Here is a 115343-nt window from a genome sequence, read left to right on the forward strand (position 1 = left end):
ATTATTAACAAATTTTTATATCTGATTTGTTCAGCAGTTTCGCACCGGGAACTAGACTTGTCGGAAAATAACGATAAAAATGTCTGGTAGTACTGATAAATATAGTTTACAGCCATTTTAATTAAAATTTATCAAAATGCTAGGTGCATAAGGTTTCAAGGATTTCTGGTCTTATTTCCCGGTAACTCTATTATTATCCAGCCAAAACAATTCAAAATTCAAAATTATCAATTCAAAATTAATACCCCACGCATAAATGCGAGGGCTTGAATATCGATACTACGTGTTTGATTTTTTCATAATTGAAATTAGGGACTTGTATCCCAAATGAATCAATTCCAAATTTCTTTCCTATTAATTTTGAATTCAAAAAGTGGTCATCAGGAATGGGGAGCATATTTTCCGGTGTTGTAGAGTTTCTTGTTCTTGACTAATAAATTTCGTCTTCTTCATCTACCCAATCTTCATCCCCTAGAAGTTGACTGTAAACCTTAGTAGCTTGAGATATTTTTAGGTTGTGAGCTGCTGTCACACAATTTCTTGGTTGCCAGCCAATGAGGGTGTATCTTCGGTGTAAATATCTGACAGCATCTTTGGAGTCATTAATTACTGGAATATCTTCTTTAATGTATTTTCGCAATTGGACTCCTAAACGAATTGCCTCCATTTCATAATTGTGAAAGTAGGGTTCTTCAACATCAGGTGTAGAAATCAGTAATCCTCTCACCCAGGCGTGATTTTTATAGATAGCCTTCGCTACAACTAAATTGACTTGTTTTGGTGTCCAGTTGCTCCTTTGTAGAACTTTATCTATTGCTGATTCATCGTCTAAATTTATATCTACATTAGATTCTGAAAGTATTTCCGAGATATCTGTATTTTCTAGGAACAGTTCGTACCACTCTTGAAAAGTTTCGGGACTAAACAGTTTTCTGGCTTCTTCAAATGAAATTTTCTCCCATCCCGCATCTGTAACTATTTCATTACCAGTAGGAGCAATGAACAGATTCTCTTCTTCTAGCATCCAAGGGAAGGATGTATTGTGATGTTTTCTCTTTCGTTTACCCATTGAACAACTTCATGCCATTGCAATGTATACGACAAGCGGCCTAAGCGTCTACGCACTCAACTCTAAGCTATCGTTGATTATTTGGTAGGCTTCTTTACCAAGGGACAACTTTTGTTTGTAACAGTACGTATATCAGAGAAATAATGCATTACTTTATACTTATTTTAGGCATGGTATCACCCACAGAAATCATCCACGCGGATATCACGCCACATATCAGACACTTGCCAGCCAGAGTTACCCACGGAGCGCAGAGGGCGATATTCGGGTATGTATGCAGATTCAGGTACTTCGATATATGCGGGTGGTATGGGTTCAACTACTGGTTCTGACTCAACTAGGGGTTGAGGAACTTGGATCTCAGGTTGAACAATTTTGTCTTCTGTTGTTGGGTTTACTTCTATTTTCTTGCGAACTGGTTTTTCAACCTTTTTTATAAGCCGACGCATATCCATAGTTAGCATCAGGTAAATACAAAGCAGGATCTCTGAGGATAGCAAATTAGAACTCAATTCGAGTGCTGTGTATGAGTTCCATTTAGACGCTGGTTAATATTACCTTCGCTTGCAATTTTCCTGTAGTACGTTGTTTACTCGTAGAAGCGGGAATATTGCACTATAGTCTGTAGTATTGTACTAAGAATCTAAGAGCAAAAACTAGAAAAGCGAGTTTAACTATTTACGTGATGACTTATATAACATCTTCCAGATGGAGATAGAATGAACACTATTAATGGGACGGGCATTGAATGGTAACTTTATAGTAAAAGTACTGCCTTTGCCGAATTCACTTTGCACATCTATGCTGCCGTGATGTGAGTGAACAATTGCTTGAACAATGGCTAGTCCCAAACCAGAACCACCAGTATTACGAGAGCGATCGCTATTCACCCGATAAAAGCGATCGTAAATTCGAGTCAGTTCCTTCTTTGGGATACCAATACCCGTATCATGAACCCGAATCACAGCATGATGGTCACTGCAACCCAGGGAAACCGTAACCTTCCCGGATTTGGGTGTATACTGAATTGCATTGACAATTAAATTAGAAACCAAACGGTAAAGCTGGTCACTATCACCGACAATATTTACTGGCTCATTTACCTTTATCCTAGATTGCAGCATTACACCTGCCGCAATTGCCATCGCTTCAAATTCCTCGACTAAATCGTTGACAATATCATTTAAACAACATTCTTCTAGTTGTACTGGTAGGTGTTGTCTATCCAAACGAGCCAATAATAATAAATCTACAACCAAAGTAATAAGTCGCTGATTCTGACGGTGGATAGTTCGCAGAATGTCCCTCGTTTCTTCTTCGTCCATCTGCGACATTAAAAGCGCTGATTCCACCGTTGCCCCTGTTGCAGCCAAAGGCGTTCGCAATTCGTGTGCAGCATCTGCTGTAAACTGTTGAATTTGTCGATAAGATTGATAAATTGGTTGCATAGCTAAACCAGCCAACCACCAACTAGCAACTGCAACCATACCCATTGCGATCGGCAATCCCAAACCTAAACTTAATTTCACACTATCCAGATAACGATTAAATTCTTCAAGACTTCGCCCCACTTGCATATAGCCCCAATCCCCATTATCTGGGGTGTGTAGCACTAAGGAATTTTGGTGGTAATCATTGCCTTTGCTGTCTTTGAGAAATGACCATTTTTCATTGCTGAAGACATTAGACAGTCCTTCTGGATAATTACCAGCAGTAGCAATTAAGCGTCCTGAAGTATCAAAAAAACGTACATAGTAGTGATCTTTATTAACTACACCAAGAAAATGACGTTTAGTATCTGACTGCTGTTGAGTGCAGCTGGCTCCAATTCTACATAGATTTATATTTGGGGATAGCTCCTGTATAACGGGTTCCAAACTCCCAGGTTGCCTGAGCTTAAATTCAATACTGTCATGCAGTGTTCCCGCTACAGACTCAATTTCACTGTCTAAAGCTACTACATGGGCACGGAAAACAGCTCTGTAGACACCGAAAGCACAAACGCTTAAAATTGAACCCATGACGAGGGCATACCACAGAGCTAAACGAACACGAGTTCCTCGAAACAGTTTATTTTGATTCATTAGTCAGATTCAGACGATATCCCATACCGTGTAAAGTTTCAATCGGGTTGGCGCAGTCGAAGCAGGCTAGCTTGCGACGCAACAAACGTACTTGCGCTGCTACCACATTGCTAGCAGGTTCTGCACTCACTTCCCAAAGCTGATTGCGAATCTGTTCAGTGGTAACAATTTGATTTGGGTGCTTCATAAAATATTCCACCAGTTGGAATTCCTTATTAGTTAAAGAAATTTCCTGTTTTTCCCCCGTAGTATTTTGACCGACAACTGTACTATTGCTGTAATCTAGAGTAAAGTTACCAACGGTTAGTTGTTGAGGTTGTAAGTGGGGATAACGCCGCTGCAATGCCCGCAACCTTGCCAGTAATTCTGCCATTCCAAAAGGCTTAACCAAGTAATCATCAGCACCCGCATCTAAACCAGCAACTTTATCTTCCATGCTATCTCTAGCTGTGAGCATCAAGATAGGCAAAGAATTTCCTTTTAAACGCAGCCTTTTACACAATTCCAAACCAGTAAATCCTGGGAGCATCCAATCTAAAATCGCCACTGTATATTGTGCCGAACTATTTTCTAAATATGCCCATGCTTCATTACCATCCATTACCCAGTCAACTAAATACTTTTGCTGCTTCAGCGTTCGCTTAATAGCAGACCCCAAATCTGGCTCATCTTCTACTAGCAGTACCCGCATATCAAATTGAAAAGTTAGAGGTTCGTAGCAATTCTGTGAAATCAGCATAGTTAATAACAGGGTTATCCCTTAGAAACAGATTGACAGAAGTTTATGAAATTAGGATGAAATTCTGAGTTATTAAATCATGTATACAAGCAAGCTATCTAAGACTATAAACAGATGCTACAGCCTTGGGAGTAGATAATCTATAAGAAAAACTCAGTACATTCCATTGCTCAATTGGTGTGAGTGATACTCAGTTAGAGAAAGTAACAAGTCTAACTAATTGCAAGAGGTCTACTAAGTTATTTTTTATTCTGGCAGGTAATGATGAAATCAAGATGAAATATTAAGCCAGATCATAAAACAAAGCAAACGCATCTAAAATATGAAAATATTTTAATAACAAGGGTTTGAGCATTTGCTTATTGAGGCTACTTTTTCATCAAGATTATTACTCAGCAAGAGGTTCATAAATTACCTACGTTGCCCTGGATCACAAAGTTTTTAATTCCACTTAAAATAAATTAGTAAGATTTGAAATTATTAATAATTAATATTTGAAAATTGGATTTAATAAATAAAAAAGCTCTTAATATTAACTTATTTGTAAATTAAATGTTAAGAGCTTTTTTTTTTGAATCATGCTAAGTTTAAAAATTTACCTGAAATCTAGCTACACCTATAGGTATTTCTGCATTAATGCCAACAAGATTAGCAGATAAACGGTAGACAGGGCCATTACCAAGAAATGGTTGTTTGACATTCTTGATATGAATCTTTAGCTTAGTATTAGGAACAATTGGTTCGGCAAAAGCTAGCAGTATAGTTTTGCCATTTACAGTAACATTAGTATTAATTTTTCGACCATTCTCTTCGTTTATAACGACATCATTACTATCATCACTCCACCTGACAGTAGTTGGAACTTGAATTTTTAACTGTGAAACACTCTTGCTATTTTTGGGAACGTGTACTCGCAAAGTATGTCTAACAGGCATCCAGCGAGTCTGAGGAAATTGATAGTTACCATCAACATGAGGAACATTACCATCTTCTTCATTGGCACTTGCATAGTTGGCAGGAATTAAAAGTGCAGCAGCTAGAGTAGATATAGCAACGTAAAATAGCACTTTCTTCATGTTTACTCCTCACTTAATTATTAACGTCAGCAAATCAAAATGAACCTGTGATAAATCAATACGGAACACTCTGGTAAAACTAAAATTAACTACCTTCTACGTTTCTTGCTTTTCACAATCTGAAAAAAGATTAAGTGTAAAAGTTTTAATTTGTTACACTCTTACACTTCGTAATACCAACATTTTCAAAAGTTTCCATGAAAAGTTAGTCTACGGTTACACGTTAATTAAAGGAAGTTAGAAAAATTACCGTTAACTTGTTTACCGTTTGAAGTTCAAAAGGTATATTACCTTTATTGATCAGTTTGGCAGGTCTAAATGAAATCAAGATGAAATTTATGATGAATGTCAAAATTTAAGGATTAAAATGTAGGGAATTGAGCTGTACCAACGGGAATCTCTATTTCACTACCAACAACCTTCGCTGAAAAGTGGTATACAGAAGCTGGGCCTGTCACTGGTTGTTGAACTTGATTAAAATTAACTAAGAGTTTAGTGTTAGAAATAACCTTTTCAGGGAAATCTATAATAATATCTTTGCCATTGACGGAAATATTAGTATTAATTTTCTGACCATTCGCGTCGAAGACATCAATGTCATTACTCACTGCTACAGTAGATGGAGTTTCAATAATAAGTTGGAAAAGAGGGTTGTTGTTTTGAGGGATGTTTAACCGAAAAGTATGTTTGACAAGCCGCCAACTATTAGTAGGATATTGCAAATTATTTTCAATATTAGTCTCTTTGGCACTTGCATGGCTAAAGGAAATGAAAGCTGTAGTGGCAAGAGCAAACACTGTACCTGTGTAAATCAATGTTTTCTTCATCTGGAATTTATAAGTAAATATTATGTAAAATAAGCTACATATTTTTGCTTATTGAATGAACCTTTACATTATGAGTTTGACAGGCCACGATGAAATCAAGATGAAATTTTGGCTAGTTTTAGAAAAATTAAAGCAATTCCCAATTCAGTGAGGTACAGAATCAATCTTTTTAAACGCAGAGGAAAGCGCAGAAGCAATATGATACTCTCCATCTTCCTCACAAATTCCTAACTCATATTTTATTTCCCGACAGCTCTATTTATTGCTCTCTTCAAAGACTTAATGGAGACATCCAAACATGAGTTTGACTGAAAAACTTCAATCCGTATTTGTCATCATTGCCATCTTAATTGGACTGATACTGGGACAAATCAAATGGGTTGAGGAAAACGCTGTATCTTTGATTGTTCCATCCTTGATGGTCATGCTCTATGGGGTATTTCTAAATATTCCACTTAATCGTTTAGGTCAGGCATTTCAAAACTACAAGATGACCGGACTTATTTTGGGAATGAACTTTATTTGGACACCTGTTTTTGTTTGGGGATTGGGAGCTATTTTCCTACGGGACTCTCCCGATCTTTGGGTTGGGCTAATTATGCTGATGGTCACACCTTGTACTGACTGGTATCTCATTTTTACAGGGATTGCCAAAGGAAATGTTGCTTTAGCTACAGCCTTCCTTCCTTGGAATATGATCTTGCAAGTGGTTCTCCTACCCGTCTATCTGTTAGTTTTTGTTGGAAAAATGGTGCAGATTGATACAGCAATTTTTATCGAAAGCATTGTACTGGTTTTAGTTATTCCTATGCTTTTAGCGTTTATCGCTAAGTGGTTAATACCAAAGGTAAACGGGTTTTGGCGTGAAATTCCACTGAAAATAGCAGCAGGGCAAACGCTATTTCTGTGCTTGGCAATTACAGCGGTATTTGCCTCGCAGGGGCAAACCCTAATTCAGCGTCTAGATGTGCTGCTAAAAACGTTACCACCTATCCTTATTTTCTATGGAATTACCTTTTTGCTGACTCAAGTAATCTCACAATTCGGCAACTTTAGTTATGAAGATTTTGCTTGTTTCAGTTGTACAACACTTGCGCGCAATTCACCCCTTGCATTAGCGATCGCTACATCTGTTTTTCCTGATCGTCCTTTGATTACCCTTGTTTTGGCTATTGAACCACTTATCGAACTGCCTGTCATGGTGCTAGTCTCCCAGTTGTTGCTCTTTCTGCGTCGTAAAGGGCGGTATTCTCAGATGGAGAAATAGCTAAATTGGCGTTACGATTGTATATTCAGCTTGACGTTTAAAGCGAATAGTTTAATATTATAAAGAGTCGTAGCATTAGGAACACAGGTTTTTCCCTGGAAGACCCCTCAAATCTAGGAATAATACTTGGTGGTTCTGATGCGAATGGGCAAGCTTTATTGAGAAAGACGAATTACTAGTCTATCTAGCTAAGAGTGTAGCCGTTACTAAATATCTAACAATTGGCTTAAACTAGGTTATCAGGAGCGAAAGGACATTGGTAACTTGGATCGCCTGTCTCCACCTGAATAGTTGGATGTTCAATGCTAAAATTATCGTGAAGCTCGCGGACTACCCGTGCTAAAAAAGTATCACCCGGATAACCTGCTGGTATGACAAGGTGAACAGTGAGTGCTGTTTCTGTAGTACTCATTGCCCAAATATGTAGGTCGTGAACTTGAGCTACGCCAGGGAGTTCAGTTAGATAAGTACGGACAGCCAAAGGTTTTATTCCTGCTGGTACAGCATCTGTAATCAAATTCAAGGATTCCTGCAAAAGTCCCCAAGTGCCAGCTACAATCACCACAGTAACAATCAAACTCACCGCTGGATCAAACCACAGCCAACCTGTAGCAATAATTGCAATACCAGCTAGTACAACCCCTACAGATACCACAGCATCTGCAACTAGATGTAAGAATGCGCCTCTGATGTTCAAGTCACTTTTACGCCCCGACAAGAACATCAAAGCACTTACTGTATTAATGAAAATTCCTATAGCTGCTACTGTAATTACTATTCCTCCTGCTACCGGAGCAGGTTCACGAAACCGTTGAATTGCTTCCCAGCCAATACCGCCAGAAACAACTAGGAGAAAAGCGGCGTTTAAAAGCGCAGCCAAAATTGAGGTGCGACGCAGCCCGTAGGTGCGACGTGATGTCGGGCGACGACGGACGAGGATGCTTGCGCCCCAAGCAAGTAGTAAACCCAAAACATCACTCAAATTGTGACCCGCATCGGCAATCAAGGCAAGGGAGTTAGCAACAATGCCATAGGTTGCCTCAATGAGGACAAAACCAGTGTTTAGGGCAACACTGATAACAAAAGCGCGGTTGTAATTACTGCCACCGTGATCGTGTCCGTGACTATGATTGTGAGACATGACTATCAGCTTTTAAAAAATAAAATAGGATTTCTATATCTCTCTTCTATCTTAATAACAGGAATTATCCTAGTTTTGAACTTTGCCTATTAACATACAAGCAGTTGATTATCGTTTTTTATCAAATTAGGGACAGTAGTTAAATGATGAATTGAAGAAGAAGTCAGAAGTCAGAATTCAGGAGTCAGAATCACAATCGGTTAGGGATTCAGACCCCAACCAATTGTAGACACCGTGCAGACGATGGGGTTTTAAACCCGTTTATTCATCCGCCAGTCGCACAGAATTCAATTCTGTTAGCGGTAGCGGGGCGTTTAGCCCATTCTGACTCCTGAATTCTGTTTGATAAACTCATTTGAAACAGAACTGTCCCGCAAGCAAGACAAACTCGCTATTGATTAAAATTAAACCGACCGTTTAGCTTTTCACCGCCGACATCCGCAGTAATTTTCACCTGATATTGACCAGTTGCTTGTTCTGATACTTCTGCTTCGTAAAGTTTACCATCAGCGTTGTACGCAAGAGGTACCGACTTTTGCTTCCCATCTGGTAGTTGAATTGCAGCTGTCACTTGAGCATTAGAAACTACCTCATGCTTCTCGCCTTTTTTCAAATAAAAATCTAAATGAGTTCCTTTATCTTCTTTTTCTGTGACTAACTCTAAATGATATTGACCTGATTCAACAACTTGGCCACCATGTGAATGTTCTTTACCTTCTTGTGATTCATCGTGTTTATGAGAATGGTCTTTCTCATTATGTTCTTTGGATGAATCACCTGATTTAGTAGGTTCGGTTTTTGAGGTATTTGCTGCTGTGTTTGTAGTAGATTCTGTGTTACTATTTGAATTATTTTCTTGGCTTCCACCATTACAAGCTCCCAAGAAAAGTAATCCTATACTTGTAAAAGCAACCAAACCTAATTTTAATGATTTCATGGGTTCACTCCTCATCACTTGTTAATAATTAAAACACAATTTGGTATCTGAACAGTTAGCAAAAACATAGAAAAATATTCCTAAATACCAATTTACACGCATTACAGCTACAAATCATTCCTCCTTTGCCGCCTGCTCCCTTGCTGCCCATTTGTAGCAATTTGAAAGTGAAATGGTACAAACCAGTTAACAACGAGCAGGTAAAGGGTAGGGCATTATCATCCCTAGAAAATATGAGGTTGTTACCTCATACAGTTGAACCTTGGGTAAGTTCAATATTTTGTATTGGTGTGGTCTTTTTCGGAATCAGAAACTTACGAAACTGCACATAGCAAGCCGGAAGCACCAGCAGAGTTAAAGCAGTTGAGGTAAATAAACCACCTAACACCACAACAGCTAATGGCTGAAGAATTTCTTTTCCAGCTTCACTACCAATTACCAAAGGCACCATACTGCGTGCTTGTTGCAACCGCTCCGTCACCGCTTCGCGGGTGCGATAAATGTCCGTATCCCAACTGAAGGTGGCTCTTACAGCAGAGGAAGAGCGTAAAGCTTCAAGTCCAAGAGTTCCGTTTATTGTACTTTCTATAGGACGAGTCACCAGCGACTCCGCTTCCTCTGGCGCTAAACCAGGGGCTTCGGTCTGAATTTCGACTTGAGGCGGAGAAAAGCTGGGAAACACGTCCAGTGGCATTTGTGTAAGGACACGAAAGCCCCAAACAGATATGAGGATGGAAGCAATAACTACTAGCCCGCGTTGAGCGATCGACCATTTAACAATAGAATTAAGCATTTTTAAACGTGTTAAGGGATGTCTGCTTGCTGTGCAGCTAAGTAAGTTTAAAGATCAAGTACTTTACCTACTCTCCCAAATGAAGATGAAATTGAGATGAAATTTTTAGGGACAACAGGTGGAAATTTCAGGTTAGCAATTGTTACTAAACCATCAACAGTCAATCCAATTCGCAATTGCTAATTCCAATGGGAATCCAGCAGAAGATTGTAATCACGATTTAGCTCAAACAGCAGAAGCCTCACAACCCACTCTTAGGGTTGTGAGATGAATGCGTGGGAATGGGGAGATATGGTAATTAATGTATTTTGGCGCAGCCAGAACCATTAATCACCATGTCGAGCCATGACCTATATTCATTCTGAACTGTTTTTATTCTCGATATATTCTTTAAGCTTTGAAATTGTGACTCCACCGCAGCTAGCAATAAAATAAGATCCGTTTCAAAATGCATCTTTCCAAAAGAACTTTTCTAAATGTTCTGTATATTCTTGACGTAACCTGCGCGAAGTTAGTGATTTGACATTGTTGACGAGTTTACTAATTTGTAAGTCTGCGTGGTATTGAAATAGCAGATGTACATGATATTCTTCTCCATTGAACTCCACTAACTTGCAATCCTACTTTTCGAGCAAGTCAACCAAATATTTTATAGTCGTTTTAATATTTCTAGAGTAAAGGCTTTGCGCCTATATTTTGTCGTCAAAACTAAGTGGGCTTTTAAATCACTTACCGAACGACCAATGGAAGTCAAAATCATTCTTCATTAACAAGAAAAATATCATGGTATGATTAGTGTAGCTTTAAATGATAACACCCATTTAGCTAATAGGATGAAAGTAACCTACCAGTATCGACTAGAGGCAGAATCAAATCAAAAACTAATCCTTAATGAATGGCTGAGAATTTGTCGGTACTGGTATAACCGCCAATTGGGTGAACGCTTCTCTTGGTGGGAAAATAACCGTCATGCTGTAAATAGTTGTCCAATCTTTGTAACCAGACTCCCTGAGTTGCTAGACCGACCTAGCTACTACAGTCAGAAGCTCCAGCTACCAGTCATCAAAAAAGACTTGAGCATTGTACAATGGTCAGGCGAGTTGCTTGATTTCAAAAGTGTAGATTCAACTATCCTGCAAGATGTTTGCAAGCGAGTTGATAAAGCTTTTGAGCGTTTTCTGATTGGGGATTTTAGCGGTAAACGTTCTGGGAAACCACGTTTCAAAACTGAGGCAAGTTTTAAAACTATAACGTTTGCAACAGCTAACAATGAATGGATAAAACTAATTCGCAAAAATTGGCTATATATTCGTTTGCCCAAATTGGGTATATTCAAGGTTCGGATGCACCGACCTATACCTGACGGATTTACTATTAAACAAATTGGCGTTACAAAAAAGGCTGATGGCTGGTACATTCAGATGGTACTAGAAAATGTATCTGTACCAAATCAAATCACTGATATTATTCCCAGTTGGAACAACTCAATGGGAATTGATGCTGTGTTGCAAGGCGATGACTATCTTGCAACTTCAGAAGGCGAAAAACTCTCATCTTTAAAACCATTACGCCAGAATCAAGCCAAGTTAAACCGCATTTCTATTAAACGAAATAAATGCAAGCGGGGATCTAAGTCTCGGCGTAAGTTGGCAAAACGCGAAGGTAAACAGCATCAGAAAATTGCTAGAAGTCGTAAAGACTTTCAGTACAAAACTGCTCACAAAATTGTGAGAACTGGGAAGAAGTATTTTTTCTATGAAGATTTGAACCTCAAGGGGTTAACTCGACGTAATAAAACCAAACAGGATGAGGATGGAAAATATTTTCCTAATGGGCAGTCTGCTAAGTCAGGATTAAATAAATCGTGGGCTGACGGTGCTTTTGGGCAATTCTTTGAAATATTACAACGCATAGCCGAAAAAGCTGGTGCTGTAGCAATTTCACAGAACCCACAATACACTTCAATGATTCTCAGCTACCGCAATGATATTGTTTTCACTGATTGCGGTATCAGAGAATATTGGGATGACCAAAATACTTTGATGGTTGACCGTGATATTAACGCCGCCGTCAACTTGAAAAGACTAGGGTTGGGCATTTTCCCTAGTATAAAACGCCGTAGTGGGAATCTGAACATAGTTGGAACTATGGATGATAGTACCACGGAGGAAATCCTTCATACCCTTCATCGGGCTGCTGGAAGCCTGCACTATAACCGTTTCGGTTCAGTGTAGGAGATGTCACGGCTGAATCTGCTGAAGGAGAGCTTGTGTTTGCTGATACCGAAGAGTATCTCCTTGCTGTTGAAACAGACTTGCAGCTTGCTCTAAATCATTAATGGCATTTTTGCGATCGCCTAAAGCATATTCAGCAAGTCCTCGGTTGCCGTAGGCATCAGCTAAGTTGGGGTTGATTTGTAATGCTTGGTTAAAATCTGCGATCGCCAGTTTATGATTTCCCTGTCTATAATTCAAAAAGCCCCTATTGTAGTAAGCATCTACAGACTTCGGATCAATTCTAAGTACCTGGTTAAAGTCGGTAATAGCCGCTTCAATGCTTCCTAGTTCCGCATGAGCAGTTCCTCGACCGTTGTAAGCATCTGTATGGTTGGGGTTGAGTCGCAGTGCTTGATCAAAGTCGCTAACGGCTGCTTTAAAGTCTTTTAATTGAGACTTTGCTAAACCTCTAAGGCAAAAACCTTCGTAGTATCGGGGATTTAACTGTACTACCCGACTAAAATCTTCTATTGCGCCGTTGAAGTTACCTTGCTCAAGCTTTTGCACTCCCTGATTATGGTATTCCTGAAAATTCATCTGTTGGATGCGCGTTGGTGCTTCTTGTGCAGCATGGACAGCAACAGGTATTCCACTCAGTACGCTAGTTGTTATTCCTAAGACGGTAGCAGCTTTGCGAATATAGTTCATAGCTTGACTTTCTCCTTGATAGATATATCAAGACAGATGCACGGGATTGTTCTCGACTAGATCCATCCTAAGCGGTTTCAAGAAACTTAGAGATTGAAACCCAGCCAATAGGCGTGAAAGTGGCTGCCATACACGGCATTTTTTACTTTGCCAAATGGAGGCGATCGCTACTCTCATCCCGCAGCTCATGATAAGTCTACATCTCTACGTCACCGTATTTTGCTAATGCCATATAGGACTCATATTTGATTTTTGAAAAATCAAATTGGCTAGAAGCTTGCCATACAAAGGTTTGTTTCTCAGTAGGTTTAATAAAATTTAAGTATAATTCCTATATACTTGGTAAATATTTTTATATATGCCATTGTTGGTTCATTTTACTTATCTAAATGTTCTGCCAAAGAGCAATATAAATTGATGATGTGATTGTCAGCCAAACTGTAATAAACATTTTTACCTTCTCGACGATAACTGACTAAACGCATCGCTTTTAATAATCGCAATTGATGAGAAACAGCTGATTCCGTCATTTTCATCAATGCAGCTAAATCACAAACACATAATTCTTGGAAGGCCAAAGCTGATATCAGTCGCAGACGATTCGGATCTCCAAGTATTCCAAAGACTTCTGCCATTTGTTTTGCCTTGTCTATAGACAAGATTTGTGTTTGAATTGACCGCACATTATCCAGATGCACCAAATGGGTATCACACTTTGGTACGCCTGCATTCTGAAGCAATTCCAACTGTTCTTCGCTTTGGCGCTTGTTCATGGCATTAAGTATAGGCAATGGTTATCACTTTCAATTTTAACTAAAATTAAACTATTGTACAGTTGAACATCTATTCAATTGTTGTATTAGAATATTGGCAGTTAACCTTTTCGCCTTGGTTGTAAAGCTGCCATGACTCAAACTCCTTCCCTCAAAACCCAAACTTTGCAAATTGGTGGTATGGACTGCGGAAGCTGCGCCAAGACGATTGAAGTCGGTTTGCAGCAGTTAAATGGTGTTACAGAAGTAAAAGTAAACTTTACGACAGGCAAAGCCAGGGTTTCCTATAACCCAGAAGTCTTGAGTGAAAAGACTATCTATGACCAAATTAGAAGTTTGGGTTATACGGTTGAACAGAGTCATGACCATAACGTCGATGTAACTCCTGTGAAAACGCTACAACTACAAATCGGCGGGATGGATTGTGGCAGTTGTGCCAAGACGATTGAGGCTGGGGTGCAGAAGATAATAGGCGTAAAAGAAGCATCGGTCAGCTTTGCAAGCGTTCGTTTGCAAGTATCCTATGACCCGCAACTGGTAAATGAGACGGCAATTTCTGACCAGATTAAAAGTTTGGGTTATACAGTTGAGAAGGGTGTTGAGGCAAGTTCCCATCATCATACTGATTCTTGCGATGGCGAAACGCCTGCCGTAGGCGATCGTGACTACGAACACCAACATGAAAAGCCAATAAACAAGCCAAAACAAAAGTCAGACCTGGCAAGCTGGAGATTCTGGATTGAAAATCGCCGGGGGCAGAGTGTCATACTTGCAGGTATAGGCTTAGTTTTGGGCTTAATTTCTCAAAATCTAGCGCTACCTATTTGGATAGCACGGGCTTTCTATGGCATCGGCATAGTAATTGCTGGCTATCCGATCGCACGGGCTGGTTTGTTTGAATTGCGCTTGCGCCGCGCCGATATGAATCTGCTGATGACGATTTCAGTAATCGGGGCTGTAATTTTAGGGGACTGGTTTGAAGGGGCGCTAGTCGTCTTTTTGTTCACTTTGGGTACAACACTGCAAGTTTTCACCTTTGGTCGCACTCGCAATGCCATTCGCTCTCTGATGGATTTGACTCCGCCCACTGCTACCGTCAAGCGGAATGGTCAGGAGGTGACAGTTTCCGTCGAAAGTATTCAGCTAGGTGAAACTTTAACAATTCGACCAGGACAGCGTGTGGCCTTGGATGGTGTAGTTGTTTCTGGCGCAAGCGCCATCGATCAGTCTCCAATTACAGGAGAATCAATTCCAGCAGATAAAGCTCCAGGTGATAATGTTTTTGCTGGGACACTGAATCAGACAGGCTTTTTAGAAGTCAAAGTTACTCACACTGCTAGCGATACAACTGTTGCCAAAATTATTAATCTTGTGGAACAAGCTCAAGAAAGCCGCGCACCCTCGCAGCAGTGGGTGGATAAGTTTGCACAGGTCTACACACCGATAGTCATTTTAGGAGCGATCGCCATTGCTTTAATACCAACCTTGGCATTTGCTCAATCGTTCAACGTCTGGCTTTACCGGGCACTAGTAATGCTAGTAATAGCCTGCCCCTGTGCTTTAGTAATTTCTACTCCTGTCTCGATTGTTAGCGCCATTGGTGCAGCAACTCGTAAGGGCGTTTTGTTCAAAGGGGGTAATGCGCTGGAAACGGCTGGACGTTTGACTACTTTTGCTTTTGATAAAACTGGTACGATTACGCAAGGACTACCCGTTGTACAGAAGGTTTATGACCTTGGCAAGGTAAGCGCGAACATGGTATTACTGATTGCAGCTTCAGTTGAGCAACAGTCTGAGCATCCTCTCTCCAAGGCAATTGTAGCCAAGGCTCACGATCAAGGGATGGAGTTAGAAACACCTATTAACTTTACTGCACTACCTGGGAAAGGGATTCAGGCGAACTTTAAGGAACAGTTATACTTCATAGGCAATCAACGGTTGTTTTTAGACCAAGGTATTCGCTTATCTGGTGAAGCTGAATATTTGTTAGCTTCTATTGAACAACTCGGTCAAATTCCGGTGCTGGTAGGAACAAATGAAGGGTTATTAGGAGCGATCGCACTCTCTGATGGTATTCGCTTGGAAGCGACGGAAGCCCTGCGACAGTTGAAGCGGGTTGGATTAAAGCGATTAGTAATGCTAACGGGCGATCGTACTGCCGTTGCTCTTCAGATTGCCCAGCAAGTTGGAATTACAGAGTACCGGGCAGAACTGCTACCAAAAGATAAACTTGAAGAAATTCAACTTCTGCGTCAAACAGGAGTTGTAGGTATGGTTGGAGATGGTATTAACGATGCTCCTGCGCTTGCTGCTGCGGATATTAGTTTTGCAGTTGGTGGAATAGATATTGCTCTGGAGACAGCAGATGTCGTGATCGTAGGAAGTGATCTGAGACGACTTGCTTATGCAGTAGAACTCAGCCGTCGCACTGTATCTGTAATTCAACAGAATGTTGTCTTTTCTTTAGTAACAAAAGGTTTGTTTCTGCTATTAGGAACCTTTGGGTTTGTTGGGTTAGCTGTAGCTGTTTTAGCAGATACAGGGACTTCCTTATTAGTTACTGCAAATGGAATGCGGCTATTTAGAACCAAGGCTGTCAAGGATTAATATTAGCGGGTGATGCTGCAAAGCAGCCGCTACGCGAACGCCATAATTAAAGATACAGCAGTTTTCGTTTGTATGAAGTACAAATTTACAGGTTGTGAGGCATGAGGCAGAAAGTTTGTATATTTGATTTTGAGTTCTGCATTTATACTTCACTTACTTGCAAACCTACTCTCAACCTCGTAAACAGGAAGATTCGCCTGCATTACAGCCTGGGGTGATGCTAGGGAAGCTGACATCTTGTGCCATTGCTACTAGCGAGACTTTTTATGCTAATTTACCTTTATTAATAACTCCAGTAGCTTGACCGACAAACTATAGTTTTAAAGAGTAATGTCTTGATAACTACCCAATTGCTTATCCTGATTACAGTTTTTTTGATAGCAAGCGTCATCAGCGTTATCACTGGTAGCACTTCTTTAATTACTGTACCTGTAATGCTTCAATTCAGGATTGAACCGCGTACCGCCCTAGCTACTAATATGCTGGCATTAACTTTGATGAGTGTTGGTGGTACATTACCTTTTATTGGGAAAGGAGTAATTGACCGCCGTCGCTTACCACTATTGATAGTTCTAACCCTAATTGCATCAATTGTCGGAGCGTTACTTGTTTTGGTTGTGCCTTCAAGGTCAATGCCACTTATTATTTCTATTTCGATGATTGTAGTTACGGTGCTATCAATTGCGAACAGGAAAGCCGGAATAGTCCCAGCAGAGGCAATACCTTCACGGATAGCAGAAATTGCAGGCTATGTAGTCACCTTCATTCTTGGTATTTACGGTGGCTTTTTCAGTGGCGGTTATGTGACTTTACTCACAGCAGCCTACGTGATGTTATTTCGCATGACATTTGTTCAAGCAATAGCTACGACTAAGCTTATTAATATATTTTCCTCGTTGGTTGCCACTATCATATTCATGATACAAGGCATTATTGATTACAAGTTGGGTATGATTCTTGGTCTTACAATGTTTGTAGGTGGAATCATTGGCGGACGTATCACCCTTAGCTTGAGTACTATCTGGCTACAACGTATTTATCTTACAGTTGTGAGTATTCTTACAATTGTAACACTACGTAAATCTCTACAGCCTAATCAGTCAACTAGTACTACTGGTGAATTAACACCTTTAGTCTAAAGGGACTCGTTCGGGAGATATTCCATCATTCTCCAGCATATCCTGCAATTGAGTATCCTGCTCAAACCCAATTCGCATATCTAAGGAAACAGGTTGACGAACAAGCTGCAAACATTCTCGAATCTGACTGGGTTCCGGATTGAGTGCTTGGGCAATTTCAGTCACGCCAGCGATGTAACCAAGTTTTTGAGATAACTCTCGCTGGGCACACTTGATTTTGTTCAGTTTATCAGCGATGTGAATTTTGAATTTCCACAAATCAGAGGAAGAGTGAATATTTTTGGAAGTTCCTTGCTTCAGGAGATGAAAGCTGTAAAATTCGCATTTCATCCCTATCCCCAAAATCAATTTTCCAACACAGATTCTGCTACCTTCCCATTTTCCACAACAGCCGCACTTCGCTTAGGTAACAAAAACCTACCAAACTTTGAGTACAAAGCAGGTAAAACCAGTAAAGTTAACGCCGTAGAAGTAAACAACCCACCTAACACTACAATCGAAAGAGGTTGCAAAATTTCCTTCCCTGGCCCCACTGAAATTATCAACGGAACTAAACCCAAAGCTGAAGTTAAAGATGTCATCAAAATAGCGTTGAGTCGTTCCATTGACCCAGCAATTAATACTTCTTTTAAAGACATTCCTATCGCAACTTTTGTAGTGTAATTATCTACTAATAATAATCCGTTTCGAGTAGCCACACCAAACAAAGTTACAAATCCTACCAATGAGGCTACAGAAACAACTCCACCTGTAAAAGCTACCGCAATTACTCCACCCACTAATGCAATGGGCAAGTTAATCATAATCATCGCTGTTGAAGCAATTGATTTTACAGAAAGATACATTAGTACTGTAATCACAACAAAGGAAATAGCACTGAAAACCAGAATATTTTGTGAGGCTCGTTCTTCTGCTTCAAATTGACCTCCATATTGGATAAAATAACCTGGAGTAAGTTGCACTTGTGCCTTAACTTTATTTTGAATATCTGTTACTACAGAACGCAAATCTCTGCCTTTAGCGTTAGCAGATACCACAATTAAACGTGAAACATTTTCCCGATTGATAGTATTCGGCCCAGTGCCATAAGCAACCGTAGCAACTTTAGCTAAAGGGATTTTATTTCCATCAGGGGTATCAACTAACAAATTTTCAATTGTTTGTAGATTGTTGCGATACTGTGGTTGCAACCACACAACCAAATCAAAACTTTGTTGCTTCTCTAAAACTTGAGAGACTACTTTTCCATTGAGCGCAGTTTCAATGATATTAGATAATTGTCCAATAGTTAAACCGTAGCGAGATGCAGCAACACGGTCAAACTTAATTTGAATTTGTTCAATAGGGATCTGTGGTTCGAGCTGTAAATCTACAATTCCCGGAATAGATTTTATTGCGTCTTCAACTTGCTTTCCAAGCTTGCGAAGTTCTTCTAAGTCGGAACCAAAAATTTTGACCGCGATTTGACTCCTGACCCCAGACAAAATTTCATCAATACGGTGAGCAATAAATCCACCAATATTAGATGCAGCTCCTGGTATTTCGTTAAACTCTTCGCGCAACCATTCTACAGTAGCTGCGCGATTTTTCATTCCTTTGTCACTCAACCCAATATCAAGGTGAGCCAAATTCACAGGTGCAGCATCTGCATCATTGGGGGCGCGTCCGGCGCGTAATTGAATATACTTTAATCTAGGGTCGTCTTTGAGTTTATCTTCCAAAGCAAAAGCAGCACTATTGGTAGCTTCTAAAGATGTACCTGGATAAAGTGCTAAGGTATTTACCAAAGTTGTTTCTTGGAATTCAGGTAGAAATGCCCGTCCTAAAGCTGGGAAAATAATAATTCCTGCTATCATTCCCGCCGCAGCCACAGTAATAACAACTATCGAATTTCTGATAGCAAAATCGAGAAAAGGGTAATAAATCCTTTTACAAACTCTTGGTACAAAAGGTTCCCTCACTGACATTTTATTGTGAGGTAATAAAATTGCACATAAAGCCGGACTTACAAGCAGCGCTTCTAAGCTAGAGACTACAACTACCACCAGATAACTAAGACCCATTGGGCCAAAAATCCGACCTTCCACACCAGCGAGGGCAAATATTGGAGAAAAGACGACTATAGTAATTAAAGTTGCCCCAATTAGAGATTCCTGGACTTCCTGTACTCCTTCAAAAACAATTTCCAGTACTGGACGAGGGTTGGGAGAGTATTTATTTTGTCGCAACAAACGAAAAACATTTTCTGCATAGACAATGGCATCATCGATCGCTGTACCAATGGCGATCGCTAATCCTCCCAAAGTCATTGTATTCAACCCTAAGCCCAGAAAAGATAATACTTGCAATGAAAATATAAAAGTCAGGGCAAAATTCAACAGCACAACTCCAAGAGTCCGCCAATTCATTAAAAAAGGGATGAGGATAACTGCTGCAATGATACTACCTTCCACCAAGGCTGACCTGACATTTTCCACCGAAGTATCGATATAATCTGCTTGGCGGAAGGTTTGATTTACTTTAATTTCTTTCGGTAAACCTGCTTTTAGCTCAGATATTGCGGCTTCAATAGCGCGGGTGACGGTGGGAGTATCAGCTAGGGGTTGTTTATTCACCATCACCACAACAGCATCTTTCCCATTTAAACTACCATCGCCGATTTTCACAGCACCACCAATTTGCACTTGGGCGACATCTCCCAGGCGGACGGGCGTTCCTTGACGGGCGACAATGACAGATTGTTGAAGATCATCAAGGGATTCAATCCGCCCAATTCCCCGAATTAAAGTTTGTTTATCAGGAGTAGTCAAAAAGCCACCAGGAGCATTGACATTTGCCGCCTGTACAGCTTCACTTACCTGTTGTAAAGATACATTAAAAGCTTGTAGTTTGTTGAGGTCTACTAACACTTGATACTGACGCACATCGCCGCCATACACAAGTACCTGACTGACACCGGGAACTGCTAAAAGGCGATTCGTCACTTGCCAATCAACAATTCTGCGGACTTCCATGAGGTCGATTTTAGTAGCAGATTGGTTATTGCCTTCCCCTTCCACAGTCAAGGCGTACTTTAATACAGTACCGATGGGGGAGCTTGTGGGGGCAATTCGTGGGGTTTCAACTCCTTCTGGTAGCTTGCTTACAGCTTGTTGCAGTCGTTCTTGTATCAACTGGCGGGCTTGAAAGATATCTGTTCCCCAGCCAAAAACAACTCTGACTACAGAAAGTCCGGCTGAAGAAGAGGAACGAACAGTAGTTAAGCCTGGAGTTCCATTAATGGCACTTTCAATTGGTAATGTCACCAAAGATTCGATTTCTTCTGGTGCTAGTCCAGGGGCTGCTGTCTCAATTTCGACTTGGGGAGGTGCAAAGGCTGGAAAAACATCCAGTGGCATTTTGGGAATGGTATTAAAGATGATGACTAATGTGGAAATGAGCGCAGCAATTACTATAAGCCAGCGTCGAGAGATTACCCATCTAGCAACTGTACTAATCATTTGGTTTTTGGTTAAGAAATGGCGAAGGGTTTGTTTATTTCTGATAAACGGGTAAGTAAATTTAAATATTAGGTGTGGCTGTTGCTAACATCAAGCCCCAAATCAACCCAAGGCGAACTTTAGTTGCGCCACAGATTTCAAAGCTTGAGGAAGTAAGCAGTTGATGAAATTCAGCTTGGGAGTAACACTGCTTGTGTCCGGAATCAAATATTTTCAATAAAAAGTCGCATATTTTACACAAAATATAATCTCTGCACCAATCCAAAATTATTAATTTACCATCAGGCTTGAGAACCCTTTTCATTTCCGCCAATGCAGCATCGGGATCATCAAAATAGTGAAACGAATTAGCAGATACAACTACATCAAAACTGCTACTACTAAAAGGTAATGCCGATGCCGATGCAGTGGAAAACGAAACATTAGGGTAATTACGACATTTCTGTTTAGCAACGAGCAGCATATTTTCAGAAATATCTACTCCAATAATCTGTTGCGTTGGATTGTCATTGAGTAGTAAATGCTCAAATTCCCCTGTTCCACAGGCGACATCAAGAATTGTGGCTTGTGGTGAGATATGCACCCAAGTTTTGAGAAAAGTAAGTGTCTTGGTAATATAAGTATTCCAGCGCTGGTCATAGAAATGCGCCATTTGGTCATACTGTTGGCGAACTACTGTCTCACTCATAAGTACACAGGGAGTTGATAGTTTTTATAAATTTACAGCATTCCTAAATAGGATATGAACAAACTACATTCTTATACTCTCTGCGTCTGGAGCGTGAGATTTACAAACTGTCTGTTCACAATCTAAATATTCTTGCTGTAGGTTGGTTTAATATTAGAAAATCTAACAGAACCAAACTTCAGGTATTATCTGCAACTTCGCTAATCACTAACTACCATCTGAATGTCGAGGACGATCATGCTCCTCAACATTTTTATCAGAAGTAGACAGGGTTGGTTGCTTGTGGTTATCGAGATAAACCTCTGTTTCATAATTGAACCCGTCGTACTCTAAATTACCTGCTGGTACTAAACGTGAACGGGTACGACGATTAGACCAAAAAGCACCTCCCATGAAAGCAACTGTCGCAAGTGCTGCTCCTCCACCTGCTGTTAACCACAAGGGTGGTGAGAAACTGTTAGTTTTAACTTCAGTTTCTTCTGCATGAGAATCACTTTCTTCGTTGTGTTCTTCTTCTTTTGGTTTACTACCACCCCGCAATGATTGAGCGTAAAGTTGGGGCGCACGTTGGGTGACGATCGCATCTTCTTCAAACAAACCCGTCTTCACCTCAACCATGTCCCCAGAGGTTTGACCCAAGGTGACTTCCGCAGATTGAAAAGCGTTCCCATTTTGGATGTAGACCATTTTTTTCCCATTCGCATCGACTACAGCCGAGCTAGGAACCGCCAATACAGGTGCAGATGCTTGGTTTGTTAATACCTGCAATTCGGCGAACATTCCGGGTTTGAGTTGTCCGCCTGGGTTATTTACTTCAGCTTGGACTGAGATAACCCGTGTTTCCCCTTGTACTACCGCACCAATCTGTGTAACCTTTCCAGAAAAGGTACGGTCTGGTAAGCTAGCAACTTTTAGACTTACTCTTTGACCTACTTTTACTTTGTCTAAATCTTTTTCATAAATATTGGCTGTGGCAAAAACCCGACTATCATTGACAATAGTCATGAGTGTGCCACCTGCATCATTAAAAGTTTGACCAAGGGTAACTTCGCGATCGGCAACTTTACCGGAGATGGGAGCAGTCACTGTGACCAGTCCGTTGGCGTTAGGACGGTTGCCTATTTGTTGCAGTCTAGTATTATAAGCAGAATCACTAAGACGTAAACGCTCTTGTGCTACTTGAACAGCAGACTGAGCGCGTTTCATTTGAGCTTCACTTTCAATGATATCTCGTCTGCTGTTGGCTGAGGTGAGTTTGGCTTTTGCTTGTGCTAATTGTGTTTGAGATTCGAGCGCGTTGCGACGTGGTAAAGCGCCTTCATTAACTAACTGTAAATCCTTATTATATTTTTCTTCAGCAAATGCTACCTGGCTTTGTGCTTGGGCAATATCGGCGTTAGATATTTGCCAATACCTTTGATAATTTTGTTGAGCTAATCTGGAATCGGCTTGCGCTTGCTGCAAAGAAGCTATAGCTTCCGCTCGTTTTTCTTGGGAACTAACCCGTAACTCCACCAAGTCAGGACTAGTGACAACGGCAAGGGGTTGGCCTTTTTTGACTACAGCACCGGGTTCTACCAACAATTCAACCACTTTTGCCCCTGTAATTGGAGTATTCACTTCCACTTTTTGGCTAGGTAAGGTTTCAATCTGTCCAGTGCTTTTAATACCCAAAGCCAGCCGTTGCCGTTTCACTGGCTCGACTTTAATTCCCAACCTCTGGGCGGTTTCGGCATCAACTTCGACAGAACCACTTGCTTCGCTTCCACCACCCTGAAATGAACTTGCACCGCTATGGTCGTGTTCAGCACCAGCTAACACAGCTGTGGGAGTTGTCAGTAATAAAAGGCTTAGGACTGTGCCGGAAACACAACGAATTGCTGTAGGTGGTTGGAGACTTTTAGAGATTCCCATCGCTATTTTGTGTCCTCGAGTTACTATAGTGTAGATTTATGCTTAAACTTGATTAACTTTTTGAGCGGGATTTGGGGAACCGCTTTTGGCAAGCTAGCTAGCGGTTTCGCTCTTGGAATTTGTTTGCGAAACCAACTTAACCACTTAACTTAATAGTTTTTCACACAAATATGAAATTGGGATGAAATTAGGACGAGAGATTAGCATTCAAGCAGCTGACCCACTAACTTGCAATGCTAATCCAACCTGAGTTCGGGATAAGCTGAAACCCTTATTACACCGTTGCTTGATTCTAAGATATGTCAACGTGTTTACGTCGTTTCCGTCAACGAATGCTGAATAAATCTTCTTAACCCGAACTGACGTTAATCTAGAAATATCCCCAACAACTACCCCACCAATTATTCCTGTCACCAAACCACAAGCCGGAAGATTCCTGAAGCGATCACAATACCCATCAACACTGGAAAAGCAACGAGAAATACGACAAAAGACGCTATTATATCTTTGTTCCCCTGTCTGAAATTCAACAAGTGCTAGGCATCCGTTCCCAAGGCGACCCTGCTTGTCCACTAGTTCGGGACTTACTCAAACAGAAAATTGCTCATCTTGAGGAGTAGATTTATCGTATGAAAGAATTGAAGGATGAGCTAGAGGCATATCAACAGTGTTGGGCAAACCGACCTTTGAATAATCCTTGCAATAAAGAGCTTTGTAGTTTGATTGAGGAAGTTGCTTGCTCTAATATACCTGTTCACAATTTCCGAGACTAATAAATTTATTAATTGACTATATACCCGAATAGAGACTTTAGAATGACTTTAGTTTCTTGTAGACTACTAACTTAACAGAATAATTGAAAGTAAAAAAATGAACATCAGTACAGGCGTTAAGACAGTATTGAGTGGAGCCGTAGCTAGTTTTGCATTGCTTACGTTAACCACTACCGCTTCCTTTGCCAACACACCCAAGGGAACTGTAACCCCGAATCAACCCGCCAGGGCTGTAAACGAAGCAAAACTAATTCAAGTGCTGACCAGCCAAAGAACAGCGCCAACGAATCAAACACCACAGCAGCCAAACCAAACTGGATGTAAGTGTTGCCAAGCAATGATGAATAAAATGCCAGGAATGATGAACAATATGCCGGGAATGATGAACAATCAAGACAGTCCATCAAGATAGAGCTTGATAAATTCCTCGGCGAGAAACACATTTTTAAAATGCTAGAAAAAACTAAGAGTCTTTAGAAAAGCCTCGCCGAAACAGACTAATGAATTAATTGCTAAGGAAGTCATCTTATGGTTTAGCTTAAGTTCCTTAGCTAAACCATAAGATTTTGATATTTATCATAACTAAGTTCAATTCAAATCCTTCTCCCTACCCCAACAAAAACCGCCACATACTCCTGCACTGAAAACATAAAAGCCCCCACCTCCTACAGCACACCTCCAGAAAGCTCCCTAGCTCCCAGTAGTCCTTCACCACTCCTGGTTGCCATTGCCGGGAGACGAGATTGTAGACTTGTACTGGAGTGACAATTGTAACATCTGCGTTCGCCGTTCGCTGTCTTCGTATCCTTTGGAGAAGGCTTAAGCTTCGCTTCTCGCCTCCCGCCGCCTTCATCCCTGCTCGATTAACAACCGCCCTCCACAGCCTACGATTGCTCCTTGGGGTAATGGCAGCGATAGAAGGATGAATGGGAACAATTGTTCCCAAAATATGACTAGAACAATGATTCAGTAATCAAAATCATGATGAAAAATCAAGTTTCGGGCAGGAGTCGGGCCAAAATGAGGCTTTGAGCGTTTAAGCATTTGTCAGCTACCAGCAAATCTAACCACTGTTTTGAATTGCGATTCTTGGCATAAGTATTAGGATAAATATATTTTATACTTTTACAAACTAGAGACATCACAGCAACCATCTATTAAGCTGTTAATAATTGTTAACGAGCCTCCTAAAGAACAACTTATGTCTTGAGATGCATTGCTTTTTTGTTAAAATTATGTATAGGTATATAAAGGACTTTATAAAATGTGAACAATATGGCGTTTCATCAGCAATACGTCAGTATTGAGCAGCCAGCTATGAGTCAATTGATTCGAGAACTCCGGCAAACTCTAAAGCTGACCCAGGAGAAGTTTGCGGTTCACCTTGGGGTGTCCTTCCCAACAATTAATCGCTGGGAAAAAGGACATGCTACTCCCTCTTTTTTAGCCCTTAAGCAAATTGAGATACTTTTGAATCAGCTATCGGAGTCAGCTGATGCCACGGTACGAGAACGCTGCCAGTCCATGCGAAGGAAGTACTTTTTATAAGGAATTAAACGCATGAGGGCAGAGAAATTCAGGACAATAGCTGAGAAGTTGTTTGGTGGAGGCGGTGAGTTGGGGGCGTTGCTTCACTCGCACGATTGGTCACAAACGCCATTGGGTGCTGTCGAAACCTGGTCAGACGACCTGAAAACGGCAGTGCAGATTCTACTAACTGAACTTGATCAAACTAAGCCATTCTTCAAGACGCAGCCAGATACCCAAAAGCAAAAGAATGGCTCTGCTGAAGCCGCCTTACACCAAGCGAATCAACTCAATGCGTTCCGAGTCAAACTTGCCGATGCCCTTCGTCCGCTCACCGATGCTTCAGAGATACAAGCGATCGCCGCTCGTATTTTGGGTGAGTCTTTAGGAGCAACTCGTGTCATTTACATCGAAGTGGTGTCGGGTGGTGAGGAGGTTATGGTTCATCCCAACTACACTAATGGTGTAGCCCAGTTGAGGGGGCGATACCGCTTGGAAGACTACCGACGCAACCTAACTACCGATCATCAGGCTGGGCACACCCAAGTTGTCATTGATATTCCCAATAATCCCAAATATACGGACACCCAGAAGACGAGATATCGTGAGATTGATATTGCTGCACACATTGATGTGCCGCTGATCAAAAACAATCAATTCGTTGCCCTGCTTGCGGTTCAACAATCCACACCGCGTCAGTGGACTCAAACCGAGGTCAAACTGGTTGAAGAAACCGCAGAACGAACTTGGGCAGCTGTTGAACGTGCCTATGCCGAAGCTGCCCTACGCGAATCAGAGGAGAAATATCGATCGCTGTTTAAGTCGATGAACGATGGCTTTTGCATCATCGAACTCATCTATAACGAACAGCAGCAGCCGATTGACTACCGCTTTCTAGAAACGAATTCCGCCTTTGAACGGCAAACCGGATTGAGTGACCCCATTGGCAAAACGGGACTTTACTTCGCGCCCAATCACGACCCTGAAGTTTTAGCACACTATCAACAGGCTCTGGTCACTGGTGAGCCGATCGAGTTTGAGATTGGGATGGCGGATTTAGGGCGACATTACCGAATCAGTGTCAATCGGCACGGCGACTTGCATAAGAAACAACTCGCGATCGTATTCAACGACATCAGCGAACGCCAGCAAGCCGAGGTGGCATTGCGCGAGAGTGAAGAGCGTTTCCGGCTGATGGCAGACGCTGTGCCGCAAATCGTCTGGATTACGGACTCAGAAGGTCGAGTTGAGTTTTTCAATAAACAATGGAGCGACTACACGGGCGTTCCTTACGAACCAACGACGGCAGCCCAGGTAGCTGCTAACTTCGTTCATCCGGAAGATGGCGATCGCACAATGGAGGCATTTAACGAAGCGCGGCGCATCGGCGGCGTTTTCTCGGTCGAACACCGAATTCGCTCTGCGGCGGGAACCTATCGCTGGTTTCTGGTGCGTGCCGAGCCTTACCGAGATCAGCAAACGGGCGAGATTGTGCGTTGGTTCGGCGCATCAATAGACTTGTCCGAAAACTCCAAAGCCAGACTGTTCAAAGCTTTGGGGCAAAACTTTGATATCTTTGTAAAAACAGAGTCATAAGGGTTTGAGATAGTTAGCGATAGTTTAGAGGCATAAAAATTAATTCCTAATTTTTGAGTGTTGATGATGATTGCTAATAGCTAAGTTGGCAGAATTAAGCTACCAATTCTTAATCTAACTAATCCGCAAACTGTTAAAATAATCTGTTCATAAGTATCAAGTTTTAAACGAAATCTTTGTGAGGCTATGCGGAATATCTTGAGCAGGCGTATCAAATGCTCAATGAATATCCGATTACTAGACAAAGCTTTGTTTTCATCTTTTTGCTGTTGAGTAAGTTCTCGTTTCGGTTTTCTTTTATGGGGCGTAGTGATGTTTTCCCCACCTTGAAATCCTTTATCACCTGAAAAAGGTTGAGATTTATCAAATTTTTGCTGAGATTGACGAAACAATTTTATATCTGCTGTTGGCCCTGGAACACCTACTTCTACCTCAACAATATCTTTTCCTTCTGGCATCCCAATCATTTGGCTTTTTAAAGTATGTTGTCTTTTCTTACCAGAAAAATATTTTTGTTGTTCTTGTTGGTCAGAATGTCTATATATTGGCTGTTCCAGGCTATCGACCAATAGCCTAAAATTAGTTAACACTTCTTGAACAAATAGTAAATCGCTCTCATTATTTGAGACTTGTTCTAATAAACTAGAGGGTAAAATATCTCTGAGGATTGGTATCCAGTCGTGAAATGTATCATTGGCTTCCGTTTTGGAAACCCTAAACAACATTCCTAATACTTGAAATGTCGGCATCTGTCTTAAATAGAATAAGCATAAACAAACTTGTTCTGGAATTGATAACAATTCTTTGCGACCTCCCCCAGCCGCATTAACTCTTATTTTTTGCCTTTCTTGCTGAATTTTAATTTCCTGGTGACGTTTGCTCGCACAATGTAGTAGTGATTGTAATTGTTCATAACTAATTCCTAAAATTTGTTTTGTTCTTAATGGATACTTTTGGATATAATCAAAAACCATAACTAAGTTTGAAAAATGGTAGACACTCAATTCAACGTTTTACCATTTTTCTTTTCCTAAGTTAATATTTCGGACAAGTCTAATAACCATCTATAACGATCGCCGCAGCCGCAGCCGCCCCCTATAGAACTCCTGCGTAAAAGAGACAGAACAGCCAGTACCCCAAGTTCCGACCAATCCCCCAAATTTTCGCCATGCAGAGATACCCGATAGTAGCGGCAGGGCAAGCGATCACAAGAAGGTGTCCGGGTACGGGTACGCCATCGCACACAATTGCCCCTATGTAGAGTTATTCGGGGTGATAGCACACCACAGAGTAGCGAATGACAACCATTGGTTGTCAAAATCCAACTGGATGGTGTCTACACAGGCCCAAGAGGCTAGGTTCAATTTTTGCAAGAAATTAGCAATGTCGATCCCGTTTCAAGTCGTAAATGACTTTCTCCAAATACCAGTTTGCCGGCTTGCCAGGATTAATCTGTTGTTGGTGCTTAAGTAATCTGATAGCAACAGAACCGTTACCAGAAAGCAAATTTAGTAAATCATTCTGTAAACTTTTGCTTGCGCCAGTACCAAAATACTCTACTTCTAGTGGGTGTGTTCGTACCTCTAGGCTTTTGAGTTCTACTATCTGGCATTGCACAAGGGACTCTTTTTGACGTGCTTGCTCCATGAGCTTGTCAAGTTCAGACTTGTTTTGGAGTAGCTGTTTGATTTGCTTGTCCAATTCAGCTTTTTTCTTGTCTACTTGAGACTGTAAATTGCGTACCTCTAATAATTTGTTTTCTAGGTCTGTTAAACTTTGCATAATATTGGATTGATTTCGTTCTCAATCTACCATCTACGGGTTATCCTAATATCAGCATCAGAATATACCCGTAACTACGGAATTTTTTTATAATAATCCAGTTTTTGACTTAAGGGTGATAGTGCAGTGCTTGAGCGGCAGATGGGTGACAATGTTATCGCCGCCATTATGTAATTCCACTTTCAAATTTTTTGCCAACTGTCCGGAAAGTCCAAAACTCTAGCTGTATACCATTACATACCGAATCTACTATATGTAAAGCCAGGGACGACAGCCTAATAGTCCCTTATGTAAATTCCATTAGTTAAAACTGTGCTGGTTCTACAAAGCGCAGTTTTTTTGTACAGGTAGCGAACTAGCGGTCTGCCAACCCAAAAAGGTGCTTGTGGAAAAAGGCACAGGGGTAGAGAAAAGCAATGTAAGAATTCAATAATGCAGTAATGCAACCTTTAATATTTGAATACAAAGGTGATTAGCTCATATTCTACTGTAGGCGGCAAGCGTAGCCATGCCGTCAAGCTTATCGCTCTGGTAACTAACGGTTATCATCAATCAATATGCTGTAGCTATTGTGTAGTAATAGTTATAGCCTCAAATTGTAAAACAAATACAACTTGCTAAACTCGTTGCACAATGGTATCTTGTCTAATATAGTAGTTTCAGAAGCATTTGCCAGTATGTTTGTACTACAAAAGTAAGAGGAAAACAAACGTGAGTTCTTTCAAGCAGCTTCCATTATCAGACCTGAGAGAAAGCCTGCCGAAGTTCAAGCGTCAGGTGCAATTAGGGATGAAAAGAATTGCTGCTACTTATTATGGGCAAGTAGTTGGATTCTTAGTACCTTTAAAGGATTTGGAAAAAGCTCTCTTAGATAATGCCATCAATAAAAGTGAAGAGATGTCATTGTCAGATTTTCGGTTACATCTAACCGAATGCTGGGAGCGTTTACAAGTTGATGTTGATTGTATTTATGTAACGTATCATACACGCAGAGCAGTTGCATTCATTAGCCCTCGGTTGATTGCCTATCTTCCGATTCCAATGTCAGAAGTTGCAGATAAACTACTTGCTATTAATAGCGGTCTTATTGAAGTTGGAAGTTTAACTCAGGAGAAGTAATCATGTTTGAGATAGTATCTACCACAGAACTTCAGAATAAAATAAAAAATTTACAAGACTATTATCCACCTGAAGCCTGCCAAGAGATTAATCATTTTTTAGAAATACTTAAGCAAGACGGACATTTAAGTAAAACAAATTTTTACGATATTAATACTAATGAGATCGCAGGTTCATATTGCAACTTGTTTTACAAACCGTATTTTGAAGAAAAGAAAGTATTACTAATCGATATCAAAATGAAAGCGGCAGATATTTTTAAGCAAAGGTTTACGATTGAGGATGATTGGGATGATAAGAACTGTATAGATTCCATTCCCCAGTATGATAAGCCTAAAAAAATGATCGAGGCGATTTTACTTATTCATCAAGGAATAACAAACTCATATGAGCTAGGTTACAAATTAGGTAATAGAGGAAAAAAAGACGTATATATCTCTCGACATGGACAGTATGCAAAACAAGCTTTGGAAGCACTCAAGCTGATTACAAGGATGCGTCAGGGCAAGAAGTGGCTAACTGAATTAACCCAAAAGGGCAGATTAATTGCTGAAGCACCTAATGAAGATTTACAAGTCAGGCTGCTCATTGAAGCTATGTTAAGTTACCCTCCTGTTTGGCGAATTATTGATGCAGTCTCACTAAAACAATCACAACTAAATAGTGTGCTAGTTTTAAATGATGAAGTAGTTAAAGAGCTTACTTTTCCAGAGGTATTAAAAGACGCAGATACTAGTAATCGTCGCTCACAGACTTTGAAAAACTGGATAAAGTGGATATCTAAAAAGTCAGGAATTCCTATCCGTCTCCATGAATCAGGGGTACAGCTTACAATTCCAATGTTATTTGCAGAAGTACTGGATAGTGCAGACACTGACTAACTATAAGTTTTCTGAGCTTTATAGCCAATAATTTATAAAAAAAACTGATGCGATCTTTTTAAAATTTTTGGCTAAGTTGAAAAATTAATTTATGGGTCTTAAGCCATAAATAACAGTAAAAATATCTAGATTGCATACTTGCATAGGATTTTTAAGTAAGTATAAACATTACCAATGGAAAGGAATAAGCTATGGAATTAATTCTGAATAATTACATCTACCAGAATGTATTTGCACGGAAAGAGCAGATAGTCCGCGTTTACTCCCAAAGAGAAGGGGCGAATGGCAGAGTTGTTTTAGAAGATATTGTAGAAATTTTGTTAACTGATATACCTTCAAATCCTAATAAAAAAATATCTAATAAGGCTGATTACAACGTACTTACTATAACCCAAGATAAAATTCAACTTTCTGGAATTAAGCTGATTGAACATGAAGGTTTGCATCTTGCAGATGTAGAGCAGCTTTATGATTTCTATAGTTTTTGTGATGAACTGGCGGCAGAAGAACTCTATGAAAGTTTGGGAGAGTGGCTAAGTTTCCAAGTTTGTACATTGATTAATAAAAGATTAGCTCACTTAGGCGAAATGGTAAGCCAGATACCTTTCTGGGAAAAGTATACTTTAAAAGTTTCAAAATTATTTGATGAAAATCAAAAAATAACAATTAGAGAATGGTTGATTGGCTCTTACGGTTTAAGTGTTTCTTGGATAATCACTACATTTACGAATAAAGTTAGGAACATGATGGCTAGTGCCTACAAAGTGAACTCTGGTGAAAAGGCAGATAAAAATGAAGGTAATGTGAATGTATATTATCCAAGAAATTTTGCTTTTGTTGCTCAAACAATAGACTGGTGGGTTGAGAGTGATGATTGGAGTTGGTTAAAAGAAGTAATAAAAACCAGTGTTGCTGTCAAAAAACCTATTGATGAAGATAAAGAACAAGTGAGGAAATTGAAGAAGGAGGGTTTCAGTATTGATGATATTATCCAAAAAGTTTGGAATGTGACCCAAACTTCCCATCAGGCTGAAGATGGAAATTATCAATACAAAATTTTGAAAGCTTTCGTTCAAATGCTCTAAGGGGAAAAAATGATATTAGAAAGAAACGCTATAGAAATGGAAGATGCAATCAAGATATTGCAATCAAATGGTCTGCAAACAAATACACGTCGGCTAGGAAGCAAAAAAACCTTGATAGCGAAGTTAGTGGATGGTTATTCACTCATGATTGAAGATGATAAATCAAGTCCTGGTTATTTATGTGCTTATTTAAAAAGTGATGAGCGCGGAGTTATTACAATTTGGCATGAAATCACTCGTAAATCTTTAGCATTAGCTATCAAATATATACAGGAGCAACTTGGAATAGCTTCTAAACAAAAACCATTTGGTGAGCGTTGGAATATTGTTGCTGCTGCTGTAGTTAGTCTTGCACTGGTAGGTACGAGTTATGTACTTGTTAGCAATAAAGTAGCTGAATGTAATACTCAGCAATCTCAACAGCCTCTAATTCAACCTTAGATTAGAAATATTGGAGATTTGTGCCACTTAATTGCAAAATCGAAGACAATTGCAGATACCGCATCCTTGCACCAGGCAATGTCCAAAATTAAGGTTGATGAAGTCATCTGTATTAAAGGTAGCACCCTGATAGTTTTTTACACTCCTGGTCAATGCTGGGAATTCCGTATCATCAGCCGCACAGGTGGCATATTTGGGGAACAAAAGATTTATTACACGGCGGAGGCGGCGTTGAGAACTGGGTTGAGTTGGCTCAGAGATGAGTTGTGATCATCAATCGTTATAGCTTCTCACTGTAACAACTGGTCGCATAGTCAGGTGGTAAGTAATACAGATATGCTATCTGAAACAAGTAGTTTTAATGTACTATAAAGTTTAAATACTGACTCACGCACAGCAAAAATCATCGGCTCTCAAATTCCGCCACCCGGAGTTATCAATAGAGCGTAGAGGGCGATAGCTTTCGGAAATATAATCAAACTCGGAGGCTTTAGTTTGAGGAAAGCGTTTGTCTTTATTATTACATCACTGTATTATGAAGTAAATTATGCTGAATTATAAGGGTTTCTTTTCCGGTGAAGTATAACTCAAATTAATATATCAATCCTTTTAGTTGTGAGGAACTACTTTATCTGATAGATAGCTGTTAGGTCAAGATAAAAAATTGTTATAAGATAATATGGAAGAATCAGAAATTACTCTACAAACAACTGATATCTTAGCAGATTTAGGAGAAATAGTATTAGACTCTGTACTCGAAGGAATTATAGAAGAGCTTCCATTTTTTAGTACTGCTGTCAAGTTATCTAGACTATCAAAAACTATTACTGACCGTGTTTTTTTACTAAAGGTTCAAAAATTTATTTTACATTTAGATAAGATTACCCCTGAAAAAAAACAACTTTTTTTAGATAAGTTAGATAATAATTTTGACCAGAAATCTAAGGTAGGAGAATGTCTACTTCTTATTTTAAATCTTTTAGATGACCTCGATAAAGCTCAAATGTTAGCTGTATTATTCTTAAAATTCATAAAAGAAAAGATTAATCTAGAAACATTTAGACGATTAGCTTCGGCTATAGACATCGCATTTGTTGAAGATTTAAAAAAACTACTTAAAGATAATCAAGAGTATAGCTATCTAAATCATCTAACTCGTTCTGGACTTACGGAAACATCTTCAACAGGAGTAGTTCTTGAAGGATATGGTGTAGCCCACATCAGTGTACAAATTTCTGAATTGGGTAAATTATTTGTGACCTTGATGAATGAAAATGAGTAGAAATATAAATAAATCAGCCACAGCAGCAATCTTTACTATTTTTTTACAAGCACTGCTCTGGCCTCCTTGCCCCAGGGCAGTTTTTTTGTATAGGTGGCTGAGGATCTTGCACCCACTACCAACAATCGAGTTATACATGCAGTGCATTGTTTACTCGCTGTAATCAGAATATTGCGTCGCAGTCCGTAAAAGCGTTAACCTCAAGTGTAGCAAGCATAAACCCTGATCATCGGTAAAACTCCTAGCACAGGCATTTAAGCAATGGCAAAGATTCAGCAGATTTGGCAACGTTGGATTCCTGGACTCCTTGAGAAAGCTGTAAAGCGTGGAGAAACAGTGGAGTCGGGAGCAGAAGTTACTAAAGCTGCTTTGGAATTGCACCTGTAACTGCAACGGATCAATCCGATCTGGATCACAGTGGTTAGGTGCGATGTCGAATAATGTCGCCTGCTGCACTGGCTTGGTTTCCCTCACCTTCTGCTGATACTCAAAGATTTGTACTTTCCACTTCAGCACGGGAGTAGCAGTCATCACTAATAACTGCTTGCAACACGTTAGAAAAGTGCCAATTCTAGTGTTAAAGAGATTTAGGTGTTATTTCTCGACCATTACCCCAAATATCTCGAACAAATATTCTAGTAAAATTCTCGTCTAATCCGGGAAACTGAAAATCGATTAAGTATTCTGGAGTACCATATTTAAAATCTGCTGGATTAATAGTAACTAAACCATAAGGAGATGAATTATCTACTTGCGTTAAATCAATCCCTTCTTTTGTACTAAAGTTTATTTTTCTATTTTCACCCGAAGATTGAATTTCAATTTCATTAAAGTCTAGTTCCTGTTTAGAGCTATAAAATTTAACAGTTAGAGGAGATTTGCTTACACAAACTGTATAGTTATTAGTGTCGTGATAAACATCATCAACCTCATCTAAAAAATATAAAGGATTAACACTAGGGTCGATTCGTTGTGCTGGCATTATATTAATATCGCCAAGACGTATTTCAAAATGTACATGAGAGTAACTAGCACCAGTCCTACCCAGTTCGCCAATTGGGCTACCTAATACTACTAACTGCCCTTGTTGCAAAGTTTGATTATTACCAATATCAAAATTATCTAAATGTAAGTAGACAGAATAGTATTTTGTATAAGGCTTACCGTTAAAATTAAACGTTAGGGGATGTTCCACTACAACTACCTTTCCTCCATTGGGAAATCCACACCCTAAATCACCTTTTTCGCAATCTTCCTGAACTTTATAAACAGTACCAGAAGCAATGGAGTAAACTGTATCTCCTTTGGTTCCTTTCAAATCTAAACCTCTGTGGTAATCATAGCCACCTGTACTAGTGTTTTTAGCTAAATCTCTTGAGCCAAAAGGATCTGAAATTTGAATGGTATCAACTGGCCATCTAGTATTGCCATAATCCACTTTTGTACCAGTTACAGAACTAATATTGTACTGACTCATATCACAAGTGAGGGCAAATGCAGGACTGCAAATCAGTAGCCACAAACCAAAAACCAGCATAGCCAAACAGATTCTCAAATTATACATACTTCAACTCCAAAGCTAGTAATTGTCTACTGGATTATAGTAAAGTATGATAATATACTGCACAAATAATCAATCCGTTTCCAAGCGATCGCAGCTTGCCTTGGAGAACAACTCAAACCATAAGCGCGACGAGCATCATAATTACCCTTAATTCCCTTGGCTACTCCAATGGGAACCCCAAAAGCCACCTCACGAATGCCGGGTTCAAAGCTTCGGTCTTCATGAGAGAGCCGTACTTGCGTAATCTGATTTCCAATCTGGTCTGTCCAGGCGGTTGGCTGTTGACGGTGGAATAAGCCATCGGCGTAGGCAATGATAAAGACTCTTTCTCTTTCATGTGGCAAGCTGAGGCAGTACGCGGGTATAGTTTCCCATTCGCATACGTACCGGATTTGGGAAAGGTTTTCGAGGACTGTTGCCATTCCTCTAGAGAGTAGCCCTGTTGGGTTTTCGATGAGAGCGATTGCTGGTCTACACTGGTTGGTGATGCGGAACATTTCGCGCCACAGTCCTGACCTGGGGTCGTTGAGTCCTTTTTTATCTCCAGCGTTACTGGTGCCACTACAGGGGAATCCCCCGCACAAAATGTCGAATTGTCCTTGGTGGCAATCGTAGTTGGTAATATCTGCGTGGATTGGAATTCCTGGTTGTTCATAGCGCAATTGTGATTGAGAATAAGGGGAGATTTCGACAAATTGCTGGACTCGGAATTTGTGAGATAGACCTGCGGCTGATATCCCGTGGTGGCAAAGTCCGCCGATGCCGGAGAAAAGTGAGAGGACTGATTTCATAAGGCAATCGCACTCCTCACCAGTTCATCTGGCACTTCAAAAATCCCTAACTGCCCAATGTAAGGAATCGGTGTAATTTCGCGCGGATTCTCCAACTTCCAGTGGTATTGCTCAGGCATCCCCCAGCCAGACGCAACTTGTGAAAACTGGCAATCAACTATTGTGACAATACCGATGACTTGGCCGCGACGTAAAGAGATTAACTCTGGGATTACTACCCCCATCCCTTGGCAAAATTCTCTGGCTAGCTGATACTCTTTCTTGGTACAAGTCTTGGCTGCATGAATCAGAATGTCGCCGCGATAATTGATAGGCCAGCCACGGTTTTCAATATCCTTAAGAGCATAAATAATTGCCCATGCCCAAGGCTGACGAACAGATAGCGCTTTCATGGGTTTTAATAGTTGGATTTAGCCAAATTTTTAAACTGTCCAAATCGTTCATCAAACAAGAGATTAACAGTCGTCTCACTACTAAACCGACTTTTCAAAACTGAAACTTCAAAAATGCCTTTTTGGGTGGTCTGTTTATCGTAGTAATCTTCTCGATACAAACCCAACATCACAGCAGCTTCTTGTTCAAATCCTCCCGATTCCCGAAAATCAGCTTTGGTTGGATGCTTTTCGGAACGTGAATCAACTTCTCTTTTTAACTGCGCCAAACCCAAGACAGCACAATTGAATTGTTTAGCGATCGCTCTGAGTTGTTTCAAGATTGAGTCGATTTCTTGCACGCGGTTTTCGCCACGTTCACGACGCATTGGTTCAATCAACTGCACATAGTCCACGATTACCAAACTGACTGAACCGCAACGAGCTTGTATATCTTGCAAATCACCCTTGATTTGTGATGTGGTGATTACGGGGTTGTCATTCAACCAAAATGGTAACGCCATCGCGTCTGCACAAGCTTGAGCCAAAGGATTCCAGTGAGATTCCCGGAGTACATTGCGTTTAAAAAGCAAGTCAGCAGGAACATGAGGCGCTGCCAGCCTTGAAAGGGTCTTTTTGATCATTTGTGAGGCAGACATTTCTAAAGCGAAATAAGCGGTTGTTAAGCCGCTAGCAGCAGCCCGAATTCCAATATCCAATGCCCAGGTGGACTTGCCGATGCCGCCACGACCTCCAACAACGGTCAAAGAACCGAAGGGCATCCCGCCAATTACCGAATCCAAATCATAGAATCCGGTGGGGACATTTACCTCAATCGCATCTTCACCGTTATTGGCCAATTCAATCTCGGCATAAACGTCAGGGATAATGTCAGCCATTAGCTTCATTTGACAAGGCATAGTTAATTGGCGCAACTCTAAAAGTTTTTGTTGTCCCATTTCAATGACTGAAGTGGCAGTAGTTTCAGTCAAAGGAGCATCCATCGCGTAGCGTGCCATTTGTAAAGCCGTTTGGATCACCGCCCTCAATTGCGCTTTTTCTCGAATCAATTCTGCTAAGGCATCGATGTTAACTGCTGACACGCAAGAGTTAAGCAAGGATACAAGTTTGTTTCTCCCGCCAACATTATGCAATAAGCCATGAGATTCCAGCCAACTGGTGACAAACAATAAATCCGTTGGTTGCTGAGACTGGTGCAATCGCACTGCGGCTCGGTAGATGTCCTTATGCGAACCAACGTAAAAATCTTCTGGTTGCAAAATCTTAATTACACGAGCTAGAGCTTCGGGGTCAAACAAAATGCCACCGAGTACTACTTCTTCAGCTTCAATCGCCTGGGGCGGTAAGCGGTTAGGCATTGAAACTACGTTATCTGGGGCAAAATCTGGTGAAAACATCACTTTTTCTCCTGCTATGCTACTTTTGTAAATCTCCGCGCTTGTCTAATTTCGGGTAGTACTGCCCTCAACTCATTAGGGGCAGCATGAGCCGTTTGTATAGCTTTCTGTTGGGCAAGGCGTTGAGTTTCGGCACTCTGAGCTTGGCTTAAGCGCTGCATCAGGTTCGTCCACCCACCCTTGGTTTTCTCCCAGGTGTTCATGACTGCGATCGCATGATCTATTTCCTGTCGTGCGGAGCGTTTCGATTTAGTGGCTAATTCTTGTGCTAGGAAATCCACGACTACCGGGTTGAAGTTCTGGTACAAGTTATTTAGCTTTCGCTCTCCATTGCGCCAAGGTAAAACCCAGCAATTCCACTTGATTGTTTCTCTGACAAGTAGTGGTAGAGAGTCATCACTCATAGCAGTTGGGTCTGTTAGCCAGGCATCAATCAGTTCTTTCACGTTCTTTGCTGTCTTGTAGGGACAGGTTAGTTGTGGCTTATTCGCTTGTTCGGATTTATCGAACGACCCCACCGCAATAGTTGATCCTCTTGAGGGGTTATCGGTTTGTTGCGAAGACTCGCAATTTTTTAACAACAAAGTGGGTTGTTGTGGGATTGGTTCTTCTGGGGTTGATTCTTCTAAACTTGGTTTTTCTGGAGTTGGTTCTTCAAGATTTAGCTGTTCAGTTTCACACACACACGATTCTTGGGTTTGGGGAGCAAATTGAGTATGTTTTTCTTCTTTTTGGTTTTCTCTATATTGTTCTTCTAATAGAGGGGTTGATTCACCACCTCTGGTTTGACCACCTCCGGTTTTGCCCCCCCTGGTTGCGCCACCTCCTAAAAACAAGTCACTGGTCAATTCAACAGGTTGCAAGGATTCTCGAAAAGCGATCGCTGAATTGGTATCCTTGAAGATGTGATACTCAAAATCAAATAACCCCGCTTCAGTGCGAATTTTTCTTCTGACTAAATAATTTTGGATTTCCGCAGTTTTGAGAATCTTGCGTAATTTGTCTCGACCATAACCCAATGAGTTTTTAATGCTGTTGAAATTCACCTCCCAGCCTTCAGTGTGTGATGTCATCCAGCAAATTAATCTGAATGTGCCATCATCTATTTCGGAGTTACGGATTAAAGCATTAGATACTGGTGTATAATGCGTACTGAGAGATTTACCTGCTATAACTTTGCTCATAAACACCTCCGGCAACTTTGTAGCAACTCATGATGTAAACTCATATTTCTAATCTGCACCTTGCTAAAATCTACAGTTTATTTTTCCCTCGCACTGTTTCTGACAGGCGGGGGTTTTGCTTTTACTCATGTATAGAAAAAGGAAATTCTCTAACCTGTAATTCTTGTGGAAACTCCTCAAGGTCTCCCCCTTTTTTGTCACTGGTTTTGAATCGCTGTCCCCCAAATATTGCATTCGCCCCCAACTGCTTCACAAACACAGGTGTTTTAGCTGCGTGACATTGTTGGACAATTGAATTAATCCATTCAATGTGGCATGGTCTGGAATTTGGGCCAGATTCACCACCAACAATTACTAACTGAACGTCATTCAAGTATTGAGTGATATCGCCCAAATCTTCTAGTAATGGTTCAACTGACCAGAACCGAATTAAAGCCGGAATTTTAGTAAGAAATTGACTACGTTCTTCTAAAGTGCGGCGATTCTCAATCGAAGTTCCTGGCCAAATATTTGCAGGTAACTTGTCTAGTCCATGACAAGAAAGCCATTCATCCATAGATGACAGCATAATTTCTGGGCGTTTGGTGAGAATCTGAAATATTTGATTGGGAGCAACGAACATTCCGTCCAGTATTTCATGTTGCCAAAAACGCGGAACCCATTCACCAAAAACATCAGTCATTGAAGAAACGAAATGCTTTTTGGGTTTTCTTTGGAATCCCCATTTCCGAATAGCTTCTGTATCTAACACTAGCTCTGGTGGTTGCCCAGAGTATAGTTGCTTGTTTCCGCCAAAGAAAGAATTTTGATTCAGCTTTTCGCTATAGCAATTTTTACATCCCTCTGAGATTTTTTGACACCACCAACCGCCTCCCTTGGCACGGATGATATTATCTGTTAAGTCTGTCCATTCTATGTTTGTTGGCATAAATACCTCTGAAATTTGAAATTAGACAATACATTTGAAAATGGCTAAGAAAACACCTCTTACTGAATACGATTCTCCTTGGAAGCAGATACTACAGTTGTATTTTCAAGATTTCATGTTGTTCTTTTTTCCCCAAGCGCATAGTGAAATTGATTGGAGTAGAGGTTTTGAGTTTCTTGATCAGGAGCTACAGCAAGTAGTCCGTGATGCGGAATTAGGAAAGCGACTGATTGATAAATTGGTGAAAATTTACCGTATTGGGGGTGAAGAATCTTGGCTATTGATCCATGTCGAAGTCCAAAGCCAGGAAGAAAGCGATTTCCCGAAACGTATGTTTGTATACAACTATCGGATTTTTGACCGTTATAATCGCTCTGTTGCATCATGTGCGGTACTGGGAGATGACAACATCGACTGGCGACCAAATCAATTTGGTTATGAATTGTTTGGCTGTACAGTTGATTTTCAGTTTCCTGTGATCAAGCTGCTAGACTATAAACATTGGTTGCCGGAGCTTGAAGAGAGCCATAATCCGTTTGCTACGGTGGTCATGGCTCATTTGGCAGCAATGCAAACCCGTGGTGACAGGTTACAACGTAAGCAGCAGAAATTAGCTTTAGCGCGTAGGTTATACGAGCAGGGGTTTGAGCGCGAAGCTATTCTGAATTTGTTAGGTTTTATTGATTGGATGTTGACATTACCATTAGATTTAGAACGAGAATTTAAAAGGGAAGTAGAACAACTAGAGGCACAACAATCTATGCAGTACATGACATCATTTGAGCGAATTGCCAGAATGGAATCTTTATTAGAAGGGATTGCAGTTGGTTTAAAACTAAAATTTGGTACTGAGGGTTTAAGCCTATTACCAGAAATTTCCAGAATTGAAGATGTCGAGCAATTAAGAGCAGTTCTTACGGGACTAGAGACGGCCAGTAACTTAGAACAATTGCGCTCCTTGTATCAGCCAACAACCGACACTCCCAGAGAAAATTAGTATTTAAGAGCTTGGTATTGGATTTTCCAGATGAGCGTAGACTTTTAGTGCCTAAATTATTCCTTAGTTAAGCAGTTAAGGAAATATCTTGCTGATTCTGCTCAACAGGCTGATCAAACAGATCCGCCTGATCCCCCCAACAGTCCCAGCCGTCCCTAGACTCGCGTGCGAACATCTCCAGCTTTGTTATGTCTGGACACAGTTTGTCTACAAGTTGATAGAAATTTTCGGGCTTACGGGAATGCTCACGGCGGGGTGAGTGCAGGATGGTGGACTCGTTTGTGAGTGTTCGTCCAGAGAAAGCTTTGACATTCCCACGAACAGCCAAAGCGCAATGTTCGGTCGAGTTTCGCAGCCAATGACCAACACCTAGATGTGTTTTAGTGCCGTCTTTGGTGACTTTTTCCCAAGTCAAAATAGTCTTGAGTTCAAATCCCCATGTTTGCAAGCATTGAGCCGCTTCTACCATGTGATTATTTGTGTACCAAAGCCAAAGGACTGACCCTGTAGGATGGCTTAAGTTTGGAACAGGCAATAACAGTATTTCTCCTATGTGCATCGGTTTATAGTTAATGCGGTTTCGGTGAGTTTTATCCTGATTTCTCAGCCGATAGAACCAGGGAGGGTCAATCACGATGCACTGGTATTGACCTTCTAATGCTGTTAGTCTCATGTTTAACTCCTGTTATTTTCAAACTTGTTCTGGAAATTCAATGTGGCTTAAAGTCTGAAGTTCAACAGCTAATCCACTTAAGAAATTTTGGAGTTCGACTGTTGCCAATTCTTTGGATATCTCTTTTTCTGACGTATAAATAAGTTGCTTGTGATGCCCAAAGTAAACTTCTGTACGAGTTAAGTTTTGCTCTGTATCAGTTAACAGAGTCAAAGTAAATCTTCCAAGTTTGCAAAAGTAATACTGACGGGTTGCACAAGAAGTATCTCCTTGATGCCAAGTAATATTAGTTTTTGAACCAATGTGAGCGCTAATAGATTCAAAATCTACTTGGTAAATATTCAAATCTGCTTGCATTTCTCCACTGTTGTAGTAGCCAACAATGTGTTGCCTGATTCCATCAACTGATAGGCTATCGGGGATATTAATATGGGCAACAGATGCAACTTTTTCAACTACTGTGACTACGACTTCCATATCTCCTGCCTCAAACCCCAAATTCAAAAACTTTAATTCCATCAACATCAACGGGATTAAGGTTAATTAATCCGCCGCCAGCGTAATTACAAGGAATCTTGCGCTTATCCTTATCATCGAAAGCATCTTTACAAACTGGCATCCATCGTCCTACACAAGAAAATCCTGCGGCAGAAGATGGAGCGCCAGCTTTTTTGTAATCTTGGACAGAAGCAATGTGACCGCAACATGGACACTTAAACTTCCATTGCATCTTGTCTTGTCCAAATAGTGTTTCTCCAAGAGTTAGCCACTGTTCTTTATTCATATTTAATCCTCCTCATTTTCTAATTCTTCGTCTTCATGGAAACTTACCCCAAATAATTCATGAATAAAATCTCCTACTTTTTTCCAATCAACTTGGGCTTCAGCTACTTCCGGCATAGGATATTTTTTAGTGATTCTTTTAAAACTAGAAAAATCTTCCCAAGTCCACTCGCCTAACTTATCTGATTCAGTCTCAGTTAGGTAATTTAGGCTAATAATATAATCTTGTACTCTTTCTTTGATTTGTTCTCTGTCGCCAAATTTCCAAAACTCACCAAACCAAGTAATTACTTTTTTTGTGCTGTCTGTTTCTGAAGAGTCTTCCTCCACCTCCTCATCTGAACATTCATCTTCGATGGATTCAAATTCTTGAATAGCAAACAAAGCCATAGCCACACACGCTCTTTCTGCTGGATGTGTAGCTGATTGCATTCGATATGATTCGGGGACTACATAGCCTTGGATCGCGTAGAATTTCTTAGCTAGTTTTTCAATCAATACATCTTTCTGGAAGTAGCCGAGTTCCATATCTTTTCCCCTCAAGGTAAAATTTACCTTTGTTGTAAAAGTCTTAATTCTTGATTACTGGCCGATCGCTGTGCTTGACCAATGACCGATGACCAATATCTAATGACCGATGACCGATGACCATCAAGCAGTAACTACAGCTTTCTTACTAGCGAAAGCCCCCGCCTGCCTTAGCGCTGCACCAGGACTGGAATGAGCGAAGAACTCTTCTATAGCTTTGGTTAAGCCTGCCGCAACAGCCGGTTCGTGGCAAGCGTAGACATAAATGGGCTGCTGCACACCGTTAACCAATCGTGTTTCTTGGCGATCGCCTAAGTGTGGGTAAAATGTTCTCACCCATGTCCCAAGATGTCCCCGGTAGTGAGGGCCACTGATAGGGACTTTCTTTCCAAGTTCGCTCTCTGCAAAGTTGACCACGCCGAGCCAGCGTTCTTCCGAAGGGGTTAACAATTTTCTGTTGTGTTCTACCAGAAGATTCCCGGCATAGTCTTTAAATTGCTGTTCCATGTACGGGTTGAGTCTGCCACCAGTTAACTCAGCTAAAGTTTTCATGGCCAGGACAAGAGTATGCAATCGCTGTTCGACTGGGGGAAGGGCAAGCGTGGGAGGTTGGGATGGGTGAAGTGAATAACTACCTGTTTTACGAATAGTTGGAAGGACTTCGTGAAATACCCAGCGCTGGAAACGTTTTGCAACTGGTTTACGGGACTTAAAGATGAGGCGGTACAGCCCAGGTTCGGTAACAGTAAGCATTTCTTGCTCTCCACCAGGGGTACGAACATTCTTCGTACCCTTTTCATCTGGCTCCAGAGTCTCTAATGCTTTACTTGTATCGCTCAATTGCAAACAAGTGCATACATCAGCAGCGACCCATTCTGGTTTCTCTGCTATGCCAACAAAACGAACTTCTTTCTCTTCAAACGAAAAAACTGATAGGTTAGACATGGCTATTCCTCTGCTATGGCTGTGGCTTAGTCAAGCGATCGCACTCTTGGCGGGGGGTGATCGCTTTTAAGTTTTATGGATGAGTTAGGCTTGATCGTCCTTGAAGATTTCATCGAAGCTGACTTCTCTGCCAGCTAAATCCGATGCTAAATCTTTGAGTTTAAATAGTGTGTCGATTTGACACCTATCGAGTAAACCTTTTTTTGCAGATGATAAGGTTCTTCTGTTAAGTCCCGTTTTCTCATGTGCAGTCTCAATGGACAAATCACTCTCCTCAGTCCAAAACTTTGACAAATCAATGTATTTAACCATTCTTTGTATCGGAATACGCCTAGACTTCTCAAGCATATTCCGATCGGCAGCATATTGATGTACCAACATATTGCTGTATTTTTCTATATTCACAATCTTACCTTCAATATATCAGTATGTCAACATATCAGTATGTTGACATACTGATATATTAGCGATATTGTAATAAACATAGGGCAAAGGAAGGCGAACCGCCTGCACCCAAACGCAAAAAGGGTTCGCAAGTCTAACCAGTCACAGATTTGATCAACACAAAACATAGATTTGAGAAACAAGAACCTCCCGTCGTATAGCACAAGGTACGCCAGGTAAAGTCGGCTGGGGGAGATACTCAAAATCACTCAATAAATTCACTCATGCTGCAATTAGAGCAACCGCTCAATACCTTCTCTAGAGCCTTGTGCTGTGAATTCTTGCTAGAAAATAACTGAAATTCAGAAATATGAGGCTACGCCGAATCTTTTTGAGAGCGTTGCGGTAAACCACAACGTTGTTCACACAAAACAAAAGGCGATCGCTCACCGTGGAAAGTCTGCGATCGCCCTTTTACCCATTTAAGAGGTATTTCTAATGATGACACAACTTTCAGCCCCTACGCTAACAAAAGATCCGTTAACCACACAGGATCGCGAAATCATTGCAACCATCGTCAATCAGTCGGACTACTCAAAAGAGTGCAAGCCCGAAGATGTAGTGACTATCTGGATCAACAGTGATGATATCGTGTGGGTAAAAATGATCCACGGCTATGCTCGTTACCACAAACAATCTTTCAAACGCGCTGTTGCAGAGGTAAAAGCGAGTCTTTCTGCTCCAGTAAAGTGCAATCACAAAGAAGATGAGGAATTGAAACAAGCTTCTGAGAAAATAGGCTTGTTAGGTGATTGTGATTGGCTATCGTTAAGCGTCCAATACCATTCTGATAAAGTAATCGGTCATGCTGGTTGTTATATTTCCCACAAGGCTCGAATATTAACCCCACCGGCTGAATGGGATTTTACACTGCCGAAGTGGAATATGCCTGCTGCCATCTGTCCAGACTGCGAAGGACATGGGTGCGGTAACTGTGGGTATCGCGGGACTCGTGCAGAAGACTTGTGCGAACCAGTGGACGACTATCGACTGACCTATGTAGGACGCACTGACCTTCAGACGGCTCACAACGTATATCTAGATGGTGAATTCTTGGGAATTATCTTCAAGGTCAGAAACGCTGATGAAGTCTGGGAAAACGACCTTAAAACTTACTATTGGCGCTGTGGGGATGGAGTAAGGTATTGGAGCGTCAGGGAGGCTGTAAAGGCGCTGTCTAGAGTGACGACTCCGGTTGAACTGCCTCTCTTGAGTCGGAAGTTGGTAGCGGCGTAAAAAAATCAGTAGGCGTGACTGAAACCTCATCAGTCGCGCCTGTTAGTTTGAGAAATCAACGGCTTCGCCAATGAGAGAGTGAAATGTATTGGATAAACTTATGACCTCTCAAGAAAATGCTGAACTACTTGCTGCTTTGATGCGCCAAGAGGAACTACTCAAGCAATTAGTTGCAGCAATCAATAAGCCGAAATTGGGACTTCACAGTGAAGCTGGCAGTAGCAAAATCTACTGCAATCGTCACAATGGTTATCTGTGGTACACCCTAAACAACAGTGAAGCAAGTGCGATTACCCAAATAGCCTTAACTGGATATCTGCGAGAACTGAAATTCGAGAAGTGTGAGCGCAGAGGAAAGGAAGTTTACAAGTTGCTGATTACAATTCAAGCAGACAGACTCTATATATTAGAAAGTGGGCATGAGACTCACTTTGCTAAATGTGTATTAGCCGCGATCGCAACTCTTACTCCACAACAGCTTTACTCTCCGCTCACGCTACAGCCTACTCCAGGAACAACCGATGAAAGCGTCTTATTCTGCCGGGTGTGGGTAGGTAGCGAATTAGTCATGGCATCTTACAACGAGCAAACAGAGTGGGGACAAATCTGGCAACAGGCAGTAGAAGTCACAAAAGCTGCCAATGAAATGGCATTTTAACGAAGTCGGAAATAGGGCTTGGGCATGTAATTAGAAGTTACTCAAGCCTTGTCTACAGCCAACGTGTGCTGTTTACCTATTCACAACTAATCACAGATGACTATAACAATCGTTCACCCCAGTATCGAAAACTTACAGCAGTTTTCTGACTCGTTCGACATTGAGAAACTATTGCAATCCGAGGGAGTCTTGCCGTGGCTTTTGGCTAACGGTTGGAATTACAACGATGAAGTGAGTTTGATTGCAAACATTGTTGATGAGTCCAATAGTGTTGATGAAGTTTGGGACTCAGAGGAGTTTGACTTTAAGGCACTACCAGATGAATCAAAGTCAAAATTAAACCAGATTTTCGAGCATTTCTATCTTTGAAAGAATCGGAAAATTACATTATGCGTGAAAAACTCTACAGTCAAACTAATTAAATTTGACTGTAGAGAAAAATCGATTCCAAAAAAGATTATCGCACACTCTATTTCAATGGTAATCAGATGGAAGCAAATTTGATCAAAGTGTATGACGCGACACTGTTAAGCTCCTCAAAAGTTTATCAAATTAACGGTACACATTGTCGATACTTAGGCGATGCAGGTACTATCCAACATCCACAGTATCTATTTGTACCTCTGCCAAATCAAAGAAAAAAAGCCAGCTTTCGACTAAATCGAAACAAACTTATGACTCGCTGTTATGAAGTCGAAGGTATGGTTTATCAAAAGCCTGTGGTACAGGATAATTCACAGCAACTTCAACTATTTTAGCGATGTCAACACACAAACCACCAGTCATTAAAAGACATATTCGGCTAAAAGATAGCTCTACAAAAGTAATTTATAGAGCTACTACAGACATTCACAAGTTGAAAAATAGCCACAAAGAAAGCTTCGCTTAATCGAGAGTGAAAAATAATGATTGAGGTCAATAATGATGGTACAAGCAATTGACAACCCTATTGCTGCAAATTTCCTGACTGATGCAGTAGTCGAGCGCCACAATTTCTCACAGTTAAATAAAACCCGCATTAGATTTCGCATTCAGCTAAAGAAAAGTACAAAGTCTGCTGCTCCTAAATGGGCAGATGTCTTAAAAGCTGAAGTCTCTGAAATTGAATCAGACCTCGTGAAAGTTACAAATTCTGAAGTCGGTTTGCGAGGTATCAAGGTATTTAAAAAGCTTGATGAAGCTGCTGCCCAATTGCGTCAAGAGATTGCTTCGGTTCAAGAATGGATGTCTGCTGATACTGGTGATTGGGTTTGTCCTATTGATTTGGCTCCACTTGTTTGGAATCAATTAATCAACATCAGAGATAATATCGCCCCTGGACTGCGTAATCAACTTTTAGCTGATTACGAAGCGGGACTTCTTGATTATCAAGAGCGGATTGATCAGTTCCTCTCACTTAACACTTGGGAATTAGCACAGGATAAGCAAGAGTCAGTCAAAGCCAACTTGTTAAGAGCATTCCCGACTCTGACCGACCTTGAAGACTATTTGCAAGTCATTATTGGTCGCCCGGTGATTATCCCGGCATTGTCCGAACAACTGAACCAGCAGCAAGCCGAATGTCTAGACCAGATTACCAAGTTCATTCAGCAGTATGACCAAAATCTGGAGCAAAGGCTACGGGAATCTGCTCTAGCTGGCGGTGAACAACTCGCCGCACAGTTGCTTGAAGAGTTGGCTGATTGGGAACCAGGGAGGAAACCCATACAGTTTAAAAGGAAAATGGAGCGTCATCTGATGAAGGTTCAAGTGCTACTAGCAAACGCTTCACCGGAGGCTGGCAGTAGCTTGGAGGCGATGATGGCGCACTTGGACTCTATCGTTAACGATCCAGCGATTGAGTCTAAAAATCTTGGTTCTGATACGCGCAGTCAATTGCAGCAAAAAATGCAAGAGATCCGCACCAAGTTGTTAGATGAACAGCGCAATCTGCAATCACTTGCGGCTGACGACGTGGGCTTATCGAAAGCTACCGTGATGTCGTTTAAGTTCCGGTAAAAAACAGTCTTGGGCGAAGGTGCATCGCTCAAGACTAAGTACCTTAAACGAAAAATGCAGCATATACATCTCAAAAAGAGTACCGCACTTCTTTCTACTATAGGAACAAAATTCTTATGTCACACTTCTCAACCGTTAAAACCAAGCTTGTTAACCGTGAATGTCTGGTACAAGCTTTACAAGATTTGAAACTGAATCCGCAAGTTCACGAAACAGCACAGCCACTAAAAGGATACTACGGTAGCTCCCAAGGTCAAAGCGCAGAAATCATTGTGTCTGGTCGCACAATTCAAGCCCGTGCAGATATAGGTTTCAAATGGAATCAGTCAAGCGGCGTGTACGAGGTAATACACGATAGTTATGAAACAGTTCCTAAGTTGGGACAAGACTTTTTCAGTAATAAACTAATGCTGGCTTATGGTAAGCATTTGGTTCGTGTCAAAGCTGCCGAGTTACAAGAAAAATTTGGTGAATGTGCGATCGCTGAATCAACTAACGGAAGTGTGCAAACTCTACGGCTGACTTTTGCTGGACATCAAGAAGTTCAACAATTTGCACGGAGATAAATATGGAACGTTCAATACTGATTCATTTCGACAGCGCTACAGGTGAAGTTCGCGTGGAAGCGGAGGGGTTCAAAGATTTGAGTTGTTTATCGGCTACACAACCGTTTGAGGAGGCACTTGGGGTTGTAGGCGATCGCGTTTTCAAAGAAGAATCAGCACCACAGCTTCGCACTACGAATAGTAGTCAAATACGCCTGCGTCAGTAATCAGTCATCAGTTACCAGTTTTAACTCGGCTGGTAACTGCTGATCATAAAGGCTTCGCCATTTCACAAATGAAGTAGTTGAAATAATTGACATGAAACTCTCAAATCTGCTCTCCACGCTCGATTCACAAATCCCGATCGCCGCAGTTGATGTCCTGTCCCCCGATGAAGCAACTATCATTCAGTGGTTGACAACCGAAGCTAAAGAAAAACTCAACAGTCCAGTTTTCTTTTGGAACCTGGGAGTATCCAGCCTGGAGCAATGCCTGATTGCACCGGATGGTGGGCTGGTGTTTAAGTCGGTGCCGGAGTACAAAAGACCTGCTCATACAGATCCGTTGCTGTTCGTATTCGACTATATAAATAACTTTGATGGCGTTGGCGTGTTTATTCTGGGGGACATACACCCATTTCTTGGCAAGAATTCCCCACAGATGAGTTGGGAAATCTTGACCAGAGTGAAAAACCTTTACCACCGACTCAAACCTACAGAAAAACGGATCGTGCTGCTGGGTCAAAACATCGAACTACACGATTCTTTGGTAAGGCTCATCCCCTACTGTGAAGTGCCACTACCGAACATTGGCCAAATTCAAGACCATTTCGAGTCATATCTGGTTTTTCTTGAAGAATCTGCTACTGAGCAGGATGTCACATTTCGAGTGTCCCTGAGTTATGAAGAAAAAGAAACCTTTGCACGGGCAGCCCTGGGACTGACGTTAGAGGAAGTCAGCGATTTCTTGCGACTGACCGTTAAAGAGCGTTTGAGCCGGAATGGTATTTTGATTGATGCTACAGTTACGCCTCTAATAGTCGAGTACAAAACTCGGCTCTTGGCTCAAATGGGAATTGAATTGGGAAAACCTGCAACTATCCCCTTTGGCGGACTCGATTTACTGCGCGAATGGCTGATGAGGCGGCGGCGACTGTTCACTATTGAAGCGCGATCGCTGCATCTGCCGCAACCCAAAGGCGTATTGTTGGCGGGGCCTCCCGGAGTTGGTAAAAGTTTACTTGCTAAAAACATCGCAACTATACTGAATTTACCACTCCTACAACTAGACATTGCGTCCCTTTTAGGCTCACTCGTTGGCGAGTCCGAGGGCAATGTCCGCCGCGCACTTAAAACGGCTGAAGCTATTGCCCCATGCGTATTATGGGTTGATGAGATAGAAAAAGCACTTTCGGGGATTGGTGACACAAGTGGAGTTTCCCAGCGAATCCTGGGAAATCTGCTCACATTTATGAGTGAGTGTACGGCTGGCGTGTTTGTTGTAGCTACCTGCAACGACCCGTCAGCACTACCAAGCGAACTCAAGAGGAAGGGAAGATTTGATGAAAACTTTTTTGTTGACTTACCAACCGAACCGGAGCGATGTCAAATCCTGAAAATTCACCTGGAGCGTTTTGGCATTGTGGTCGAAGGCGAATATCTGGAAGCGATCGCTGCAAACACCGCGAAGTTTTCAGGCGCAGAATTAGAAACTCTAGCAGCAGAAGCGGCACTGCTGGCGTTTGACGAAGGGCGACCGCAGCAAGTGACGCTGGGAGATTTAGAGAATTGCAGCCATTCCATTACCCCGCTTGCCGTTACTGATGCTGCTGCTGTGGAGCGAATGCAAGCTTGGTCTAAGACTGCGAGGGCAGCAAGTAGTCCTGTCATCGGGGCGAAACAAGCGTCTTTGCGTACTGCCAAGTTTCGCAATATGAATTGATAAAGTCCGCGATTTCTCCTGTTGTGTTCAAGAGAAATCGCATTGCTCAAAAGAGACAATTGCTACGCCAAAAAGAGAGTGAATTGGCTTGGATTGACCCGGAAGATTGCAGATTGTAGAGGGCAGATTGCAGATTGAATTCGGTACAAGCCCGCAAGAAAGTGGGCGGAATAAATCTGAAATCTACAATCTCCTATCAGAGAAGCTGCATAGAAAGGTGGGTGCAGTCAATCTCCAATCTCCAAGACGCTCGCGGACTCGCTAACGCTTCGCTATCGGCAATCTTCAATTGCTTGACAATGATATTTCTAATTTCAAGGAAAAAAATGGCAAATACAGACTTGGTAACTTATTACGGTCAAACCGAAAAAATCGACCAGTTAGTTGAAAAACATGGTGCATATCTAGAACAACTGGACAGAAAAACCAAACTCTTGCTACGTACAACTTTGTCGCAATATGTTTTCATGCAGCGAATATGTAGTCCTGAAGATTATTCTTTAACAGAAGCTTTGAAAGATGGAGACTTTGAGAGATTCCTGTGTGATGGTATTCCAAAAGTGTTAATAAATCTCTGTTCGGAGCTAAATGGACTAACTGTTGACGATGCTGAAACAATTTTAGAAGCTTTGCAACATCAATTACGTTGGGGTAATGCCCGATTATTGACGATTCAATAACTAATTACAGGTGAATATCTAATTTTTAGATATTCACCTGTTCACTAATTCCAGCATAAAAACTATGGAAACATATCTTGTTTTTGTTGACGCTGTTAACAACAGCAACAAGTTCTGGAGCGCAAAAGCTGAAGGCAGCAACTTAATAGTCCAATGGGGACGTGTTGGTTATCAGGCACAAACCAAAGTCCACACATTAGGAAGTTATCAAAGAGCGGTTGCTAAATTTCACAATCTGGTAGCCGAAAAAAAATCTAAGGGATACAGAGAAAGTCAGCCACAAATAGATGGCGAACGCAGTATTTCAGATATCAGACGAGCGATACAACTATTAAATACTATACGCCTGGCTGTTGCAAACAGGAACTTTAGTGATAGCTACATACTTGCCCTTAACGAGTATCTGAAAATTGTCCCAACACCATTAGGAATGCAGATAGATCCTTACAGGGTGTACCGAACAGTTGTAGATGTTGACTATCAACAAGAACTGCTCAATTCTTTACTGGTGAATGAACCTGTAGCTGTTCAGTCCAAAGAATTGCCGAAATCTAAACCAGAAACTGTCAGTCTCAAGACTATCAGTAAGAACTTCTGGCGACATTTGTAATTTGAGAAGCGTCACTTTCTAAGAGATGCTAAAAAGCTACACTTCATTTTGAAATATTGTTTGGTTAAATTATGGAAATCAAGACTATTGCTGTAACTTACACACGTAAGTTCAATTTAGGCGACTACGAATCTTTAGAGTTAAGTTGCTCCTTATGGGGGCAAATTGATCCAAAAGAAGAAGATGCACAAGGGACGACACAATTTCTATTTCAACAAGCAAAGGATTCAGTTAAGGAAGCTGCAATCCCAGTAATTAAAGCTTCTACTCATCAAATGAATAAAGCTAAAGCGTACAAGCACTCTGCAACAAATCAATTTGACGATCTTGATAATTTCTAATGGCGTTGTTGCGTGAATAAGGAAAATGGTAAATTTTACCTATCGCCTATATTCTCTTGCCGCCAAGCCCAACGATGAAGACGAAAGCCCAGTACAAAGTTAAGAATTGGAACGCCTATGATGCAGCACTAAAGCAAAGAGGCAGTATAACTTTCTGGGTGAATGAAGAAGTCATCGAGCAGTGGCGCAATCAGCAGAAAACAGGGAGAAAGGGAGCATCCAATTATTACTCTGATGTGGCAATCGCCACTATGGGAACAATTCAATCAGTATTTCATTTACCAGGACGGCAAGCTGAGGGTTTTTTGGAATCGCTATTCATGCTCATGGGGATTGAACTAGCAGTGCCAGATCACTCTACCCTATCGAGACGTTTAAGCAAGTTGTCGGTAGAACTGCCATTAGTACCAAAGGACAAGGCTGTTCATGTAGTAGTGGATTCAACTGGTGTCAAAGTCTATGGTGAAGGCGAGTGGAAAGTTCGCACACATGGGGTTGGTAAACGACGTACATGGCGCAAGTTGCATTTAGGAGTTGATGAGGGAACTGGGGAGATTTTAGCTGCGGTAGTAACTACTAATGACATGGCTGATTGCGAGATTTTACCTGATTTATTAGAGCAGATTGACTCCGAGATTGAACAGGTGTCAGGTGATGGTGCTTATGACACATTCGACTGTTACGACACCATTACCAGGCGAGGAGCAAAAGCTGCGATTCCACCCCGCAGTAATGCCAAAATCCAACAACATGGTAACTCTAAAGCACTGCCCTATCCACGTGATGAAAATATCCGTCAACTGCGCCAAGTTGGAGCTAAACAATGGAAACAAGAAAGTGGATATCATCGACGTTCATTATCCGAAACAGCAATGTTTCGACTTAAAACTATTTTTGGGGGCAAGTTAAGACGACGCTTTTTTGATAACCAAGCTATCGAGTTGTTTCTGCAATGTGCTGCTCTTAATCGCATGATCCAGCTAGGTAAACCCGACAGTTACAAAGTAGAAGATTAATACTAACTCCACTATCAGATTAGTATGTCTTTTTTCTCATTCACGCAACAAAGCCATTTCTAATAACTGAAATTCACCTTTTAAATTCAAAAACACTTTAGTCAAGCATTAATACTGCTTGGCTATTTTTTTTTCACCCAGCGCTTTGACCCCCACAAACCACAACAGGAAAGACATCATGCCTAAAAAAGCTAATCTAGTCCCAAAAGACCATTCCCAGTTATGCCTTCAGTACCTAAGTCGTTGCGGTGGCAGCGCTCGGTTATGCAGTATCAATTTTAGCTTGGGAGTGATTCAAACATTGGTCAATCAAAGAAGAGTAAAGATTACGAATACAGGTGCAGGTTTTTTTGTGGAGTTAGACGAAGCGAAATGAAAACCCATAAAGTAACTCATCAATCATCTTTGCCTTCAAACACCCGTAATAAATTAGTTCTTCGTCGGACTCGAAAAAGATTTAACCCCAAAGTATTCATTGACCGCACCATAGAAAGAACTGCAATCGCCTCTCTGCTTTTAACTGGGTTTTTAGGAGTAGGAGCAATGGGGTGTTGGGGGCTGGAGATTATCGAGACAAATGCTAACCCCAACATCATCATTTCTGGTTGGCAACAACAGAAAAATATCTGCCTGGGTGCGATGCTGATAAGTTTTTCAGCCTTCTTAGGGACTTCTTTAGTCGGAGCTAGTTTGAGTATTCAACGAGACAAATTTTAGGGAAATAAACAACGATGGAAATCAGATTAACCACATCAGAGATTCGCACTATCTTGCAAGGATGTCAATATACGTTGCAACTTGTGGGGAGTAGTAAGGATTATCGCAGGCTTCAATCGTCAGAGCATTTTTCTACATCAAACGATGTAGTCCTAAATGATGCGTTCAATGTTTTGGAAGAAATAGTGAACGCAATTGATGGGGTGGAACAGATGACCTAGCCCCGTTGGGGGGGGTGTAGGGGTGGGGTGCAGGAGAAGAGAGATAGCCTCAACAACCTGCATCGTTACAAGGCCCGTTTACTGTATCCCCTACACCCAACACCCTACCCCCCACACCCTTGTTGTTGATCGAATAGCAAACAGAAAAAATCTAGAAATCAAGCAGAGATTTTTCAACACTGGAGGGCTATTCCCTACCACAGACTAACCCTACAACTAGGAGCGATCGCAGTATGGTACAAAACATTGGTATTAAACCAATGCATCCAAGAGAATTCAAAATAATTCACAATGCTTCTATATACCTGATGCATAGGCTTAGTGATTATCCTGAAGAAACAATAAGTCATTGGTTAGCTGACGAAAGTAGTACAAGATATCAACAGCCAAAACCACAGGTACTTAATCATTTTGGAGCTATCCATAAACTATTATCAGGTACTTAGCGTCAGGCTGACGCTAAGTCATTAGAAAAACCCTACTCACCAGCCGCTAGGGTTTTTATTATTAGTATTAGCAGTACCGGAATTCAATCGGAATTCAATCGGAATTCAACCGGAACTCAGTCGGAACTCTAGGAGCCGAAACCATTGCTAATTCAGGGAAGTTGTGTAGTTGAAGAATTGTTAACACGAGAAGAGGCAGCCAAAAAATTGGAGCCATCAGTTGGAATTAGACAGTTCCAAAAGTATCTAGACTTAGCTTCTTTATACTTGCCAGAATTTGAAGATTTTCGGGACGAAGATAATGGAGGGCTAAACGGACGAGCGAAGTTGACAAACTGGCATTTACCTGTGCTTCAAAGAATTAGAAGTTACGTTTTAGCCAAAGGTTCTTTGAAGAAGGTGGCAATTGAATTAAAAAATCACCCCGAAAAGTTTTTAGGAGCCTAAATCATGATCGTTAAAGAATTTGCACAAGCTCTCAACAGAGTCCCAGGAAAAGTAGTTGATGAGCTGCGCCGTCAATATCCAGAGCAAAAATGGACGGTCGATTCACTAGTTCCAGAGGAGATTTTAGCTAGATTTCAAGATATTACCAATAGTGAGAGATTACAGCCTCAACAATCACCTATAGCAGATATACCCGAAGCTACAATCACCAAAGCTGATGAGGCAATTCAACAAGCCTCATACAAGTTGACTGCGGCTGATAAAGAGACTATTTCTGGTGCTATAGCTGTTCAAAATGAGCAATCTAAGATTTTGGGTGCATCAACTGGTGTCACAGGAGCTTTGTTGTTCATGGAATCCTTGATTGGAGCCAAAGGGACGGTGTTGGATGCCTTTGCTGAACAATCCATGTTGGAAGTCGATAACCAGATTACCGAGATAGATCAGAGTTTGATTAATTTGGCAGAAGAAGCCTCAACAAGACTGGGGGAGTCGATCAGAAAAAAGGAACAACTCAAAGCGCGACTCAATTTGTTGCGGGAGAGAGTCAGTTCGATGGGGACACAGATCCGATTTTAGAAGCTTATAAAACAGTGGCGGCATTGTTACAAATCCAAAATGAAACTGTTGCTACTGTTGCCGAAATCCGACTGCTTCAAGAGCTATTAACTCATCAAAGGAAAAATCAAGTTATGGATATTCTCAGTACCGGATTGTTTGCGACTTCAGTTGTTGGCGCTTTAGGTGGCAGTGCATATCTCGTTGGTAGCGTTGTTGCTACTGGATTAATTGGTAGTGGGATGTTCATTCCCTTGGGATTACTTGTTGGTGCAGGATTGACTTTTCTGGGACGGGCATCAAAGTAATAGTGATGGGCGCGAGTGTTTCATAAAACTGTTTCACGAAACTGTTTCATGAAACGTTTCAACGGTTTCATCAATGTTTCAGGGCGTGAAACACCATGAAACAGCATTCCCCCGGCGTGAAACATGAAACGTGAAACATGAAACACCAGCTAATTCCCTACTCGAAAGCCTTTATGGGCGGGATTGTTTCACGAAGCTGTTTCACAGCACTGTTTCATGAAACAGTTTCAACGGTTTCATCAGTGTTTCAGGGTCGTGAAACACCGTGAAACAGCATTTCCCCGCGTGAAACATGAAACGTGAAACATGAAACACCAGCTAATTCCCTACTCGAAAGGCGTTATGAAGGGTAGTGTTTCACAGCACTGTTTCACGAAACTGTTTCAACGGTTTCATCAATGTTTCAGACTCGTGAAACAGCATGAAACAGCATTTTCAGGGTGAAACATGGGAAAAATTTGTACTAAGAACGCGCTATAGCACAGCAGTCTCATGTATAAGAAACAACTGTACTTAGCTTTGGCTGGTGTTGGCATTTGCATATTGCCTGTAATCATCCCCTTAGTACCCAAGTTGGGGGCTTATGCAGAGCTTCAACGGCTAAAAGCCTCAGAAGAACTAGAACGTTCCCGCATAGAAGAACGGGCTAAAACCAGTGATGCCTTGTATGAGGCGGGAGTGATGCCCACAAGTCGCAAGTTGAGAATTACCAATTACTTTGATAGCGCTAAACGCAATCCCAGACCAGACACAACCCTATATGTTGATGATGAGATTGTTGATGTTTTTGATGCGACGGGCAGGTGTATTGGACGAATTGAAGAAGGAATTTGGAAGTGGAAGCATAAAGCTAAAGGCATTTGTAAAACTGTTCAAAATATCAAACCAGTAAGGAGGAAGTAATGGCTAATAGTTCATCAAGTGCGGAAACTAATAGTACTGGCAACAGCGATAGTAAACCTAAAGGTAAGAAGCGATCGCTTGGTGAAATTATTGATTTTTGTGCCAAGGCTGTTGTGATGATTGTTGGTTTACCTATTAGGGCAGCCGCCGCGATTGTTAATCAGTTTGTTGCTAACGGTGGTGCAGGTCGTGCGTTAGTTGGCGGGATTTTATTTCTCGGCGGTTCCATGATTAGCGCTGATTCAACTTGGCAATTAATCTTTCAAGGCCCCCCTGTTTTTCCCTGGTTTGAGCCGGCTTGGAATTGGCTAAATGTGCCGTTTGCACTGTTCAACCCGTTTTCTTACCTTGCATTCATAATTTCTATCGGTGTTCAGGTAATTGAAGCCCACGCCCTACGCGGTAAGAACCCAGACTCAGCACGACGGGAACTTCAAGATCACATGGTTTATGAGCTTGAAACCAAGCCTAGTGGCAAGATTGACTTGGTAGGCCAACTCTGGGCGGACTACAAAACCGCAGGTATACGCGATCGCTCTAGCGCAGGGCTGGTTGTGATTGCGGTTTGGGTGTTCGATATTGTAACCACCTTTGCGGCTCGTAACCCATTTGAATTTACAGCCCCATTCATGATTTTGGGCTGTATTTTGTTTAACATCGGCACAATGATGGCGGGTGAAATTGGGTTCGCTATTTGGCGACTGACAAAGGATTAGAACGGAAACCGCCCAAAAAACCAATAACTATAAAAAAAGGGCGGCAACGTTTACCAAGGGAGGCATTTATGCAAAGTAATAATATCCCGAAAATTACAACTAAAGAAACTGAACATTTACGCGAATCATATCCTAGCTTGTCTCACTTGGAAGCTGGCAATATCGCCCAATGGCTGCAAGAGAGAAAAGATGGATTATTTGAAATGGCACGGGCATCTGAGAATGAAGCAGACATGACTCGTGTACTTGGTTTGTTGGCTTCTGGGATCGGAGCAGTTTGTTATGCGGTTAACCCTTTGGCACTAGTTGGTGGTTTAGTCGGTGGTGCTGCGTGGTTATGGTTTGTTGTCGAACACTCCAACCGCACTAAAGAAATTGCCCCCTTGCCTTTTGTACGTGGCAACTTTATAGACGCTCTAGCTCGTGCCGGGGATTATGATGCGAGGAGCAATTATCAAGCGGATCATCTTGCCAATACTGTTAAATTCCTAGAGCGACAATCAGCAGAAGAGTACACCTTTCTTCATGCTGAGTTTGAAAATATTAGTCAGTATTTAACACAAGTTGAGCCAGGAAAACGCTTTTATGCTTATCGCTGGATGTTTGGCTGGTTTAGCAAGCTCAAGGGTCGTCAGCTACCCACTTATGAAAGCATGGCTCTTCATTTACAGGATGTGACAATTGACAGCCGGGTGAATCGGTCGGAGATAAGTGCCATCGCACAGGCTCAAGCCCAGTTACCACCGACCGTAGATATCAAACAGTTTCAATCGCCACAGGTAGATATTGGGAAGATGAACCAAGCTGCGGAGCTTTCTAGACCTACAGAGTTACAACCATCTTCCTCTGATGGGCTTGTACCAGAGACTATAATTAATATCCCTCTGACTAATAGGGCAAACGCACTGATCGCTGCTTTAACGAAAAGTGGGTTTCAAGTAGAAGATATGATGAGTTCTCAGGTGATAGCGATCGCTGGTACTCAGCGAGGTGGCAAGGGAACCTTAGCAGCAATCTTGGCAACATTATCAACTGCACTTGACCCCGGATTGAACACCCAATACTTTACAGCCGGCGTGGACGTTTACCCCTTTGCCTGCAACTTGACCTCTGCTCTTAAATACCCGGATAAAGATGCGGATGGGGCTGATGAACTCGTCGCTCGTGATTTATTGAAATTTCTTAAGGGTTTAGATGGAAGCAAACCTTACTCCCATAAAAATTTACTGCTAGTAATTGATGAGGCGATGCGGTTGTTGTCATTGTTGGAGGAGAGCGATCGCACTTGGGCTATTCAATATCTGCTGAGTCGCTTTGCTAAATCTGGTGGTACATTAATTATCGTGCTGCATGGCTCTAACCTGACAAGCGTGGTCGGGAAAGCTACGGCTGGGCTGGCAGACACCTTTAAGCAATCGGTTAACTTTATTGGCTGTGTAGCTCAAGCGGTTAGCGCTGGTGGTCTACGCAAAATGAATGTTGCTAGTGGAGAATATTTCAAAGCCAACCCTAACAACTTTGGAGAACCTGTTAGCGGTGGCAATCTGGGCATGATTCCCGAATGGCTAAAGACTTACAAACACCCAGGCAATGGGCAACCAGATCCAGCCAGAACATTACTTCAGTTTTTCCCGGAATTAGTTCAAGAGCATGAAAAGGCAGTCATACCTAGAGGGGAGAAGATTGCTCCATCAGACGCAGTTAATCATCTGGAGTCCATTTTTTCAAAGCCTTATCAAGAAGTGGATTTTCTGGAAGTAGAAGAAACTAAGATTTCTCAGGCTGATTTAGACCAAATTGTGGCAATCGTTGCGGCTACTGCTAGCCCTCCAACTTCTTTTGCTGCTATCAGAAACAGCCGCAAGTGGGGCGACGAGAAAAAGAGTGTTCTTTACTTGAGGAATGCCCTATCACAATTGATTGACACTAACCAATTATGCGGAAACGAGAAAGATGGTTTTAGCGTTTTGAACACTAACCAGTAACATTCGTGACGCTGACCGTTGAGTTCTAGTTGAGTTCCGGTCGAGTTCCGGTCAAGTTCCGGTATTCTCACATCTCCAAGTACGGCTGAAAAATAGAGTCGTTTTTATCTCTCCAGCAAGATTTAATTTTTCTAAACATTTTCTGGAATGTCGGAGCATAGAAAGTTTAAAAATGAGTGATAAATTAACTTATTCTTTACAAAGATTACCTATAAGTCCAGTTACGCAAGACAGATTGGCTATTGAACGCCTATAAAAACAGTACGGCGCTTCTTTACTAGAAATTATTAATCAGATAGAAAACTATGCCATCGTTCACCTCCCGGTACTAACCCCAGCAAATATTCAAACTCTTGCATTGTGATATCTGCTGGTAATATCGAAGCCAACACACTGGCGCGATTAAAAGACAAAGGCTTACACGAATACCAGCGATGTAATCCTTTAAATGGATTTCCCCCGTGTTCAAAATTAACTTGCTCGTTTAATACCTGCACAGGCATCATTTTTTCAATAAAAACATCGGGGCGTTTAGGCTTTGAATTATTCATTTTATTACCAACCATAAGTCCGAATATTATTAAAATTAATTGTATCAATACCTACTTTTTGCAGATAATTAGCTAACTTAAAATCATCTGTAAGCACTAAATATTTATTTTTTGCTAAAGTCACAATTCCACAGTCAGTCAGCCCATACTTAGTAAAATTATCTAGCTGAACAGCATCTACACTTTCAATATAAAATTCATCTAATGTAGTCATTGCTTGAGCAAAGACAGAGTAACATTGAGAACGTTCTGGTTCACCAATCTGGTTAACCAGACTATTTACTTCAGTCAGCACATTAGGAGTTGTAACAATTTTTGAGAAATACGACAAGATACTCACCAGCAAATCGTAATCTTCTGGTAAAAACTTTTCAGTCCGATTAAATTGTGATATTCGACCTCGATTTACAGTCCCAACAAACCAAAGTAATAAAATATTTGTATCAATTAAAATTCCTTTTTGCTTGTAAGTTTGAAACAATAAAGTAATATAATCTTTCATACCTCACGAATTTTCATCGATTTTACTTCCCCCGTCTCGGCATCTACGGTAAATATTTTATACTCACGTTCATATTTAGTAGCTAAAGAAATAGCTTCGGGAATGAGTGTTCTTTCAGTCTTAGCTACAGGGCGACTAAAACCTAAAGTTACATGCCAAAACCTTTTATCCTCTGACAATTCTACTTCTTCAAGCAAGATATCATTGATAGAGTTACCTATCATATCCTGAATACCTTCAAAATATTCTTTAGCAGCTACAACAGCATTACGCACGTCAATTTTCATATATTTTACCTCCTGATTTATAATGACAAAGGCTTACGCGAATACCAGCCACGTAGTCCTTTAAAAGGCTTTTCCTCATATTCAAAACTAACTTGCTTGTTCAGCACTTGCACGATTATTATTTTTTCGATAAAGACGGATAGGCGTTTGAGGGTTGAGTCGGTCATACATTAATAGTGCTAGATAAAACACTAACCGTATTAGCAAATCTTTTACTAAATTACCAGGTCAGCTCCTTTGTCTGCTTCTGTGGACGTTTGATCCGCTTGAAAACAGGTATACCCATCTGCTCCTCAAGTTGCTGTATTCAAAGGGCATAAAGTGCTAACCAAGGATTTTAAGGAAGTTCAGATTCAAATTGCCTTTCGCCCTGCGGATGCTAAGTTTGAGGTAGCAGATGCAGCCATTCAGCGAGATCCTGAATATATATTTAATACTTCCCAACTGTGGTCAGATTCTATTGATATTTTTGAGTTCGTAGACCATACCAAGAGATACCTGTGAGTTTTGCTTAGGTAAAGGGAATAATTAGCTTATCAGGTAAAATCTACAACCATGTTGCCTCGTATCATTAACGATCGCTACGCTTTATCTCCCAACCTGCGCTCTGGTGGTATGGCGGATGTCTACCAAGCCATTGACATGAAAGAAGGATTGCGACAGGTAGCAGTCAAAGTTTTCAAACATGGGCAGATTGAAGTAGACATCTTAGTTGAATCCTTCCGACGCGAAACTCAGGCACTCAGGGAGTTAAAGCATCCCAGCATTGTCGAGCTTTTTGATTCAGGACGAGATAAACAGACTGGAGAATATTTCTTGGTCTTAGAGTGGATGGAGAGAGATTTAGCGGTACTGCTAAAAGAAACTCCATTAGAAGGATGGGATTCTTATTGGGAAAGGTTAGCTCTTCCAATACTGAATGCCCTTGCATTCTCTCATGAGCGTAAATATGTCCATCGGGATCTCAAACCGAGCAATATTCTAATTGGTAGCGATGGCAGGTTAAAACTGGCTGATTTTGGGATTTCCAAACTCAGGGGTTATTTCCGCCCGACTGTAACGTTAAGGGAATTTGTCTCTCGTCCCTTTACACCTCAAGAAGAAGATGACGGTTCTTATCCTTATACCCGTGATGTGTTTAGTTTTGGGGTAATGACACTGAAATGTTTGACTGAGGGTGATCTCGATTACAGTAGCTTTTCGAGTGCGATCGCTGCCCTTGATGCTCCCCCTGAAATCATCGAAATTATCGAACGTGCTGTCTCGAACGATCCTGCGGAACGGCAACCAAATGCAGAAGTATTATTAGCAGAGTTAGAAGCAATTCAGCAGAAGCGATCGCGCAAGCAAACAACCCGAAAATACTCCTGTTATCTCCAACTAACTCGTAATGCTGTAAGAAACCTTGAAAATGAGCTTCAGTTACCAGAGACGGAAATTCAGAAGGTTCTACTTGAGGATTTAAATGCTGGATGTGGCATTGCTAAGAAGTCAAGCAGTGGTACAAATGGACAATCTGCTGATAATCATTATTCAATTTTTGGCTTCTCTTACCGCTATTTAGTTGCAGCAGAGCAAGATTGTCTAGTTATAATCAATGCTCAAAGCTTTTCTAGTGTTGTCCTAGAACAAAATCGGGAACGATCCTGGCAAGCGCCTTATGAATTCAAATTTGGAAAACCAATCGTTAAGTGGGAAGCTGAGGATGTCATCAGAGAACTTAAGCTAGGGGTTGAAGAACATGAGGCGAATTTAAGGCAATCACGAGCCGAAGAGGAGAAGCAACGTATCTTTCGAGTGTGGTGGGACATTCTAAGGGCGAAGACAGACTGGGAGCAGAAGCGGGAAGAGCCGATTAAATACACAAGTGCTACACCTGATGGCAGTCGTGTCATTTTTCAAATCGCAGAATTACCAGAGTCAGACATTACCGGACAACCACGCCATGTGACACGTTCCAACGGATTTAGCATTTTGGGTGGAGACGTAGTGGAAGTAGTTGATGACAAACTGGTTCTGTACGTGAAATATGGTGAACCAGATCGCTTACCTCAAACAGGGGAACTGCGATTTGATACTCGCTTGGCTGAAATTGCCCTGAACCGCCAGAAAAATGCCCTAGATGCAATTCGCTACGATCGTGCTGTTCGCTCTGACTTACGAGAGTTACTAGCCAATCCTCAAGAAATTCAGGCCCCTGCCTTAGATATCGAGATTAAATTCATCCAATTTTTGAATGAGTCTCAGAAGGAAGTTGTAAAAGCGGCCCTGTCAACACAAGACTTTCTGTTAGTTCAAGGGCCACCAGGGACGGGTAAAACAACGTTTATTACAGAAGTCATCCTACAAACCCTTCAGCAGAACCCTGAAGCAAGAATTCTACTTAGTTCTCAAACCCACGTTGCACTCGATAACGCATTGGAAAGGATTCAAGAAAAAAACTCCAACTTGAAGCTGATTCGCATTGGCAATCATGAGCGGGTATCAGAAGGTGTTTACTCGTTGCTTTTAGAAGAACAAATGGCAAAGTGGCGGGAAAATGCGATTGCCCAAGGGCAACAGTTCCTTGCTAATTGGTCTGCACGTAGCGGAATTTCTCAGCAGGATTTGGAGAAAGCTGTTCTCTTTCAAGAGTTGAAAAATATTGCCTTGAACCTAGAGTCTCTAAGAGTAGAACTGGCAAGCCGTAAGCAGGAGAGAGAAGATAATTTTTCCGCACTCAATGATGAAGGAAAACCCAAATCTCAACGACAGCGAAATGTACCAACAGACAGGGTAGAGGAGTTTCAACGATTAGAAGAGGAAATCGAACAACTAGAGAAACAGGCAAAGGCTGCACGGGATGAGCAGAAACACAAAGCAAAACGTCTTCAAGAAATTACGCGCATCAAAACTATTGATGAATTGCTAAGACTATCAGCTGAAGAATTAGAGCAGAGGAGCAAGAGCTTAATTGATCCCAACTCACCTAATGCAAAAATCCTCCAACAGCTAATTAGTCTGCAAACACAATGGTTCGAGCAGTTTGGGCGCAATGAACGATTTAATGCACCTTTGATCAAGCGATCGCAAGTCGTTGCAGGAACGTGTATTGGAATCTCCAGGGAAATTTCTGACATTGAATTTGATCTGTGCATTGTTGATGAGGCTTCTAAAGCAACCGCGACTGAAGTTTTAGTACCAATGGCGCGTTCAAAAAAATGGATATTGGTAGGCGATCCCAAACAACTACCACCTTTTCAAGATGAAGCCAGCCGAAATTCCGAATTTTTGGAAGATTATGAATTGGCATCAGACGACATTCAAGAAACCCTGTTTGATCGCTTGTTAAGAACCTTGCCAGATGCTTGCCGTAAGATGCTGGCAATTCAGCATCGAATGGTTGAGCCGATAGGAAAGTTGATCAGCACCTGCTTTTATGAAGGTCAGTTGGGTAGTAATGGGCCTGCAATAGATAAAACTTTAAGTCAGGTTTTGCAACGACCTGTCACATGGTTGACTACCTCAAAGCTCAAAAATAGCCGCGAACAAGTCCTTAAGTCTAGCTTTAATAACTCCTGTGAAGTCAGAGTTATTGTTCAGTGGCTTAAACAACTTAACCGAGTTGCAGAGGAAGCTCAAAAACATTACACTGTAGCAGTTTTGAGCGGGTATGCAGCCCAACTGAAATTGCTCAATCGCGGCTTGGATGCAGAACAAAGTAGCCTAAAAGCTTTGACAATCGAGTGCAATACTGTTGATGCCTTTCAAGGGCGGGAAGCAGATATCGTTGTTTACTCAGTGACTCGATCCAACAAAGATGGCAAAATTGGATTTCTCAAAGATGAAGCCAGACTAAATGTGGCGCTATCTAGAGGACGGGTTGGTTTGCTGATTGTTGGCGATCATCAATTTTGTCGAGCGTTAAGTCACAGTCCCCTACATAGTGTCCTGCACTACATTGAACAACACCCAGAAGATTGTATTCAGACGGAGCCAAACTTATGACCTGGGAAGAATTTACGTCTTTACATCTAGAAGACCTGCGTCGCTATGATAATCGTTCCGGGTTCGACCTGGTTTGCTGCCAGGAAGTTGGGCTGCCCGTCTACAAAATTACGGTTGAAGCTCTGACTCAGGTTCGTAAACCAATTCCGCCGATTGAGGAGTACGTTCTCAAAGCGATTAATGTTGGTCTTTCATCCGAAGAAGAAATTGCCGGATTTCTGGGTTTAGAATTACTAACAATCCGAGAAGCAATGGTCAATCTACGGGTGAGTGAAGACATTGATCTAATTGCTCCTGATGTTTCACAATTTCAGGTATGGAAGCTAACGAAAAAGGGAGAGAAAACTTTACAAGAAGCCAGAATTATTGTGCCAGAAGAACGAACTTTCGATATTAACTTTGATGGACTTTTAAGAATCCCGCGCTGGTATGGTCAATTAAACTCACGCTTGCTCAAAGCAAAAGATTTGCGCGACTTTAGCATTGTTGAAATTGAGTCTTCACCAAAACGTCCTCCAGAATTGTCCGACCTCAAGTTGAAGGATGTTGACGAAATTATTCAGCAGATTGAGAAGGATAGTAAAGCCAGAGTTCGTCAGGAGCGAGATTTACTGGCTTTGAAGGCGATTGATCGGAGACAACGCTTTTTTCAACCAGCTACTGCACTGGTCTTTAAAGCAAAAGAGAGTGATGAGATTCAGGTGGCATTTGTCATTGATGGTATTGTTTCCAGCGAACATGAGGCTGCCTTTGCTCGTGCGGATGGGGTAAAGAAACTCCGAATTGCTGAGACATTAAGTCAGAGTGAACCGCGAAGGCTGGCTGAAGAGATACTAGGGCGTGAGTTTGTCGCTCAGTCACCTGTTGACGAGATTGCAATTCTTAAAAAAGAGACGACTGCGGCTCAAGCCAAAATTCAAGCTCAGATTGAAACAACTCAGGAAAAGATTGAGCAGGCAGAGGACGATGAAGAGAAACAAGCGCTTTATCAACAACTTCAAGATGCGTTAAAGCAAATTGAGCAGCTTCAATTTCAACTCGATTCTGTGCTGGCAACAGTACCGATGCGCTGGTTAGACATGTACGAACATCGCCCCTTGCTAGAACAAGCCCTTAAGGATAGCCGAGAACGCCTGATGATCTTCTCACCTTGGATTCGGGCTAACTCGGTCAACCGTTGGTTTCTCCAGCAATTTGAGAATTTGCTAAAACGAGGAGTGCAAGTTTTCATCGGGTATGGGTTAGGTGAGAAGGACGAAAAGCGCAGTTCAGCAGATATTCAAGCTGAGAAGAATCTGCAAAAGCTGGCAAGCCAATATTCCAAGACCTTTACACTTAAACGACTTGGAGATACTCACGCCAAAATCCTCATTTCAGACACCAAATTTGCGGTTACTACCAGCTTTAACTGGTTATCTTTTAAAGGGGAGCGCGATCGCACCTTCCGCGACGAGCGAGGGACGCTGGTTTCTGACTCGCACAAGATTGACGAGTTGTTTGATAAGCTGCTGAAGCGATTGACCGACGAATCGCACGTATAGCTTGAATTTCAGACAGTAATATGGGAATTTATGGATGGGCGATGGGTACCATGCAATGAAAGGGAAAGCAAAGTATGATTGATTTACTCAAAGATAATTTAAAGCACTTTGAGGAGTATAAAGACTGCATTATAAAAGTGTGGCGCAATAATAAGTATCTGTAGCGATCACACCTACATTTCGCAGGTGTGATCGCTTAAATGGTTCAGTTAAACATACTCCCTCTACAGAGATCGGCCTACCTTAAAACAACCTAGAGTGGTAAAACTCGCTAGAGTAGATTTTTCATGATTGAAATAGGCGTAAATAGGTAAACCAAAATTTTCAATAATAACGAATTTACTACGTTTAAGTTTTTGCTCTAGCTAGTTTTGCCACGCTAGAAAACAACAACTCACCCCTTAATATCTTTCCCACTCCTATAGTTCATCGCCTTGGGTTTCCTCTTGCCTATCGGTACTACTTTCGATTGCTTGGGAGGTTGTGGCGGACGGCATTTTTCACAATAGAGCGGTCGGACTCCGAAGGTTTCTCGTTCTCAATGAGTTGTGACTGCGGTAAATAGCAATGTCCGCCTTCGCCTGCTTCACTCAATGTGTGGATAATGCCAGCACAGTATCTACAGTATCTAAAGTTAGTAGATAACTACTATTTTTTACTGCGGTTCTCGTTTCAGTGACAATTAGCTACAGGACTGTTCGCCATCTTTTTCCAGAATGGCAATTAATTCCCCCACTCGCATATTCTCTCCCGTCCACACTTGATCTAATAACCGCAAATTTTCAAGAGTTAGGTCGCTCTCTTTCAGTATTGATACGTTTGTTTTACCCAGCGCCATCAACAAATCTTCAAATACAACTAAGCCATTAAACTCCAAGTCTTGAATCTCGGCTGATGCTAAGGCTGACAATCGATCACCACAAATCTCAATCATGAACCAGTCACAAAAATCTTTTTCCAGCAATGGATGACGACCACTGATCCCTTGCATCAGCCATAAACCATAAATACTGGCTGTTGCATCATCCATTGTGGCTAAACGTTTAGCTGCCACCTTCCCAAGATTCTCAAAAAATCGCACACCTAAAGCTTTCTCTAACATCTGCATTGACTCTGGTAGTGCATGAGCTATAACAGAAATTTGGCTATTGTCTAGTTGTTTAGAATGATAATTTTCTAAATATTCATTTGCCTCCTTTGATGCCAACATCCTACCATCTGGGTGTAAGTTGAAATCAACCCCTGGCTTGAAACCTCCTTGAACTAGTTTTTGGATCATGCTTGTCGATACATCCTTTACGGCTTGTTGATAACTTTCCTTACCTACATAATTTTGCAAGAACCAAACAAAATTTGCATACTCTACTTGCACAAGAACTTCTTTAAGGATTATTGTCTCATCCTCTAATTGTGCTAGATTTAGGATTTTTTGAATTTCTTGCAGATTTTGACAAGAAATTGCTTCTATCAACTGCTGTTTTAGGAGTTCATTTTGCGAATTCATTTATCTCCATGCTCAACGGGACTTTACTGCGTTAACTATAGTGGATTAGCACTAACTGTTGTTCAGGTAGTTTAAGGGACGCTTGATAGGTTTTATAAACAGTTTATTGTTCAACTTAAAATACACGATTAGTTGTCGAACTTAAACAGCATTAAAGTTTTATTAGCTATAATCATCCGCTTGGAGTACAGCTTCTATTTCTTTAAGTTTTTGCTGTAAGGATTGATGAAACTTTTTAAGATTAGAACGCTCAATCTTCTCTACACTAAGCTCTTTCAAGCCACGCATTATATTTTTTACTTGTTTATCATTTGGATTGTTAGCAGGCTTGGATGCATTATTTGAAATAATTTGATTGACGAGTTCTTGAGTTTCCAGAAGTGTTAAATTTTGTTCAACGACTTTTTGGGTAGTTTCTACTCTGATTTTTACTACTTTTTTCTCATCTACTTTTAGCTTTTTAGCTGACAATCTTTGTAATACCATTGCATGAGCAGCTTTAAGGTTGGAATCTCGAATCGCTGCTTGCAAATCTGGAAAAAGCGATAACATCCGAAAATCATTGGATGTCACTGATGCTGGATTTAAACCTAAATCTAATAAAACCTTGAAAATCTGCTTTTCTGCATTATCTAGATCGAGGTCATCTAAAACTTGATTTTGTTTATCATCACTTTCTCCAATTAATTCACCCACCTGTTTCATGCGTTTTTGATATTCTAGACGACGAACAGCAGTAGCTAAAATACGTGGGGCTTCTGCCAAGCTAACTTCTGTTTGCTCAGAAATTTCTTTTAAAAGAGCTTCTGCTTTATCAAGAGGGTTGAGGTCTTCACGATATAGTGTTGTAAGCAGTGCTTTCCTATGCAAATCTTGAGGGCGAGGCATGACAACAGATTTTAATGTCTTCCAGTTCAGCTGCATTGCTGCACGCCATCGTCTTTCACCATCAAATAAATCAAAACCTGAACCTTGCGTTATTAAAATTACAGGCTGTAGCTGTCCATCTTTTTCCAAAGTACGTGCCATAGAGTTAATACTTTGGGCAGAAAATGTTTTTCTTGGTTGCTCAGGATTGGGGCAAATTAAGGTTATGTCTATTTCCTGTTGCCCCGACTGCATTGTTAATTGTTCACGTAACGCGGCAATTTGCACTTCTAACTCTGGGGCTTGTAAAGCTCTCAGGCGCTCGACTTCTGCTTGCAGTTTATTGATCTCAACTTCTGCATCTGACATTTGAGCAGCAGTACTAAACATTTTTGTTAAATCTACTTTTGAACGTGCCATTTTACTTCGCTCCTACAATGGCCGATAAATCAGATGCTAGTTTGGCAAAGTCTTTGCAAGCTGGATGTCTCTTTCGATAAAGATGCAGTGGTAATCCTGCTCCCGAAGCATTGCTAAACTCATAAGAAAACCTAATCTCTGGGTAACAATGAGCATCTTTAAGCTGTAACTGCTGAATTATAGTCGGCATTTGTGCCAAAATCTCGTTATGAATAGCCTGATCTGCCCTATATTGATTAGGAACTATTCCCATGATCTGTGGGTAAGGATCTAATCGCAATCTTCTACATTCAATAAAATAAAATTGGAGTAGCTCAGATGCTCCACTAGCACTTTTTGGCTCAAGCTGTATAGGGATAAGAATATGAGTACTAGCTGCAAGTGCAGCTAAATTGAGTCGCCCTAATGTAGCAGGACAATCAATGATTATTAAATCATGCTCTACAGGATAATCTTTAAGACTATCAGCTAGAAGATAAGGGCCACGAGGATGATTAACTAAATCATCAGCAGTTTTTAGCAGAGGCTGTTGTATGCTTTGGCAAACTTCTACTTTCACCTTGTACTTGCTCCAACATGGCACAAAAGGCCATTTGCCTGAAAAATTATCAGATAGTACAGCAGAAACAGACTGCTCAGGATCTGAAGGTTTCTCCAATCCACAAAATAAACTCAGAGAACCTTGAGGATCTAAATCAATAAGTCCTACTGAGCAAGTGCGACGACCGACTTTCCGATTAGCTAATTCATAAGCCAAGTGTGTTGCTAAAGTAGTTTTACCACTGCCTCCAGCATTACTGAGAATAGCTAAAATTACCTTTTGATGTTCTGTTTTTGGCACAGCTATTTCTAATATATTTGTCAAAGTTTAATCTCAGATTTTAAAATCTGAGATTTAATATCCCATAAATAAACCTAAAAAAAATCGTTGAGTCGGCATAACTGCTCTTATAGCACAGAGTTAACCTACTCATCACTTTTATAAGTCATGGGTCTTGGCTTGCCCTTCTTCTTCGGCTCCACTAAAGATTTCTTAGGTGGTGCAGGTGGACGACAGGTTTCGCAGTACAAGGGGCGTGGGCCGTAAGTCTCACGGCTGGTAGGTTGATCGCATTGCTTACAGACGAAGTTGAATACGCGCGTGTGAATTTGCCGTTTGTGCGCTCTGACGGTGTATTCTTTGACGGAGATTTCTTTGCTTGCCATTGTTTAGCTTACTGCGGCTTAATAATTTAACGTAGTTAACTGCTTTCCTTGAATCTTAGCCTTTTCAAATATTCAGATACTTAACTAACCAATCAAAAGCAGCACTTTTATTTTACTCATGAAAAAACTTTAAAAGTTGCTTTGGGGGCTATATGGGGGCTATAGATACCCCAAAGATAATTCAGAATTATTATCAAAATATAACTCCCATGTGGGGGCTTTTTGGGGGCTTTTTGGGGGCTTTTTGACCACTTTACATTTTGTACCCCATTTAGCCCCCAAGGGCTGATGATAGACTTTGACCCTGGAGAAGAAATAGGCAGAAGGGCAAAGGAACAAGAGGGCTTTAAAAATTTCTCAAGTCTTAAGACCTATATACCCGTAGCAATAGCGTCATGAGTTCTGTTGCCGCAGCATGAATAAAAGCTGCAATTGTTGTGTAATCTCTTTGAGCAAGCGTAAATCTTTTTGAGTAACCGCTTTTTGATATTCAGCAAAGAGTGCTTCGTATTGCTTATCCAAAATCAAGTTGGCTGACTCAGAAGAATCTTTTGCTTGCTGCTGTCTATTTTTTTCGAGCCATAGGTCGGACATTTTCTTGAAATCTTCGTATCTAAAATTTTCTTCACTCATGGTCAAAAAGTTCATTAGCCCTCTTCATCCTCTTCATCTTCCTCTTCATAATCTGCGTAATCTGCATAGTCTTTCCCGTGTTGTTCGTACCACAAACGTTCTTCTTGAGCCGCTTCCCTCTGTATTCTTTTCCGCTCTGCTATCTCTGCTTCTAGGATTTCTTGCTCTAACTTTGCCTTTTCAAACTTTTCTCTCTCCAGCCTTTCTCGCTCTTGGGTTTCTCGATCTACCCTCTCCTTCTCAATTCTGATTAATCGCTGCTCGATTCGCCAACAGTAGAAATCCAAAGCTTTACCCGTCGCGGCTCCGGTACAGGCTCCACCCACTAGAAAAATCAGTCCAGTTTTCCACCCTCGGATAGGGCCACCACTCCACTCCAAACTTTTCTGATTGAACCACACCAGCAAAGAATAGACAGAAATCCCAACTACAGTATTAATAAGAGCGAAAATTCTGGGTGTTATCTCAGTCTGTCGCAGTACCAGCCACTGTCCGAGCCAAAGTATTGCACCAAAGATGACAGAGGCGATCGCGCTCATAACCAAATGATCTGGATATGTGAACGGATCTAGCGTCATATTAATGATCAGTGGCACAAATATCAGCGCACAGAGGAAAAAGCCGATTAATAAGCCAGCAACACTTATTAGGCTCCAGTAGCGACCGAGATAACCCAGGCGGAATTCCAATATCCACTCCTGCACTGGAAGCATTGTGACGTAAAATGCCATTGCCGCACTGACGTAATCGAGCATTGGGCTAAGTTAACTGTATATTTAGCGTATTTAGCATCACCGTGCCAAAACGGATAAGGCAAGATATTAATAATCTAAGACGAATTGAAGCGATTATTACTGAAAGGTTTCTTACTCCCCGCGATCGCCTCATCTGGGCATGGGGAGTTATAACATCCCACTCTATACAAGGATTCGCCTTTTCACTGGTTATCATGTATCAGAAGCACTAGCACTCCAGACGACTATTCCTAGTGAAATTAGTGTATTGTACTTTTTTGGTGTTTGATATTTCTGGTGAGATGTCGGGATTTAAGGTATTGTTGGCGTGGTGGGCATTGAGGGCGTTAGTACTCACAGTTTTAGGAGGACGGCGTTAACCAGGATGAGCGATGCCGGGATACCGTTGCGCCACATACAGGAGATATCGGGACATCGGACTTTGGCAGCTTTGGAGCGATATCTGGGGGTCACTGAGAAGCAGAAGCAAAACGCTATCTCTGCTTTGGATTTTTGAACAATGTATGTAAAAAGCTGTTTGTTAAAAAGTCACCACTTTTAATTACGGAGAGTCTCTGGTTTGATTAGTGGGAATTGCAATTTAAATATTGCGATCGCCTTTTTTATGAGTCGGGTAATAGAAGTTAAGCCAAATTACTATGGCACTTAGGGCAGCGATGGATTGAAGCATTAGCATCTGTGCTAAAAGCTATGTTGCAAAAAGGGCAAATAGCCATAGGGTGATGGCATTGTTCACACCCTATTACGTCAACCGCATCTGTTGAATTTAATAATTCTATATATGAGCGCCCTTTGCTAAAAAAAGCATTAGTAACACCCGAAAAAATTGCAAATGCGACATTGGTATCAAAATAATCTGAAGTAAAACAACGCTCTGTTTTACAGATTGGGCATTCACCCTTCCATACAGAATCTAGCCTTTTACCAGAACCTTGATGCAGAGAGACTTCTATTATAGCCATCACTTGTTGTTGTTAATATTACTATCTAGGTTCCACTGCATAAGCTAGCAACAGCATCAGTAAAAACTCTAGACACGCTAAATTAAATACGCTCCAAATTTATGACGATAACCGCAACCGCGACCAACTGGAGATGTCCGAGCTATTGATGGACGTAAAACTAGCGGTGCGATGTAGAAAGTCGAATGTTAGAGATTAAATAAATCCTCATACAAGTGAGCAGAGAATTAACTCTCTCATTGTTGAGTGTCATGTCCTAACATACCTGAGCTAACAAAGTGGTCAGTGCCGCTTACTGTGTCCCATAATATATAGTTATATTCCTAAAAATACGCATGATAATTTACTCAATCGTTTTGCATCTGAGTACTATAATGCACCAATCCACAAAGAGAGAAATGAGATATTAATAGATTTTTCAAGACAGCAAACACTTGAAAGGAAGAAGAACGAAGAAAGTAAAGGATATATTAATCGAGGTTGGAGCTATTCATTTCGTAACAATCGAATTACGCAAGGAATCTAAATTGATTTTTTAGCTCGTGCTATACTTCTGTAGACTTATTTTCCAATCCGCCAAAACTCTGGGAGAGATGTGTTTACCCCTCTCGTTGATTAAGGTATCAGCCATTGTCGTCACCTCTATCACTGTTTTGTGTCCTGTCTCTACCATCTCAGCTAATAATCGCAGTGTTCTGGTGTAGGCAACACCGTATGCCTTGCAGGTTTCAATAACTAGCCCATCATCACTAGCACAAATCAGCAATTGATGACGGGCAATGGCAATTGTAGATCGATCCGCGACACTCAAAAGGGGCGCTCTAACGTTAAATTCCAGAAAACTGGCAAACATCTCTTCTGTGGAAAGAGCCAGAGGTGTTAAGTATTGGTTAGCAGCTTGACGAGTTTGGGTTTCCAGTTGATCTGAGTCTAGAAGTTCCTGGGCAATGTACAACGGGCTGTAGTGCTGTTGTAGCCACCTCCACTCGTTCAGCCAGCGAAAATCAATGAGTGCTGTTGCGTCAAGAATTGTTCCGTTAAGCGACTGCATAAACCTCATTTTCTTGACGACGCACCCGCAGTTTTTCAACAGTTAAGTTGAGAAGTTCTGCTGCTTTCATCTCTGAAATCTTGCCCAATTTTAAGGACTGCCAAATTAGAAATTCATAACGTTCATTTTCTGGATAATCATCCGCAGGCAGTGCTGGTGGTAATTCCATTGAGTTTTGCAAAGATGCACCATCATGTTGCTTTTTATAAATAGCACATATTTTGGCTTTCTCTTTAGCAAAATCAATAATTCCCATTTCTGTTAAACGATTCAAGATAACTAAGTAACTCACCCGAAAATGCCGTTTGAGTTTGACAATATCTTGGGTAAGTGTATACATTCGCTCAAATTCAGCTTGAGGCACAAGTAGATGACTAGCAAAGTAATTAGCTACTTTTTCTCGTGCTTTTTCTTCTTCTTTGGTTCCTTCTTCAATTAGAGTGTTTTGGTACTCTACACGATGGAAGATGAGGTGTCCAATTTCATGTGCAAGGGTAAATAATTGACGTTCAATGGTGATGTTATGGGTATTGACCAAAACAAAAGCACCTTCAATATCACTACAAGCACTAAGACCAAAGAAATCTTTAATAGGAATGGACTGGCGTAAAACTTTTAAGCCGATTTCTTCTACAGACTGAAACAGGTTGGCAATAGGAGCATCTCCCAAGCCCAAGCGATGGCGAAACAAAGCAGCTATTGTCTGAATGTGCTTTTCGTTGCCTTCTACTTGATGGCAAGGTGTACTTTCTGGGGTGTAGGTCGGTAAGCCAACGGCTTGTTCTAGGGCGTTATAAGTTTGCAGCATTCGTAGCATTTGGGCTGCAAACTGGGCATTTTTGTCGAATGTTACATAAGCGCGGAACCGGAAGTTGGGTAGTCCTTCACCTTGTGAGCGTAGCAAGTCATCGAGTGTAATGCCCAAAGCATTCGCCAGAGCAGAAAGGATTTTGCTGTCTGGTAAAGTTTTGGCGTTCTCGTAGTTATTAATACTCTGGCGAGTAACCCCTGCTTGTTCTGCAAGTTGCTCTTGAGACAAGCCTAGACTTTTACGGTAGCGGATCAGGTTGCCAGCGATGATCTCTTTCATAGTTGAGTTGCCCTTATTCGCTGGAGGACTAAAATTTGTCAAAGTAGCTGTAACTATATTTCCTAATTATAATAGAAAATGTAAAAGATGTTTGACATTAGCGAAAAGACTTATAGGAGTAAATTTATGACTATTGCAATCGGAAGATGGCAGTTTGAAGGCCCATACTCACACACAAGCAACTTAGATAACCGTTCAGGCGTTTACGCCATTCTTGACGGAAGAGTAGATGGTATGTATTGGATGATAGATATAGGTGAATCTACCACAGTCAGGGCAAGAATTGAAAATCACGACAGAGCAAACTGCTGGGTAAGAAACCAACAGGGGACACTAGCCGTTGCAGTTCTTTACACCCCACACTTTCAACAAGCAGGAAGACGGACAATTGAACAAGAAATCCGAAGTATGTACCCGTTAGCTTGTGGAATTCGATAGAGGAATAGAAGTTGCATCTCCAAGCAGAATTCTCATTAAATAAGCGCTAAACAACTTGTCAGTACTTATTTAATAGGGCGAATCTCTCCATGTTGCCGAATGTGTTCAACTAACCGCTTGGTTTCACCACCAGCTAATTCTAGTTCCCTGAGATTGCCCACCAAAATAAACAATTCCCTTGCCCTACTAACGGCTGTATTCAGTAAATTAGGTTTACGGTTGAGAAACCAAAAACTATGCTCTTGATGGCACTGGTAAGGAGAGAAGATGATCACTGCTTTCTCTCCCCCCTGAAACGTGTAAACTATGCCAGTATCATCTCAAGAAAAGTTTCGCCAACGCTTCGTGAGTCGATATCTGAGTGCGTTGGCTTGCTGTAAAAACGGCGACATTACCCCAATCATCTTTGAGTTGTCGGCAACGCCAAGGTTATAGCCCTGTTTTCCTTCTAAGTCCTGGTTTTGATATGTAAGGTTACTCAACATTTGTCAGCGTCTCTAGTTGTACAAGTAGCTTTTATATTTGCTTGCGCTTCTTCGGATTTGACCAAATATGGGACTTTCTTATTTTGGTAGTCGCATCGGTAAAGCGCCTTTGTAATCGTTATACTCGGTGTTTGGGCTAGAGGCTAGGCTTTTCTTCTCACTAATGCGCTGTCTGATTTTACTTAAAGACCAGTTTAGGGCAATAGCTTGTTCTAAAAACTCAACACGCTCATTCAACCTGGGAATCTGGGCGAGCGCTTTGCAATGAAGAGAGTGATACTTGTTAGCATCAAGCCAATTATAAAATAGTCCGAGACTTAAGTAGCTCTCCAAATTTTAGTCTCTCGATGGATTTCTTTGAAAATGAAGAAATTCATATTCATTTTTAAAACTTCTTGTATTCGCCTCGTACTTAATTACGAGGCTGTTAGCGCTTCGCGGGACTTTTGTGAACATTACAAAAATTTCGGAGAAATACAATGGATATTCAATCTCTACTCACCCAAGCTATTGAAGTTATTGTTATGAGCTTTGTTGCTCTGATGATTTTCGATTTTATGGATGGACTTTACGTTGTGCCATTACCAGCTATTGCAATTACACAATCCAATGTCAGTTCCAAATCTACAGTAACAGCACCTCTTGAACCACTATCTAACACTGAGCAACTAGTAGTCAAACCTCAACAAATCCCCTTCGTTACATCACAGTTTGAGAAAATTTCTGACCCCTGGACATTAGAGCTAGAGCCTCACAACAGTTCTACCGAAATTCAACCAGTTATACTCCCGTTCCCCTCACTAAGGCTGCTACCACCAGCAACAGGAGTACAACCAAAAGCTAGGGCAACCAGGAAATCCACCGCCAAACCAAAATCCACTACAACCAAGAAATCCAGCAAACCTACCAACAAAGCCGCGACTCCTCTTCGTTCTGACTCTGGCAAGAAGTCCGTGGCATAATCCACAGCTTGGTTTATCAGAAAGAGCGATGGCTGTGCCAACGCCTGCCGTAGGATGCCCAAAGGGCTGTAGGGCGAATGCACCAATAGGACTGCGATTGCTTCTGAAGAGAAAAAATAAATTCCAACTCGCAATCAATAAAGCTCAATTTGCATTGGCGTAGCAACAAGCGGCTACGCCAATTTTTTGTGAAAATCAATTCCTTATACAGTCATGGTCAGCCTAATCGCTACACAAGGATGTCTCTTCGACCTGCAAACAGTTCTGGACTACGGGCAATCTGTTGTGAACGTTGCCCAAGAACTTGTTAAATTATTAATTGAAAATCGTCCTATCTCCACAAAAACTGTTTCTACCCAGATGAATCGTTACTTCAACGGCACGGCGGCATCAGGTGCTTGGCAGTGGAAGGACGGATACGAATCTGTAGAGGTTGCGTTAATCTTGTACTTGCGGCAAAAGGGGCTGTCAGAAAATCCCTTAGAAGAACTGCGACGGCTTGAATTGCTCTGCCCCACACATACCCGTCGTAGCGAGGAGCAACTAAAACTTCAGCAGTTCTCGACTCCGCTACCCCTAGCGTACCTAGTGGCGTTAGCAGGACAAATCACAAACAACGACCTGACTCTTGAACCATCAGCTGGTACTGGGATTTTAGCCCAGTTTGCTAAACTTCAAGGTGCAAGTTTGATGCTCAACGAGCTAGCCGACGACAGAGCAAAGATTCTGCGACGATTGTTCCCTGGCGTTCCCTTATTTGGGGTGAATGCCGAACAGATAAATGATTATTTGGCTGGCAAGACTCAGCCTTCGGTTGTTTTGATGAATCCGCCATTCTCATCATCACCCAAAATAGCCGATCGCAATCCCGACGCAACAAAGAACCATATCAACTCGGCATTACAAAGGTTATGCGACGGCGGGCGGCTGGTAACAATCACTGCTAACTGGTTTTCTCCTGATAATCCCACTTGGCGAGAAACTTTTGTTAAGTGGCAAGAAAAAGCGCGAATTGTGCTTTCAGTGGGGGTCATTGGTCAAGCTTATGCCTTGCATGGGACAACGATGGAAACCCGGATTACTGTCATTGACAAGGTTCCATCTGATAATCCCAGCAACATTCCTTGCATAAGAGAAACCTTGGATTTGCCTCAACTGCTGCCATTGATTGAGCAATTACCACAGCGATCTCTGTGGCAGCATTCAACTGCTAAAGCGGAGGCTGCGGTGGCGAAGGTCGTTAAGCTGCCAAAGCGTACTGTAGTAGATCAAACACAAACAGTTTCTCTTATTCCAGACGTGGCAGTTCTGGAGTACGAATTGGTCGAGTGGAGTGGCTCAGACAGTTTAAAAGATGCCTTGTACGAAAGCTATCGCCCACAACGCATTAGGATCAAAGATGCTTTGCCACATCCCTCATTGCTTTGCGAGAGCGCAGCCCTAGCACTTGTCTCACCACCGGCTCCCACATATAAACCATATCTTCCTCAACATATCGTTACACAAGGGTTGTTGTCCGAAGCACAACTTGAAAGCGTTATTTACGCAGGTCAGGCACACTCTGAACTTTTGTCCGGTTCCTACTTGGTGGATGATTCACTCGACAACGTGACAGTCGCGGCGAACAATGAGGAGAAGGCACTTAGGTATAGAAAAGGCTGGTTTCTTGGCGATGGCACAGGTTCGGGAAAAGGTCGGCAAGTAGCAGGCATCATTCTCGATAACTGGTGTCAAGGACGCAAGAAAGCCATCTGGATTTCCAAAAGCTCTGCTTTGATAGAAGATGCCCGACGTGATTGGTGTGCCTTGGGTGGTAGCGAAAAGGACATTATCGACCTCGGCAATATCAAACTAGGTGATCCAATCCCCTTTTCGCAAGGTGTTCTCTTTGCTACATATTCTACCTTAAGATCCCAGAAGGGTGGTAAAAGCCGACTCAAACAAATCATTGAGTGGGCTGGCATTGAGTTTTCAGGAGCGATTGCCTTCGATGAATGCCACGCGATGGGTAACGCGATGGCACTTGAAGGTAAGCTGGGTATGGTCAAAGCATCAATGCAAGGTATTGTTGGGTTACGGCTACAAAATGCACTACCTGTTGCACGGGTTATCTACGTCTCAGCCACCGGAGCGACCAAAGTCTCAAACTTATCTTATGCGAATCGTCTGGGGCTTTGGCAGACTGGCGACTTCCCATTTACCTCCCGTGAAGATTTCGTGGAATCCATTGAAGTTGGTGGCATTGCTGCGATGGAAGTGGTAGCCAGGGATCTCAAGGCTTTGGGACTGTATCTGGCGCGGAGTCTCAGTTTTGAGGGCGTAGAATACCAAACTCTCGAAATTGAACTTACTCCTACTCAGGAAAGAATCTATGACAGTTACTCCGAAGCTTTCCAAATTATCCACAATAACCTTCATAAAGCATTAGAAGCTTGCAATATCTCTGGCTCAAAGACTTATAACCGTGCTGCGAAAATGTCTGCGATGTCTCAGTTCGAGTCCCATAAGCAGCGATTCTTCAATCATTTGCTAACCGGGATGAAATGCCCAAAACTGATTAAAGCCATTGAGCAAGACATCACGCAAGGTCATGCTGTTGTAGTCCAGATAGTTTCTACAAATGAGGAACTATTGAAACGCCGACTTAATGAGGTTTCGCCCCTTGAATGGAAGGACTTGAATCTTGACCTGACTCCACGGGAATATCTCATGGATTATTTGATGAGCGCTTTTCCGATTCATCTCCATGAGATACATTCAGGTGAAGACGGGGAAGAACGTTCCGAACCGACTTTTAATGCCGATGGTTCGCCCGTTATTTCTCAAGCTGCACTTGGGTTGCGTTCGGCACTAGTAGATAAACTAGCTAGTCTTGACCCAATCCCTGGCGCATTAGAACAATTGCTGTGGCACTTCGGTCATAAACAAGTAGCTGAAGTTACAGGACGAAGCAAAAGGGTACTCAAAGACGAAGCTGGACGGTTATTTGTTGATTCACGCGGTTGTGGGGCAAATATTGCTGAAACTACTGCATTCATGGCGGGAGACAAACAAATTCTCATCTTCAGTGATGCTGGTGGGACTGGTCGTAGTTATCACGCAGATTTAAATGCAGTCAACCGGAAACGGCGATCGCACTACTTACTCGAAGCTGGTTGGAAAGCAGATAATGCCATACAAGGACTAGGACGCTCTCACCGTACAAACCAAGCTTCTGCACCAGTGTTCCGTCCTGTAACTACCAATGTGCGCGGTGAACGTAGATTCATTAGTACGATTGCTAGACGGCTGGATAGTCTCGGCGCACTCACTCGTGGACAGAGGCAGACTGGAGGAAACGGGATATTCGATACGAAGGATAACCTAGAATCACAGTACGCCGAACACGCTTTGTATGAGCTATTTAAGCAAATCTTCCAAGGTAGGTTTTATGAAGTGCCTTTAGGAAAGTTCGAGCAAATGACCGGATTATCGCTGACCTCCCATGAAGGCGGCATGAAAATTGACTTACCACCTTTGCGGCAATTCCTCAATCGACTGCTGGCTTTGAGAATTGGGATGCAGAACTTGATTTTCGAGCGTTTTGAGTTGCTGTTAAGTCAACAGATAGAAAGTGCGATCGCCGCAGGTATCTTTGAACTTGGTGTCGAAACTCTTCGGGCTGAACGGTTTACCATCAAAAGCCAGTCAGCCGTTTATACTCATCCTACTACTGGTAGTGTGACTAATTATCTTAAGATTGAGCGCACTCAAAGGAATAACATCAAAACTGCTGACGAGATGCTAGAGTTTGCTGCCCAGTACCAGGGACAACTCATGATCAATGAGAAATCTGGTCATGCGGCTGTGTCAATTCCGACACACAGCATCTTCGACAGCGATGGTGGTGTTATTCCACGAGTTTTGTTGGTGCGATCGCAAAACCAAATCCGTGTACCTGTTCAAAGTTTGGAATCATCAACTTGGCGGCAGGTTTCGGCGGATACGTTTGTTGCGGCGTGGTCGAAGGAAGTTGAAGAATTGCCTAAGTTTACTACTGACTACATTCACCTTGTTACTGGCATTCTTCTGCCCATTTGGAAAACTCTACCGATTCAGAACAGTCGAGTATTTCGACTGCAATTAAGTCATGGAGAAAAAGTACTCGGTCGTGTAATCAGTGCAGAGAATATTCGTGCTGTTGCTGAACAACTGGGTTTGAAGAATAAGCTGCTTTCTCCAGAAGAATTAGTTTATCTGGTACTGAATGAGCGGTATTCAGAGCAATTACCCGGAGGTGTAACTTTGCGTTGTTCATTGGTTGCAAATGAGCGCCGTATTGAATTGGTCAATGCTTTATCGTTGGCTGACTCTCTGGTGACTGTTGGATGTTTCACCGAAGTAATTCAATGGAAAAAGCGAGTATTCATTCCAGCTAACTCGAAAGCGGCATCAATCCTAGCTGCTGTGATTGAAATTCTGAGATAAAATTTGTAGCCACTTTTATCAAGTGGCTATTTTTTCGATTTTACTATTCTGCTTTCAACCCCAAGCAAATCCTTATAAACTTCATAATCTCGAAAAAGGTCTATAATCAAACTTCGAGTAAAAGCACAGTAAATCATATTTCCTCGCGCCTCGTACAAACCAAAAGCTTTAAACAAATCTTTTTTAGCGCCCTCAATATCGCCCAGATGAAATCTGACTGTCCCTCGTCCACAGTATGCTTCTGCACAATCAGCATCCAAAGATAATGCCTTTTCTAAATCAAAGAGTGATTTTTCTAATTCCCCAGACAAAAAATAAATATTCGCCCTATTTATATAGGCTGATAAACAGTTTGGGTCAAGTGAAATTACTTGATTGTAATCTAAGATAGCTGCTGGATTATCACCAGTTAGATTTTTATACGTATCAGCCCGATTTAGATAAGCTTGAACTAAATTTGGATTCAGGGCGATGGCTTTAGTGTAATCTTCAATCACCTTGGGGAATTCTGATTTATGACAGATTTTTGATCGAGCTAGTCCCCGATTATTATAAGCTTCAGCAAAGTTAGGATTCATTGCTAACGCGTTATCAAAAAGTTGAATCGCACCTTCATATTTTTCGATTTGAAACTGAATCATTCCTATAGTATTGTGAACTTCCGCAAAATTAGGATAGAAATAAAGTGCATTTCTGAAGCACTCCATTACTCCAGATAAGTTTCCTGATTTGAGATGTTCCAATCCTTTGTCATACCACAGTTGCCCTTGTTCTACATCAATCTCTTCTATTAATTCCACCATATATTCTCTGTTGTGATTTATAATTGCTGAAATATTCATCAACTCAGATATTTAGCCGAGTCAGTTAATTTATCTGTGTATTTCTAGTCCTTGACTTTTATTTTGCGCTAAAATTTTATCTATCTGACTATTCGCGTCCTCAAAAGTTTGCAATATCTGTGGAGTTAGTTTATTGGTCTGTACCTGACCAGATTGCAAGTTTAAAATTACCTCTCCATTTTTCTGCGAAATAGTTAAATCCCTCTGCTGGGTATTGAAAGCCAAGTCATAAATCTTTCCTTGGACTTGAGTACCATTTTCATCAGACTTACCCCAGACCATGCCAATCCTTTGAGCAATTTGAGTCAGCCGACTGATGGCTTCAAGCTCAAATGTATCTTGATTCATTACTGTCAACGCTGACTCTGATAATTGCTCACCAGCTTTAAACCCATTTGCTACTTCTACAATGCGTTTTTTGTAATTCTCCGACTTCCCTAACTTATCTGCGGCATTGTACCAATTTCTCAAGTCATCAATAGTAACTGTCGGGGGCTTCTCTACACCTAGAGGTTCGCTTTTTGTACTATTAGTAATGTCTATTGTAGAAGGAGTAGTAGAAAGTAATGGAGTTATAGATTGGTTAGGTGGGGATTGTGCTGTTTGTTCTGGGGGTTTCAAAAACTGCGGTCGTGTAGCGAGGGAATTAACTCTTTGTTGATACTCACTATCCGTTTCAATCACAGCCCCAAATTTCTTGGTCATGCTTTCTAAAGTTTTGGCAGGGATGGAGCTATCAACCAAGTTAAATACGGCTAGACCTTTTTTAGTTTCCTTGATCACATCTTCTGTTGGTACTTGCTGCCATTCAACTTTTTGAGCAGTTAACCATTTAGTCACAGTCTCAGCTTTCTGGTTGTCAACAGCCAAGCCCATGACTGCAAGTTTTTTGTTTGATTCTGTCGAAAATAAGAAAGTAGGACGCTTTTTAATCTGATGTAGAATTTTCGCACTCTTCTCAATCATCTCTTGCTGTTGAGGGTTAACCGATTGAGTCCCAAAAGCCTGAAATTCCTTCGTCCAAATAGTAGGATATTCAACGGTATTAGGGTCAATTTGAGCGCAAATAACAGAAAAATTACTTTGAATAATAGCGGGCGCAGGTGTCAGTTGTCCGGTTTTGAGTAGTCCAAGTTGTCTGAGCGCGTCTTTGTCTTTTTTGAAGTGCAGCACTCCCAAGGGTTCACCATTCAAAAACACAGCATCTCTAGTTTTTAATGGTGGTATTTCGATAGTTACTTTTCGATAATCTCCATCTGAAAATGGCTGACCAGAAAAATCATAAAAGTTAATTTTATTAATTTTCAGGAGATTGCCATTGGGAGACTCACCCAGCACAAAAGCAAGACTACCAGTTTCGGAGATAGAAGTGAGTTTTAGTTTGAGAGGATTACCATTTTTTAGGTAATCAACTTGTTTTAACTGTTCGACAGAATCACTGTCTAACTCCCCCAAAGTTTTACTATCAATTTTGATCTTGACAGTTTTATCAGGAATCGGGACAGTACCAAACTCTAAATTTACGGGTTGGTCGTTAAAAACCTGTCCCCCTTGAGAGAAGTTCTTGAGTTCGCGGATAGTAACTTCAACGGGTTCAAATCCTGGTAGTCCAATAGTGGCATTAGCGGTGGCAGGTTCTATGCCTTCCATACTAGCTTGTGCTTTCGTGCCAATGGGCAACATCCCACTTCTGGTTTCTAACATGGCGAATTCCTTGTAAAGTCCCTCAGCATCCTGGACAAACATTAGTCTGGAAACGTGGCGTTCATGCCCGACTGGGTGGTGGCTAGCCCTAATTTCTATCGGGTGCAAATCATCCTTGTTCCAGTCTCGACCCAAAAATTGATTCGCTTCATTCAAAAGTGTGACTAACTTCGGTTCAGTAAATTGCAATTCATCTAAGCGAGAGATAATCTCATTGGGGAAACCAGCGAAGGCGAAATTGGAAACTTTTTTAGCGATCGCAGATGGGTCGGTGTTTTCTTTACGTGCAACCTCCAGTTCATCTTGACGGGATGCAGAGATATTCCAAGCCGACGCTGCTGCGGCAAGTTTTTCTGACTCTGGGATCTTCGCATAAAATGCTTCTGCGGATTCATAAGCCAAGGCAAAGAGTAGTTTAATTTGGCTTCTAGTAAGTTCTGGTTTTAGTTCTAGGAGTTTAACTCCCTGCGTGGTCATCCCCGCCTTGAGGTTGTGGTCAGTCACAGATTGTTGACTAACTGTTCCAAGATGACGGTATGCGGGTTTCTTATCCGAACCTATCTCACCATCTATCTGTGCAACTGCTAATAATCGGTGAGGGCGTTCAAAACTTCGGAATTTTTCTGGAATTTCATCTAAGCGAATGTTCAGCGTCTGGGCTTTCCAGATTAAGGGGTGTCCGTAACGGGTGAGATTGGTTATTTCCAGTTTCCCGAACTGTGGAGTTTGCACTATTGCGGATGGCCCTTTCTCGGTTTCACGCCGTTGGGACATCCGAACCGCAGGGTTAAATTTCCGATCAAACTCGTACTTAGCGGCAACTGCTACAAATTTTTGCTGTGGTGTAAATTCTACTCCCTTGAACAAATCTTTAAACTGAACGATGGGGCGCGATTCTAACTGTGATTCTTGGAAATATTTATTGGTTTGGCTAATTAATAATTCTACTGGTGAGTAGCCCTTTGGTGTTATACCTGTGCTTAAATAAGCTGACGAAGATTTCTTATCTTTAATATAATTAACATCACGATATAAGTAGCGGCTGTTCTCCCAGATTTTATCCATCTCAGGTTTTTTAGCACTTTTGAATAAATCCACCGCTATTTGGTTTTGATAACACCCCTCACCAATCATTTCTCGGTACATCAGGCGGTTAACATCCATTGCCTGAACCATAATTTCTGGAGTTCTTTGAGAATGAGCAAGTTCAACAAACCCTTGCATATAAGGTTTGTATTCTTCTCTAATTAACTTTGGCTCTTTCTGGCGTTCTTGCTCAAACAGGGTTTCGTAATGGTTAGAAACTTGGTCTAGATAATTTGATTTCTGCTCAAAAGTACCGTAAGTCTTTAGTATTTCTATTTCCGATTCTAATGCCTCCAGTGCCGTCACTTGATTGTTGATTATGCCCACGCTGATGCTATCACTCATGTGGATAGCGATTTTTTCAAATGGAGGCTGGCTTCCATCGCTGGGATCATAAAATGATTGTTTTTTGAGCTTAACCGTGGGCGAATAGGCGTTTTGGGGAAGATTTCTTCGCTCTGCCTCTGCTGTTAAATTAGGATATAAGCTGGCTTTTGCCACACCAATGCAATCACCATCATAGTCTCGTGCTTGGCGTTCTGATTCGGTTTCTGCTGGGTCGATAAAATCAACATCGACCCCTCGCGCTTCTAACTCTGTAATTCTTTGCTGTATGCGCTTGTGGTCTTCGTCATTGACTACAATTATGCCTTCTAAGGGTTTACCATCTGGCCCTAACTGATCCTTAACATATTTATTATTAGAAACACACAAACCATTAGAGTTGAGGAAAGGAGAACGGAAGTTAAGAATTTTTTCTTGCTCATCAAGCCAAGAGATGCAAATTTCACCATTTTTGAGTTCCTTGGAGGGAATAATCATTCCTCGGTCAAAAGTAAGCGTTTTCCCAACAGCAATATCTCGCCACTCACTTTGTACAAACCGATTTAATTCCTGTTTGACCTTCTCAGTTTCTAATAACTGCTGATGCCCTAGTAAATCGGCTTTAATGAGTTTGTACATGAATAAGTCATCTTTAGTACTCTCGTCATCCAACTCCTCATCTGCATCTAAGCCATCATTTCTCTCTAAGTTTTTAACATCTGTTTCAAGATTTGTGACTTCTCCTGTTTTTAATTTATTTTGGCTCAATGATTCTTTACGTTTTTGATATCTTTCACAATAGTAAGCAGCAACAATTCTTGGGTCATCTTTAATAGAGACTAATCTTTGAGCTTGTACCTCTAGTTCTTCGGCAAAATCTTTAATTCCTTGGGGGAAAGATGCCAGCAGTTGGGAGATAGACATTTGTCCTCGTTGAGATTGCCCTTTTTCGGCTAACCAAATATTTTGCTGATATAATCCTGGTTGAATCTGCGGTTTAGTAGGCCCTTTGGGTCTATCCTTGTCTGTTCCCTTAAAACTGCTTACGGGAAGAATTATATCGATTTTTGGTTTGTTATTTTGATCCGCATATTTTATTCTATCTAGTCTGTGTGGACGGAGCGTTCCTTTGCCAAAACGATATTTAGTAGTATCATCTCCAACTCCATCCACCCAACCGAATCGATGCTGAATTACACGATAGCTTTTATCTGTTTGGGATTCTCTTAAGGTTACTTTGTCATAAAGTTGTGTTGAAATCTGCCCATAACAATCACCAACTAATTTATATGCCAAATCATTCGATAATATCCCTCCGTTTTCGCCCCGGTTATCAGTAGAATCATCTACTACTAGAATATTTAGCTTTTCGTGAATTGCATTTTTACAAGCCCCAAGAAAGATGGAACCATAAGCGCCACGGTCTTTACTGTCTGGGCAAATCTTTTGAATTGTTTCTAAGCATTCTTTATCTCCATAAAGTAAGCGAGTCTTAGAAGATAGCAATAAAATCTGTCCATCTGGATGATTCTTTAATTCTTCGGCGGTGCTGTATTCATCTGAATGCCCAAATGAGAATTCTTTGTCAGGAAAGTAGAATTCTAGTAAAGTATTACTGAGCTTTTCAGTTAAAATTGATTGAGAGTTAGTTTTGTTATCGTCTATATAGATCCACTGATTTAAACGAGGGTCAAAATGCTTCAATTCCAGAGTCATAAGATTTGAAATTTGATGAATATTAATTAATTTTTTGAGAGGTTTTTATGTCAAGGATTAAGCGTTGGATAAATATGAATAATGAAGAATTTAACCCAGATGGGAGTTTGAAAGATGAAGCCCGACAACAAATGCTGTCCACAGGAATGAGTAACGAAGCAATTACTGACTATGCTCTTTCGTTGAAAGAAGAATACGACGAGTGGAAGCACTTGGACGAGACTGATCCAGAGCAGTGGCCAATCTACACAGCCTACGATTTCTTCACTGAACAAGAAAAAAAGGAATTTAACCCAGATGGTTCTCTCAGACCTGAATATATAGAATATGCTCAGAAAATTGGTATCAGTGAAAGTGCGTTGGAACAGCTTGAGTGGCGCAAGAAAATCGAGGTTGATGATTACAACAAAGTGTCTGCTAAATACGCAGAAAAGGGCATTAATTTCGGCGCATGGCAGATGAGAGGAAGGATTGAAGACAGCAGAACATACGTTCAACGTCGGCAGCAGATGGAGCAAGACCTGCGTAACTTTGAGCCGGAAGACAGTCTACCTTTCGACAAAGACACAGCATACTAGGCGGGAGCTATGCAGAGCGAGTGATAATACAAGCTGAAAGCATTATCAAACAGCGCTTTCAGCTTTTTAGTGACATCCTTTTAGTGAGATTGGACAGCAGGCAGGTTAGCGTTGCCGATGGTTTAATAGAGCGAAACGCCCCGTTAAAAAGGCAATCCTTCGTAAGATGGCAAAGGGTGTAATGATTAATATGTGCAGTGAATTGAATGCCGAGCGTTCTCTGACTACTTCAGCCCACATCACTTTCAGTTGGTCTTCAGTTGTCTGCTGGGCGAAAAAGTGAATATTTGGTTAATTGGCTTGCCGTTCTATAGCTGGAGGGATTACCCCAGACGATCGCACAACTGACTTGTTGGAAGCGGCGGCAAGGAACGCAAACATCCCTAAAATAGCAAAAGACGTAATAATCACTTGCTGTAGGGAGGTAAATACTGACCTTTCTTTTTCCTTTTGGACAGTAATGCGATTGAGATTCTGTTGAAATGCCGAGAAATACAAATAATTCAACACTTTCTCACACAAGGTAGGGTCTTCACCTATCTGTACTTTCTGGCACAGGAGAATTTCTAGATGCTCCCGGCGGCGATCGCTTGTAGACAAATCGCGCTCATTCCACGGTTTTACTTGGGTTGTATCTAAAGGTCTATTAATACCTAATATAGTCATACTATGGCCTTCTTTAGTTGTTGAGTTAGTTGAGGGAACAGGTGTAATCGATAATTCAATTACACCCTAGTGTGCTTTTTGAAAAATGGAACTCATATCTAACTTAAGAAGTTTAAATATGCTTCCTAAAAAGAACTAGCAACTTGAGTACTGAAAAAATCAAAGCTCAGGTTGCTAGTAAAGTTTGAGAATATATGCTATATTTCCCAGTCCAAATCTTCAGTTGGAGATGGAGATAAAACCTGTGCCTTGGGTGTATCTGGCTGCAATGGGTTCGTCCCGTCCTGAAATAATTCTTGTGCTAAAGTCCGCCCATCGCCGTCAATGTCGCTTGCGAGAAAATACTCTAAAACCTGCGGTGTAGCACCATCAATTGCTGCTTGTGCTAGTAGAGATTTGATGAATTGGGGAGATGCTTCACTATCAGCTAGTACCTTCAAAGTTTGCTCGGCATCTTGGATGGTCATTTTAGAGATATCTCTAACTCCAACTTCGTCCCAGACATCCCCGAAATACTGTCTATATTGCTGATTGAAGTCTTGCTCTTGGGCAAATCGTGATAATTCTTGTACCTGCAAATGTTTCGTCTCTGGCATATCAATTGACCAAGGTTAATTGTTCGCGTTTATTGTTTGAGCCAACCATCTTGAGCAATTGTTGATTCAAGTAACTCTGAGCCGAAACGTAGAGATTATCCCAAATCGCCGGGTTACGACAGATTTTGCTGCCAACTGTATTTCCTGCCAACTTCTCCGATATCAAATACTTGCGGTAGTAGTTCGTCCACAGATTCTGTAAAAAGTCCTCCGCGAAATCATCAAAAGGAATTAACCAGTTATAGTTCTCGTCCAGGAACACGCGATAAGCAGCAACGATGGGCATAGCAATATCAGCCGGCGCACTCAACCCAAATGAGTAACGGCTGTCGGGCAAAAGGGTATTCTTTCGCGTATCAATTGAAGCTAGGTCTACCCCTTTTTTCTTGGGGTTGATGATGTAAGCTTCAATGGTTTTGAACAGTTGTTGCTCAATCCACATAGCCTTGGACAGTAGGGGCAACAATTTCGACAACCTTTGCCTTTCAGCATCACTTAAAGAGGGATTATTGCTGACAGGTGGATGCTTACCTTTAGATTTATTAGGGTTGTACTTGTTCCTATCCAAGCAGTTCATCAACTTAATCAAATGGTTGACATTACACTGTGGACTTTTCGGCGCACCACTTTGATGTTGATAGTAAGCAATGCGGAATTTCGTTTCTTCCTCCATCTCTAATTTTGCTAAAAACTGTTTGATGAATTTGTAGTCACCTCTAGCATTAACTTTAGAACGTGCATCTACTGGGGCTGATGTGTTTGATGCCAGAGCTATATCTTTCGCTTCGTCTTCACTTAACCCAATGTGGATTGTGACTTTAACCCTAGCTAGAGAGAGGTCGTACTTATTTGCTCTAGCTTGTTCAAATGCTAATACTGTATGCCCACCGTTGATAATGCCATCGTTGCCACCTTCGTTAGCCTTTAATACCTCTAGCTCCAATTCCGCTTTATTTTTGGGCAAAACCTTGTTAACACACAGTACAATTCCGTTACTTCTTTGAAAGAATTTTTCCGGCTGGGTAGTAAGTGAATCAAATAGTTGTTTGTACGTTGAGCTTTTAGGATTTGGTTCGCGGATATTTGGTTCTAGGGGTAGGCCAGAGGGAAAACTATCTACATGGGCGGTAGCAATGATACAGTTGGGATTTGCATTGATGTACTGGTCTACTTTCAAAGTCCAATTCTTTGGCATATTTTTCTTTGATTGACAACAAAAATTATCGAACACAATTCAGGAGTTATGGTAGAAATCGTCTACTAACAAAAGTCAAAATCCACCAACTCCTTCTGAAATACTCTAGAAGTTTTTACTGCTAACCCTTCAAAAACAGAATTATGAATAATATCCAGATCATCCCGCCAATCAAATAAATTAAATTTCAATTATTTCGGGATACATCATTATATAATACCCTCTCATATCCATCCAGTATACTTTGAATTAGCAGATTAGCTTTTAACAAATCATTATTCAGTGACGAAGTTCTTTTGACTTTTCCCAAACCCGGAAAATCGCACTTATTAAAAACATTTTTGTTATAGCAGTTACATTGAGCTATCAAGAGGGCGGGGAGTTTTTTTCTTCGGCTTTCTCCCTTTTGCCAACAAAAATCCTCAGCCACATCTGCACCCATTCTTGAAAGTGATACTAAATTTTCAAATGAGTATTTTGATAGCATTAATTCACTAACCGCTTTAGCATTGGGATTAGTATTTAAGTTTTCTGTTGGTTGTATCCCTCCACCGAAGACGATTTGGAATACTAGCACGATAAGTATCATTAAGGGAGCAACGCTAGGATTGGGAGCGATCGCACTGACAATCAAACCCAACACCATGCTGCCAAACGACGCTAAAAATAGGGTGAAGTACATTGCCCCTGTATTAGTATCAGCACCAGGAATCTCAACGGCTGCTAACATCAGGTATAGTAATACTGCCGATTGGTACATAGCTAGTACAAATGCTACGACCAACTTAGATATAAGATAGGGGGCCAGTCCCAAGCCAACGCTTCTTTCTCTTCTGTAAATTGGTCTTTCTTTAGCTATTTCCGGCATTGTAGCCAGTGAACCCGACATAATCGCCATCACCACTACAACGAACAGCGTGGAAATGGCTTGCCGTGCATTCCCTGTTTTGGTACTGAACAAGTCGGGTTTCCACAGCACAAAGTTGAGTGAACCCAGAATCGGCGCTCCCAGCAGCATCAATGCCAAGCTCAACTTATTCTTAAGCAGAATCGACAGATTGCGTTGGCACAACACCACAAGCTGCTGTCTCAAATTGCGCTTAACTGGCGTGGGTACTTGGTTCTGTTGCGGTAGCGATTGCAGGCGCTCGCTAATAAATTTCTTATAATAACCCGAAGATTTGAAGCGTTCTTCCCATTGTTGCGGGGAGATTTGATGCTCTACTTTATGATAGATTGCATCAAAATCTTGTACTTGGAAATAGTCTAATGCCAACTTGGGCGGCCCTACGTATGCCAGTCGTCCACCTTTGGCAAGGAAAACTACTTGATCTGCGATCGCTACATTCTTGGTAGCATGGGTAATTAAGATTACGGTACTACCTGCATTAGATAAAGAACGCAGCAACGACATGATTTGTAATTCTGTTCCTGGGTCTAGCCCGGATGTCGCCTCATCTAGAAAAAACAAACTGGGGGTGCTGATGAGTTCCACTCCAATAGAAACTCGTTTGCGTTGACCTCCACTGAGTTGCTTGATGGGGATATTCTTTCGCTCCAACAGATGCAAATGTTGTAGCATTGCTTCAACAAACTGCTCCTGTTCGCTTTTAGAAAAAAAGGGGATTCGCAACTGGGCAGCAAAGATAAACGCTTCCCAAACAGTCAAGTCAAGATGGACTATATCATCCTGGGGAACATAACCAATGAGGTTCTTAAATGCGTTATAGTTCTTGTACAGGTCAACTCCATCAACTAACACTTTCCCCCTGGCGGGTCGTTGTCCGTTAAGTGCATCCATCAAAGTTGACTTCCCGCCACCACTCACCCCAGCAATCACAATGAACTCGTTGGGCAAGAACGACAGCGAGATTTCATTAAGTAACGTTGTTGAGGCGAGTATAGGATGGCTATTTTTTCGTAAGTCGATGGCATCTAGCCTAAGTCCTGCTCTTTGCCTAGTTTCTCTATATGTATGATTTGGTGTTTGAATTGGCTTAAATGTTGCCGTAACTGTTGATGGTTCTGAAACAAACTTTTTCGCTTTAATTTCCGACTGAATCTCTACCTCAATAATGACCTGACCAATTTGGATTAAACGACCGTCCGACAAAAGATAACCCTGCCTTGGCTCTAGCTTTATTCCTCCTATTTTTGTTCCCTCAACACTATCTAAATCTGCCAAGTAGTATTGCTCGTCTTTTTTGATGATAATCGCATGAGTGCTACTAACACTCATATCCTTTATTAGTAAGTGACATGATTTTTTGCTGCCAATTACATAGTGGTTGTTATCAGCAAAACAGGCAGGATGAACATAGTGTTTGATAACATGATTTCGGTGGACGAGCAGATATAAATGTCGAATCTCCATAACTTGGGAGAGCAAATTTTCTAATTTCTGTCTCACTGGGTAGATAATACAGCAATTAGCTGAGTAAATCATCCACAACTTTGAAAATAAATTGAGAGGGGTCGAGTTGCTAGGGCGATGCTCCCCCCCGCCTGAAGTGCGATCGCCTGCGGTAGGAAACACCATTCAAAGCCAAACCCTTACGTTTACTGGCTTTGGCGATGTTAGACAGAATGTCTGTCTAACATTAGACAGCACCAGTAACAACAATTGTCATACAGATGCAAACTAGTCTAAATCCCAAGGCTTGTAGTGATATAACCGTTCCTTTGCCAAATCTCCATGTCTGATTTAGAACTCTTGAATGGTTGAACATAATAATCAGGAACTAGGGGTTTGTCTTGGCGGTCATAGCTCAATTCATGATCCAAAAACTTGATATGGCTAATATGGGATGCCCAAGCATCGGCTATCCTATCACCTAATCCCATTGTGTCTAAATATTTAGGTAGTTCCATTCCGCCATTCCAACAAATGGGAATGCCTTCACCATCAAAATGTTCGGTTAGCTCTTGGCGTATAAAGGATGCTGTCCCACCACAAACTAAGATTTCATCCATAAGGGCAATATTTCTCAACCAGCGCCATAAAGCACGGCAGTACTCTTTGCGAACTATCGGCAAAATCCGACAAAACAACTCTACATCAGCATTGATTTCTTCGGTTCTGGTTTTGCGTGATAGAAACCGCAGTGCATCAAAATTGTTATTCGTGGTTTCGGCTAAGGCTGAAATTAGGCGTAAGTCATCTTTTGATAAACCAACGGCAGTACGTTCTACAAACTGATGCACCACCCAATTCATCCCTAAATCTGTAGATTCAGCTTTTATTGCATTCCCCTTGTGCGACAGAATAAAACTGGCATTACGATAGCCTAACATCAGCATTCCTATACTTTTTTGGAAATAGTTTATGTTGACGTTGCGACTGCGATATGCCATGATACCCGCCCCTTCTGGACTGACATCAAAGCTACGTAATTTTGCTTTTAACCTCCCTGTTGGCGTGATTATTCCTGTTTTTAAGTTCTGTGCTAGTTTTGCTCTGAGCGTTTGCCCATCCGACGCTTCTCCCACTGGCAACAACAAATGTACATATAGCTCTATATCTGGGTTTTTCACTCCCAGCCGCCGAATTGCCAACCATAATATAGCTGCTACTTTCGGTAAGGCATATTGATACTTCAAATCTCTAATAGCTGATGTCCCCGCAAACATACTTCTGGCTAATGCTCCCAGGACATAATATTCTCCCCCAATTCCTATCCATACCGTCGTATCTTGTACGAGTTGATTTGACAAATATTCTATTGACTCTACCCCTAAATCCGCTATTTCTGGTTCCATTGCTAAAACTATTGGAACCCCATCTGGATAAATCTGTGCTATCCCCTTCTGGGAACTTGTCCCTAAATCAATCGTTATCGCAACTTTTGTGTAGTCTTTATTATTCTTTTTATTCATCTTCAGCCCCCCTCAAGGTTTGTCCCAGCCAAACATCCGCTTAATGTCGGTCATCTCTTGATAGTTTTGCGAGTCAAGAAATTCATCGTCATCGTCATCGTCATCGTCATCGTCTTCATCAGTAGAGCTTATCTGCTGATCTGCGGAAATAATTCCTAAGATAGATGGACTATCCGATGCCACTATGTCTGATGCTTGCATTGATGTATTTGAGGTCACTACTAGCGGGTCTGGTACTATCCCACAAATTCTCCGAATTACACTAATTTGCGCTTCTAACTGGCCTATTGCCCAAATGCCAATCTGCCTTAATTCTTCTCCTCTCAGTCCTGAAGAAAACAAGGCAAGAGGTAGCCAGTGGTTTTTTAGCGTTGCTGTTATAACTTGCGAATAATCTGCTTCTAAACCAAATGGATTTGACCTTATGTAGCCAACCACTTTTCCATCTAAACTATCTTTCGGGCGCTTAATCGAAACTCTTATTTGTTCTATCTCTGCCATATTTTATGCTTCTCACAGAGGTAATGCAGGTCTTAGAAATGTCAGAATTCAGTCCTTCTGAATTCATGAGTCAGAATTCATGAGTCCGAACAGTAGAAGAATTAGAAACTCATTTGACTCATAAATCTACTTGCAATATCAAACCTTTTATAAATTCTGACTTCTGACTCACCTCGGCTGCGCTCGGCGACCAACTGAGTGCTGAATTCTTACTTAAAAATTATGACACTTTATTTTTAATGCTGCTGAACTTTATTTTTCTTAAAATTTAGTTTCAGTAGTTTTCGTCTTCAGGAACTTCAATTTCACTTTTTTTATCTATGGAGCAATCTTGAAGTGCTTAAATTTTATTTCTACTTGTTCATTTAATCATTTTCTTTAGCCTTCATAACGCAATTCCTTCAAAATATTGAATCTACACTATTTAAGTCGGGTTTATTTTCTTTTTCAGTACGCTTTTAGTCAAAATAAATACTATGAATTTGGACGGCCAAAAGGACAAGAAACGCCGTTTTCTGTCCCTTTGGCCGTCCTCACACAAGCCCGAATTGGAAATATCTAGATTTCATGACTTTCCTTTGGACGGCCAAAAGGACAAGAAACGCCGTTTTCTGTCCTTTTGGCCGTCCACTCTTTTTGCATTTTTTCTCTTGAAAGCCTTATCATTAATCAGCTACAGCCACTTTTTTACCATGTTCTTATTCTCAATAAGCTTAGGTCTTATTGAGAAGGCGTACTACAAGCTTGTTGATTTTGCACTACAAAAACTCCCAAAAATTCTGAATTAGCTTTGAAAACCTTGAGTAATTCTCAAAAAATTCTGTGAGCAGCCCAATAATTCTCATTAATTAAGACTTATTGACAGATGAACAGCCCGAAAATCTTACTATTGCGTGGTTTTTTAGTCCAAATCGCAGAAAGTCGGATGTTCTATACTTAGGCTAAAATTGTGTCAACAGTGACTATACTACTAAGGGAATCTTGGGGATAGCGGGAGAATTGCCTGTGAAATGCTGTAGGGCGGTTTAGAATAGTCGTACTTACTACGGTTTTTTGCCCATTTCCGCATTTGAGCGATTTGGCTGAAAAAATGGCGTAAAATCGAGAAAAAACAGCGATAACTTGAGTGATATTTGTTTCTCAGTCAGTCAGCCCAAAAACTCGTATTTCCAAATTTTAGTGTAGATAAAAAATGGCATACGCGATCGCGCGATTAAAAAAATTAAAGCGGGGTAACATATCAGGGAGTGCATCTCACACTGCACGAGAAAGAGAAACCCCTAATGCAGATCCCACTCAAAAAAATATTCGGTTCATCGGTAGCCTCAACCCAGAGGAACGACTAGAGGATTTAGTCTTAGCCAAGATAGGGGACTCGGAGCAGAAGCGGAAGATTCGCACTGATGCAGTGTACTGCGTGGAGTTACTGTTGAGTGCATCGCCCAGTTATTTCCGTCCCAACTGCCCCACTCAAGCCGGTTACTATGAACCACAAAAGTTAGATAACTGGGTAGAAGCGACTCACCAGTGGTTAGCGGATGAATATGGATCTCGCATTGTCCGCGCCGAATTGCATTTAGATGAAGCCACGCCCCATATTCACGCTTATTTTGTCCCCCTTGATGATCAAGGGCAGCTACGGTGCAATCACTTCTTTGACGGGCGGCAGAAGATCCAACAATTTCAGGATTCGTACTACCAGACAATGCGGCTAATTGGACTAGAGCGTGGGATTAGAGGAAGCAGAGCAAAGCACCAGGACATCAAGGACTTTTACCGCATAGTGGAGGAGGGGCGGGATTTAGAAGTTGATGAGCTAAGTGCAGCGCAATTGAAGGCCAAAGCTGCCGACCGAGACAGGGCGAATCAACGTAAACAGGAAATGGAGGCTACAGCCAAAGCTCTCTCAGTTGAGAATGACCAATTACGGCGGCGGATAGAGCAATTAGAACAAGATAATCAATCAATAAAAAAACTTACCGAATGGTCAACTGATTTAGCTTTAGATGATGTTGCTTGGGAGTTAGGGCTGTGGCGTAAAGGGAATGAATGGGTAGGAGGAAGCCACATCATTAATATAGATGGCTCTAAATTTAGCGACCTTGCTCCCAGTTCTCATTTTGAAGGTAATCATGCAATTGATTTGGTGAAACACGTTAATCAATGCAACCAAGTCCAAGCGATCGCATGGATCAGGGAGCGATTTGGTGAAGTCGGCGCAAAACGTGCAGCGAGCGCTCATGCTCAAAAAGTTGCGGCTGACATTATCCAAACTCAACCAGTACCCCAATTCACTCCACCTGTTGAGGATAAAGCTAACTGGTCAGTCGTTGAACATTACCTCAAACAGAAACGAGGCATACCTTCTGATTGCGTACAAATGTTACATAAGCAGGGGCTAGTTTATGCCGACTCAAAAGCAAATGTAGTTTTTGTGATGCGGGATCTCAACGGAAAGACCAAAGGGGCATTTTTAGAAGGTACAACCAATAAATTCTCTGGTTATGAGTTAGGTACAGTTCGCCGTGATAGCTGGTTTTACTTTACTTTAGCGAAAAAGCCTAGCGAACAAACTAGTACTGTCGTGCTGTCTTTTTCTCCCATTGATGCCATTTCAGTAGCCATGCTGGAATATCAGGTTAAAGGAATACCAGAAAACAGAACAGTTTACATGGCAGTAGATGACACTTCAAATTTACCTGTTGAAAGATTACGTAATGTGACTCATGTACAGGTAGCTTTTACTCAATCAACAGTGGCACGGGCTGTTAAAGAACTGCTGCCACAATCGAAGTTACTCAAGTGCGAAAGTGGGGATTGGAATACGCAGTTAATCAATTTCTCCCATCAATTGCAACAACGTTATTCACAACAAAAACACGAGGAATTAGAGCTATAGTTGCAAAAAGTCAAGCTACTCTAGTACCGATTTTTTCAGTACCAAAGTAGCTAGTAAAGAGTTTTAGCTATCAATAATATTGGGGTGAAATTTAACTAAAACCTTAATGAATAATGAGTTAATTAAACAAATATTTGGATTAATTAAGCTTAACAATAAGCTGATTGCTGTCGAGTCTCCATTGCAAGAGAGGGTCAGGCTGCTCATCAATCTAGCCAGTGAATGCCAGCAATACAATATTAACTGTTACCTGTGGACGCTGGAGGATGACCAACTGTACCAGTTATCTACTAATGAGGAGGGATTAACTTTACAAAGTGTTGACCAGTATCAGGCGATCGCCAAAAGCAGGCGCGAACATTACTTTGAAATTCTCCGGTTTTGGAAAACCACTGATTTACAGGGCATTCTCATACTGGAGGGCATATTCCCCTGGCTGGGCCAAGCTACCACTGACCCCGATTTCTTTCTGACTTCCGAGTGGATTAAGTCTGCCCTTATTAACCTGAAGCTGTGCAATCACTCTTGCAACAAGACAGCGATTCTCTTAGGGTCAAACGCCACCGTGTCATCTGACATTGCCCCCGAAGTTCCGACAGTTATTCAACAACTGCCAGCTATAGAGGAAATAAGCAGTTACTTAGCCCAAGTATTACCGGATTACAGTCATGGCGATATTCATGCGACAGCGAACGCCTCAATAGGCATGTACTTGGCAGACATTGACTATGGAATCAGACAGGCAAGCGCTCCTGGTGAAATTAAACCGGATGAGTTAGTAGAAAAACTGTCCGCTTACAAAATCGAACTGTTCAAGCGGATTTATAATATTCAATTTCTCCAACCCCCTAGCACTCCTATCGGGGGGCTGGAACTGATGCAGCAAGCGTTTAAAACTTATAAGCGCCTTCTATCCACATTAGCTAAAGCCTATAATCTGCGCTTACCCAAGGGGATTTTATTAATCGGCCCACCGGGAACAGGAAAATCTTACTCGGCTAAAGCAAGTTCTGCACAATTAGGGCTACCTCTGATTTCAGTAGAGTGGGGGAGTTTCCGTAGTTACGGTAATTTGGCTGAATATAAACTCAAGAGTTTACTCGCACTGGTAGACCGAATAAATCGTGTAATTTTATACCTGGATGACTTTGATAAGGGATTCGCTGGGGATGATGATTTATCCAAACGCCTAGCTGGTATGCTTTTGACCTGGATGCAAGAACGTACTAGTGAGGTTTTAATTATCGCTTCGGCTAACAATATTCAATGCCTACCACCAGAGCTTACCAGAAGTGGACGCTTCGACGAGATTTTCAAGGTGGATCTCCCAAATTACGGCGAACGGCACGAAATATTCAAGATTCACTTAGCCCGTTTCGATCCTCGTTTCCGCGATCGGGGCGATGGGTACAGCGAAGAAGAATGGAAAAGGTTACTCAAAGCCACGCAGCGATGTGTCGGTGCGGAGATTCAAGCCATTGTAGAACGTGCCGCCGTCTCTAGTTTCTGTCAAATGTTTGGCGACGATGTTTCTCCCCTTCAAGAACTACCACCACTAGGAATTACATTGTCGGCATTGCTGGCAGCAAGGCAGAGTATGAATCCTCTGGCAATCCGCGAAGCTGACCGAGTTGAAAGTATGCGTAACATTGCGGCTTTACATGGCCTTCCATCTAGCCCGATTGATTCATCTATATATAGTCTCGGCAATGTTGATATTTTTGGTGAAACATGAAAACTTTAAAAATTAATTCTGAAAAGGATTTATACGTTGCTGCTTTCAAGTTACTGAACATACTAGGCCCTGTCGCTGGAGTATCAATTATCATCGGCACTGTGGCGCTCGGTTACGTCCAAACTCGTCCCCAGGATTTACCAGTTACGCACATTCTCACCAAAGGCGGTCGCACATTTAACTTGGAAGCCGCTTCTACACCAGAGCAATTAGAGAAAGGGCTGAAATTTCGAGCATCCTTAAACGGCGATGGCGGAATGTTATTCAATTTGGGAGGAGAAATTTATAATGTGCCTTTCTGCATGTACAAGGTGAATTTTCCTTTAGACATCTTTTATCTTAAGGACAATGTGGTGACAACTGCGGTTTACAATGCCAAACCGTGTCACAAAAACCCTTGCCCCATCTACAAGGGGAAAGTTGCCAATCAAGTGCTAGAGCTAGCAACAGGCGCTGCCAATATCAAGGTTGGCGATCGGCTTAACATTCAACCGTTATCAGTTTTGCCTAAGAATAATATTGGTCTTGACAGCAGCAATTCTTTGAAAACCAAAAATAATCGCTAGTAATTGTATAACGTATTTTTTAAAAATCAAGAAACCATAGTACTGAAAAAAACAGTACCTAAATAGCTTCGTGTGTTGAATCAAATATGGCAATCTATTTATGGGAAGAGTATGGACATATTGGGAATTTGATCATCCTTTGGGTAACACGGTGCGAGTAATCTCTACGCCACTAGGGTTAGAGATATTTGCCGAAGATGTGTTCAACGTCGTTGCAGCAGAATTAAATAACGAAAAAATAGTACTGATGAATATTCACAGTCAAGAACGTTATGTAGTTATTGAAGAAGAGGTAGTAAAAATAAAAACTTTAAATTTTACAGCCATCAATACCTTGAAGACGATTGTCAAAGCGGACTTGATTAATAAATTTGTGCATTGGGTACGAATTACAATCCGACCGATATTTCAAAAACAGTACTTGTAAAAAAATTAGTCAATATCAAAAGGAAGAAGAATGATGATTATTAAGATAGCCAACGATAATAACCGAAATACTAGCAACAATCTGGCAGATCAACCCTTTAGTAATACACAGTTTAACAATATAGCACCCAACAATGTGACAGAAGAAAAGACTAGTAATACAGAGTTAGACAGCCCAGTGCCCGACAATACAGCACTTAACAATGCGATAAAAGAAAAGACTAGTAATACAGAGTTAGACAGCCTAGCACCCGACAATATAGCACTTAACAATGCGATAGAAGAAAACACTAGGAATACACAGTCTAATAATCCAGTATCCGAAAATAATAATAAGAATAACAACGATAAAAATAATCCACAACAACTAAGAAGATTAGTAATGGTGACAGGAGATAAAGGAGGTGTTGGTAAGTCAACGTTTGCCAGAGGTTTAGCGCAAACTTACATAGATAACGCAGTAAAATTTGTCGGGTTAGATGCGGATAATTCTAATCCACACTTGATCAGATTTTATGAAAAAGCTGCAAACATTCATCGTTTAGATATATCTAACTCAGATAAATTAGACGAATTTGTAGATAATTTAAAAGAATTAGTGTATCCCAAATCAAATGAATCGGGGAAAAATCAAGATGAACAATCTTTGATATTACTAGAAACACCATCACAATTTCTGCCAACCTTAAAAATTTTAATAACCGAGATGGGGTTTTTAGATGTAGTCAATAATAAATGTAAGATGCAGGTGACGATAGTAGTAGTTATTAGCACAATAATTGATTGTATAAATCAAGTGCTAGAACTATATAGTTTCTGTGGCGATCGGGTTGATTATATAATAGTAAAAAATTCGTTTTACGGGGAGGCGGAACAATTTGCTTTTTATGATAATTCACAAAAAGTCAAAGAAATGGAACAGCAGGTAAAAGCAACAGGGCATGATTTCACAAGTATAAATATGCCAAAACTAGCGAAAAAATCCTACGATTATTTAGATGTGAAAAATCTGACATTTAGACAAGGACTTGAACAAGATGAATATCCGTCTGTATTTGGTAGAGTCTTAAGCTGGTTGAACAATTTTAAAGGGCAAATAAAGCCAAAAAAAGATTTATTTGGCATAGAGAAGATTTTATCTGAATAGGAATAAAGATGTCAAAGAGAATTATTATAACTGTAGGAGATGCGCGGGTGGGTAAGTCTACAGTTATCAAGCTATTGCTAGAAATGTTCGCCCAACAAGGAAAACGGATAAAGGTTTATAACCAAGAATCATTCCCTGTATTTCAGGCTTATGAACATATAGCAACCATTAAGAAGTTTAATTTATTAAATGACGATGCTGATGCAATAACAGATGACTTAAATCATCCTGAGTTAGATGTGATGATTGTTGATATGCCCGGACAAGATATTGAAAAAGTAATTCAATATATCGAGAGTGCTAGCTTATTTGAGGTTGTAGTAAAATTTGGTTGGAATTTAACATTTCTTCAACCTATTTCTCACAGGCAAGACTGTATATATTACTTAAATGCAATCATCCAAAACACGACTAATAACGCTAACTACGTGGTAGTGAAAAATTACCATTTTGCACCAGAGTTTAGAGAATATGAGGAGAAGATACGAAAAAAGCTGTTAATCATAGGAGGGACAGAAATAGAATTAATGGCTCTACATCGAAATCATTATCAAGCGATGGAAAAGGCTGATAAACCATATTCACAAGTTTGCCAGGATCTCTCAATAATTTTATTTTGGAGAAGCTTCATTTTTCAGTGGATTAAAAAGTTTCGTCATTCAGTAATGAATAACAATTTGGCTATTAAATATCTAGGGCTTGATTGATGACACTACAAGACATATTACAAGGCTACTCCCCATCAGAACAAAAACGCATAGTTGAAGGGGCATATCAACTAGGAATTACACCAGACGATCCAGTTTTTAGGATGATGGCGACACTGGGCAGATATGAGGAAACGATCATAGACCTCCAGGCAAGAATGGAGGCAATGATAGAAGCGTGGGCTGCACTGATAGACCAAAAACTGGAGAAGACAAGCAAACAAGCCGAGTCAATGCATTATACAGTTGTGTCAAATGCTGTACGTGATGAGATCAAAAAAATCAAGCCCACCGGCACAGGCATGAAAGTGCAGGCAGGCTGGGGATTGGGGACAGTATCTCTTGTGTGTGGATTAGTCGCGGCTGGCAGTACCTTGCTGGGTTCGCTGACCACATGGAATCTGGTGCAAAATATAGGAACGAATCAGCCAGTAGTAGTCTCACGTAACGAGATAAAGATTCTCCAATGGGCAAAATCCCAAGAGGGTAAGCAAATGTATCAAATAATCTTGAAGAATCAAGCAGCAATTGAAGCTTGTCAAACACAGCAGAGTAAAACCCAAGGCTATTGTTTAATTCAAGTAGGTAAGTAGCTAACTTACCTGAAGGTAATCTTGTTCGATGTACCCCAGTTTACTAGCTTCAATCAAAGCATTGACGCGATCGCTGACATCCAACTTCGCAAAAATCTTGTTAACATGCCCTTTGACAGTACTTTCAGTAATAAATAACTGCTCGGCAATCAGCTTATTAGAAAAACCGACTGCCATCAAAGAAACAATTTGGATTTCAGTATTAGTGAGATTATCTTGATAAGTCTTACCTTTGATTTTCTGTTGGTGACAAAAATTCCGTCGGCTGATATAAGGGTCAAAAAAACACTGATGGTCATAAAAAGTTGTTTTTATGGCTTCTAACAAAAGAGGAACATTGTTCTTTTTGAGAAGGTAAGAATCAGCGCCGGCATTTAAAGCTGATTGAACAGTGCTTTGAGAAGAATGGGAAGAAAGAACAACAACTTTAGTGTTGCTATTTAGTTTGACCTCTTTAATCACTTCTAGCCCAGATATGTCCGGTAAACCAATATCCACCAAAATCACATCGGGATTTAATTCTTTAACTAAACTAATCCCTTCATTACCAGTACGAGCAACGCCGACCATTTCCATATCTGGTTGTTGATTGATAGCAGTAGTGATCCCCAACCTAATAAGTTCTTCATCCTCAATGAGCGCTAATCGAATCATAGATCACTTCGATTATAAGATGACTCAATATTTATAACATAGTTATTGGTGTTAAGTCTTTTACTTTTTGTGTATGTCAAGATAAAATATACATATTAAATTAAAAATTAGTCCACAATAAATAAAAAAGTATTAATACTAAAAGCTGTCTGTAGAAAAGGTTTTTGTCACCTAAAATAAAAAAATCGAAAATTCAAAGCAGAATTGTTCTCTCTAGCCGGAAGTAGCAAAAATTACAATCTATCATTAGTAGCATAGTTATGCAAAAAGAAGTTTTCAGCAAACAGTTAGATTTATTAGCTCTATTGCATGATGTGTCAAACGCTTTTGAAGGAGTATCTTTAATTGTAAATCAAATAATTGATGGTGCTTATGGGCAATCGTTAGAAGAAATCAGACCGTTTCTAATAGCTCTACGAGAGGCAAATAAGCGAGGAGTGGGCTTAATTGAATCAAGGAGAGTCTATGAAGAAGTTGGAGTAGTTAATGTAACCCAGTTTGATGTGTTAGTTTTTTTAGAAAAAAAATATTCTCAATTTAAGCCAATAGCGCAGTATCATTCCTTGAATCTGTACTATCAAACACAAGCATCATACAAGCATGGAACGCAAGTACGAGGTGATAGTATAAGTATTGACAGAATGTTATCTAATATCATAACTAATGCTATTAAGTACACCTTGCGAGGAGATATATTCGTAAGACTGCTCAATCAAGATGATGATTTAATTATTGAGATTGAAGATACCGGCTGTGGGATTGCCGCCGAACAGTTATCAAATATATTTATTCCGTTTTGGAGAGCGCCCCAGAGTAGGTTATCTGATAAGCCAGGCAGAGGAATGGGGTTGTATATTGCCTGGATGGTGGCTTCTGCTCACGGACTGAGTATGAGGGTAGATTCGATAGCCGAACAAGGAACTAAATTCACCATTATATTTCCTTACAAAGATGACGGGATCTATGGGGTTGATGGTAGGATGTTGCCCAAGTCACCAAAACAAGTCGGAAGTCGGAGTTCGGAAGTCGGAAGTTTTGAGTTTAAAAAGGTTTGAAGCTCCTAATTTTAATCATGGAGAAAGATCAGAATTATGGTGAGACAAGAAGAAGTATGAAGTGTGAGATCGAAAGTCGGAAGTTTTGAGTTTAATTTCTGACTTCCGACTTCTGACTTCCGACTTCCGACTTCTAAAAGAGGTTACAAGATGCGTTACCTATATGATGTGAAACTTTGGGACAGGATCGAAACAGGAGTGGAATTTCTAATTTTTGTGGCTTTGATGATAGCGGCAATCATCAAACTGGGGCACAACGATTTTCTACAAGCATTGTTTTACATAGTATTAGCTGTCATCATCTCACCCTGGTCACAATTCGAGCGGGTGACTAAGCGATATGTCTTAGTAAGTGCGTATATTCTTGGGTTGTTTGTCGGGTATTTTAGTTAGTCTAACTCTGGGCCGTCAGGAGATCGCTCGTTTTGTTGTTCCTGTGACGGTGACTGTTGCTGTTGCACTCTTATATCGAAGTTGATCAGCTTTTGTGTTTCTTGTGGTGAAAGGTGATTGTGTATTACCTTATATTCTTCGTTAGCATCTACTTTATAAGCACTAAAAGCCGATTGATTATCACTTTTGCGCCAAACAGTCAGACGCTGCATACCTTCTCTCATCAACAAATTTAATTGATAAGCCATGCCTTCATAGACTCGACCGCCAATAGTATCTTGTCCCTTTGTAACGATAATATTCATTAGTGCAGGAATGAGAGACTTTTTAGCAACCTCATCGTTTTTACTCTCAACCGATTTTGACTGTTGGCTGTCAACAAAAGGCAGTTTGCGCCCTTTAGTTTCTAATATCTGCTGCAAGAATGTCTTTTTCTTTTCATTGATCAAATCTTCAACTCTTGTTGACTTATCTATATCAGGTGTTTCCTCAAATTTATTTAAACCAAATTTTTGGGCGTACTCTTGGTAGTATTTTTCCTTAAGGGATTGCCTGTAATCTTCAGTACTTTGAGCATTTGGTGTAAGAGATAGAGTATTTCTCACCTCACCAATAATGTTTTCACGCTTTGTAGTGTCTAGTGCGGGGATTATTGACGGTGATGGTGGGTGTTTCTCCATCATCAGTGCCAGTCTGTAGGCCATTTGGTTGTCAGAAAAGCCACTGTTGCGGTTGATGATAGTGATGGTTTCGGCTACTGAGCTAGATTGCATAAGTATTACAATTCTAATTCCTGTGAATTAGTACTAGGTCGTTGTGGAGTGTGAGCTTTTTGGGAATGTACTTCAACCTTGGGCGTATAAGTATTGTTAATAATCTGGCTACGAGTATTGAGCAAATCCTGAATAATATCACTCAAAGGAGGAAGTAAGATGTTCGTTTGCCCTTTGTTGTGCTGCTCGAATTGACTTTGAAGGAGAATTTTCTGGTAAAGTTCACGTTGCTCTCCAATAGTCAGCTTGCCAGTTTTTGAAAGTTTTTCCCGTAAAGGGTTGTTGTACTGATTGGCAACACTAGACCAAGTTTTATTCGTTTCTAAATCGTGCCAATGAGAGGCGATGTCAGGATGGAGAGACACAGGTGTATCACGCTTCGGGTCAGAGGAAAACTGTGGCTGTGCTTCTGTAAGAACGTGCGATCGCAAATCATTAACAATGTGAGCTAATGGTGGAAGCACAATATCAGTACACCCATTGTGATTTATCTCGCTCCAAGCAAGATTTTGAATCTGCTGATAGAGTTCACGCTGTTCACCAACAGTTAATTTTCCAGTTTGCTGAATTTTAGATTGAAATTCTAAATGTCCTTGCGCTACAGTCTCATGACTTGAACCATCTTTTTCTAACTGCTCCCAATATTGTTTCAAAACTGGATGTAGTGGTAGCACAGCGTTGTCTTGTTTTGGAGAATTAGAGCTTGCTCCTTGTGGGTTTGATTGTGTCTTGCGATCTGGTACGTTGGGCGTAGATTGAGTAGATTGATATGACTGCTCCTCGTCTAAATTACGGGTAATTTCGGGATGAACGGGCAAGTCGATGTCACGGGTGTCTGTCGGGTTGCCAAATAATGCTTTGTAATTAATATGCAGTTTTTGAGCCAACAGTCTTAACTTCTCCAAATCAGCTTCAGTGATAGCCATCCCTTGGACTTGATGAGTCATACCAGTGTCAGTTTTCTCAAACTGAAAGCGAACAGCTTCCCGATTTGTACCATTGTGTTCAGTTTTGAGTAATTGCAGAGTAGATGTATTGTTACTGGTTTGCCGAAAAATAATCCGGTAATTGCCCAAGGTTAAATCGTCTTTCTCGAAGCTAGTAATACTTTGTGTCAGGATTTTTAATACCTCGTTTTCTTTGAAACTTTCTAAAATATTGTGTGTGCCTTTAGGAGAGACTGAACCAACGACAGAAGCTATTTTGCGAGGGTCTTCATCAACAGAGGGCAATTCTTTACCAGCTTTCAGGTAGTCAGCCACTAACAAAAACTCCTGCCTTTCAATAGGCAGAATGTTAATTTGTTTTTCTCTCCAAATTTTTGGCTCATCATCTATTTCTGTGTAAGAAAGTTTAATATTGCCTACGTGTCCCCATTTATCAGCTTGAAAATTCATTAACTCTACATCATCATGACGACGATAGATACTGTATTTATCAGCACCATGATTCTTGATTACAAAAGCATCAGCATGGTAAATTTTGCCACTGGTCTGCTGTTGTTCATCTTTCGCCTCAACACCATATTTTTTTAACAAAGTATAAGCAGCAAAAGCTATTTGTTTATTCTCATTAGCTTCTAGGCGCTTTCTAAAAAAATTAGACTCATAAACTGTAACATTTTCTTTTTTAGCCCAAGAAGAACTAGTTACAGGATTTTCAGTTGGCTGGGCTGGCTCCGGGGCAACATCTATATGGATAATGTCTGAATCAATAACTTTTATATCTATAATCTGTGAACCAGGGTCAATAGGTGATTTAGCACGACTTTTTTTAAATACACCAATGTTTGGTTCTAATTCGGGATCATCTATCACAGTAGAGTCTCCTTTTTGTTGATCAATTTTTTTGACTGTGCCATCCTTGAGCTTGATAGTAAAACGTTTTCTATCAAGTTGATTTTGATGCCACTCCTCTAAAGATATAGCCCCGGCAGATAACTTTTCAAAAGCTTCTTTTCCTTGTGAAACTATAAAATCATCTACACCTTTATCCGGCCCTGGCAGCATTACTACTTTCACGACAGCACCAAATTCTTGTAATAAGCTTCCTGTCTGACAAATATCTCTTTGGATATTGAGCTTAGTTTCAGGCTTCGTTTCATAATCAAAGCAGATTTTGATTTCTCTACCAGAAGTTGCGAAAACAGCTAACTCATCAGCCAGATAGGAATCACCAATTTTCTTGCCCCACTCGTTTTTAGGTGAGCGATAGCCGGAGGAAATTCCCGGTAGCCCGATGGCAGCATGACCATGTGATAGTAGACTAGCCGCCTTCTTCGCCCCCTCTGTAATGACGAGTGGAATATTGTGTTTATACACACAATACCAAAAACCACTCAAGCGATCGCTATCGGTGGGGTTTACTCCAGCTTTTGAGTAAATATTTTGGGCAATCACGCCTGGGACATCTAGCAAGAAAATACTCAAATCAACTGATGGTGGATGCTCATATTTAATGAACTTGCCTTCAACCGCAACAGTGAACCCATCTTTTTTAACGGTTTTGGGTCTGGGACGGTTTGGCTTATAACATCCCCATTCTTTAATTTGAGGTTGCTCACCAGGGGTAAGATTAGCAAATGTGCGCGGGTCTACCCCTGAATTACACCACCAGCCACCTGCATCTAGATGGGAATAGAGTTCTAAAAGCCTAATAGAGAGGCTACCTGTATTTGTACGTGAGAGTTTGTCGCTGATCATCAGCCGTTCCCAAGCTTCATGTTCCCCACCGATATAGCTAAAATGAAGACTAGAGAAGTTGAGATGTGCAATAAGAGGTGCGATCGCGCTGCCTACTACGAGTTCGTGCCAATGTTGCGGATTAATATGTTCTGGGTGAGCCGGGATATCTTGAGTATTTTGTAGCTCAAGTTTTTTACTACTTATGCCATTGTTGGCGCTTTCAACTGTAAAAAAAACATTTCTATGGATGGAAGCATTTAAATCTAGATTTTCTTGGTCTTGAATAGGTAGATATTCCTGGGGATTTTGAGAATCGGATGGTATAGTTAAAAACTCAACAGATGTGGCAGAAGGCGGAAGAATTAAGGGGGAATTGGGGTTGGGTAAAACTGGAGGTAAATCAGGCTCAGGAGGAAAATTCGACGGTGTTATATCATTACTGCCGGGAAGAAGTTTAGGCAATAAATATGCCATTATCTCTTCTACTTGTTCTATTTCCTCATCTGTTACACCTTCAAAGTTACCTTTAGACCATTTCCAGCCACCATCCTCATCAGGAGTAAGAAAATAAGTTTCTTCCCCTATTTCAATTCGACATTTTAAATCAATAGCTGATTCTATTGATTTGTAAATAAACTCTCCTAAAGGATAAATAAAAGCTCTAATAAAATGCTGACTAGCTCTAGCGTAGGCAGAAGTAAGTTGCAAATGTCGTTCATCAAACATATTTTTTCTTAGTTATTTATATACTGTGCGTTGTGATGTACTCTTACTTAGGGACAACAGTTGCAGCGTCTCTGTAAATATTTATTATTAGCAGGGTTTTCTAAGATCCGAGAACAAGATTGACGTAAAACCTCATATTGTTGCCAGTTAGCCCCCAAGTATTTGATATCAATGAGCTTACCTTGGGGAGTAACCCGATTAAAAATAATATGAATGTAAACGTTACTTGGATTAATATCAAAAAAACAAATGTACTGCAAATCATACCAGCCAATACCATGAATATATTGATTAACAATTTGAATACATAATTGTAGATTTAGGTTAATATAAATATTTTTCAAACTGATGACAATATAGATTCCCAAACTCTTAAGTCTTGGTCTAGTTCCAGACAAAGTATTAAAATTTTCAATGATTTGAGTTGGAGTCAGATTAATGTCAATGAAACTACCATTAGCGAGAATATACTGTTGAGATAAAGTTTTAATTAAGTCAAAATTATCAATCTTCAATTCTTCAATAGTCATTTTCATAATATTAAAACCCGATGTCAGAAGGAACTTGGTCTTGATTAACCATACTGCCAACTTTTTTTGATGTCAGACCGGGATTATTAGAAACAGCTTCAGGATTTTGGGGAATGGGAAAGCGTAACTCAACTTGCTTAACTCGTAAAGCTAAATCTTGCCCAGAGGGAAATTTCTGCGTACTTCTCCTAGCTAGTAAACTAACAATTCTCGCCCATTTTAGTTGATTGTATTTCTCAATATTTTTGAGAGTCTGAGAAATTTTAATAGTTTTCAACAGTGGAACTGAACCTTCCTTTTTATTAGCATAAGTAGGGTTAATGAAAACGCATTTACCAGCAATTAACTTCAGAAATTGAGCCGATTCAAAAAGCTTTCTAGTTTTCTCTTGGTCGCTGATGCTCGTGCTATTATTTTTACTACCAGTAGAACGGCTTTTTTGCTTGTACTTAATCTCTTCATCCCCCAAAAAGTTGGAGAATAATTGCGCCGACTCGTTCTCACCAGGATTGAATATAAACTTAGTGCTGCAAGCGCCAAGGATAGCCTTAGCGATATCTTTACCGTAGTTCTTCTCAAGCTGCCCCATATTTTGGAAGCCAATAATACCGCAAAAGCCCTCAGAACGAGATTCATTCAGCCATCTATATAAATCAGGTAAGTAAATTGAAGGTAATTCGTCCAATGCAACGATTAATGGATCAAGTCGCTTTTTGGCAATGTTACGGGCGATGGTCATGTGTAAAATGCTGGTCATCAGGGGCCCTACTGCATCTCGGCGTTCTCTGTCTAACCCGAAAATAATCATCTGCTTTCCTTTAATTTCCAAAGGTAAAGTTGTCTTGCCGATGAAGCATCCTAATGTGTTTTTCGCCATGAATCGCGTAAACATAATACTGGCGGTAGCAACTATGCCGGCGACAGTTTTTTCAGATGCGGCAGAACTGAACAACTGACCAAAAGCAATTTTTACCCAAGGATTGAGAGAAGCAGCCATGAGGCGTTTGACCATTTGTTCGCTAGAAAGTATCGCGGCGCAAGTCATAACATCTGCGAATTGACCGAACTCTTTAGCTAACATTAGAATTGCCTGAGTCAGCTGATCACCGGATGGGCCAAAGAACCCATCTTCAGTTGAATTGCCCAGAAGTCGAAAATTCTTATTGATGACGGTTGAAATTTGTCGGGACGATTCGGCATCACTACTATCCCGGAGAAAATCTAAAGGATTGCAGACTTCAGATTCAGGGAATCCCGGTGCAAAGATGTGAACATCATAGCCCTTGTATTTAGCATAGGCAGCAACTTTCGCTTGAGATGGGTATTTGAAGTCATAAACTATACATGGAAATTCCTGATCAATTGCCGAGTAAATCATCGGATTAATGGCGCTGAATGTTTTTCCACTACCGGGAGCGCCGATAACTGCTGTACCTCTTTGCACATCAGGGATATAGAAAGTAGTGCCACCACCTTTTCCCTGATGCTTACCAATGTAAAGTGCCGCACTATCACATTGGGGATTGACGATTTGCAAGATGGCTTTTTTCTGAGCAGTAGCAGTTTCTTTAGCTCCACCCCAATAAGAGGTAGCAATTTTCTTCTTGTTACCATCGCCAAAAAATACCCTCATCAAAATATAAGCACCAAGTAAAGACAAAACTGTTAGCCCATTGGGGGTAAATAAATGATGAGTGTATTTGCCAATTGCGTCTGAAGGATTTTGTAATTGCTCAAATCGAAATCCTTGAGGATTAGCGCTATTTACTTTGAAAGATTTGCTCATATTTAAGGTAGAGAATTAGGTTGACCAAGAACGATGGGGTCTTTCTCTTGGTACTCAATAAAAGGTACAGGCCCTATGAAGTATGGACTGCAAGTGCGACCAATGAAAGGGATGGTTTTACAAATACGGAAGAACATAGTAGTCTCCACCTTTCCACTGCCTTCATAAATATTCCAAACAACTTGCTTAAAGCTGAAGCCAAAGGGGTTTCGACCAGTAGGCTCTTTACCATCATTAAGAGCTTTTAAAATGCCAAATCCACCATTAACCTTTTGGAATTTCCCAGATATCCACTGTGTTCCAGTAGTCTCACCAATGCCGGACATTTCCGCATGAGCGCAATTGTTTTGTAGACAGGGAACATTAAAGCCATCTTGATAGCTACCAGATATAGAGCGGGTACGGTTAGCCTCAATATCTCCCAATGGCAGATCAACTTTGGCAACAAATGAAAGGTCAAGTGTTCTCAACCCCGGTAAATTATCCCAGGTAAGTGTTGATAATCCTGGTACACCACCAATTCTGGAGTCTTGCCAATTCTCAAATCTATTAATAGATGTGTTTTCAATGTCGGAAATAGATGTTAGTGAGTAATTTTTTAAATTTATTACTCTTCCTAATTGAACGTTACGTAAACGAGAATTTCGGCTGGCGTTACCTATTGTGCCTCCAGTAATTCCAAATCTTCTCAAGAAATCTCTGACAGGTTCAACACTTCTGACATTTCTATTACCTAAACCAGGGATTGCTTCGGTTAAGGATGGTAAAGTTTGCCATTGAGTTAATTGAAAATCATCTAATGTTAACCCACTTAAATTGATTCCTTGTACTGAAGCTATGGTTGAGAGATTTAAATTTTCTATTGCTAATTGAGGTGTTTCAAAATCCCCTAGTTCCATAAACTCGCTAATGCTTTGTCCTGCCGTCCAGGTTCTACTTTCTGTACCTATTGTGCCTGGGTAGGTAACACTGCCACTAAGAGAAATAATCATGTCGCTGAATTTCAAACGCGACCAATCAGGAGTAAACCCATTAGGGGAATTGATAACGGGTACTTGTGCATCAGCCTTGGGCATGATTAACCCTATGGTTTGATTGAGTAGCCCGTACTTGATAAAACTATGAATGAATAAACTACCTACTAAACCCAAAAAAATGAAGTAACGTAAGGCGTTTTTCTTGGGTCGTAAAGATGATTTCATAAGCCACTACCGCCGTGTTAAATTATCAGAACTCTTACTCAAAGCAATTAATTTGTTAACTAAGTTTTGGGAAACATAAGCCTTATTAGCAGCAGTAGAAATGTCATCACCTGCTTGTAAATATCCGATTAACTTTTGCAAGCGTTGATGTAATTCATCTTGCTGATTCATCCATCCACTTTTAATAGCGGCAACAATACCGCCTCGAATTTGGTTAATTGTTTGCTGTGTTTTAACTAATGATTGCAATTGAGGCTTCGCGGCTGTTTGTTCTCGTGCCACATCAGCCTTGATCGCCACCTGACTATATTTAGGAGTGCCATTACTTGTTGCTAACCGAAAGCTGTAAGCTTTACGCTCACCAGAGGATGACTGCGTAATTACTGTTAACAGAGTGGTAGATGTTTGCGGGATTCCGGGAATGTTTACTCTCAATATCCGCCGCAGATGAATCAGCCCTGCACCGGGGCTAGAGCAATTCTGATCCAGTCCCTCTAAGCAACCGTCTGTGTCAAGCAGAATTTGCGACGGATCATCTAACCAAACTTTTTTGATAGTTTCGCCAAGCTCGTAAAATGAAATTGCTACACCGTGACCATTCCAGACGTTGATAGTTTGTAAAATTGCACCTTGGCCACTAGCTTGAGTTTGTTTGATGGTGCGAACGACTGGTGCGGCAATTGTGGATAGTGGTACACAAGCAAATGCGAGAGCCAATGGTATACCAATCAAAAACTTTTTCATGGCAACTCCAAAGAACGATTTACATTAAAAGTGACTTTGGTTCCCTGTGGAATAAACCAAGTATTAGGGCGAGAAGTAATTTCTTGAGTATTACGTTGATTACGTTGGCTGATGTTTTGGCTAACTTGACCAAAAAACCCTTCTATTAACGCACCTGTGAGATTGCGTTGATTGCCAGTACTACGTTTGCGAATCCTGCCTGTGAATTCATCAGAAATTTCTTCTTCACTATCCGGTTGGTTCATAATCTCCCCAACCTTCCCTAATGCAGACACAGCGCCACCAAACAAGTCACTACGGGCAATCTCGCCACCCCTGTCCTGAAATCTTCGAGCTATTAGGGGTCTACCACCTTTCCCAGTCACGGAAATCGCACCCGCAGATATCGGATATTCTGTATTATCTTTGATGATCGCTCTGACATAAGCGACAGCGTAACTGCCGCCATCAACTGAAGCTAACTCGACTGCCAATAAACTATCCGAAGGTATTGCCACTTGCCCATAGTTATCGCGTAAATCCTCTTGCAGTCTAGCAACAGACCTAGTGTTATTAAAGGTTAGTGTTTGTGTCTGTGTCTGCCCTGAATTATTAACTGTGGTTTGAACTAATGGGGTAACAATCACACCACTAGCAAAAGTGCCAACGGTAAGGTAGCGAGTTTGTTTACCTTGGAGAATTTGGCTTTCTTGAGGTAAATAATTATTAGCTAAAGTAATCTTGTTAACTTTAGAAGTCGCTTGCCACCTGGGGCGGATCTTTTCAATCGATTCGCTTGAGTTTTGCGGCGTGGTCTGGTCAAAATTATTTGTATCTGTTTGTTCATTTTGTTCATTCGGTTGATTTTGAACTGCTTGAGTTTGAAATTGAGCCGGATCTAATAAAGATTGTTTGCTGGTGCTAGTTTCGGCGTATGCGATTTTGCCGTAAGAACCGATGCCACGGAGTTTGTTCAATTGCTCAAGGGGATCTAGGGGCGTTACTGTCCGTGCAGATATAGAGGATCTTGGAGAAAAACTCGTGCGTGTTGGTGGCTGAGTGTAGGTTCTAATCTGTTGTGGAGTAGTCTGAGTTACGCGACGTGGTTGTGTATTTTGAACAGAACGTGGCGCAGGTTGTGGAGATGGTGGGTTAGATGGCACGACCTTTTCAGTTTGAGAAACTGGTACTGGCGCTGCTTGGTCAAATTTATTTTTGTTAATGCGACCTAATTCATCTTCTTGATCCGACAGAGCGAGTTTTGCACGCGCATCACCATCCCCCTGATCATCTTGTGTTTGTTCTGTAGCAGTAATAGTTTCCCCTGGCTTTTGAGCAATCTTTTCGGGTGGAGAAGGATTAAATACTCCATTGAGCATCAAAAATATAGCTAAAAATCCAACTCCAAAAGGGACAGCAATTATTGCTAGTCTTGACCAAGGGGAAGTGACAAATGTGTGCTTAGTCGGTACTAATAAACTTTCCGGTTCTGGTGTCGGTGCTTTATTACCATTAGTTTTATGAGCATCATCTAGATTCAGCAAATCCTCTAAAGTCGATACAGACCCATTTTTATTATTCTCTTCACTCATTTTCTTCTCCCAAAGTTTAAATCTACAATTTCTGTAATTTCTAATCCGGCGCGACGGGCTGCATAAATCTTCTTAGCTAACTCAGTGGTATTAGCTGGGATATATTCTGGATTAGAAATTGAAGAAACTGTAATGGTTTTATTGAAAGCAATTCCTTTCCCTGAGTTATACTCACGGTCAAAAGTTACCAGTGTACCAATAAAATCTATTTCCCATTTTCCTGATTTAATTTGACGTGGTTGGGATATGAATCTGGGAATTAAAGATACTTGAGTATCACCATTGAATATACCTGTCGGAGTGATTGATGCTAATTTTTTGAGAAAGGCGGGGCGAAATCCTTCATTTTCACTTAAAGCAAATGCCGCATCATAGGCTCTAGTCGCAACCCTACTATTAGATTTATTATTAAGTTTACCTACTTCTACCCCAGGATCTTGCTTA

At 41.1% G+C, this 115343-nt stretch carries 118 protein-coding genes and 4 pseudogenes (1 of these 122 running past the window's edge); 57 read left to right on the forward strand and 65 right to left on the reverse strand.

Annotated features, from left to right (window positions below):
- Nucleotides 1-430 precede the first annotated feature (430 nt).
- The 6 genes from RMY63_RS11005 to RMY63_RS11030 form a co-directional block, all read right to left on the reverse strand.
- Nucleotides 431-1069, reverse strand: coding sequence for a hypothetical protein (locus RMY63_RS11005; RefSeq protein WP_322728738.1), 639 nt, complete (start codon nucleotides 1067-1069; stop codon nucleotides 431-433).
- Between the two features lie 176 nt (nucleotides 1070-1245).
- The gene (locus tag RMY63_RS11010) at nucleotides 1246-1518 is read right to left on the reverse strand and encodes a hypothetical protein (RefSeq protein ID WP_322728739.1); all 273 of its coding nucleotides are present in this window, start codon (nucleotides 1516-1518) and stop codon (nucleotides 1246-1248) included.
- Between the two features lie 225 nt (nucleotides 1519-1743).
- A complete protein-coding gene (rppB, locus tag RMY63_RS11015) occupies nucleotides 1744-3153 on the reverse strand; it encodes a two-component system sensor histidine kinase RppB (RefSeq protein WP_322728740.1) in 1410 nt (469 codons plus the stop codon).
- Entirely contained in the window at nucleotides 3140-3892 is a 753-nt protein-coding gene (rppA, locus tag RMY63_RS11020; protein WP_322728741.1) for a two-component system response regulator RppA, read from the reverse strand. The genes rppB and rppA overlap by 14 nt, the downstream gene beginning before the upstream one ends.
- Before the next feature lie 587 nt (nucleotides 3893-4479).
- Nucleotides 4480-4968: a DUF2808 domain-containing protein gene (locus tag RMY63_RS11025; protein WP_322728742.1), complete on the reverse strand. Its 489-nt coding sequence runs from the start codon at nucleotides 4966-4968 to the stop codon at nucleotides 4480-4482.
- Nucleotides 4969-5330: 362 nt separating this feature from the next.
- Nucleotides 5331-5795, reverse strand: a complete 465-nt coding sequence (locus RMY63_RS11030; RefSeq protein WP_322728743.1) for a hypothetical protein — start codon at nucleotides 5793-5795, stop codon at nucleotides 5331-5333.
- A 298-nt stretch (nucleotides 5796-6093) separates the two neighbouring features.
- On the opposite strand from RMY63_RS11030, the gene RMY63_RS11035 reads away from it, so the two are divergent.
- Entirely contained in the window at nucleotides 6094-7062 is a 969-nt protein-coding gene (locus tag RMY63_RS11035) for a bile acid:sodium symporter (RefSeq protein ID WP_322728744.1), read from the forward strand.
- A 226-nt stretch (nucleotides 7063-7288) separates the two neighbouring features.
- Here the strand turns inward: RMY63_RS11035 and RMY63_RS11040 are convergent, their stop codons facing one another.
- The 5 genes and pseudogenes from RMY63_RS11040 to tnpA form a co-directional block, all read right to left on the reverse strand.
- Nucleotides 7289-8203 (reverse strand): cation diffusion facilitator family transporter, encoded by a 915-nt coding sequence (locus RMY63_RS11040; RefSeq protein WP_322728745.1) that lies wholly within the window; start codon nucleotides 8201-8203, stop codon nucleotides 7289-7291.
- Between the two features lie 391 nt (nucleotides 8204-8594).
- The gene (locus RMY63_RS11045; protein WP_322728746.1) at nucleotides 8595-9140 is read right to left on the reverse strand and encodes a hypothetical protein; all 546 of its coding nucleotides are present in this window, start codon (nucleotides 9138-9140) and stop codon (nucleotides 8595-8597) included.
- 247 nt (nucleotides 9141-9387) lie between these two features.
- On the reverse strand, nucleotides 9388-9591 hold the full coding sequence (locus tag RMY63_RS11050) for an efflux RND transporter permease subunit (protein ID WP_322728862.1): 204 nt from the start codon (nucleotides 9589-9591) through the stop codon (nucleotides 9388-9390).
- Nucleotides 9583-9933, reverse strand: a pseudogene (locus RMY63_RS11055) (efflux RND transporter permease subunit); the annotation flags it as partial. The gene RMY63_RS11050 and the pseudogene RMY63_RS11055, both read right to left, overlap by 9 nt.
- A gap of 356 nt (nucleotides 9934-10289) precedes the next feature.
- A pseudogene (gene tnpA, locus RMY63_RS11060) lies at nucleotides 10290-10700 on the reverse strand (IS200/IS605 family transposase).
- A 21-nt stretch (nucleotides 10701-10721) separates the two neighbouring features.
- Between tnpA and RMY63_RS11065 the strand changes: the two are divergent.
- Nucleotides 10722-12167: a transposase gene (locus RMY63_RS11065; protein ID WP_322728747.1), complete on the forward strand. Its 1446-nt coding sequence runs from the start codon at nucleotides 10722-10724 to the stop codon at nucleotides 12165-12167.
- 6 nt (nucleotides 12168-12173) lie between these two features.
- Here the strand turns inward: RMY63_RS11065 and RMY63_RS11070 are convergent, their stop codons facing one another.
- Together RMY63_RS11070 and RMY63_RS11075 are read right to left on the reverse strand one after the other, a co-directional pair.
- Entirely contained in the window at nucleotides 12174-12857 is a 684-nt protein-coding gene (locus RMY63_RS11070; protein WP_322728748.1) for a tetratricopeptide repeat protein, read from the reverse strand.
- Nucleotides 12858-13234: 377 nt separating this feature from the next.
- Complete coding sequence (locus RMY63_RS11075) at nucleotides 13235-13630, reverse strand: metalloregulator ArsR/SmtB family transcription factor (RefSeq protein WP_322728749.1); 396 nt, start codon at nucleotides 13628-13630, stop codon at nucleotides 13235-13237.
- Between the two features lie 132 nt (nucleotides 13631-13762).
- Here RMY63_RS11075 and RMY63_RS11080 point away from each other — a divergent pair, with 132 nt between their 5' ends.
- Complete coding sequence (locus RMY63_RS11080) at nucleotides 13763-16237, forward strand: heavy metal translocating P-type ATPase (RefSeq protein WP_322728750.1); 2475 nt, start codon at nucleotides 13763-13765, stop codon at nucleotides 16235-16237.
- A 335-nt stretch (nucleotides 16238-16572) separates the two neighbouring features.
- Nucleotides 16573-17376, forward strand: coding sequence for a sulfite exporter TauE/SafE family protein (locus tag RMY63_RS11085; RefSeq protein WP_322728751.1), 804 nt, complete (start codon nucleotides 16573-16575; stop codon nucleotides 17374-17376).
- A 6-nt stretch (nucleotides 17377-17382) separates the two neighbouring features.
- On the opposite strand, the pseudogene RMY63_RS11090 reads toward RMY63_RS11085, so the two are convergent.
- From RMY63_RS11090 to RMY63_RS11105, 4 genes and pseudogenes are all read right to left on the reverse strand, one after another.
- Nucleotides 17383-17619 (reverse strand): annotated as a pseudogene (locus tag RMY63_RS11090) (sigma-70 domain-containing protein); the annotation flags it as partial.
- A 101-nt stretch (nucleotides 17620-17720) separates the two neighbouring features.
- Entirely contained in the window at nucleotides 17721-20876 is a 3156-nt protein-coding gene (locus RMY63_RS11095) for an efflux RND transporter permease subunit (protein ID WP_322728752.1), read from the reverse strand.
- 61 nt (nucleotides 20877-20937) lie between these two features.
- Nucleotides 20938-21564, reverse strand: a complete 627-nt coding sequence (locus tag RMY63_RS11100; RefSeq protein ID WP_322728753.1) for a class I SAM-dependent methyltransferase — start codon at nucleotides 21562-21564, stop codon at nucleotides 20938-20940.
- 207 nt (nucleotides 21565-21771) lie between these two features.
- The gene (locus tag RMY63_RS11105; protein WP_322728754.1) at nucleotides 21772-23478 is read right to left on the reverse strand and encodes an efflux RND transporter periplasmic adaptor subunit; all 1707 of its coding nucleotides are present in this window, start codon (nucleotides 23476-23478) and stop codon (nucleotides 21772-21774) included.
- Nucleotides 23479-24011: 533 nt separating this feature from the next.
- Here RMY63_RS11105 and RMY63_RS11110 point away from each other — a divergent pair.
- From RMY63_RS11110 to RMY63_RS11125, 4 genes are all read left to right on the forward strand, one after another.
- Nucleotides 24012-24098, forward strand: coding sequence for a hypothetical protein (locus RMY63_RS11110; RefSeq protein ID WP_416212507.1), 87 nt, complete (start codon nucleotides 24012-24014; stop codon nucleotides 24096-24098).
- A 250-nt stretch (nucleotides 24099-24348) separates the two neighbouring features.
- Nucleotides 24349-24663 carry a hypothetical protein gene (locus RMY63_RS11115; RefSeq protein ID WP_322728755.1) on the forward strand — a complete coding sequence of 105 codons (315 nt, stop codon included), beginning with the start codon at nucleotides 24349-24351 and terminating at the stop codon, nucleotides 24661-24663.
- An 863-nt stretch (nucleotides 24664-25526) separates the two neighbouring features.
- Complete coding sequence (locus tag RMY63_RS11120; protein ID WP_322728756.1) at nucleotides 25527-25799, forward strand: helix-turn-helix transcriptional regulator; 273 nt, start codon at nucleotides 25527-25529, stop codon at nucleotides 25797-25799.
- A gap of 12 nt (nucleotides 25800-25811) precedes the next feature.
- On the forward strand, nucleotides 25812-27374 hold the full coding sequence (locus RMY63_RS11125) for a PAS domain S-box protein (protein ID WP_322728757.1): 1563 nt from the start codon (nucleotides 25812-25814) through the stop codon (nucleotides 27372-27374).
- 80 nt (nucleotides 27375-27454) lie between these two features.
- Here RMY63_RS11125 and RMY63_RS11130 read toward each other — a convergent pair whose 3' ends face one another.
- The 3 genes from RMY63_RS11130 to RMY63_RS11140 form a co-directional block, all read right to left on the reverse strand.
- Entirely contained in the window at nucleotides 27455-28348 is an 894-nt protein-coding gene (locus RMY63_RS11130) for a transposase family protein (RefSeq protein WP_322728758.1), read from the reverse strand.
- Nucleotides 28349-28404: 56 nt separating this feature from the next.
- Nucleotides 28405-28617 carry a hypothetical protein gene (locus tag RMY63_RS11135; protein WP_322728759.1) on the reverse strand — a complete coding sequence of 71 codons (213 nt, stop codon included), beginning with the start codon at nucleotides 28615-28617 and terminating at the stop codon, nucleotides 28405-28407.
- 134 nt (nucleotides 28618-28751) lie between these two features.
- A complete protein-coding gene (locus RMY63_RS11140) occupies nucleotides 28752-29156 on the reverse strand; it encodes a hypothetical protein (protein WP_322728760.1) in 405 nt (134 codons plus the stop codon).
- Nucleotides 29157-29867: 711 nt separating this feature from the next.
- On the opposite strand from RMY63_RS11140, the gene RMY63_RS11145 reads away from it, so the two are divergent.
- From RMY63_RS11145 to RMY63_RS11175, 7 genes are all read left to right on the forward strand, one after another.
- Nucleotides 29868-30275, forward strand: a complete 408-nt coding sequence (locus tag RMY63_RS11145) for a prevent-host-death family protein (protein ID WP_322728761.1) — start codon at nucleotides 29868-29870, stop codon at nucleotides 30273-30275.
- A gap of 2 nt (nucleotides 30276-30277) precedes the next feature.
- Nucleotides 30278-31156, forward strand: coding sequence for a hypothetical protein (locus RMY63_RS11150; protein ID WP_322728762.1), 879 nt, complete (start codon nucleotides 30278-30280; stop codon nucleotides 31154-31156).
- 191 nt (nucleotides 31157-31347) lie between these two features.
- Complete coding sequence (locus RMY63_RS11155) at nucleotides 31348-32241, forward strand: hypothetical protein (RefSeq protein WP_322728763.1); 894 nt, start codon at nucleotides 31348-31350, stop codon at nucleotides 32239-32241.
- 9 nt (nucleotides 32242-32250) lie between these two features.
- A complete protein-coding gene (locus tag RMY63_RS11160) occupies nucleotides 32251-32682 on the forward strand; it encodes a hypothetical protein (RefSeq protein WP_322728764.1) in 432 nt (143 codons plus the stop codon).
- A 78-nt stretch (nucleotides 32683-32760) separates the two neighbouring features.
- A complete protein-coding gene (locus RMY63_RS11165; protein WP_322728765.1) occupies nucleotides 32761-32952 on the forward strand; it encodes a hypothetical protein in 192 nt (63 codons plus the stop codon).
- Between the two features lie 409 nt (nucleotides 32953-33361).
- Nucleotides 33362-33964 (forward strand): hypothetical protein, encoded by a 603-nt coding sequence (locus RMY63_RS11170; RefSeq protein ID WP_322728766.1) that lies wholly within the window; start codon nucleotides 33362-33364, stop codon nucleotides 33962-33964.
- Between the two features lie 261 nt (nucleotides 33965-34225).
- On the forward strand, nucleotides 34226-34351 hold the full coding sequence (locus tag RMY63_RS11175; protein ID WP_322728767.1) for a hypothetical protein: 126 nt from the start codon (nucleotides 34226-34228) through the stop codon (nucleotides 34349-34351).
- A gap of 190 nt (nucleotides 34352-34541) precedes the next feature.
- On the opposite strand, the gene RMY63_RS11180 is transcribed toward RMY63_RS11175, so the two are convergent.
- The 6 genes from RMY63_RS11180 to RMY63_RS11205 all read right to left on the reverse strand — a co-directional run bounded on the left by RMY63_RS11180 (nucleotide 34542) and on the right by RMY63_RS11205 (nucleotide 40220).
- Entirely contained in the window at nucleotides 34542-35441 is a 900-nt protein-coding gene (locus RMY63_RS11180; protein WP_322728768.1) for a M23 family metallopeptidase, read from the reverse strand.
- A 113-nt stretch (nucleotides 35442-35554) separates the two neighbouring features.
- Nucleotides 35555-36319, reverse strand: coding sequence for a DNA cytosine methyltransferase (locus RMY63_RS11185; protein WP_322728769.1), 765 nt, complete (start codon nucleotides 36317-36319; stop codon nucleotides 35555-35557).
- Nucleotides 36316-36711: an ASCH domain-containing protein gene (locus RMY63_RS11190; protein ID WP_322728770.1), complete on the reverse strand. Its 396-nt coding sequence runs from the start codon at nucleotides 36709-36711 to the stop codon at nucleotides 36316-36318. The genes RMY63_RS11185 and RMY63_RS11190 overlap by 4 nt, the downstream gene beginning before the upstream one ends.
- A gap of 5 nt (nucleotides 36712-36716) precedes the next feature.
- Entirely contained in the window at nucleotides 36717-38108 is a 1392-nt protein-coding gene (locus RMY63_RS11195) for a replicative DNA helicase (protein ID WP_322728771.1), read from the reverse strand.
- Nucleotides 38109-38122: 14 nt separating this feature from the next.
- Nucleotides 38123-39292: a hypothetical protein gene (locus RMY63_RS11200; protein WP_322728772.1), complete on the reverse strand. Its 1170-nt coding sequence runs from the start codon at nucleotides 39290-39292 to the stop codon at nucleotides 38123-38125.
- A 121-nt stretch (nucleotides 39293-39413) separates the two neighbouring features.
- Entirely contained in the window at nucleotides 39414-40220 is an 807-nt protein-coding gene (locus RMY63_RS11205) for a DUF5131 family protein (RefSeq protein ID WP_322728773.1), read from the reverse strand.
- A 40-nt stretch (nucleotides 40221-40260) separates the two neighbouring features.
- On the opposite strand from RMY63_RS11205, the gene RMY63_RS11210 reads away from it, so the two are divergent.
- Nucleotides 40261-41217, forward strand: coding sequence for a cytosolic protein (locus RMY63_RS11210; RefSeq protein ID WP_322728774.1), 957 nt, complete (start codon nucleotides 40261-40263; stop codon nucleotides 41215-41217).
- Nucleotides 41218-41284: 67 nt separating this feature from the next.
- Here the strand turns inward: RMY63_RS11210 and RMY63_RS11215 are convergent, their stop codons facing one another.
- The 7 genes from RMY63_RS11215 to RMY63_RS11245 all read right to left on the reverse strand — a co-directional run bounded on the left by RMY63_RS11215 (nucleotide 41285) and on the right by RMY63_RS11245 (nucleotide 45038).
- On the reverse strand, nucleotides 41285-41890 hold the full coding sequence (locus RMY63_RS11215) for an MT-A70 family methyltransferase (RefSeq protein ID WP_322728775.1): 606 nt from the start codon (nucleotides 41888-41890) through the stop codon (nucleotides 41285-41287).
- An 18-nt stretch (nucleotides 41891-41908) separates the two neighbouring features.
- Nucleotides 41909-42367: a hypothetical protein gene (locus RMY63_RS11220; protein WP_322728776.1), complete on the reverse strand. Its 459-nt coding sequence runs from the start codon at nucleotides 42365-42367 to the stop codon at nucleotides 41909-41911.
- Nucleotides 42368-42377: 10 nt separating this feature from the next.
- On the reverse strand, nucleotides 42378-42674 hold the full coding sequence (locus RMY63_RS11225; protein WP_190963715.1) for a VVA0879 family protein: 297 nt from the start codon (nucleotides 42672-42674) through the stop codon (nucleotides 42378-42380).
- Nucleotides 42675-42676: 2 nt separating this feature from the next.
- On the reverse strand, nucleotides 42677-43201 hold the full coding sequence (locus tag RMY63_RS11230; RefSeq protein WP_322728777.1) for a hypothetical protein: 525 nt from the start codon (nucleotides 43199-43201) through the stop codon (nucleotides 42677-42679).
- 123 nt (nucleotides 43202-43324) lie between these two features.
- A complete protein-coding gene (locus RMY63_RS11235) occupies nucleotides 43325-44146 on the reverse strand; it encodes a Bro-N domain-containing protein (protein ID WP_322728778.1) in 822 nt (273 codons plus the stop codon).
- A gap of 84 nt (nucleotides 44147-44230) precedes the next feature.
- Nucleotides 44231-44551 carry a hypothetical protein gene (locus RMY63_RS11240; RefSeq protein WP_322728779.1) on the reverse strand — a complete coding sequence of 107 codons (321 nt, stop codon included), beginning with the start codon at nucleotides 44549-44551 and terminating at the stop codon, nucleotides 44231-44233.
- A gap of 355 nt (nucleotides 44552-44906) precedes the next feature.
- A complete protein-coding gene (locus RMY63_RS11245; RefSeq protein ID WP_322728780.1) occupies nucleotides 44907-45038 on the reverse strand; it encodes a hypothetical protein in 132 nt (43 codons plus the stop codon).
- Here RMY63_RS11245 and RMY63_RS11250 point away from each other — a divergent pair.
- From RMY63_RS11250 to RMY63_RS11360, 23 genes are all read left to right on the forward strand, one after another.
- Nucleotides 45029-45826 carry a hypothetical protein gene (locus RMY63_RS11250; RefSeq protein ID WP_322728781.1) on the forward strand — a complete coding sequence of 266 codons (798 nt, stop codon included), beginning with the start codon at nucleotides 45029-45031 and terminating at the stop codon, nucleotides 45824-45826. The genes RMY63_RS11245 and RMY63_RS11250 overlap by 10 nt on opposite strands.
- Nucleotides 45827-45926: 100 nt before the next feature.
- The gene (locus RMY63_RS11255) at nucleotides 45927-46484 is read left to right on the forward strand and encodes a hypothetical protein (protein ID WP_322728782.1); all 558 of its coding nucleotides are present in this window, start codon (nucleotides 45927-45929) and stop codon (nucleotides 46482-46484) included.
- Nucleotides 46485-46580: 96 nt separating this feature from the next.
- Complete coding sequence (locus RMY63_RS11260) at nucleotides 46581-46853, forward strand: hypothetical protein (protein ID WP_322728783.1); 273 nt, start codon at nucleotides 46581-46583, stop codon at nucleotides 46851-46853.
- Between the two features lie 119 nt (nucleotides 46854-46972).
- On the forward strand, nucleotides 46973-47242 hold the full coding sequence (locus RMY63_RS11265; protein WP_322728784.1) for a hypothetical protein: 270 nt from the start codon (nucleotides 46973-46975) through the stop codon (nucleotides 47240-47242).
- 166 nt (nucleotides 47243-47408) lie between these two features.
- Nucleotides 47409-48482, forward strand: a complete 1074-nt coding sequence (locus RMY63_RS11270) for a hypothetical protein (RefSeq protein WP_322728864.1) — start codon at nucleotides 47409-47411, stop codon at nucleotides 48480-48482.
- Between the two features lie 116 nt (nucleotides 48483-48598).
- Nucleotides 48599-49048: a DUF1257 domain-containing protein gene (locus tag RMY63_RS11275; RefSeq protein WP_292723304.1), complete on the forward strand. Its 450-nt coding sequence runs from the start codon at nucleotides 48599-48601 to the stop codon at nucleotides 49046-49048.
- Between the two features lie 2 nt (nucleotides 49049-49050).
- Nucleotides 49051-49254 carry a DUF2997 domain-containing protein gene (locus RMY63_RS11280; RefSeq protein WP_322728785.1) on the forward strand — a complete coding sequence of 68 codons (204 nt, stop codon included), beginning with the start codon at nucleotides 49051-49053 and terminating at the stop codon, nucleotides 49252-49254.
- A gap of 91 nt (nucleotides 49255-49345) precedes the next feature.
- Entirely contained in the window at nucleotides 49346-50968 is a 1623-nt protein-coding gene (locus RMY63_RS11285) for an AAA family ATPase (protein ID WP_322728786.1), read from the forward strand.
- Nucleotides 50969-51294: 326 nt separating this feature from the next.
- Complete coding sequence (locus RMY63_RS11290; protein ID WP_322728787.1) at nucleotides 51295-51648, forward strand: hypothetical protein; 354 nt, start codon at nucleotides 51295-51297, stop codon at nucleotides 51646-51648.
- A gap of 64 nt (nucleotides 51649-51712) precedes the next feature.
- A complete protein-coding gene (locus RMY63_RS11295; RefSeq protein WP_322728788.1) occupies nucleotides 51713-52258 on the forward strand; it encodes a WGR domain-containing protein in 546 nt (181 codons plus the stop codon).
- A gap of 71 nt (nucleotides 52259-52329) precedes the next feature.
- Nucleotides 52330-52599 (forward strand): hypothetical protein, encoded by a 270-nt coding sequence (locus RMY63_RS11300; RefSeq protein WP_322728789.1) that lies wholly within the window; start codon nucleotides 52330-52332, stop codon nucleotides 52597-52599.
- A 74-nt stretch (nucleotides 52600-52673) separates the two neighbouring features.
- Nucleotides 52674-53615 carry an IS5 family transposase gene (locus tag RMY63_RS11305; RefSeq protein ID WP_322728790.1) on the forward strand — a complete coding sequence of 314 codons (942 nt, stop codon included), beginning with the start codon at nucleotides 52674-52676 and terminating at the stop codon, nucleotides 53613-53615.
- Nucleotides 53616-53793: 178 nt separating this feature from the next.
- On the forward strand, nucleotides 53794-53991 hold the full coding sequence (locus RMY63_RS11310; protein WP_322728791.1) for a hypothetical protein: 198 nt from the start codon (nucleotides 53794-53796) through the stop codon (nucleotides 53989-53991).
- The gene (locus tag RMY63_RS11315; protein ID WP_322728792.1) at nucleotides 53988-54332 is read left to right on the forward strand and encodes a hypothetical protein; all 345 of its coding nucleotides are present in this window, start codon (nucleotides 53988-53990) and stop codon (nucleotides 54330-54332) included. The genes RMY63_RS11310 and RMY63_RS11315 overlap by 4 nt, the downstream gene beginning before the upstream one ends.
- A gap of 14 nt (nucleotides 54333-54346) precedes the next feature.
- On the forward strand, nucleotides 54347-54553 hold the full coding sequence (locus tag RMY63_RS11320; protein ID WP_292867104.1) for a hypothetical protein: 207 nt from the start codon (nucleotides 54347-54349) through the stop codon (nucleotides 54551-54553).
- Between the two features lie 233 nt (nucleotides 54554-54786).
- Entirely contained in the window at nucleotides 54787-54999 is a 213-nt protein-coding gene (locus tag RMY63_RS11325) for a hypothetical protein (protein WP_194144376.1), read from the forward strand.
- 144 nt (nucleotides 55000-55143) lie between these two features.
- Entirely contained in the window at nucleotides 55144-55446 is a 303-nt protein-coding gene (locus RMY63_RS11330) for a hypothetical protein (protein WP_185582776.1), read from the forward strand.
- Between the two features lie 3 nt (nucleotides 55447-55449).
- Entirely contained in the window at nucleotides 55450-56025 is a 576-nt protein-coding gene (locus tag RMY63_RS11335) for a hypothetical protein (RefSeq protein ID WP_322728793.1), read from the forward strand.
- Between the two features lie 14 nt (nucleotides 56026-56039).
- Complete coding sequence (locus RMY63_RS11340; protein ID WP_179076895.1) at nucleotides 56040-56312, forward strand: hypothetical protein; 273 nt, start codon at nucleotides 56040-56042, stop codon at nucleotides 56310-56312.
- A 137-nt stretch (nucleotides 56313-56449) separates the two neighbouring features.
- Nucleotides 56450-56581 (forward strand): hypothetical protein, encoded by a 132-nt coding sequence (locus RMY63_RS11345; RefSeq protein ID WP_322728794.1) that lies wholly within the window; start codon nucleotides 56450-56452, stop codon nucleotides 56579-56581.
- 223 nt (nucleotides 56582-56804) lie between these two features.
- Nucleotides 56805-57215: a hypothetical protein gene (locus RMY63_RS11350; RefSeq protein ID WP_322728795.1), complete on the forward strand. Its 411-nt coding sequence runs from the start codon at nucleotides 56805-56807 to the stop codon at nucleotides 57213-57215.
- Nucleotides 57215-57931, forward strand: coding sequence for a hypothetical protein (locus RMY63_RS11355; protein ID WP_322728796.1), 717 nt, complete (start codon nucleotides 57215-57217; stop codon nucleotides 57929-57931). Before RMY63_RS11350 ends, RMY63_RS11355 begins: the two co-directional genes overlap by 1 nt.
- Before the next feature lie 68 nt (nucleotides 57932-57999).
- Nucleotides 58000-59916 (forward strand): hypothetical protein, encoded by a 1917-nt coding sequence (locus RMY63_RS11360; protein WP_322728797.1) that lies wholly within the window; start codon nucleotides 58000-58002, stop codon nucleotides 59914-59916.
- Between the two features lie 287 nt (nucleotides 59917-60203).
- Here the strand turns inward: RMY63_RS11360 and RMY63_RS11365 are convergent, their stop codons facing one another.
- Genes RMY63_RS11365 through RMY63_RS11380 form a run of 4 tightly spaced genes read right to left on the reverse strand, consistent with a single transcriptional unit; the run spans nucleotide 60204 to nucleotide 61423 of the window.
- Nucleotides 60204-60467 (reverse strand): DUF1156 domain-containing protein, encoded by a 264-nt coding sequence (locus tag RMY63_RS11365; protein WP_322728798.1) that lies wholly within the window; start codon nucleotides 60465-60467, stop codon nucleotides 60204-60206.
- A 4-nt stretch (nucleotides 60468-60471) separates the two neighbouring features.
- Nucleotides 60472-60969, reverse strand: a complete 498-nt coding sequence (locus tag RMY63_RS11370; protein WP_251960869.1) for a PIN domain-containing protein — start codon at nucleotides 60967-60969, stop codon at nucleotides 60472-60474.
- Nucleotides 60966-61256: a hypothetical protein gene (locus tag RMY63_RS11375; RefSeq protein WP_322728799.1), complete on the reverse strand. Its 291-nt coding sequence runs from the start codon at nucleotides 61254-61256 to the stop codon at nucleotides 60966-60968. Before RMY63_RS11375 ends, RMY63_RS11370 begins: the two co-directional genes overlap by 4 nt.
- Before the next feature lie 17 nt (nucleotides 61257-61273).
- Complete coding sequence (locus RMY63_RS11380) at nucleotides 61274-61423, reverse strand: hypothetical protein (RefSeq protein WP_322728800.1); 150 nt, start codon at nucleotides 61421-61423, stop codon at nucleotides 61274-61276.
- Nucleotides 61424-61577: 154 nt separating this feature from the next.
- Here RMY63_RS11380 and RMY63_RS11385 point away from each other — a divergent pair, with 154 nt between their 5' ends.
- From RMY63_RS11385 to RMY63_RS11395, 3 genes are read left to right on the forward strand one after another with little or no spacing between them, the layout of a single operon-like run.
- Nucleotides 61578-61760, forward strand: coding sequence for a hypothetical protein (locus tag RMY63_RS11385; protein ID WP_322728801.1), 183 nt, complete (start codon nucleotides 61578-61580; stop codon nucleotides 61758-61760).
- A gap of 51 nt (nucleotides 61761-61811) precedes the next feature.
- Complete coding sequence (locus tag RMY63_RS11390) at nucleotides 61812-65243, forward strand: AAA domain-containing protein (protein WP_322728802.1); 3432 nt, start codon at nucleotides 61812-61814, stop codon at nucleotides 65241-65243.
- The gene (locus RMY63_RS11395; protein ID WP_322728803.1) at nucleotides 65240-66784 is read left to right on the forward strand and encodes a phospholipase D-like domain-containing protein; all 1545 of its coding nucleotides are present in this window, start codon (nucleotides 65240-65242) and stop codon (nucleotides 66782-66784) included. Before RMY63_RS11390 ends, RMY63_RS11395 begins: the two co-directional genes overlap by 4 nt.
- Nucleotides 66785-67466: 682 nt before the next feature.
- On the opposite strand, the gene RMY63_RS11400 is transcribed toward RMY63_RS11395, so the two are convergent.
- The 6 genes from RMY63_RS11400 to RMY63_RS11425 form a co-directional block, all read right to left on the reverse strand.
- Entirely contained in the window at nucleotides 67467-68288 is an 822-nt protein-coding gene (locus RMY63_RS11400; RefSeq protein ID WP_322728804.1) for a hypothetical protein, read from the reverse strand.
- 162 nt (nucleotides 68289-68450) lie between these two features.
- Nucleotides 68451-69443 (reverse strand): ParB/RepB/Spo0J family partition protein, encoded by a 993-nt coding sequence (locus RMY63_RS11405; RefSeq protein ID WP_322728805.1) that lies wholly within the window; start codon nucleotides 69441-69443, stop codon nucleotides 68451-68453.
- A 133-nt stretch (nucleotides 69444-69576) separates the two neighbouring features.
- The gene (locus tag RMY63_RS11410; RefSeq protein WP_322728806.1) at nucleotides 69577-70440 is read right to left on the reverse strand and encodes a ParA family protein; all 864 of its coding nucleotides are present in this window, start codon (nucleotides 70438-70440) and stop codon (nucleotides 69577-69579) included.
- A gap of 101 nt (nucleotides 70441-70541) precedes the next feature.
- Nucleotides 70542-70781 carry a hypothetical protein gene (locus RMY63_RS11415; protein ID WP_322728807.1) on the reverse strand — a complete coding sequence of 80 codons (240 nt, stop codon included), beginning with the start codon at nucleotides 70779-70781 and terminating at the stop codon, nucleotides 70542-70544.
- A gap of 393 nt (nucleotides 70782-71174) precedes the next feature.
- Nucleotides 71175-71429: a hypothetical protein gene (locus tag RMY63_RS11420; protein ID WP_322728808.1), complete on the reverse strand. Its 255-nt coding sequence runs from the start codon at nucleotides 71427-71429 to the stop codon at nucleotides 71175-71177.
- On the reverse strand, nucleotides 71429-72169 hold the full coding sequence (locus RMY63_RS11425; RefSeq protein ID WP_322728809.1) for a hypothetical protein: 741 nt from the start codon (nucleotides 72167-72169) through the stop codon (nucleotides 71429-71431). The genes RMY63_RS11420 and RMY63_RS11425 overlap by 1 nt, the downstream gene beginning before the upstream one ends.
- Before the next feature lie 310 nt (nucleotides 72170-72479).
- Here RMY63_RS11425 and RMY63_RS11430 point away from each other — a divergent pair.
- Nucleotides 72480-72665, forward strand: a pseudogene (locus RMY63_RS11430) (tyrosine-type recombinase/integrase); the annotation flags it as partial.
- 127 nt (nucleotides 72666-72792) lie between these two features.
- On the opposite strand, the gene RMY63_RS11435 reads toward RMY63_RS11430, so the two are convergent.
- The 3 genes from RMY63_RS11435 to RMY63_RS11445 form a co-directional block, all read right to left on the reverse strand.
- Complete coding sequence (locus tag RMY63_RS11435) at nucleotides 72793-73131, reverse strand: hypothetical protein (protein WP_322728810.1); 339 nt, start codon at nucleotides 73129-73131, stop codon at nucleotides 72793-72795.
- A 535-nt stretch (nucleotides 73132-73666) separates the two neighbouring features.
- Nucleotides 73667-74182, reverse strand: coding sequence for a hypothetical protein (locus RMY63_RS11440; RefSeq protein WP_322728811.1), 516 nt, complete (start codon nucleotides 74180-74182; stop codon nucleotides 73667-73669).
- Complete coding sequence (locus RMY63_RS11445; protein WP_163929137.1) at nucleotides 74169-75272, reverse strand: helix-turn-helix domain-containing protein; 1104 nt, start codon at nucleotides 75270-75272, stop codon at nucleotides 74169-74171. The genes RMY63_RS11440 and RMY63_RS11445 overlap by 14 nt, the downstream gene beginning before the upstream one ends.
- Nucleotides 75273-75398: 126 nt before the next feature.
- Here RMY63_RS11445 and RMY63_RS11450 point away from each other — a divergent pair, with 126 nt between their 5' ends.
- Nucleotides 75399-75710 carry a hypothetical protein gene (locus tag RMY63_RS11450; RefSeq protein WP_322728812.1) on the forward strand — a complete coding sequence of 104 codons (312 nt, stop codon included), beginning with the start codon at nucleotides 75399-75401 and terminating at the stop codon, nucleotides 75708-75710.
- 65 nt (nucleotides 75711-75775) lie between these two features.
- Here RMY63_RS11450 and RMY63_RS11455 read toward each other — a convergent pair whose 3' ends face one another.
- Nucleotides 75776-76018, reverse strand: a complete 243-nt coding sequence (locus tag RMY63_RS11455) for an AAA domain-containing protein (RefSeq protein ID WP_322728865.1) — start codon at nucleotides 76016-76018, stop codon at nucleotides 75776-75778.
- Between RMY63_RS11455 and RMY63_RS11460 the strand changes: the two genes are divergently transcribed.
- Nucleotides 76017-76145: a hypothetical protein gene (locus RMY63_RS11460; RefSeq protein ID WP_322728813.1), complete on the forward strand. Its 129-nt coding sequence runs from the start codon at nucleotides 76017-76019 to the stop codon at nucleotides 76143-76145. The genes RMY63_RS11455 and RMY63_RS11460 overlap by 2 nt on opposite strands.
- Nucleotides 76146-76273: 128 nt before the next feature.
- Here RMY63_RS11460 and RMY63_RS11465 read toward each other — a convergent pair whose 3' ends face one another.
- Complete coding sequence (locus tag RMY63_RS11465; protein ID WP_322728814.1) at nucleotides 76274-76432, reverse strand: hypothetical protein; 159 nt, start codon at nucleotides 76430-76432, stop codon at nucleotides 76274-76276.
- Between the two features lie 242 nt (nucleotides 76433-76674).
- Here RMY63_RS11465 and RMY63_RS11470 point away from each other — a divergent pair, with 242 nt between their 5' ends.
- Both RMY63_RS11470 and RMY63_RS11475 read left to right on the forward strand, forming a co-directional pair.
- Complete coding sequence (locus RMY63_RS11470; protein WP_322728815.1) at nucleotides 76675-77157, forward strand: hypothetical protein; 483 nt, start codon at nucleotides 76675-76677, stop codon at nucleotides 77155-77157.
- Nucleotides 77158-77370: 213 nt separating this feature from the next.
- Entirely contained in the window at nucleotides 77371-81624 is a 4254-nt protein-coding gene (locus tag RMY63_RS11475) for a strawberry notch-like NTP hydrolase domain-containing protein (RefSeq protein ID WP_322728816.1), read from the forward strand.
- Between the two features lie 26 nt (nucleotides 81625-81650).
- Here RMY63_RS11475 and RMY63_RS11480 read toward each other — a convergent pair whose 3' ends face one another.
- Both RMY63_RS11480 and RMY63_RS11485 read right to left on the reverse strand, forming a co-directional pair.
- On the reverse strand, nucleotides 81651-82466 hold the full coding sequence (locus RMY63_RS11480; protein ID WP_322728817.1) for a tetratricopeptide repeat protein: 816 nt from the start codon (nucleotides 82464-82466) through the stop codon (nucleotides 81651-81653).
- A gap of 30 nt (nucleotides 82467-82496) precedes the next feature.
- Complete coding sequence (locus RMY63_RS11485) at nucleotides 82497-87296, reverse strand: hypothetical protein (RefSeq protein WP_322728818.1); 4800 nt, start codon at nucleotides 87294-87296, stop codon at nucleotides 82497-82499.
- A gap of 47 nt (nucleotides 87297-87343) precedes the next feature.
- Between RMY63_RS11485 and RMY63_RS11490 the strand changes: the two genes are divergently transcribed.
- Nucleotides 87344-87874, forward strand: a complete 531-nt coding sequence (locus RMY63_RS11490; RefSeq protein ID WP_322728819.1) for a hypothetical protein — start codon at nucleotides 87344-87346, stop codon at nucleotides 87872-87874.
- 291 nt (nucleotides 87875-88165) lie between these two features.
- Here RMY63_RS11490 and RMY63_RS11495 read toward each other — a convergent pair whose 3' ends face one another.
- The 6 genes from RMY63_RS11495 to RMY63_RS11520 form a co-directional block, all read right to left on the reverse strand.
- On the reverse strand, nucleotides 88166-88540 hold the full coding sequence (locus tag RMY63_RS11495) for a hypothetical protein (RefSeq protein WP_322728820.1): 375 nt from the start codon (nucleotides 88538-88540) through the stop codon (nucleotides 88166-88168).
- Between the two features lie 197 nt (nucleotides 88541-88737).
- Nucleotides 88738-89136, reverse strand: a complete 399-nt coding sequence (locus tag RMY63_RS11500) for a hypothetical protein (RefSeq protein WP_322728821.1) — start codon at nucleotides 89134-89136, stop codon at nucleotides 88738-88740.
- A gap of 1 nt (nucleotide 89137) precedes the next feature.
- Nucleotides 89138-90331, reverse strand: a complete 1194-nt coding sequence (locus RMY63_RS11505; RefSeq protein ID WP_322728822.1) for an AIPR family protein — start codon at nucleotides 90329-90331, stop codon at nucleotides 89138-89140.
- A gap of 187 nt (nucleotides 90332-90518) precedes the next feature.
- On the reverse strand, nucleotides 90519-92870 hold the full coding sequence (locus RMY63_RS11510; RefSeq protein ID WP_322728823.1) for an ATP-binding cassette domain-containing protein: 2352 nt from the start codon (nucleotides 92868-92870) through the stop codon (nucleotides 90519-90521).
- A 107-nt stretch (nucleotides 92871-92977) separates the two neighbouring features.
- A complete protein-coding gene (locus RMY63_RS11515; protein ID WP_322728824.1) occupies nucleotides 92978-94207 on the reverse strand; it encodes a ParM/StbA family protein in 1230 nt (409 codons plus the stop codon).
- Nucleotides 94208-94219: 12 nt separating this feature from the next.
- Nucleotides 94220-94708 carry a hypothetical protein gene (locus tag RMY63_RS11520; protein WP_322728825.1) on the reverse strand — a complete coding sequence of 163 codons (489 nt, stop codon included), beginning with the start codon at nucleotides 94706-94708 and terminating at the stop codon, nucleotides 94220-94222.
- Between the two features lie 1192 nt (nucleotides 94709-95900).
- On the opposite strand from RMY63_RS11520, the gene mobV reads away from it, so the two are divergent.
- The 7 genes from mobV (at nucleotide 95901) to RMY63_RS11555 (ending at nucleotide 102781) form a co-directional block, all read left to right on the forward strand.
- A complete protein-coding gene (gene mobV, locus RMY63_RS11525; RefSeq protein WP_322728826.1) occupies nucleotides 95901-97607 on the forward strand; it encodes a MobV family relaxase in 1707 nt (568 codons plus the stop codon).
- 106 nt (nucleotides 97608-97713) lie between these two features.
- Nucleotides 97714-99342, forward strand: a complete 1629-nt coding sequence (locus RMY63_RS11530) for an ATP-binding protein (protein ID WP_322728827.1) — start codon at nucleotides 97714-97716, stop codon at nucleotides 99340-99342.
- Nucleotides 99339-99908: a DUF192 domain-containing protein gene (locus RMY63_RS11535; protein ID WP_322728828.1), complete on the forward strand. Its 570-nt coding sequence runs from the start codon at nucleotides 99339-99341 to the stop codon at nucleotides 99906-99908. Before RMY63_RS11530 ends, RMY63_RS11535 begins: the two co-directional genes overlap by 4 nt.
- 100 nt (nucleotides 99909-100008) lie before the next feature.
- Nucleotides 100009-100335, forward strand: coding sequence for a hypothetical protein (locus RMY63_RS11540; protein ID WP_322700058.1), 327 nt, complete (start codon nucleotides 100009-100011; stop codon nucleotides 100333-100335).
- Between the two features lie 30 nt (nucleotides 100336-100365).
- The gene (locus RMY63_RS11545; protein WP_322728829.1) at nucleotides 100366-101481 is read left to right on the forward strand and encodes a hypothetical protein; all 1116 of its coding nucleotides are present in this window, start codon (nucleotides 100366-100368) and stop codon (nucleotides 101479-101481) included.
- A gap of 8 nt (nucleotides 101482-101489) precedes the next feature.
- Nucleotides 101490-102188, forward strand: coding sequence for a hypothetical protein (locus tag RMY63_RS11550; protein WP_322728830.1), 699 nt, complete (start codon nucleotides 101490-101492; stop codon nucleotides 102186-102188).
- Entirely contained in the window at nucleotides 102188-102781 is a 594-nt protein-coding gene (locus RMY63_RS11555; protein WP_322728831.1) for a DUF6753 family protein, read from the forward strand. Before RMY63_RS11550 ends, RMY63_RS11555 begins: the two co-directional genes overlap by 1 nt.
- On the opposite strand, the gene RMY63_RS11560 is transcribed toward RMY63_RS11555, so the two are convergent.
- On the reverse strand, nucleotides 102782-103435 hold the full coding sequence (locus RMY63_RS11560) for a response regulator transcription factor (RefSeq protein WP_322728832.1): 654 nt from the start codon (nucleotides 103433-103435) through the stop codon (nucleotides 102782-102784).
- 260 nt (nucleotides 103436-103695) lie between these two features.
- On the opposite strand from RMY63_RS11560, the gene RMY63_RS11565 reads away from it, so the two are divergent.
- Together RMY63_RS11565 and RMY63_RS11570 are read left to right on the forward strand one after the other, a co-directional pair.
- On the forward strand, nucleotides 103696-104490 hold the full coding sequence (locus tag RMY63_RS11565; protein WP_322728833.1) for a sensor histidine kinase: 795 nt from the start codon (nucleotides 103696-103698) through the stop codon (nucleotides 104488-104490).
- Between the two features lie 150 nt (nucleotides 104491-104640).
- Nucleotides 104641-104883 carry a hypothetical protein gene (locus RMY63_RS11570; RefSeq protein WP_179070171.1) on the forward strand — a complete coding sequence of 81 codons (243 nt, stop codon included), beginning with the start codon at nucleotides 104641-104643 and terminating at the stop codon, nucleotides 104881-104883.
- Here RMY63_RS11570 and RMY63_RS11575 read toward each other — a convergent pair.
- The 8 genes in view from RMY63_RS11575 to RMY63_RS11610 are tightly spaced (at most 47 nt apart) and all read right to left on the reverse strand, a layout consistent with a single transcriptional unit that may run on beyond the window.
- Nucleotides 104880-105656: a hypothetical protein gene (locus tag RMY63_RS11575; RefSeq protein ID WP_322728834.1), complete on the reverse strand. Its 777-nt coding sequence runs from the start codon at nucleotides 105654-105656 to the stop codon at nucleotides 104880-104882. The genes RMY63_RS11570 and RMY63_RS11575 overlap by 4 nt on opposite strands.
- A 5-nt stretch (nucleotides 105657-105661) precedes the next feature.
- Nucleotides 105662-109066, reverse strand: coding sequence for a DUF3854 domain-containing protein (locus tag RMY63_RS11580; protein WP_322728835.1), 3405 nt, complete (start codon nucleotides 109064-109066; stop codon nucleotides 105662-105664).
- Nucleotides 109067-109113: 47 nt separating this feature from the next.
- On the reverse strand, nucleotides 109114-109596 hold the full coding sequence (locus RMY63_RS11585) for a relaxase/mobilization nuclease domain-containing protein (RefSeq protein ID WP_322728836.1): 483 nt from the start codon (nucleotides 109594-109596) through the stop codon (nucleotides 109114-109116).
- A 10-nt stretch (nucleotides 109597-109606) separates the two neighbouring features.
- Nucleotides 109607-111382 (reverse strand): type IV secretory system conjugative DNA transfer family protein, encoded by a 1776-nt coding sequence (locus RMY63_RS11590; protein ID WP_322728837.1) that lies wholly within the window; start codon nucleotides 111380-111382, stop codon nucleotides 109607-109609.
- Between the two features lie 2 nt (nucleotides 111383-111384).
- Nucleotides 111385-112584: a hypothetical protein gene (locus tag RMY63_RS11595; RefSeq protein WP_322728838.1), complete on the reverse strand. Its 1200-nt coding sequence runs from the start codon at nucleotides 112582-112584 to the stop codon at nucleotides 111385-111387.
- Nucleotides 112585-112590: 6 nt separating this feature from the next.
- Nucleotides 112591-113328 carry a hypothetical protein gene (locus tag RMY63_RS11600; RefSeq protein WP_322728839.1) on the reverse strand — a complete coding sequence of 246 codons (738 nt, stop codon included), beginning with the start codon at nucleotides 113326-113328 and terminating at the stop codon, nucleotides 112591-112593.
- Entirely contained in the window at nucleotides 113325-114899 is a 1575-nt protein-coding gene (locus tag RMY63_RS11605) for a TrbI/VirB10 family protein (RefSeq protein ID WP_322728840.1), read from the reverse strand. The genes RMY63_RS11600 and RMY63_RS11605 overlap by 4 nt, the downstream gene beginning before the upstream one ends.
- On the reverse strand, nucleotides 114896-115343 hold the 3' portion of the coding sequence (locus RMY63_RS11610) for a hypothetical protein (protein ID WP_322728841.1). Its footprint extends 344 nt past the window's final position; the window shows 448 of its 792 coding nt (coding positions 345-792); its start codon lies beyond the right edge, outside the window; it ends in the stop codon at nucleotides 114896-114898. Before RMY63_RS11610 ends, RMY63_RS11605 begins: the two co-directional genes overlap by 4 nt.

Origin of the sequence: Nostoc sp. ChiQUE01b (assembly GCF_034531255.1) — a bacterium.
Lineage (GTDB): Bacteria > Cyanobacteriota > Cyanobacteriia > Cyanobacteriales > Nostocaceae > Nostoc.

What these genes read in the sequence shown, in the direction of transcription:
- RMY63_RS11190 (WP_322728770.1), bottom strand. Translation starts at nt 36,711, where the DNA reads ATGAAAGCGCTATCTGTTCGTCAGCCTTGGGCATGGGCAATTATTTAT.
- RMY63_RS11125 (WP_322728757.1), top strand. Translation starts at nt 25,812, where the DNA reads ATGAGGGCAGAGAAATTCAGGACAATAGCTGAGAAGTTGTTTGGTGGA.
- RMY63_RS11130 (WP_322728758.1), bottom strand. Translation starts at nt 28,348, where the DNA reads ATGGTTTTTGATTATATCCAAAAGTATCCATTAAGAACAAAACAAATT.
- RMY63_RS11440 (WP_322728811.1), bottom strand. Translation starts at nt 74,182, where the DNA reads ATGCAGTCGCTTAACGGAACAATTCTTGACGCAACAGCACTCATTGAT.
- RMY63_RS11360 (WP_322728797.1), top strand. Translation starts at nt 58,000, where the DNA reads ATGCAAAGTAATAATATCCCGAAAATTACAACTAAAGAAACTGAACAT.
- RMY63_RS11050 (WP_322728862.1), bottom strand. Translation starts at nt 9,591, where the DNA reads ATGGTGCCTTTGGTAATTGGTAGTGAAGCTGGAAAAGAAATTCTTCAG.
- RMY63_RS11155 (WP_322728763.1), top strand. Translation starts at nt 31,348, where the DNA reads ATGGAATTAATTCTGAATAATTACATCTACCAGAATGTATTTGCACGG.
- RMY63_RS11325 (WP_194144376.1), top strand. Translation starts at nt 54,787, where the DNA reads ATGGTACAAAACATTGGTATTAAACCAATGCATCCAAGAGAATTCAAA.
- RMY63_RS11160 (WP_322728764.1), top strand. Translation starts at nt 32,251, where the DNA reads ATGATATTAGAAAGAAACGCTATAGAAATGGAAGATGCAATCAAGATA.
- RMY63_RS11355 (WP_322728796.1), top strand. Translation starts at nt 57,215, where the DNA reads ATGGCTAATAGTTCATCAAGTGCGGAAACTAATAGTACTGGCAACAGC.
- RMY63_RS11345 (WP_322728794.1), top strand. Translation starts at nt 56,450, where the DNA reads ATGAAACACCAGCTAATTCCCTACTCGAAAGCCTTTATGGGCGGGATT.
- RMY63_RS11595 (WP_322728838.1), bottom strand. Translation starts at nt 112,584, where the DNA reads ATGAAATCATCTTTACGACCCAAGAAAAACGCCTTACGTTACTTCATT.
- RMY63_RS11175 (WP_322728767.1), top strand. Translation starts at nt 34,226, where the DNA reads ATGGCAAAGATTCAGCAGATTTGGCAACGTTGGATTCCTGGACTCCTT.
- RMY63_RS11265 (WP_322728784.1), top strand. Translation starts at nt 46,973, where the DNA reads ATGGAAGCAAATTTGATCAAAGTGTATGACGCGACACTGTTAAGCTCC.
- RMY63_RS11035 (WP_322728744.1), top strand. Translation starts at nt 6,094, where the DNA reads ATGAGTTTGACTGAAAAACTTCAATCCGTATTTGTCATCATTGCCATC.
- RMY63_RS11540 (WP_322700058.1), top strand. Translation starts at nt 100,009, where the DNA reads ATGGGAAGAGTATGGACATATTGGGAATTTGATCATCCTTTGGGTAAC.
- RMY63_RS11290 (WP_322728787.1), top strand. Translation starts at nt 51,295, where the DNA reads ATGGCAAATACAGACTTGGTAACTTATTACGGTCAAACCGAAAAAATC.
- RMY63_RS11030 (WP_322728743.1), bottom strand. Translation starts at nt 5,795, where the DNA reads ATGAAGAAAACATTGATTTACACAGGTACAGTGTTTGCTCTTGCCACT.
- RMY63_RS11220 (WP_322728776.1), bottom strand. Translation starts at nt 42,367, where the DNA reads ATGGAAGTCGTAGTCACAGTAGTTGAAAAAGTTGCATCTGTTGCCCAT.
- RMY63_RS11070 (WP_322728748.1), bottom strand. Translation starts at nt 12,857, where the DNA reads ATGAACTATATTCGCAAAGCTGCTACCGTCTTAGGAATAACAACTAGC.
- RMY63_RS11230 (WP_322728777.1), bottom strand. Translation starts at nt 43,201, where the DNA reads ATGGAACTCGGCTACTTCCAGAAAGATGTATTGATTGAAAAACTAGCT.
- RMY63_RS11315 (WP_322728792.1), top strand. Translation starts at nt 53,988, where the DNA reads ATGAAAACCCATAAAGTAACTCATCAATCATCTTTGCCTTCAAACACC.
- RMY63_RS11515 (WP_322728824.1), bottom strand. Translation starts at nt 94,207, where the DNA reads ATGAATAAAAAGAATAATAAAGACTACACAAAAGTTGCGATAACGATT.
- RMY63_RS11025 (WP_322728742.1), bottom strand. Translation starts at nt 4,968, where the DNA reads ATGAAGAAAGTGCTATTTTACGTTGCTATATCTACTCTAGCTGCTGCA.
- RMY63_RS11095 (WP_322728752.1), bottom strand. Translation starts at nt 20,876, where the DNA reads ATGATTAGTACAGTTGCTAGATGGGTAATCTCTCGACGCTGGCTTATA.
- RMY63_RS11520 (WP_322728825.1), bottom strand. Translation starts at nt 94,708, where the DNA reads ATGGCAGAGATAGAACAAATAAGAGTTTCGATTAAGCGCCCGAAAGAT.
- RMY63_RS11320 (WP_292867104.1), top strand. Translation starts at nt 54,347, where the DNA reads ATGGAAATCAGATTAACCACATCAGAGATTCGCACTATCTTGCAAGGA.
- RMY63_RS11335 (WP_322728793.1), top strand. Translation starts at nt 55,450, where the DNA reads ATGATCGTTAAAGAATTTGCACAAGCTCTCAACAGAGTCCCAGGAAAA.
- RMY63_RS11005 (WP_322728738.1), bottom strand. Translation starts at nt 1,069, where the DNA reads ATGGGTAAACGAAAGAGAAAACATCACAATACATCCTTCCCTTGGATG.
- RMY63_RS11380 (WP_322728800.1), bottom strand. Translation starts at nt 61,423, where the DNA reads ATGACCGACTCAACCCTCAAACGCCTATCCGTCTTTATCGAAAAAATA.
- RMY63_RS11185 (WP_322728769.1), bottom strand. Translation starts at nt 36,319, where the DNA reads ATGAAATCAGTCCTCTCACTTTTCTCCGGCATCGGCGGACTTTGCCAC.
- RMY63_RS11210 (WP_322728774.1), top strand. Translation starts at nt 40,261, where the DNA reads ATGGCTAAGAAAACACCTCTTACTGAATACGATTCTCCTTGGAAGCAG.
- RMY63_RS11395 (WP_322728803.1), top strand. Translation starts at nt 65,240, where the DNA reads ATGACCTGGGAAGAATTTACGTCTTTACATCTAGAAGACCTGCGTCGC.
- RMY63_RS11255 (WP_322728782.1), top strand. Translation starts at nt 45,927, where the DNA reads ATGACCTCTCAAGAAAATGCTGAACTACTTGCTGCTTTGATGCGCCAA.
- RMY63_RS11200 (WP_322728772.1), bottom strand. Translation starts at nt 39,292, where the DNA reads ATGAGCAAAGTTATAGCAGGTAAATCTCTCAGTACGCATTATACACCA.
- RMY63_RS11490 (WP_322728819.1), top strand. Translation starts at nt 87,344, where the DNA reads ATGTCAAGGATTAAGCGTTGGATAAATATGAATAATGAAGAATTTAAC.
- RMY63_RS11485 (WP_322728818.1), bottom strand. Translation starts at nt 87,296, where the DNA reads ATGACTCTGGAATTGAAGCATTTTGACCCTCGTTTAAATCAGTGGATC.
- RMY63_RS11450 (WP_322728812.1), top strand. Translation starts at nt 75,399, where the DNA reads ATGACTATTGCAATCGGAAGATGGCAGTTTGAAGGCCCATACTCACAC.
- RMY63_RS11570 (WP_179070171.1), top strand. Translation starts at nt 104,641, where the DNA reads ATGCGTTACCTATATGATGTGAAACTTTGGGACAGGATCGAAACAGGA.
- RMY63_RS11170 (WP_322728766.1), top strand. Translation starts at nt 33,362, where the DNA reads ATGGAAGAATCAGAAATTACTCTACAAACAACTGATATCTTAGCAGAT.
- RMY63_RS11435 (WP_322728810.1), bottom strand. Translation starts at nt 73,131, where the DNA reads ATGGCTATAATAGAAGTCTCTCTGCATCAAGGTTCTGGTAAAAGGCTA.
- RMY63_RS11115 (WP_322728755.1), top strand. Translation starts at nt 24,349, where the DNA reads ATGAACATCAGTACAGGCGTTAAGACAGTATTGAGTGGAGCCGTAGCT.
- RMY63_RS11560 (WP_322728832.1), bottom strand. Translation starts at nt 103,435, where the DNA reads ATGATTCGATTAGCGCTCATTGAGGATGAAGAACTTATTAGGTTGGGG.
- rppB (WP_322728740.1), bottom strand. Translation starts at nt 3,153, where the DNA reads ATGAATCAAAATAAACTGTTTCGAGGAACTCGTGTTCGTTTAGCTCTG.
- RMY63_RS11180 (WP_322728768.1), bottom strand. Translation starts at nt 35,441, where the DNA reads ATGAGTCAGTACAATATTAGTTCTGTAACTGGTACAAAAGTGGATTAT.
- RMY63_RS11285 (WP_322728786.1), top strand. Translation starts at nt 49,346, where the DNA reads ATGAAACTCTCAAATCTGCTCTCCACGCTCGATTCACAAATCCCGATC.
- RMY63_RS11415 (WP_322728807.1), bottom strand. Translation starts at nt 70,781, where the DNA reads ATGGCAAGCAAAGAAATCTCCGTCAAAGAATACACCGTCAGAGCGCAC.
- RMY63_RS11045 (WP_322728746.1), bottom strand. Translation starts at nt 9,140, where the DNA reads ATGAAATCATTAAAATTAGGTTTGGTTGCTTTTACAAGTATAGGATTA.
- RMY63_RS11140 (WP_322728760.1), bottom strand. Translation starts at nt 29,156, where the DNA reads ATGCAAAGTTTAACAGACCTAGAAAACAAATTATTAGAGGTACGCAAT.
- RMY63_RS11310 (WP_322728791.1), top strand. Translation starts at nt 53,794, where the DNA reads ATGCCTAAAAAAGCTAATCTAGTCCCAAAAGACCATTCCCAGTTATGC.
- RMY63_RS11250 (WP_322728781.1), top strand. Translation starts at nt 45,029, where the DNA reads ATGATGACACAACTTTCAGCCCCTACGCTAACAAAAGATCCGTTAACC.
- RMY63_RS11235 (WP_322728778.1), bottom strand. Translation starts at nt 44,146, where the DNA reads ATGTCTAACCTATCAGTTTTTTCGTTTGAAGAGAAAGAAGTTCGTTTT.
- RMY63_RS11545 (WP_322728829.1), top strand. Translation starts at nt 100,366, where the DNA reads ATGATGATTATTAAGATAGCCAACGATAATAACCGAAATACTAGCAAC.
- RMY63_RS11065 (WP_322728747.1), top strand. Translation starts at nt 10,722, where the DNA reads ATGATTAGTGTAGCTTTAAATGATAACACCCATTTAGCTAATAGGATG.
- RMY63_RS11010 (WP_322728739.1), bottom strand. Translation starts at nt 1,518, where the DNA reads ATGCGTCGGCTTATAAAAAAGGTTGAAAAACCAGTTCGCAAGAAAATA.
- RMY63_RS11575 (WP_322728834.1), bottom strand. Translation starts at nt 105,656, where the DNA reads ATGCAATCTAGCTCAGTAGCCGAAACCATCACTATCATCAACCGCAAC.
- RMY63_RS11195 (WP_322728771.1), bottom strand. Translation starts at nt 38,108, where the DNA reads ATGTTTTCACCAGATTTTGCCCCAGATAACGTAGTTTCAATGCCTAAC.
- RMY63_RS11500 (WP_322728821.1), bottom strand. Translation starts at nt 89,136, where the DNA reads ATGCCAGAGACGAAACATTTGCAGGTACAAGAATTATCACGATTTGCC.
- RMY63_RS11555 (WP_322728831.1), top strand. Translation starts at nt 102,188, where the DNA reads ATGACACTACAAGACATATTACAAGGCTACTCCCCATCAGAACAAAAA.
- RMY63_RS11400 (WP_322728804.1), bottom strand. Translation starts at nt 68,288, where the DNA reads ATGAATTCGCAAAATGAACTCCTAAAACAGCAGTTGATAGAAGCAATT.
- RMY63_RS11120 (WP_322728756.1), top strand. Translation starts at nt 25,527, where the DNA reads ATGGCGTTTCATCAGCAATACGTCAGTATTGAGCAGCCAGCTATGAGT.
- RMY63_RS11080 (WP_322728750.1), top strand. Translation starts at nt 13,763, where the DNA reads ATGACTCAAACTCCTTCCCTCAAAACCCAAACTTTGCAAATTGGTGGT.
- RMY63_RS11100 (WP_322728753.1), bottom strand. Translation starts at nt 21,564, where the DNA reads ATGAGTGAGACAGTAGTTCGCCAACAGTATGACCAAATGGCGCATTTC.
- RMY63_RS11205 (WP_322728773.1), bottom strand. Translation starts at nt 40,220, where the DNA reads ATGCCAACAAACATAGAATGGACAGACTTAACAGATAATATCATCCGT.
- RMY63_RS11445 (WP_163929137.1), bottom strand. Translation starts at nt 75,272, where the DNA reads ATGAAAGAGATCATCGCTGGCAACCTGATCCGCTACCGTAAAAGTCTA.
- RMY63_RS11425 (WP_322728809.1), bottom strand. Translation starts at nt 72,169, where the DNA reads ATGCTCGATTACGTCAGTGCGGCAATGGCATTTTACGTCACAATGCTT.
- RMY63_RS11475 (WP_322728816.1), top strand. Translation starts at nt 77,371, where the DNA reads ATGGTCAGCCTAATCGCTACACAAGGATGTCTCTTCGACCTGCAAACA.
- RMY63_RS11530 (WP_322728827.1), top strand. Translation starts at nt 97,714, where the DNA reads ATGAATAATGAGTTAATTAAACAAATATTTGGATTAATTAAGCTTAAC.
- RMY63_RS11370 (WP_251960869.1), bottom strand. Translation starts at nt 60,969, where the DNA reads ATGAAAGATTATATTACTTTATTGTTTCAAACTTACAAGCAAAAAGGA.
- RMY63_RS11375 (WP_322728799.1), bottom strand. Translation starts at nt 61,256, where the DNA reads ATGAAAATTGACGTGCGTAATGCTGTTGTAGCTGCTAAAGAATATTTT.
- RMY63_RS11040 (WP_322728745.1), bottom strand. Translation starts at nt 8,203, where the DNA reads ATGTCTCACAATCATAGTCACGGACACGATCACGGTGGCAGTAATTAC.
- RMY63_RS11390 (WP_322728802.1), top strand. Translation starts at nt 61,812, where the DNA reads ATGTTGCCTCGTATCATTAACGATCGCTACGCTTTATCTCCCAACCTG.
- RMY63_RS11510 (WP_322728823.1), bottom strand. Translation starts at nt 92,870, where the DNA reads ATGGTGTTTCCTACCGCAGGCGATCGCACTTCAGGCGGGGGGGAGCAT.
- RMY63_RS11550 (WP_322728830.1), top strand. Translation starts at nt 101,490, where the DNA reads ATGTCAAAGAGAATTATTATAACTGTAGGAGATGCGCGGGTGGGTAAG.
- RMY63_RS11295 (WP_322728788.1), top strand. Translation starts at nt 51,713, where the DNA reads ATGGAAACATATCTTGTTTTTGTTGACGCTGTTAACAACAGCAACAAG.
- RMY63_RS11605 (WP_322728840.1), bottom strand. Translation starts at nt 114,899, where the DNA reads ATGAGTGAAGAGAATAATAAAAATGGGTCTGTATCGACTTTAGAGGAT.
- RMY63_RS11280 (WP_322728785.1), top strand. Translation starts at nt 49,051, where the DNA reads ATGGAACGTTCAATACTGATTCATTTCGACAGCGCTACAGGTGAAGTT.
- RMY63_RS11590 (WP_322728837.1), bottom strand. Translation starts at nt 111,382, where the DNA reads ATGAGCAAATCTTTCAAAGTAAATAGCGCTAATCCTCAAGGATTTCGA.
- RMY63_RS11260 (WP_322728783.1), top strand. Translation starts at nt 46,581, where the DNA reads ATGACTATAACAATCGTTCACCCCAGTATCGAAAACTTACAGCAGTTT.
- RMY63_RS11270 (WP_322728864.1), top strand. Translation starts at nt 47,409, where the DNA reads ATGGTACAAGCAATTGACAACCCTATTGCTGCAAATTTCCTGACTGAT.
- RMY63_RS11460 (WP_322728813.1), top strand. Translation starts at nt 76,017, where the DNA reads ATGCCAGTATCATCTCAAGAAAAGTTTCGCCAACGCTTCGTGAGTCGA.
- RMY63_RS11225 (WP_190963715.1), bottom strand. Translation starts at nt 42,674, where the DNA reads ATGAATAAAGAACAGTGGCTAACTCTTGGAGAAACACTATTTGGACAA.
- RMY63_RS11535 (WP_322728828.1), top strand. Translation starts at nt 99,339, where the DNA reads ATGAAAACTTTAAAAATTAATTCTGAAAAGGATTTATACGTTGCTGCT.
- rppA (WP_322728741.1), bottom strand. Translation starts at nt 3,892, where the DNA reads ATGCTGATTTCACAGAATTGCTACGAACCTCTAACTTTTCAATTTGAT.
- RMY63_RS11480 (WP_322728817.1), bottom strand. Translation starts at nt 82,466, where the DNA reads ATGAATATTTCAGCAATTATAAATCACAACAGAGAATATATGGTGGAA.
- RMY63_RS11105 (WP_322728754.1), bottom strand. Translation starts at nt 23,478, where the DNA reads ATGGGAATCTCTAAAAGTCTCCAACCACCTACAGCAATTCGTTGTGTT.
- RMY63_RS11300 (WP_322728789.1), top strand. Translation starts at nt 52,330, where the DNA reads ATGGAAATCAAGACTATTGCTGTAACTTACACACGTAAGTTCAATTTA.
- RMY63_RS11585 (WP_322728836.1), bottom strand. Translation starts at nt 109,596, where the DNA reads ATGACTATTGAAGAATTGAAGATTGATAATTTTGACTTAATTAAAACT.
- RMY63_RS11165 (WP_322728765.1), top strand. Translation starts at nt 32,761, where the DNA reads ATGTCCAAAATTAAGGTTGATGAAGTCATCTGTATTAAAGGTAGCACC.
- RMY63_RS11470 (WP_322728815.1), top strand. Translation starts at nt 76,675, where the DNA reads ATGGATATTCAATCTCTACTCACCCAAGCTATTGAAGTTATTGTTATG.
- RMY63_RS11275 (WP_292723304.1), top strand. Translation starts at nt 48,599, where the DNA reads ATGTCACACTTCTCAACCGTTAAAACCAAGCTTGTTAACCGTGAATGT.
- RMY63_RS11215 (WP_322728775.1), bottom strand. Translation starts at nt 41,890, where the DNA reads ATGAGACTAACAGCATTAGAAGGTCAATACCAGTGCATCGTGATTGAC.
- mobV (WP_322728826.1), top strand. Translation starts at nt 95,901, where the DNA reads ATGGCATACGCGATCGCGCGATTAAAAAAATTAAAGCGGGGTAACATA.
- RMY63_RS11420 (WP_322728808.1), bottom strand. Translation starts at nt 71,429, where the DNA reads ATGAACTTTTTGACCATGAGTGAAGAAAATTTTAGATACGAAGATTTC.
- RMY63_RS11350 (WP_322728795.1), top strand. Translation starts at nt 56,805, where the DNA reads ATGTATAAGAAACAACTGTACTTAGCTTTGGCTGGTGTTGGCATTTGC.
- RMY63_RS11305 (WP_322728790.1), top strand. Translation starts at nt 52,674, where the DNA reads ATGAAGACGAAAGCCCAGTACAAAGTTAAGAATTGGAACGCCTATGAT.
- RMY63_RS11075 (WP_322728749.1), bottom strand. Translation starts at nt 13,630, where the DNA reads ATGAACAAGCGCCAAAGCGAAGAACAGTTGGAATTGCTTCAGAATGCA.
- RMY63_RS11580 (WP_322728835.1), bottom strand. Translation starts at nt 109,066, where the DNA reads ATGTTTGATGAACGACATTTGCAACTTACTTCTGCCTACGCTAGAGCT.
- RMY63_RS11505 (WP_322728822.1), bottom strand. Translation starts at nt 90,331, where the DNA reads ATGCCAAAGAATTGGACTTTGAAAGTAGACCAGTACATCAATGCAAAT.
- RMY63_RS11600 (WP_322728839.1), bottom strand. Translation starts at nt 113,328, where the DNA reads ATGAAAAAGTTTTTGATTGGTATACCATTGGCTCTCGCATTTGCTTGT.
- RMY63_RS11565 (WP_322728833.1), top strand. Translation starts at nt 103,696, where the DNA reads ATGCAAAAAGAAGTTTTCAGCAAACAGTTAGATTTATTAGCTCTATTG.
- RMY63_RS11365 (WP_322728798.1), bottom strand. Translation starts at nt 60,467, where the DNA reads ATGAATAATTCAAAGCCTAAACGCCCCGATGTTTTTATTGAAAAAATG.
- RMY63_RS11150 (WP_322728762.1), top strand. Translation starts at nt 30,278, where the DNA reads ATGTTTGAGATAGTATCTACCACAGAACTTCAGAATAAAATAAAAAAT.
- RMY63_RS11495 (WP_322728820.1), bottom strand. Translation starts at nt 88,540, where the DNA reads ATGACTATATTAGGTATTAATAGACCTTTAGATACAACCCAAGTAAAA.